The sequence below is a fragment of the Ruegeria sp. HKCCD4315 genome, assembly GCF_013112245.1.
GTDB lineage: Bacteria > Pseudomonadota > Alphaproteobacteria > Rhodobacterales > Rhodobacteraceae > Ruegeria.
The window spans coordinates 749,499-864,841 of sequence record NZ_WVRN01000002.1 but is presented as its reverse complement, the minus strand read 5'-3'; the positions used below and the strand labels follow the sequence as shown (position 1 = coordinate 864,841).

At 57.1% G+C, this 115,343-nt stretch carries 102 protein-coding genes (2 of these 102 cut by a window edge); 64 read left to right on the top strand and 38 right to left on the bottom strand.

Annotated elements, in window-relative coordinates:
* Positions 1-670, top strand: partial view of a cytochrome-c peroxidase gene (locus GS646_RS21700; protein ID WP_171187165.1) — the 3' portion only. It extends 599 nt beyond the left edge of the window; only the last 670 of its 1,269 coding nucleotides appear in the window; the start codon falls outside the window, past its left edge; it ends in the stop codon at positions 668-670.
* On the opposite strand, the gene GS646_RS21695 is transcribed toward GS646_RS21700, so the two are convergent.
* Both GS646_RS21695 and GS646_RS21690 read right to left on the bottom strand, forming a co-directional pair.
* On the bottom strand, positions 667-1,512 hold the full coding sequence (locus tag GS646_RS21695; RefSeq protein ID WP_171187163.1) for a TauD/TfdA family dioxygenase: 846 nt from the start codon (positions 1,510-1,512) through the stop codon (positions 667-669). The two genes, GS646_RS21700 and GS646_RS21695, sit on opposite strands and share 4 nt — an antisense overlap.
* A gap of 115 nt (positions 1,513-1,627) precedes the next feature.
* On the bottom strand, positions 1,628-2,257 hold the full coding sequence (locus GS646_RS21690; protein ID WP_253746657.1) for a response regulator transcription factor: 630 nt from the start codon (positions 2,255-2,257) through the stop codon (positions 1,628-1,630).
* Between the two features lie 219 nt (positions 2,258-2,476).
* Here GS646_RS21690 and GS646_RS21685 point away from each other — a divergent pair, with 219 nt between their 5' ends.
* From GS646_RS21685 to GS646_RS21660, 6 genes are all read left to right on the top strand, one after another.
* The gene (locus GS646_RS21685; protein WP_171187161.1) at positions 2,477-3,718 is read left to right on the top strand and encodes an aminotransferase class V-fold PLP-dependent enzyme; all 1,242 of its coding nucleotides are present in this window, start codon (positions 2,477-2,479) and stop codon (positions 3,716-3,718) included.
* Positions 3,719-3,746: 28 nt separating this feature from the next.
* Complete coding sequence (locus tag GS646_RS21680; RefSeq protein WP_171187159.1) at positions 3,747-4,943, top strand: malate--CoA ligase subunit beta; 1,197 nt, start codon at positions 3,747-3,749, stop codon at positions 4,941-4,943.
* Positions 4,943-5,830, top strand: a complete 888-nt coding sequence (sucD, locus tag GS646_RS21675) for a succinate--CoA ligase subunit alpha (protein ID WP_171187157.1) — start codon at positions 4,943-4,945, stop codon at positions 5,828-5,830. Before GS646_RS21680 ends, sucD begins: the two co-directional genes overlap by 1 nt.
* Entirely contained in the window at positions 5,830-6,801 is a 972-nt protein-coding gene (locus GS646_RS21670; protein ID WP_171187155.1) for a D-glycerate dehydrogenase, read from the top strand. Before sucD ends, GS646_RS21670 begins: the two co-directional genes overlap by 1 nt.
* A 78-nt stretch (positions 6,802-6,879) precedes the next feature.
* The gene (gene glyA / locus GS646_RS21665) at positions 6,880-8,175 is read left to right on the top strand and encodes a serine hydroxymethyltransferase (protein WP_171679265.1); all 1,296 of its coding nucleotides are present in this window, start codon (positions 6,880-6,882) and stop codon (positions 8,173-8,175) included.
* 17 nt (positions 8,176-8,192) lie between these two features.
* The gene (locus GS646_RS21660; protein WP_171187526.1) at positions 8,193-9,170 is read left to right on the top strand and encodes a CoA ester lyase; all 978 of its coding nucleotides are present in this window, start codon (positions 8,193-8,195) and stop codon (positions 9,168-9,170) included.
* An 86-nt stretch (positions 9,171-9,256) separates the two neighbouring features.
* Here GS646_RS21660 and GS646_RS21655 read toward each other — a convergent pair whose 3' ends face one another.
* Complete coding sequence (locus GS646_RS21655; RefSeq protein WP_371732123.1) at positions 9,257-9,733, bottom strand: Lrp/AsnC family transcriptional regulator; 477 nt, start codon at positions 9,731-9,733, stop codon at positions 9,257-9,259.
* An 86-nt stretch (positions 9,734-9,819) separates the two neighbouring features.
* Here GS646_RS21655 and GS646_RS21650 point away from each other — a divergent pair, with 86 nt between their 5' ends.
* A complete protein-coding gene (locus GS646_RS21650; protein ID WP_171648006.1) occupies positions 9,820-10,830 on the top strand; it encodes a pyridoxal-phosphate dependent enzyme in 1,011 nt (336 codons plus the stop codon).
* Positions 10,823-11,947, top strand: a complete 1,125-nt coding sequence (locus GS646_RS21645) for an amidohydrolase (protein ID WP_171648008.1) — start codon at positions 10,823-10,825, stop codon at positions 11,945-11,947. Before GS646_RS21650 ends, GS646_RS21645 begins: the two co-directional genes overlap by 8 nt.
* Positions 11,948-12,050: 103 nt before the next feature.
* On the opposite strand, the gene GS646_RS21640 is transcribed toward GS646_RS21645, so the two are convergent.
* The 5 genes from GS646_RS21640 to GS646_RS21620 all read right to left on the bottom strand — a co-directional run bounded on the left by GS646_RS21640 (position 12,051) and on the right by GS646_RS21620 (position 17,702).
* Entirely contained in the window at positions 12,051-12,434 is a 384-nt protein-coding gene (locus GS646_RS21640; RefSeq protein WP_171095340.1) for a carboxymuconolactone decarboxylase family protein, read from the bottom strand.
* A 58-nt stretch (positions 12,435-12,492) separates the two neighbouring features.
* A complete protein-coding gene (locus GS646_RS21635; RefSeq protein ID WP_171648010.1) occupies positions 12,493-14,166 on the bottom strand; it encodes a BCCT family transporter in 1,674 nt (557 codons plus the stop codon).
* A 34-nt stretch (positions 14,167-14,200) separates the two neighbouring features.
* A complete protein-coding gene (locus GS646_RS21630; protein ID WP_171648012.1) occupies positions 14,201-15,655 on the bottom strand; it encodes an aldehyde dehydrogenase family protein in 1,455 nt (484 codons plus the stop codon).
* Between the two features lie 74 nt (positions 15,656-15,729).
* Positions 15,730-16,818, bottom strand: coding sequence for an SRPBCC family protein (locus GS646_RS21625; protein WP_171095334.1), 1,089 nt, complete (start codon positions 16,816-16,818; stop codon positions 15,730-15,732).
* Entirely contained in the window at positions 16,815-17,702 is an 888-nt protein-coding gene (locus GS646_RS21620) for a MurR/RpiR family transcriptional regulator (RefSeq protein ID WP_171648014.1), read from the bottom strand. The genes GS646_RS21625 and GS646_RS21620 overlap by 4 nt, the downstream gene beginning before the upstream one ends.
* 106 nt (positions 17,703-17,808) lie before the next feature.
* Here GS646_RS21620 and GS646_RS21615 point away from each other — a divergent pair, with 106 nt between their 5' ends.
* The 6 genes from GS646_RS21615 (at position 17,809) to GS646_RS21590 (ending at position 26,306) form a co-directional block, all read left to right on the top strand.
* On the top strand, positions 17,809-20,286 hold the full coding sequence (locus GS646_RS21615; protein ID WP_171648015.1) for an FAD-dependent oxidoreductase: 2,478 nt from the start codon (positions 17,809-17,811) through the stop codon (positions 20,284-20,286).
* Positions 20,287-20,296: 10 nt separating this feature from the next.
* Positions 20,297-21,454, top strand: coding sequence for an alcohol dehydrogenase family protein (locus GS646_RS21610; RefSeq protein ID WP_371732122.1), 1,158 nt, complete (start codon positions 20,297-20,299; stop codon positions 21,452-21,454).
* Positions 21,455-21,530: 76 nt separating this feature from the next.
* Positions 21,531-22,634: an enolase C-terminal domain-like protein gene (locus tag GS646_RS21605; protein WP_171648017.1), complete on the top strand. Its 1,104-nt coding sequence runs from the start codon at positions 21,531-21,533 to the stop codon at positions 22,632-22,634.
* A 30-nt stretch (positions 22,635-22,664) separates the two neighbouring features.
* Positions 22,665-24,026 carry an aminotransferase class III-fold pyridoxal phosphate-dependent enzyme gene (locus tag GS646_RS21600; RefSeq protein WP_171648019.1) on the top strand — a complete coding sequence of 454 codons (1,362 nt, stop codon included), beginning with the start codon at positions 22,665-22,667 and terminating at the stop codon, positions 24,024-24,026.
* Between the two features lie 24 nt (positions 24,027-24,050).
* Positions 24,051-25,265: an NAD(P)/FAD-dependent oxidoreductase gene (locus tag GS646_RS21595; RefSeq protein ID WP_171187540.1), complete on the top strand. Its 1,215-nt coding sequence runs from the start codon at positions 24,051-24,053 to the stop codon at positions 25,263-25,265.
* Between the two features lie 18 nt (positions 25,266-25,283).
* A complete protein-coding gene (locus tag GS646_RS21590) occupies positions 25,284-26,306 on the top strand; it encodes a GlxA family transcriptional regulator (RefSeq protein WP_171187542.1) in 1,023 nt (340 codons plus the stop codon).
* A 47-nt stretch (positions 26,307-26,353) separates the two neighbouring features.
* Here GS646_RS21590 and GS646_RS21585 read toward each other — a convergent pair whose 3' ends face one another.
* On the bottom strand, positions 26,354-27,241 hold the full coding sequence (locus GS646_RS21585; protein WP_253746681.1) for a LysR substrate-binding domain-containing protein: 888 nt from the start codon (positions 27,239-27,241) through the stop codon (positions 26,354-26,356).
* Positions 27,242-27,342: 101 nt separating this feature from the next.
* Here GS646_RS21585 and GS646_RS21580 point away from each other — a divergent pair, with 101 nt between their 5' ends.
* From GS646_RS21580 to GS646_RS21565, 4 genes are read left to right on the top strand one after another with little or no spacing between them, the layout of a single operon-like run.
* On the top strand, positions 27,343-28,470 hold the full coding sequence (locus GS646_RS21580) for a CaiB/BaiF CoA-transferase family protein (protein ID WP_216600485.1): 1,128 nt from the start codon (positions 27,343-27,345) through the stop codon (positions 28,468-28,470).
* Between the two features lie 19 nt (positions 28,471-28,489).
* Positions 28,490-29,326: a MaoC family dehydratase N-terminal domain-containing protein gene (locus GS646_RS21575; protein ID WP_171187549.1), complete on the top strand. Its 837-nt coding sequence runs from the start codon at positions 28,490-28,492 to the stop codon at positions 29,324-29,326.
* An 11-nt stretch (positions 29,327-29,337) separates the two neighbouring features.
* Positions 29,338-30,756, top strand: a complete 1,419-nt coding sequence (locus tag GS646_RS21570; RefSeq protein ID WP_171187551.1) for an MmgE/PrpD family protein — start codon at positions 29,338-29,340, stop codon at positions 30,754-30,756.
* A complete protein-coding gene (locus GS646_RS21565; protein WP_171648021.1) occupies positions 30,753-31,616 on the top strand; it encodes a CoA ester lyase in 864 nt (287 codons plus the stop codon). The genes GS646_RS21570 and GS646_RS21565 overlap by 4 nt, the downstream gene beginning before the upstream one ends.
* Positions 31,617-31,636: 20 nt before the next feature.
* Here GS646_RS21565 and GS646_RS21560 read toward each other — a convergent pair whose 3' ends face one another.
* A complete protein-coding gene (locus GS646_RS21560; RefSeq protein ID WP_171187554.1) occupies positions 31,637-32,512 on the bottom strand; it encodes an amidohydrolase in 876 nt (291 codons plus the stop codon).
* Entirely contained in the window at positions 32,509-33,513 is a 1,005-nt protein-coding gene (locus GS646_RS21555; protein ID WP_171648023.1) for an ester cyclase, read from the bottom strand. The genes GS646_RS21560 and GS646_RS21555 overlap by 4 nt, the downstream gene beginning before the upstream one ends.
* A gap of 113 nt (positions 33,514-33,626) precedes the next feature.
* On the opposite strand from GS646_RS21555, the gene GS646_RS21550 reads away from it, so the two are divergent.
* From GS646_RS21550 to GS646_RS21485, 14 genes are all read left to right on the top strand, one after another.
* Positions 33,627-34,673 carry an ABC transporter ATP-binding protein gene (locus GS646_RS21550; RefSeq protein ID WP_171095304.1) on the top strand — a complete coding sequence of 349 codons (1,047 nt, stop codon included), beginning with the start codon at positions 33,627-33,629 and terminating at the stop codon, positions 34,671-34,673.
* Positions 34,674-34,767: 94 nt separating this feature from the next.
* Positions 34,768-36,012 (top strand): ABC transporter substrate-binding protein, encoded by a 1,245-nt coding sequence (locus tag GS646_RS21545; protein ID WP_171095302.1) that lies wholly within the window; start codon positions 34,768-34,770, stop codon positions 36,010-36,012.
* 69 nt (positions 36,013-36,081) lie between these two features.
* Positions 36,082-37,113: a carbohydrate ABC transporter permease gene (locus tag GS646_RS21540; RefSeq protein ID WP_171187558.1), complete on the top strand. Its 1,032-nt coding sequence runs from the start codon at positions 36,082-36,084 to the stop codon at positions 37,111-37,113.
* Positions 37,114-37,123: 10 nt separating this feature from the next.
* Positions 37,124-38,005, top strand: a complete 882-nt coding sequence (locus GS646_RS21535; RefSeq protein WP_171187560.1) for a carbohydrate ABC transporter permease — start codon at positions 37,124-37,126, stop codon at positions 38,003-38,005.
* Between the two features lie 137 nt (positions 38,006-38,142).
* Positions 38,143-38,673 carry an ester cyclase gene (locus GS646_RS21530; RefSeq protein ID WP_171187562.1) on the top strand — a complete coding sequence of 177 codons (531 nt, stop codon included), beginning with the start codon at positions 38,143-38,145 and terminating at the stop codon, positions 38,671-38,673.
* A gap of 11 nt (positions 38,674-38,684) precedes the next feature.
* Positions 38,685-40,016 (top strand): histidinol dehydrogenase, encoded by a 1,332-nt coding sequence (hisD, locus tag GS646_RS21525; RefSeq protein ID WP_171187564.1) that lies wholly within the window; start codon positions 38,685-38,687, stop codon positions 40,014-40,016.
* Positions 40,013-41,065 carry an ester cyclase gene (locus tag GS646_RS21520; RefSeq protein ID WP_171648025.1) on the top strand — a complete coding sequence of 351 codons (1,053 nt, stop codon included), beginning with the start codon at positions 40,013-40,015 and terminating at the stop codon, positions 41,063-41,065. The genes hisD and GS646_RS21520 overlap by 4 nt, the downstream gene beginning before the upstream one ends.
* A gap of 1 nt (position 41,066) precedes the next feature.
* The gene (locus GS646_RS21515; protein ID WP_171648027.1) at positions 41,067-41,834 is read left to right on the top strand and encodes an SDR family NAD(P)-dependent oxidoreductase; all 768 of its coding nucleotides are present in this window, start codon (positions 41,067-41,069) and stop codon (positions 41,832-41,834) included.
* Positions 41,834-42,853 carry a LacI family DNA-binding transcriptional regulator gene (locus tag GS646_RS21510; protein WP_171648029.1) on the top strand — a complete coding sequence of 340 codons (1,020 nt, stop codon included), beginning with the start codon at positions 41,834-41,836 and terminating at the stop codon, positions 42,851-42,853. Before GS646_RS21515 ends, GS646_RS21510 begins: the two co-directional genes overlap by 1 nt.
* Positions 42,850-43,839: an ester cyclase gene (locus tag GS646_RS21505; RefSeq protein ID WP_171648031.1), complete on the top strand. Its 990-nt coding sequence runs from the start codon at positions 42,850-42,852 to the stop codon at positions 43,837-43,839. Before GS646_RS21510 ends, GS646_RS21505 begins: the two co-directional genes overlap by 4 nt.
* Before the next feature lie 155 nt (positions 43,840-43,994).
* Entirely contained in the window at positions 43,995-44,957 is a 963-nt protein-coding gene (locus GS646_RS21500) for a cupin (RefSeq protein ID WP_171095283.1), read from the top strand.
* An 18-nt stretch (positions 44,958-44,975) separates the two neighbouring features.
* Positions 44,976-46,103: a cobalamin-independent methionine synthase II family protein gene (locus GS646_RS21495; RefSeq protein ID WP_171187572.1), complete on the top strand. Its 1,128-nt coding sequence runs from the start codon at positions 44,976-44,978 to the stop codon at positions 46,101-46,103.
* On the top strand, positions 46,100-46,795 hold the full coding sequence (locus tag GS646_RS21490; RefSeq protein WP_171187574.1) for an alpha/beta fold hydrolase: 696 nt from the start codon (positions 46,100-46,102) through the stop codon (positions 46,793-46,795). Before GS646_RS21495 ends, GS646_RS21490 begins: the two co-directional genes overlap by 4 nt.
* The gene (locus GS646_RS21485) at positions 46,792-47,487 is read left to right on the top strand and encodes an RraA family protein (RefSeq protein WP_171187576.1); all 696 of its coding nucleotides are present in this window, start codon (positions 46,792-46,794) and stop codon (positions 47,485-47,487) included. The genes GS646_RS21490 and GS646_RS21485 overlap by 4 nt, the downstream gene beginning before the upstream one ends.
* 194 nt (positions 47,488-47,681) lie before the next feature.
* Here the strand turns inward: GS646_RS21485 and GS646_RS21480 are convergent, their stop codons facing one another.
* The 6 genes from GS646_RS21480 to GS646_RS21455 all read right to left on the bottom strand — a co-directional run bounded on the left by GS646_RS21480 (position 47,682) and on the right by GS646_RS21455 (position 53,844).
* Positions 47,682-48,809, bottom strand: coding sequence for an aminotransferase (locus GS646_RS21480; protein WP_171187578.1), 1,128 nt, complete (start codon positions 48,807-48,809; stop codon positions 47,682-47,684).
* Positions 48,810-49,010: 201 nt separating this feature from the next.
* A complete protein-coding gene (locus GS646_RS21475) occupies positions 49,011-49,799 on the bottom strand; it encodes an inositol monophosphatase family protein (protein WP_171187580.1) in 789 nt (262 codons plus the stop codon).
* Between the two features lies 1 nt (position 49,800).
* Positions 49,801-50,604 carry an ABC transporter permease gene (locus GS646_RS21470; protein ID WP_171648033.1) on the bottom strand — a complete coding sequence of 268 codons (804 nt, stop codon included), beginning with the start codon at positions 50,602-50,604 and terminating at the stop codon, positions 49,801-49,803.
* Positions 50,601-51,437 carry an ABC transporter permease gene (locus GS646_RS21465; protein ID WP_171187583.1) on the bottom strand — a complete coding sequence of 279 codons (837 nt, stop codon included), beginning with the start codon at positions 51,435-51,437 and terminating at the stop codon, positions 50,601-50,603. Before GS646_RS21465 ends, GS646_RS21470 begins: the two co-directional genes overlap by 4 nt.
* 74 nt (positions 51,438-51,511) lie before the next feature.
* Positions 51,512-52,654: an extracellular solute-binding protein gene (locus tag GS646_RS21460; RefSeq protein WP_171095269.1), complete on the bottom strand. Its 1,143-nt coding sequence runs from the start codon at positions 52,652-52,654 to the stop codon at positions 51,512-51,514.
* A gap of 17 nt (positions 52,655-52,671) precedes the next feature.
* Complete coding sequence (locus GS646_RS21455; protein WP_171187584.1) at positions 52,672-53,844, bottom strand: ABC transporter ATP-binding protein; 1,173 nt, start codon at positions 53,842-53,844, stop codon at positions 52,672-52,674.
* 143 nt (positions 53,845-53,987) lie between these two features.
* Here GS646_RS21455 and GS646_RS21450 point away from each other — a divergent pair, with 143 nt between their 5' ends.
* The 8 genes from GS646_RS21450 (at position 53,988) to GS646_RS21415 (ending at position 62,266) form a co-directional block, all read left to right on the top strand.
* Positions 53,988-55,001, top strand: coding sequence for a LacI family DNA-binding transcriptional regulator (locus tag GS646_RS21450; protein ID WP_171187586.1), 1,014 nt, complete (start codon positions 53,988-53,990; stop codon positions 54,999-55,001).
* A 2-nt stretch (positions 55,002-55,003) separates the two neighbouring features.
* Positions 55,004-55,537 (top strand): 2'-5' RNA ligase family protein, encoded by a 534-nt coding sequence (locus tag GS646_RS21445; protein ID WP_171095263.1) that lies wholly within the window; start codon positions 55,004-55,006, stop codon positions 55,535-55,537.
* A 290-nt stretch (positions 55,538-55,827) separates the two neighbouring features.
* Entirely contained in the window at positions 55,828-56,787 is a 960-nt protein-coding gene (locus GS646_RS21440) for a dihydrodipicolinate synthase family protein (protein WP_171187588.1), read from the top strand.
* Positions 56,778-57,710: a proline racemase family protein gene (locus GS646_RS21435; RefSeq protein ID WP_171648035.1), complete on the top strand. Its 933-nt coding sequence runs from the start codon at positions 56,778-56,780 to the stop codon at positions 57,708-57,710. The genes GS646_RS21440 and GS646_RS21435 overlap by 10 nt, the downstream gene beginning before the upstream one ends.
* Before the next feature lie 65 nt (positions 57,711-57,775).
* The gene (locus GS646_RS21430; RefSeq protein ID WP_171187592.1) at positions 57,776-59,026 is read left to right on the top strand and encodes an FAD-binding oxidoreductase; all 1,251 of its coding nucleotides are present in this window, start codon (positions 57,776-57,778) and stop codon (positions 59,024-59,026) included.
* A gap of 78 nt (positions 59,027-59,104) precedes the next feature.
* Positions 59,105-60,130, top strand: a complete 1,026-nt coding sequence (locus GS646_RS21425) for a proline racemase family protein (RefSeq protein WP_171187595.1) — start codon at positions 59,105-59,107, stop codon at positions 60,128-60,130.
* Positions 60,131-60,258: 128 nt separating this feature from the next.
* Positions 60,259-60,942 (top strand): GntR family transcriptional regulator, encoded by a 684-nt coding sequence (locus tag GS646_RS21420; protein WP_171187597.1) that lies wholly within the window; start codon positions 60,259-60,261, stop codon positions 60,940-60,942.
* A gap of 211 nt (positions 60,943-61,153) precedes the next feature.
* A complete protein-coding gene (locus GS646_RS21415; protein WP_171648036.1) occupies positions 61,154-62,266 on the top strand; it encodes a mandelate racemase/muconate lactonizing enzyme family protein in 1,113 nt (370 codons plus the stop codon).
* 112 nt (positions 62,267-62,378) lie between these two features.
* Here GS646_RS21415 and bhcD read toward each other — a convergent pair whose 3' ends face one another.
* The 4 genes from bhcD to bhcA form a co-directional block, all read right to left on the bottom strand.
* Positions 62,379-63,359 carry an iminosuccinate reductase BhcD gene (gene bhcD / locus GS646_RS21410; RefSeq protein WP_216600486.1) on the bottom strand — a complete coding sequence of 327 codons (981 nt, stop codon included), beginning with the start codon at positions 63,357-63,359 and terminating at the stop codon, positions 62,379-62,381.
* A gap of 89 nt (positions 63,360-63,448) precedes the next feature.
* On the bottom strand, positions 63,449-64,612 hold the full coding sequence (gene bhcC, locus GS646_RS21405) for a 3-hydroxy-D-aspartate aldolase BhcC (RefSeq protein WP_171187603.1): 1,164 nt from the start codon (positions 64,610-64,612) through the stop codon (positions 63,449-63,451).
* A 10-nt stretch (positions 64,613-64,622) separates the two neighbouring features.
* A complete protein-coding gene (bhcB, locus tag GS646_RS21400; protein ID WP_171187605.1) occupies positions 64,623-65,597 on the bottom strand; it encodes a beta-hydroxyaspartate dehydratase BhcB in 975 nt (324 codons plus the stop codon).
* Between the two features lie 10 nt (positions 65,598-65,607).
* Positions 65,608-66,798, bottom strand: a complete 1,191-nt coding sequence (bhcA, locus tag GS646_RS21395; RefSeq protein WP_171187606.1) for an L-aspartate--glyoxylate aminotransferase BhcA — start codon at positions 66,796-66,798, stop codon at positions 65,608-65,610.
* Between the two features lie 210 nt (positions 66,799-67,008).
* Here bhcA and GS646_RS21390 point away from each other — a divergent pair, with 210 nt between their 5' ends.
* Positions 67,009-67,824 (top strand): IclR family transcriptional regulator, encoded by an 816-nt coding sequence (locus GS646_RS21390; RefSeq protein WP_171187608.1) that lies wholly within the window; start codon positions 67,009-67,011, stop codon positions 67,822-67,824.
* Positions 67,825-67,852: 28 nt separating this feature from the next.
* Here the strand turns inward: GS646_RS21390 and GS646_RS21385 are convergent, their stop codons facing one another.
* Complete coding sequence (locus GS646_RS21385) at positions 67,853-69,181, bottom strand: MATE family efflux transporter (protein ID WP_171187610.1); 1,329 nt, start codon at positions 69,179-69,181, stop codon at positions 67,853-67,855.
* A 628-nt stretch (positions 69,182-69,809) separates the two neighbouring features.
* Here GS646_RS21385 and GS646_RS21380 point away from each other — a divergent pair.
* Positions 69,810-71,051 carry a Xaa-Pro peptidase family protein gene (locus GS646_RS21380; protein WP_171648038.1) on the top strand — a complete coding sequence of 414 codons (1,242 nt, stop codon included), beginning with the start codon at positions 69,810-69,812 and terminating at the stop codon, positions 71,049-71,051.
* A 185-nt stretch (positions 71,052-71,236) separates the two neighbouring features.
* Here the strand turns inward: GS646_RS21380 and GS646_RS21375 are convergent, their stop codons facing one another.
* Together GS646_RS21375 and GS646_RS21370 are read right to left on the bottom strand one after the other, a co-directional pair.
* Positions 71,237-72,190, bottom strand: coding sequence for a hypothetical protein (locus tag GS646_RS21375; RefSeq protein WP_171648039.1), 954 nt, complete (start codon positions 72,188-72,190; stop codon positions 71,237-71,239).
* A gap of 442 nt (positions 72,191-72,632) precedes the next feature.
* Positions 72,633-73,541: a LysR family transcriptional regulator gene (locus tag GS646_RS21370; protein ID WP_171648041.1), complete on the bottom strand. Its 909-nt coding sequence runs from the start codon at positions 73,539-73,541 to the stop codon at positions 72,633-72,635.
* Between the two features lie 79 nt (positions 73,542-73,620).
* On the opposite strand from GS646_RS21370, the gene GS646_RS21365 reads away from it, so the two are divergent.
* From GS646_RS21365 to GS646_RS21350, 4 genes are all read left to right on the top strand, one after another.
* A complete protein-coding gene (locus GS646_RS21365; RefSeq protein WP_171648043.1) occupies positions 73,621-74,412 on the top strand; it encodes a 2OG-Fe(II) oxygenase in 792 nt (263 codons plus the stop codon).
* Complete coding sequence (locus GS646_RS21360; protein ID WP_171648045.1) at positions 74,409-75,668, top strand: Xaa-Pro peptidase family protein; 1,260 nt, start codon at positions 74,409-74,411, stop codon at positions 75,666-75,668. The genes GS646_RS21365 and GS646_RS21360 overlap by 4 nt, the downstream gene beginning before the upstream one ends.
* An 86-nt stretch (positions 75,669-75,754) precedes the next feature.
* The gene (locus GS646_RS21355; RefSeq protein ID WP_171187620.1) at positions 75,755-77,548 is read left to right on the top strand and encodes a cobalamin-dependent protein; all 1,794 of its coding nucleotides are present in this window, start codon (positions 75,755-75,757) and stop codon (positions 77,546-77,548) included.
* Between the two features lie 140 nt (positions 77,549-77,688).
* Entirely contained in the window at positions 77,689-78,795 is a 1,107-nt protein-coding gene (locus GS646_RS21350) for a Hint domain-containing protein (RefSeq protein ID WP_171187622.1), read from the top strand.
* 31 nt (positions 78,796-78,826) lie between these two features.
* Here GS646_RS21350 and GS646_RS21345 read toward each other — a convergent pair whose 3' ends face one another.
* On the bottom strand, positions 78,827-79,753 hold the full coding sequence (locus tag GS646_RS21345) for a LysR family transcriptional regulator (RefSeq protein WP_171187624.1): 927 nt from the start codon (positions 79,751-79,753) through the stop codon (positions 78,827-78,829).
* A gap of 106 nt (positions 79,754-79,859) precedes the next feature.
* Between GS646_RS21345 and GS646_RS21340 the strand changes: the two genes are divergently transcribed.
* The 6 genes from GS646_RS21340 (at position 79,860) to GS646_RS21315 (ending at position 87,430) form a co-directional block, all read left to right on the top strand.
* Complete coding sequence (locus GS646_RS21340; protein WP_171187626.1) at positions 79,860-81,236, top strand: aminotransferase; 1,377 nt, start codon at positions 79,860-79,862, stop codon at positions 81,234-81,236.
* Between the two features lie 114 nt (positions 81,237-81,350).
* Positions 81,351-82,835, top strand: coding sequence for an aldehyde dehydrogenase family protein (locus GS646_RS21335; RefSeq protein WP_171187628.1), 1,485 nt, complete (start codon positions 81,351-81,353; stop codon positions 82,833-82,835).
* Positions 82,832-84,094, top strand: coding sequence for a selenocysteine synthase (locus tag GS646_RS21330; protein ID WP_171187630.1), 1,263 nt, complete (start codon positions 82,832-82,834; stop codon positions 84,092-84,094). The genes GS646_RS21335 and GS646_RS21330 overlap by 4 nt, the downstream gene beginning before the upstream one ends.
* A complete protein-coding gene (locus tag GS646_RS21325) occupies positions 84,095-85,108 on the top strand; it encodes a glutamate cyclase domain-containing protein (protein WP_171187632.1) in 1,014 nt (337 codons plus the stop codon).
* Positions 85,109-85,127: 19 nt separating this feature from the next.
* On the top strand, positions 85,128-86,384 hold the full coding sequence (locus GS646_RS21320; protein ID WP_171187633.1) for an aminotransferase class V-fold PLP-dependent enzyme: 1,257 nt from the start codon (positions 85,128-85,130) through the stop codon (positions 86,382-86,384).
* A gap of 53 nt (positions 86,385-86,437) precedes the next feature.
* Complete coding sequence (locus GS646_RS21315; protein ID WP_171648047.1) at positions 86,438-87,430, top strand: GlxA family transcriptional regulator; 993 nt, start codon at positions 86,438-86,440, stop codon at positions 87,428-87,430.
* A gap of 68 nt (positions 87,431-87,498) precedes the next feature.
* Here the strand turns inward: GS646_RS21315 and GS646_RS21310 are convergent, their stop codons facing one another.
* The 8 genes from GS646_RS21310 to GS646_RS21275 all read right to left on the bottom strand — a co-directional run bounded on the left by GS646_RS21310 (position 87,499) and on the right by GS646_RS21275 (position 99,830).
* On the bottom strand, positions 87,499-89,913 hold the full coding sequence (locus GS646_RS21310; protein ID WP_171648049.1) for an FAD-dependent oxidoreductase: 2,415 nt from the start codon (positions 89,911-89,913) through the stop codon (positions 87,499-87,501).
* A 5-nt stretch (positions 89,914-89,918) separates the two neighbouring features.
* Complete coding sequence (locus tag GS646_RS21305; protein ID WP_171187641.1) at positions 89,919-92,336, bottom strand: FAD-dependent oxidoreductase; 2,418 nt, start codon at positions 92,334-92,336, stop codon at positions 89,919-89,921.
* Positions 92,337-92,340: 4 nt separating this feature from the next.
* Complete coding sequence (locus GS646_RS21300) at positions 92,341-93,837, bottom strand: trimethylamine methyltransferase family protein (protein WP_171187643.1); 1,497 nt, start codon at positions 93,835-93,837, stop codon at positions 92,341-92,343.
* Positions 93,838-94,013: 176 nt separating this feature from the next.
* On the bottom strand, positions 94,014-95,258 hold the full coding sequence (locus GS646_RS21295) for a Tm-1-like ATP-binding domain-containing protein (protein ID WP_171648051.1): 1,245 nt from the start codon (positions 95,256-95,258) through the stop codon (positions 94,014-94,016).
* A gap of 25 nt (positions 95,259-95,283) precedes the next feature.
* Positions 95,284-96,768, bottom strand: coding sequence for an aldehyde dehydrogenase family protein (locus GS646_RS21290; RefSeq protein WP_171648053.1), 1,485 nt, complete (start codon positions 96,766-96,768; stop codon positions 95,284-95,286).
* A 6-nt stretch (positions 96,769-96,774) separates the two neighbouring features.
* Positions 96,775-98,295 carry a tripartite tricarboxylate transporter permease gene (locus GS646_RS21285; protein ID WP_171648055.1) on the bottom strand — a complete coding sequence of 507 codons (1,521 nt, stop codon included), beginning with the start codon at positions 98,293-98,295 and terminating at the stop codon, positions 96,775-96,777.
* Positions 98,296-98,302: 7 nt separating this feature from the next.
* Positions 98,303-98,839 carry a tripartite tricarboxylate transporter TctB family protein gene (locus GS646_RS21280; protein WP_171648057.1) on the bottom strand — a complete coding sequence of 179 codons (537 nt, stop codon included), beginning with the start codon at positions 98,837-98,839 and terminating at the stop codon, positions 98,303-98,305.
* Between the two features lie 61 nt (positions 98,840-98,900).
* Positions 98,901-99,830 (bottom strand): tripartite tricarboxylate transporter substrate binding protein, encoded by a 930-nt coding sequence (locus GS646_RS21275; protein ID WP_171176605.1) that lies wholly within the window; start codon positions 99,828-99,830, stop codon positions 98,901-98,903.
* A gap of 108 nt (positions 99,831-99,938) precedes the next feature.
* On the opposite strand from GS646_RS21275, the gene GS646_RS21270 reads away from it, so the two are divergent.
* Positions 99,939-100,718 carry an IclR family transcriptional regulator gene (locus GS646_RS21270; protein WP_171648059.1) on the top strand — a complete coding sequence of 260 codons (780 nt, stop codon included), beginning with the start codon at positions 99,939-99,941 and terminating at the stop codon, positions 100,716-100,718.
* A 34-nt stretch (positions 100,719-100,752) separates the two neighbouring features.
* Positions 100,753-102,105, top strand: coding sequence for an aminotransferase class III-fold pyridoxal phosphate-dependent enzyme (locus GS646_RS21265; RefSeq protein WP_171187651.1), 1,353 nt, complete (start codon positions 100,753-100,755; stop codon positions 102,103-102,105).
* Positions 102,106-102,138: 33 nt separating this feature from the next.
* Here GS646_RS21265 and hpaR read toward each other — a convergent pair whose 3' ends face one another.
* Complete coding sequence (gene hpaR, locus GS646_RS21260; RefSeq protein ID WP_171187653.1) at positions 102,139-102,579, bottom strand: homoprotocatechuate degradation operon regulator HpaR; 441 nt, start codon at positions 102,577-102,579, stop codon at positions 102,139-102,141.
* 104 nt (positions 102,580-102,683) lie between these two features.
* Between hpaR and GS646_RS21255 the strand changes: the two genes are divergently transcribed.
* From GS646_RS21255 to GS646_RS21220, 8 genes are all read left to right on the top strand, one after another.
* A complete protein-coding gene (locus GS646_RS21255) occupies positions 102,684-103,082 on the top strand; it encodes a 5-carboxymethyl-2-hydroxymuconate Delta-isomerase (protein ID WP_171187655.1) in 399 nt (132 codons plus the stop codon).
* Between the two features lie 3 nt (positions 103,083-103,085).
* On the top strand, positions 103,086-104,594 hold the full coding sequence (gene hpaE, locus GS646_RS21250; protein ID WP_171187657.1) for a 5-carboxymethyl-2-hydroxymuconate semialdehyde dehydrogenase: 1,509 nt from the start codon (positions 103,086-103,088) through the stop codon (positions 104,592-104,594).
* Positions 104,595-104,648: 54 nt separating this feature from the next.
* Entirely contained in the window at positions 104,649-105,491 is an 843-nt protein-coding gene (hpaD, locus tag GS646_RS21245) for a 3,4-dihydroxyphenylacetate 2,3-dioxygenase (RefSeq protein WP_171648061.1), read from the top strand.
* Between the two features lie 111 nt (positions 105,492-105,602).
* Entirely contained in the window at positions 105,603-107,000 is a 1,398-nt protein-coding gene (locus GS646_RS21240; RefSeq protein ID WP_171648063.1) for a pyridoxal-dependent decarboxylase, read from the top strand.
* Entirely contained in the window at positions 106,997-107,851 is an 855-nt protein-coding gene (locus GS646_RS21235; RefSeq protein ID WP_171187663.1) for a fumarylacetoacetate hydrolase family protein, read from the top strand. The genes GS646_RS21240 and GS646_RS21235 overlap by 4 nt, the downstream gene beginning before the upstream one ends.
* Entirely contained in the window at positions 107,848-108,648 is an 801-nt protein-coding gene (gene hpaH / locus GS646_RS21230; protein WP_171187665.1) for a 2-oxo-hept-4-ene-1,7-dioate hydratase, read from the top strand. Before GS646_RS21235 ends, hpaH begins: the two co-directional genes overlap by 4 nt.
* A gap of 11 nt (positions 108,649-108,659) precedes the next feature.
* Positions 108,660-109,715, top strand: coding sequence for an aldolase/citrate lyase family protein (locus tag GS646_RS21225; RefSeq protein ID WP_171187667.1), 1,056 nt, complete (start codon positions 108,660-108,662; stop codon positions 109,713-109,715).
* Positions 109,716-109,895: 180 nt separating this feature from the next.
* Complete coding sequence (locus GS646_RS21220) at positions 109,896-110,558, top strand: hypothetical protein (RefSeq protein ID WP_171678532.1); 663 nt, start codon at positions 109,896-109,898, stop codon at positions 110,556-110,558.
* A 24-nt stretch (positions 110,559-110,582) separates the two neighbouring features.
* On the opposite strand, the gene GS646_RS21215 is transcribed toward GS646_RS21220, so the two are convergent.
* The 4 genes from GS646_RS21215 to paaG are packed head-to-tail and all read right to left on the bottom strand — an operon-like array spanning position 110,583 to position 113,731.
* Entirely contained in the window at positions 110,583-111,179 is a 597-nt protein-coding gene (locus GS646_RS21215) for a TetR family transcriptional regulator (RefSeq protein WP_171648067.1), read from the bottom strand.
* A 3-nt stretch (positions 111,180-111,182) separates the two neighbouring features.
* Positions 111,183-112,493, bottom strand: coding sequence for a phenylacetate--CoA ligase PaaK (paaK, locus tag GS646_RS21210; protein ID WP_171187673.1), 1,311 nt, complete (start codon positions 112,491-112,493; stop codon positions 111,183-111,185).
* A gap of 24 nt (positions 112,494-112,517) precedes the next feature.
* Positions 112,518-112,943, bottom strand: a complete 426-nt coding sequence (paaI, locus tag GS646_RS21205; protein ID WP_171187675.1) for a hydroxyphenylacetyl-CoA thioesterase PaaI — start codon at positions 112,941-112,943, stop codon at positions 112,518-112,520.
* Positions 112,944-112,945: 2 nt separating this feature from the next.
* On the bottom strand, positions 112,946-113,731 hold the full coding sequence (gene paaG / locus GS646_RS21200) for a 2-(1,2-epoxy-1,2-dihydrophenyl)acetyl-CoA isomerase PaaG (RefSeq protein ID WP_171187677.1): 786 nt from the start codon (positions 113,729-113,731) through the stop codon (positions 112,946-112,948).
* Positions 113,732-113,835: 104 nt separating this feature from the next.
* Here paaG and GS646_RS21195 point away from each other — a divergent pair, with 104 nt between their 5' ends.
* Positions 113,836-115,343: the 5' portion of an FAD-dependent oxidoreductase gene (locus GS646_RS21195; protein ID WP_171187679.1), read on the top strand. It continues 526 nt past the right edge of the window; only the first 1,508 of its 2,034 coding nucleotides appear in the window; its start codon is at positions 113,836-113,838; the stop codon falls past the right edge of the window.

The window sequence follows — 115,343 nt, the reverse complement described above, 5'->3', positions numbered from 1 at the left end:
CACGGAAGACATCACAATCACCCATATCGCCAACGCTTTGGCCGCGTTCATGGCCATCGAGTGGAGGAGCACCGACAGCCCATTTGATCGCTATCTTGCTGGGGACATGAATGCGTTATCAACCGTTCAAAAAGACGGGATGGATCTGTTCTATGGTAAGGCAAACTGTTCCGCGTGCCACGCGGGACCGTTGATGTCCGATCAGGAATTCCATGCTTTGGCCATTCCTCCTTTTGGTCCGGGTCGAACCCGTCAATGGGATCCGTATGCGCGTGACGTTGGTCGTATGGGTGAAAGCAATCGGTTGGAAGATGCCTACAGGTTTCGCACCCCCATGTTGCGCAACGTTGCTTTGACGGCCCCTTACGGTCACAACGGGGCTTTCCCTGACCTTGAAAGCGTCATCCGCCATCATCTTAACCCTCAGGCAAGTTTGGATGCCTGGACGCCCGATATGGCCGGGTTGCCCGAGGTTTCGTGGTTGCACGACGCTGACTTTCTGGTTTGGGATGATCGACTGGAAATGGAACGTCAACGCAGCAAAACTGACATTGATCCGATTGAACTCTCGGACATGGAAATCCAGAATCTGATCGCTTTTATGGACGCTTTGACAGGTTCCAGTGTGGATGCACCGATTTTTGGCGTGCCCAGTGGATTTGTTCCTTAGCTGTCCTTGTTTTCAGCAGGGTTGGACAACGCGACGCCTTCAACCGTGACCCGGTGCATCAGGCGTCGAAAACCGTGATAGTCGTTGATTGCCTTGTGCCATGTGGCTCTGTTGTCCCACATCGTTATGTCGCCCGCGCGCCAGCGCACGCGGCATTGGAACTCGGGTTGTTTGCAGTGCTCGTACAGCATCCCAAGAATTGCATCAGACTCGTCTTTGCTGAGCCCTTCGATGTGCGTTGTGAAGACAGGGTTCACAAAAAGACCACGACGCCCGCTGAGTGGATGTGTGATGACAATGGGATGGTGCGCATCTTGTGTTGCGGCGTCTGCGTTGCCTAATCGACCGCTCTTGGCGGCTTCGCTGTCTTGTATGGCGGCACCAAAGACGTGACGTGAAGAATGCACAGCAGTCAGCCCGTCTAGAAACTGACGCATTGGGGCCGAGAGTGCCTCATACGCGGCTGCCATAGACACAAACAGCGTGTCTCCTCCATAGGGCGGCATCTCAATCGCATGCAGGATTGATCCCATGGCTGGCGCTTCGTCATAGGAATGATCGGTGTGCCACCCTTCACCCACCGCTTCTTTCTGGTCTTTTTCTTTGAGTACCGTCGCAATCTCGGGATGGCCATCAACCGGTTTGAAGAAACGGTTGACGTTGATCGCGCCGAAGCTGCGAGCAAAGTTCAGATGGTCTTCAGGGGTGGCAGTTTGACCCCTTAAGACGATAACGGAATACTTGGCAAAGGCTTGGTGGATATCAGGGAATTGCCCGCTGTCTCGAATATCGGCGCCGTCGATTTCAGCGCCCAAGCCGCCGGTGAGGGGTGTGATGTCCATCGGGGTGCTCCTGCTTTTTCAAGATCAGGATAAAGGACGATTGGGCTTTGGAGAAACGGAATTAGTGAGCACTGCGCCGCTGGGCATTCTGGACAGCAGACCTCGGACCATGGTCCTAATCCAGTGCGGATCTGGACGAATAGTAAAACGCTATGGCCTGAGTTCTGTTTTTCACGGCCAGCTTGTCATAGATATTGGACAGGTGAAATTTGACCGTATTCGTCGAAATCTGAAGCTCTTTTGAAAGGTCCCGATTTGACATGCCTTGGGCCAAGGCTTCAAGAATGGTGCGTTCTTTGCGGGACAGGCTTTGGATTGGGTCCTGTTGCATTTTCCGAACGTCGATGAATGGAAAGACCATTTTGCCAGCCGCCACATCGGCGCAGGTTTCAAGCAAGCCTTCGACCTCGCCGGATCGCGCTGCGAAACCGGCAGCCCCGGCTTGCATGGCCAGCCGCGGCGTTTCGCTGGTGACATCCCCATACACCACAAACCGTGGAGCATTGGCCTGTTCTCGGAGAACCTCGATCAGCTTTGCTGCTCCGAGCACCGGGAGGTTCCAGTCGACCACCCCGACCTGAACCGGAACTCGCATGACGGTTCCCAGGAACCCTTCGGCGGTGGCTGACGTCGCCACCAACGAGAATCGCGGGTCGCGTTCAAAGATTTCAGACATGGCAGACAGAACCAGCGGATTGCCGTCTGCCAGCATGACATCAATAGGGGTACCTGGCGCGCCAATCATCTGTTTTTACCCAACTTTCGCAATTTACTACCCAAACGGGTAGGTGAAAACTCAGTATACCTTGGTATTTTTACCAATTCTGGTGGGAAATTCCCCATCCTTTTGGCCATCCTAAAGCAGTAGTAAGTTACGTTGCGTCATTGCGCAAGGCGGCGTTTTCTGTCCGGCAACGAAACATGACGGGTCCAAGAGCCCGACCAACGCCGAGGATGACAGACGATGACGTTTCAGATTTTCCCTCCTCTTGAGATCCCCGAGACTCTGGCCGCTGGCCCGGGACCGGGCAACACCGACGCCCGTGTCCTGCGCGCCTTCAGCAGCGCAGGCGTGGCGGATCACATGCAGGGTGACGTTCTGCGGGGCATGATCGAGTGCAAACACATGCTGCGAAAGATCTGGGGCACGTCCAACACCTATACTTTTGCGGTCGCAGGCACCGGTTGGAGCGCTCTGGACGCTATGTTCTCTGCCGTCATGCCTGGCGACAAGGTTGTGGCGTTTGCCAACGGGACATTCTCGGGTATCGACGCTCTGACCCTGCGGATCAAGGCAGCTACACCTCAAGAACACGCATCCAACCCGCTTGACCCGCAAGCCGCCAGTGTCACCGTGATCGAGGTTCCGCACGGTCAGCCGGTGACATGTGAACTGGTTGACGCTGCATTGTCTGAGCACCAGCCCAAATGGGCGTTCATGGCGCATTGGGAAACCGGATCCGGGCGTGTCAACGATCTGCGCGGCTTTTCGGACGCCTGTGAACGCAATGGTGTCATGGGTCTGATCGACGCGGTTTCGTCGTTGGGTGCGGATGATTTTTCAATTGACGAGTACCCCGGGATCGCCGGGTGGGCGTCTTGCCCGCAAAAAGGTCTGTGCTGTCTGCCGCTGACCTACGCGCCGGTCAGCTTTACGGATGCTTATATCGAAAGTTTGAAGGCGTCAGGTGCATACTCCTATGTTCACAATCCGATCTTTGAAGCGCGCCATTGGGGCATTGTCGATGGGCAAGACGTAGAGAAGGGAACTTATCACCGGACGCATTCGGGATACGCCGTTGCGGCGTTCCACGAAGCCCTGCGACTGACCCTGCAAGAAAGCCTGGCAAAGCGGGCCATGGCCTACCGCACTCATGAGAAGGTTCTGCGCGATGCGGTGATCGAAATGGGCTGCGAAGTGACATCGGACATGCCCAGCCTTGTTGTTCTGAACCTGCCGCCGGAACTGGCGGGGCGTGAGATGGAGCTGGTCCAGAACTGCCGCGCACGGGGATTTGGCATCTGGCCGACTCTCAGCGCTCCGGTACAGGTACGGATCGGAATCCTCAATCAGTTGAACCGCGACGCGGTCAGCCGGATCGTACGTCTGTTCGCCGAAGCCCTGCGCGAGCTTGGCGGAGAGGTTGATCGAGATGCGATCGAGGCTTTGCTTGAAAGCCGCTACGGCACTTCAATCGCTGCTTAACCACACTGCATGAACGGGAGGATTGCAGATGGATATTCATGAGTACCAAGCGAAAGAACTTCTTTCCAATTTCGGGGTGGACGTCCCTGCGGGCGCGCTTGCCTACAGCCCGGAACAGGCGGCCTATCGGGCGCGCGAGCTGGGCGGTGACAAATGGATCGTCAAAGCGCAGGTCCATGCGGGTGGGCGCGGCAAGGCCGGAGGGGTCAAGCTGTGCAACACTGAAAACGAGATTTATCAGGCCTGCGATGACCTGTTCGGTCGTAAGCTGGTCACGCATCAAACGGGGCCGGAAGGCAAAGGGATCTACCGCGTTTACGTCGAAGCCGCCGTGCCGATTGATCGCGAGATTTATCTGGGCTTTGTTCTGGACCGATCCAGCCAGCGGGTGATGATTGTTGCCTCGTCAGAGGGTGGTATGGAAATCGAGGATATCTCGGCCGACCGTCCGGACAGCATCGTGCGATCCATTGTGGAACCGGCAGTTGGGCTTCAGGAATTCCAAGCGCGTGAAATTGCGTTCAAGCTTGGTCTTGAACCCAAGCTGATCCAGCAGATGGTGCGCACACTGCAGGGTTGCTATGCCGCGTTCAGCGACTTGGATGCCACCATGGTCGAGATCAACCCGCTGGTCATCACCGGCGACGACCGCGTTCTGGCGTTGGACGCAAAGATGAGCTTTGACGACAACGCTCTGTTCCGCCACCCGCAGATCGCCGAACTGCGCGACAAAAGCCAGGAAGACCCGCGCGAAAGCCGTGCGGCGGACCGGGGGCTGTCTTACGTGGGTTTGGACGGAAACATCGGTTGCATCGTCAATGGCGCCGGTCTGGCGATGGCCACAATGGACACGATCAAGCTGGCAGGGGGTGAGCCTGCAAACTTCCTCGACATTGGGGGCGGGGCTTCGCCAGAACGGGTCGCCAAGGCGTTTCGGCTCGTTCTGTCGGACACCAATGTCCAGGCCATCCTCGTCAACATTTTCGCAGGCATCAACCGCTGCGATTGGGTGGCCGAGGGCGTCGTTCAGGCGCTGAAAGAATTGGATATCGACCTTCCGGTCGTTGTCCGGCTCGCTGGTACCAATGTCGAAGAAGGCCAGAAAATCCTTGCCAAGTCCGGCCTTCCGATCATTCGCGCCACAACACTTATGGAAGCGGCAGAACGCGCCGTGGGCGCATGGAAAAACGACCTTACCCAAGGCACCAAGATGAGGGCTGTGTAATGAGCATTCTTCTCGATCGCGACTCGCGTGTCATCGTACAGGGCATCACCGGCCGGATGGCGCGGTTTCACACCAAAGACATGCTGAAATATGGCACGAATGTCGTAGGTGGCGTCGTTCCCGGCAAGGGAGGTGAAACCGTCGAAGGCGTTCCGGTTTTTGACACCGTCAAACAAGCCGTTGAGGCGACCGGCGCAGATGCCAGCCTTGTTTTCGTTCCCCCACCTTTTGCAGCGGATTCGATCATGGAAGCAGCGGATGCCGGTATCCGGTACTGCGTTTGCATAACCGACGGTATCCCGGCGCAAGACATGATCCGGGTGAAACGTTACATGTACCGTTACCCCAAGGACAAACGTATGGTTCTGACCGGTCCGAACTGCGCGGGCACCATTTCGCCGGGCAAAGCGTTGCTGGGGATCATGCCGGGTCACATCTACCTGCCGGGGCATGTCGGGATCATCGGTCGCTCTGGCACGCTGGGCTATGAGGCCGCAGCGCAGCTGAAAGAGCGCGGGATTGGTGTTTCAACCAGCGTCGGGATCGGGGGCGACCCCATCAACGGGTCATCGTTCAAGGACATCCTTCAACGGTTCGAAGACGACGAAGACACCCATGTCATCGCCATGATTGGTGAGATTGGCGGCCCGCAGGAAGCCGAGGCGGCAGAGTATATTCGTGACCACATCACCAAACCGGTGATCGCCTATGTTGCGGGCCTGACTGCTCCGAAAGGGCGGACCATGGGCCATGCAGGTGCGATCATCTCGGCCTTTGGCGAAAGCGCCAGCGAGAAGGTCGAAATCCTGTCTGCCGCTGGAGTGACCGTGGCGGAAAACCCTGCCGTGATTGGTGAAACAATTGCGCGTGTGATGGAGGCTGCGTGATGGTCAAACCTTCGGTTCTTGTGACCCGCCGCTGGCCTGCTGCCGTCGAGGCGCAGTTGGCCGAGAACTATAACACCGTGCTGAACACCGGGGACAAACCTTTGTCCCCGTCCGAAATCCGGCAGGCGTTGAAATCCTATGACGCGGTCTTGCCTACGGTAACCGATACGCTCAGCGCCGAGGCGCTGGACGTATCTGGCGCGCAGACAAAAATCCTTGCGAATTATGGAGTGGGCTACAGCCATATCTGTGAGCCGTCTGCCCGCGAACTGGGTATGACCGTGACGAACACGCCCGATGTTCTGTCCGAGTGCACGGCGGACATTGCCATGACACTTCTGCTGATGGCGGCCCGCCGCGCCAGCGAAGGCGAACGCGAGTTGCGCGCCGGAAACTGGACCGGTTGGCGACCCACGCATCTGGTGGGGACCAAAGTCAGCGGTAAGACGCTTGGCATCATCGGCTATGGGCGCATCGGTCAGGAGATGGCCCGCCGTGCGCATCACGGCTTTGGCATGGACGTGCTGGTCTATAACCGCAGCCCGGTGGACCCGGCTGTATTGGCGCGGTGCAATGCCACTCAGGTCACGTCAATTGATGAGTTGTTGCCGCAATGCGATTTCGTCTCACTTCATTGCCCCGGTGGGGCTGCGAACCGCCACATGATCAATGCGCGCAGGTTGGACCTCATGAAACCTGACGCATTCCTGATCAACACGGCGCGTGGTGAAGTCGTCGACGAACGGGCGCTGGTCCAATCGCTTATGTTCGACATGATCGGCGGTGCAGCACTGGATGTGTTCGATGGTGAACCCCGTATCTGTGCAGATCTGCTGCAGTGCGACAACCTCGTGATGCTGCCGCATCTTGGCAGCGCCACCCGCGAGGCGCGCGAGGCAATGGGGTTCAGGGTTTTGGATAACCTGAGTGACTTCTTTGAAGGCCGAGAGCCGCGCGATCGGGTGATCTGACCCACCCAACGTACCAATCGAATTTGTCGATGCGGCCCTCAGGACCTCATCGACCCCTTTACACAGGAGATTTGACCCGTGAATGCGCCGCACCGTACAGACGGATTTTTCACCCAGTCCCTGTCGGACCGTGACCCTGAGCTTTTTGGCTCGATCACGTCCGAGCTGGGCCGTCAGCGCGACGAGATCGAGCTGATCGCGTCCGAGAACATCGTCTCTGCCGCCGTGATGGAAGCGCAGGGCTCGGTGATGACCAACAAATACGCCGAAGGTTATCCCGGTCGGCGCTACTATGGCGGTTGCCAGTTTGTCGATATTGCCGAGAACCTGGCCATCGACCGGGCCAAGGAACTGTTTGGCTGCGGCTTTGCCAACGTGCAGCCGAACTCGGGCTCTCAGGCCAACCAGGGTGTGTTCCAGGCGCTGATCCAGCCCGGTGACACCATTCTGGGCATGAGCCTGGATGCCGGTGGTCACCTGACCCACGGCGCGCGCCCGAACCAGTCGGGCAAGTGGTTCAACGCGGTGCAATACGGCGTCCGCAAAGAAGACAACATGCTGGACTATGATCAGGTCGAGGCGCTGGCGAAAGAGCACCAGCCCAAGCTGATCATCGCCGGCGGCTCGGCTATCCCGCGCCAGATCGACTTTGCCCGCATGCGCCAGATCGCCGACATGGTGGGTGCCTATCTGCACGTAGACATGGCGCATTTCGCCGGTCTGGTTGCGGCGGGTGAGCACCCCAGCCCCTTCCCGCATGCGCATGTGGCGACCACGACGACCCACAAGACCTTGCGTGGACCGCGTGGGGGTATGATCCTGACCAATGATGAAGATATCGCTAAGAAAGTGAATTCGGCGATCTTCCCCGGCATTCAGGGTGGCCCGCTGATGCATGTGATCGCCGGTAAGGCCGTGGCCTTTGGCGAAGCCCTGCGGCCCGAGTTCAAAACCTATATCCAGCAGGTCATTACCAACGCGCAAGCGCTGTCGGACCAGCTGATCAAGGGCGGTCTGGACACGGTGACCCATGGCACCGACACCCATGTGGTGCTGGTCGACCTGCGCCCTAAAGGCGTGAAGGGCAATGCGACCGAGAAGGCTCTGGGCCGGGCGCATATCACCTGCAACAAGAACGGCGTACCGTTTGACCCCGAAAAACCGACCGTTACCTCGGGCATCCGTCTGGGCTCACCCGCCGGCACCACCCGCGGCTTTGGCGAGGTCGAGTTCCGCCAGATCGCCGATTGGATCATCGAAGTGGTCGACGGCCTGGCTGCCAATGGCGAAGACGGCAACGGCGCCGTCGAAGCCAAGGTCAAAGCCGAGGTCGCAGACCTCTGCGCCCGCTTCCCAATCTATCCGAACTTGTAAGGCCAAGGACCCAACACATGAGTTTTCATTCTATTGAACAAGCCCCAGCCCGTCTGAACCGCAGCGAGCTTGCCGTTCCCGGCAGCCAGCCCGGAATGTTTGAAAAAGCGGCAAAATCGGATGTGGACGTTATCTTCCTGGATTTGGAAGATGCCGTCGCACCGGACGAAAAGGAACAGGCCCGCAAGAACATCATTCAGGCGTTGAACGACATCGACTGGGGCAACAAGACCATGTCGGTACGCATCAACGGGCTGGACACCCACTACATGTACCGCGATGTGGTGGATGTTGTTGAACAGGCTGGCGCTCGGCTGGATCTGATCATGATCCCCAAGGTTGGAACCGCTGCTGACGTCTATGCTGTTGATATGCTGGTCACGCAAATCGAGGATGCCAAGGGTTACAACAAGCGGATCGGGTTCGAACACATCATCGAAACTGCGCTGGGTATGCAAAACGTAAGCGAGATTGCTGCCGCTTCTAGGCGCAACGAAAGCCTTCATTTTGGAGTTGCCGATTATGCGGCGTCGACACGTGCACGCACGACCATTATCGGCGGTGTGAACCCCGATTATTCAGTGCTGACCGATGCGGATGCCGATGGGGGCCGCCTGACACATTGGGGCGACATGTGGCACTATGCGCTGGCGCGTATGGTGGTCGCTGCCCGCGCCAACGGCCTGCGCCCAATCGACGGGCCGTTCGGAGATTTCCAGGACCCTGACGGCTATAAAGCTGCCGCCAAACGTGCTGCTGTTTTGGGGTGCGAAGGGAAATGGGCAATTCACCCCAGCCAGATTGCCTTGGCAAACGAAGTTATGTCGCCGTCCGACGCCGAAGTGACCAAGGCTCAGCGCATTCTTGTCGCCATGGCCGAGGCCGAAGCGGATGGGAAAGGAGCCGTATCTTTGGACGGCCGGTTGATCGACTACGCCTCAATCCGCCAAGCGGAAGTGCTGGTTGAGAAAGCAAGCCAGATTGCGGCGGCGTAAATGAAGTGACAGGGCAAAGACCAAATCAAATGCGCACGCGCGATCTTGGTCTTTGCCTCCCACCGATACCGGAAACGCATTTGGCCCTAACCTGTGTCCTGATCTCTTAAAGGAATGCCCAAACCGACTTTCTTTCGCCCCATCACAACAGAGGTGCGAAACCGGCGGACGTTTGAATTGTCGAAGAACAGCTTTTTGGTAAGCTCTTCAAAATCATCCATATCACGCGCCGTACAGATCAGGCAGAAGTCCGCGTCACCTGTGATGTAATAGCACTGCTGCACCCTTGGCTCGGCCTGTGCCTGTCGCGAAAAAGCGTCGATCTGATCCTGGCGTTCGCGTTCCAACTCGACCATGACAACTAAGCTCATTGCAAAGCCCAACTTTTTCGGGTCGACGATTGCCACTTCCGAGTGAATGGCACCAGAAGCTCTGAGCGCCTTCAGGCGCCTTTGAACGGATGCGACCGATAAGCCTGTTTCGGATGCAAGCGCTTCCAGCCCCATTTTGGCATCACGTTGCATCAGGTGCAGCAGGCTGAGGTCAAATTGGTCGAGTTTCACAAAGATTTCCTTGATGTGAAAAAGTTTCCCGAAAAATCGGTAAATGTGACCATAATCGATCACAGCTTGTGCGTAAAACTCTGATCATGGAAAACAGTAACAAACTCGATGTGGCAAAGCCGCTGGCGCTGCTGGCGGAATGTCCTGCATATAAACCGAGCCCATTGGAAACCCGCAGTTTCAAGGGGCGAACGATCCTGATCAAGGATGAAACCAACAGGATGGGCCTGGGTGCGTTCAAAGCTTTGGGCGGTGTTTACGCTGTTGCCAAGCTGATCGAAGCGCGTGTTGGTCGTTCTTTGACCCCCAGCGCCTTTCTGAGCGATCCCATAAAGGACGCGGCGCGATCAATGACTTTTGTGTGCGCCAGCGCAGGAAATCACGGCATGGCCGTGGCCGCTGGGGCGCAGCTCTTTGGTGCAACGGCACGCATCCATCTTGCCGAAACAGTCCCCGAAGAGTTTGCCGTTCGTCTTCGGGCGAAAGGCGCAGATGTTGTTCGATCCGGCAGTGACTATGAAGCAAGCGTCGCCGCAGCCATCGCCGACGCCGAAGCAACCGGTGCCATTCACCTCGCCGATGGGTCGTGGCCGGGATATACCGAGCCTCCGCGATTGGTGATGGAGGGTTATACTGTCATTGCTGAAGAAATGCGCCACGATTTAGAAGTGTACGCAAATTGGCCGAGCCACGTGTACCTGCAGGCGGGTGTTGGCGGGCTGGCCGCGGGCATTGCCTATATGATCCGGTCCAACTGGCCAGTGCAACCAAAGATCATAGTTGTTGAACCAGATGCTGCACCCTGTCTGAAGGAAAGCGCCCGAGCCGGAGAAATCCTTACGGTTGAAGGGCCCGTTTCAAATATGGGGCGTTTGGATTGCAAAACGCCATCCATGCTGGCTTTGGATATCTTGAAGCGCTGTGCAGATGACTGGGTTACAATCAGTGACCAACAGGCTCAGAACGCTGTAAACAGCGCCTTGGATTTGGGTTTCTCGACAACGCCATCCGGAGCAGCCGGGCTTGCCGCCTGCCTTGAGGGCGACGATGATTTGCCATTGGTCATCTTGTCCGAAGGGGGCGTTTCTGATGCTTGATCTTGTTGCGTTTCGTCGCGATCTTCATGCCCATCCGGAAACCGGGTTCGACCTTGACCGGACCCCCGATTTGATCGCGGCCGAGTTGGACCGCGCCGGGCTCGAAGTCACCCGAGGCGTGGGTCGAACCGGAATTGTTGCCACCTTGCGCCGTGGTCCTGGTGAGACCGCAATCGGGTTTCGTGCCGACATGGACGCGCTGCCAATTCACGAAATGACCAATTTGCCCTACCGGTCGAAAACAGAGGGCAAGTTCCACGGTTGCGGTCATGACGGGCATAGCACAATGCTGCTTGGTGCTGCTTTGTCGCTTGCTGCGGACACATCGTTGGACCGGACCGTTCACTTCATTTTCCAGCCGGATGAAGAGAACGGAAATGGGGCCACCGCGATGATCGCTGACGGTTTGTTCGAACGATTCCCCATGTCTGCAATCTTTGGGCTTCACAACATGCCGGGAATGGAGCTTGGGTATTTCGCGACCCAGGCGGGGCCTTTCTGCGCATTCGAGGACAATTTTGAAATCCGCATTCAGGGGCAGGGGGGTCATGCTTCCATGCCAGAGAAGGGCGTCGATCCGATCGTGACCGGGGCGGCGATTGTCATGCAATTGCAATCTATCGTTTCGCGTTCCCTACCGCCCCGGGAACATGGCGTGGTTTCAATTACAGAATTCCTGACAGACGGTGCACGCAACATCCTGCCGAGCAATGTCACCATACGCGGGGATTGCAGGGGGTTTTCCAAAGATGTGTCGGAATGCATCGAGCGCAGAATGCGCGCCATTGTCGACGGGGTTAGTGCGGCACAGGGTGCGGTGTCAGAGGTCGATTACTCCACATCGTTTCGTCCTTTAATAAACGATGCCAGAGCCACTGATGCGATCTCGGACGCAGCTGGCAAAGTTGGGACGCTTGATGCTGAATTTGGCCGAGTTGGCTTCTCGGAGGATTTTGCCGAGTTTCTCATGCATCGCCCTGGCGCGTTTATTCTCATGGGAAACGGGTTGGAAGGGAACAATGCAATGCCGCTTCACAACCCGTCCTATGATTTCAACGATGAAGCGATCAGATACGGAATTGCGTTCTGGACCAGCCTTGCGCAGCGCGGTTTTTGAGTCTGGCGCGGTTGCCGCTCTGGTGATCCTTTTCAAAAAGGAAAAGGGTCCCGACTGTGTGCGAGGACCCCTTAACTGAAGTGAAGGAAATTGTGACGCGAGCTTAGTCCAGCAACCCGCGTTCGGTCAGCACCTTGCGAGCGACACGGAAACACTCCAGCGATTGCGGGACACCGCAATAGATGCCGATCACGTGAATGATCGAGCGGATTTCTTCTTTGGTCACGCCGTTGTTCAGAGCGCCGTTGCAGTGAATTTCCCATTCATGCATCTTGCCCAGCGCGCCGATCATGGTGAGGTTCAGCATCGACCGTGTCTTGTGGTCAATCGTGTCGTCGCCCCAGCCAAAACCCCAGCACCATGCTGTCATGGCCTCTTGGAAGGGGCGGGTGAAGTCATCCGCGGCTGCAAGGTTCTTTTCAACATATTCGGCACCCAGCGTGGATTTGCGCTGTTTCAGGCCGTGTTCGAACAAGTTGTCGTCCATTTCGTTCTCCTTTGGTGAACGGGCCGGCCTGTACTATGACCGGCCCGGATGGGTTTGATTATTCTGCCGGGGTCGCTTCGGCCTCTTCTTCGTCAAAGACCGACAGGCCCAGCTTTTCGCGCTGGCTGTCCCGCCAGATTGCTTTGAGGACCGAAATTCCCATCAGAACCATGACCACGCTGAATGGCAATGCGCCGATGATCATGGCTGTCTGGATCGCCCCGAGGCCACCAATCATCAGCAATGCGCCCACGACCAGCGCCAGGGCAGCACCCCAGAACAGAATGTGCGGCCGCGCCTTGGGGCCTTCGTCGCCAGCGGCATTGATGGTGTTGATGATCAGCACCGCCGAGTCCGCCGAGGTTACCAGGTAGGTGAGCAACAGCACGACGACCATGATCGCAAACACCCAGGCCATGGTTTCGCTCAGCATGACCGAAAGGGTCGCGAAAAGCTGATCCGAAAGCCCGGTGCCAATGATTGCATTGTCCGCGACGCCCGAAAGCTCAAGCTCGATCGCTGTACCGCCAACCAGGGCGAACCAGACAAAGCACATGACGGACGGTACGATTGCCGCGCCAAGCACATATTCGCGAATGGTTCGGCCCTTGGAAATGCGCGCCAGGAAGACGCCGACAAAGGGTGCAAATGCAATCCACCAAGCCCAATAGAACACGGTCCAGCCGCCCTGCCATCCGGCCAGTTGACTTGCGACCGATCCATCCACCCCGTCGCTGTTCCAGACGGTAAACAAGAGGGCTGGTGTTGCGATCAGGTAGTCGTAGATGCCGACAAACAGCGCCTGCAGGCCAAAAAAGGTCGAGCCGAAGAACAAGAAGAAGGCAAGCAATGCAAAGCTGAGCGCCATATTGATGTTAGAGAGCCATTTGATGCCTTTTCCTACTCCGGACAACGCCGACAGTGTGGACGCACCGACAATGATCAACAGCGCGACGGCGATCGCCACTTTGGTCGGATCACCCGCGTCGGTCAGAAGCCAGTCCCCGAAACCGATCCGATGCAGCCCCGCAATGAACTGGTTGACGCCAAAGCCAAGCGTCTGCGCAACACCCAGAACGGTGGCGACAACGGCAACTACGTCGATGACGTGACCCAACGGGCCGGACAGCGATTTTCCGAAGATCGGTGTCAGCGCCGACCGGATGGTCAGCGGCAGGCCGCGCCGGAACGAAAAATAGGCCAGCGCAAGGCCAACGATGGCATAGCTGGCCCACGCGTGCAGGCCCCAATGTGAGAACGACCATTTATAGGCCGAACGCACGGCCTCTTGCGTGGATCCTTCTGCAAGGCCTTGGATGATGTCTGGATTGGTTTGGAAGTGATAGATCGGCTCACCGGTTGCATAGGTCAGCATCCCGATACCGATGCCCGCCCCGAACATCATCGAAAACCATGAAAAGCGCGAGAATTCAGGTTGGTCTTCCGGGCGGCCAAGTTTCATGCGCCCCGACACCGGCAGGATCGCAAGAACGATGCAGGTCAGGAAGAAGAAGGCCATCACATAGACGTACCAGAAGTTGAACGACGCCAGGATCAACGAATTCAATCCGGACAGAACCGAAGCGGCATTGTCAGGAAAGGCCACGGCCCAAATGACGAGGGCACCAATCAGCAGCTTGGCAGTGATGGTCACGTCTTTTGTGAAACCACGGTAGAACCCGCTGTCGGCGGTTTTGATGGGTAGGTCGGTGACGGGTGGTTTTATTGGCATTGGGTGTCCTCCCTATTGTTCTTGAGTTGGTGGATTAGCTGCGCAGCCGAATAGCCACGTTCTTGGTCTGGACGTAATTCCACAGTGCTTCGCGCCCCTTTTCCCGCCCGTAACCGGATTTTCCATATCCACCGAATGGCGTCTCTACGCCGCCGGCGTACCATTCGTTGACAAAGACCTGACCGGCGCGGATCTGCCGGGCCGCCTGCGTGGCGCGGTCGATGTCGCGCGTGAAGACTCCGCCGACCAGCCCGTAGGGTGTTCCGTTTGCAATCTCGATTGCTTGAGCGTCGTCACGGAACTTCAGAACCGAAAGAACCGGTGCAAAAGCTTCTTCGTTCGCAATGTTCATGTCAGGAGTGACGTTGGTCAGAATGGTTGGTTCCAGAAATGCACCGGGAATGTTCATCTTACGTCCGCCGGTGGCTGCAGTCGCGCCAGCTGCGATTGCGCCAGACACCATGCCAGCCGCGCGGTCACGCTGCGCTTCACTGACCATCGGCCCCATATTCGGGCCAAACTCACCCCGTTCGATACCCGGACCGACGGACAGGTTGCTTGCTACGTTCGAGATGCGTTCGATCAGTTCGTCGTGGCGGCTTTCATGCACGATCACGCGGCTCATCGCTGAACACACCTGACCGGCGTTGAAAAAGATCCCCCAGCGTACGTCGTTTTCGAAGGCTTCCAGGTCCGCGTCATCATGCACGATGGCTGCAGATTTCCCGCCAAGCTCCAGGACGCAGGGCACAACGTTGCGTGCGGCTGCACTGGCAATTGCGATGCCGGTTGGCACCGAGCCGGTAAAGACGATCTGATTGACATGTGGATGCGCCGAAAGCGCGGCTCCTGCCTCGTGACCCAAACCGCAAAGGATGTTTACAGCGCCTTTCGGTAGGCCAACCGCCTCGGCAGCATGCGCAAACCAGGCATTGGTCAAAGGTGTCAATTCCGGGGTTTTGATGACAACAGTATTGCCTGTGGCCAAAGCCGCCGACAGCGACCGCGCGGTCATCTCGACAGGATAGTTCCATGGGATGATTTGTGCGGAAACACCAAACGGCTCGTACGTGGTGAAATCGAAGTAGCTCGCTCCTAGTGGAATGGACCGGCCTTCGACGGTTTCAGCCTGATTGCCATAGTATTCGAAATAGCGTGCCGCTCCTTCGATTTCGACGCGTGCTTCCCAAAGCGGTTTGCCCTGCTCAAGGGTCAGAACCCGAGCAATCTCGTCAGTGTTGTCCAGCAGGTAGCGGCCCATAGCCTGTACCATGCGGCCACGTTCCACAGGTCGCAGATCGCTGAGCGCACCTGAAAGATGCACGCGGCGGGCCGCCATGACCGCACGATCCACGTCACCGGCATCGGCCAGCGCCTGTTCAGTTAGTTTTCCGCCGGTTCCCGGGTTGAAAACATCGATCCGACCCGCACCACCATCGATCCAGGTGCCGTCCACATAACTCTGCCAATATGGCTTAACGTCTTGCATGTCGCGCATCTCCAAAACTTCGGAGGGCAATGAATTACCCTCCGAAGCGCAAGTTTCTTTGACTTTGTTTGGTTTTATTCCACCGCCTCACGCATCCATTGCTGGAGCTTGGCGATGGAATGTTCACTCATGACACCACAGGCGGGGTCAAGAACCAGCGGGCCGGGAACATACCCTTTGGATTTCAGCCCGCGGTGAACGGATTCAACAAGGCGGATGTCTTCTTCGACTGTGGTCTGGCGGTCTTGTACGGCAAGCCCCCGGATTACGTCGCTTTCATGACCGCCTTCGGTATACCAGCCGCGCCATACCGTACAGGTGTCCACAGTGTTGGCACGCCAGTGATAGGTGTTCAGCACGTTGCCCGGATAGCACTGGAACGAGAACATGGGCCACAGGAACCACGACTGATAGTCGCCTGCATGCGGAACTGACATATCGATTGGATAGGTCATCTTATCCAACGCCTGACATTCCGTGGTGTGACGCAACACGTAACCGCCGCCCGCATCGGGTTGAATGTCGTAAGTTTCAGGCTTTACAACACCTTCCGCAAAAGTGGGGTGGTTCGAGGGGCAGTGATAGCATTCGGAGTAGTTTTCGATAGAAACTTTCCAATTGCAGTTTTCCGGAATCTCGACCCATTCCAGCGGTGCCAGGTCGTTTATGCCAGGCACGTATTCCGCAATCTCTTCGCGCACACCCGGATACCATTCGTCCATGGGCGCGGCATCTTTGTCGAGGTTGACGAAGATAAAGCCCAGGAAGTCCTCGGTTCGAACCTCGGTCAGGCAAATCTTTTCGCGCTGGAATCCGGGAACGTTCTTGACGTTGGGCCCCGCGCGCAATCCGCCGGTCAGCTCGTAGGACCATTGGTGGTAGGGGCAAACCACAACCCGCGTGTTGCCGGTTCCAGTGACCATCTCATGCGCGCGGTGCTGGCACACGTTGTAGAAAGTGCGGATGACGTTGTCACGCCCGCGGATGGCAAACAGATTCTGACCAGCAATTTCAAACGCGAAATAGTCGCCGACATTAGGGATGTCGTTAGCGTGGCCAGCATACTGCCAGGTGCGCATCAGAAGACCATTCATCTCTTTTTCAAAGACTGCCGGGTCGGTGTAATAGCTGGCGTCCAGCGAATGGGTCAGCGGGGCATTCATGTGTGTTCCTCCTGGTAAAGGCCAAGCTGATGACGGCGTATATGAAACTTTTCGACCCGCTCGACGATCTCATCGCTGGACACTGCTATCACAAAACTGAGCAGTGTTTCTAACAGAGCAATTGTAGACACGGAGGAAGGGAAGAATTGAGGGGTATCTACTGACACAACAAAACCGTGTTCAGCAGACAAGATTACGGGGCTGGCTGGCGAGTCGGATATTCCGATTACGGTTACACCTTGCTTTCGCGCGGTCTGTACCGCCTCGACGACTTCTGTGCGATATGGGTGGCACGTGATGGCGATCAGGACATCCTGCTCGTCCGCCCATGCCAGATCATCAATCGCTGTTGATCCGGGCCGGGGGATCGCATGGAAATCTGTCATACCGGTGCGGGCGAGATACGTGAAGTTGGACGCGTTCGAATTGTTTATTCCAACGCCCAGAGTATAGATGGATCGCGCCGACCAAATCGTTTCCGCAGCAGATTGTAGCCGACTGGCATCAATGTCCGCAAAGGTCTCTTCGATGTTTCGAATGGCTGAGCCCAGCAAGTCTGCATAAAGCTCACCCAGGTCGCCAGAACGGCTGATTCCCTGCAACCAACGTGCGCGGTCGGGGAATGAGACGTCGCTTCGGCGAATCTCATCACGAAATGGTTCCCGAAAATCTCCATAGCCCTCAAAGCCGATTTGTCTGGCCATTCGCACCACGGTGTTTGGTTTGACACTGGCGGCTTCGGCAATCTCACGGACGGTGGAGACGCCAACTTCTCTGGGGTTTTCCAGAACATACCGCGCGGCTTTCTGTGCTTCGGGGGTCAAGAGCGACAATTCTTGTGACAGGCGTCCCAGAACCTCGCTTGAAACATCTGTACCATTCATTGCGTATCTCGGTATGTACATTTGTGCCGTTTTACGTTGACACTGGTACATATGTGGCAATAGGAAGTCCACAGAAATATGCGACTCTCGAACAGGAATTTTTGCGATGTCCAAAAAAGAACTGCCCGAACGCGCCAAGGTTGTCATCGTCGGTGGCGGTGTCATGGGGTGCGGCCTTGCTTACCACCTTGGCCATGAAGGCTGGGGCGAAGAAACCGTCTTGCTGGAAAAGGCCGAATTGACCAGCGGATCGACCTGGCACGCGGCGGGTCAGATCACCCATTCAACCAGCTCATACGGGTTGGGTCGCATGGTGGACTACAACATTGGCCTGTATTCGAAGACTCTGGAAGAAGAGACCGGGCAGGCCGTCACCTGGCATGGTTGTGGCTCGTTCCGTCTGGCGTATACCGAAGACGAAATGGACTGGCTGCGCCACACCCTGTCTGTGGGTCGTTCGCTGGGCTTTAATATCGAACTGGTAGGCCCTGATTTCATCGCCGAGAAGCACCCGTTCTACAATCTGGATGGCGTTCTGGGCGCGCTTTACACCCCGGATGACGGTCATGTGGATCCGTCGAACGTAACCATGGCGATGGCCACTGGTGCCCGCCAAAAAGGCGTGAAAATCTTCCGCCACTGCCGAGCCACCAACATCACGCAGAACGATGCGGGCGAATGGGTTGTCGAGACCGAAAAAGGCACGATTGTCTGCGAACACGTGGTGAACGCGGGCGGCACGTATGCCCGCCAGATGGGTGAATGGTCGGGTCTGCAATTGCCCATGACCTCGATGACGCACCACTATTTCGTCACCGAGAATGTGCCCGAGTTTCAGGATCTGGACGTTGAGCTGCCTGTGATCCGCGACGACAAACAGGTCTCGGGCTATATCCGGATGGAGCAGAAAAAGGGCCTGATCGGGATTTACGAAAAAGAAAACTCGAACTCGGTCTGGCATGACGAATGCCCATGGGAATACGAGAACTGGCTGTTCGAGGCCGATTATGACCGCGTGATGCCCTGGCTGGAAAACTCGCTAGAGCGGATGCCGATATTCGCCGAATTGGGCATCACCCGCGAAGTGCATGGCGCGATCAGCCATCCGCCGGATGGCAACCCGATGGTTGGCCCCGCTCCGGGCGTAAAGAACTACTGGTGCTGCTGCGGTACCCAGATCGGTATCGGTTGGGGCCCCGGTCTGACCCGCGAACTGGCCAAGTGGATGGTCCGCGGCGCTGCGGACATCTCGATGCGCGACTACGACCCGCGCCGCTTTGGCGCCTATGCCAAGAAAGACTGGCAGGTCATCAAAGCGCACGAAGACTACAAATTGCGCCACGAAATCCCCTTCCCGCACTTCAACCGTCTAGAAGGCCGCCCGATCAAGCCGTCGCCGCTGTATGAAATCCTCAAGGACAAGGGCGCGGTTTACGAAGAAGTCTATGGTTTTGAACGTCCCCGTTGGTTTGCAACCGAAGGTGTCGAGCAGCGCGATCACTACAGCTTCCGCCGCAACGTGGTGCATGATGTGGTCGGGGCCGAGGTCAAAGCCGTCCGCGAAAGCGTCGGCATCATGGATGTGACCGCCTTTACCAAGGTCGAAGTTTCGGGCCCGGACGCTTATGCGCTGCTGGACCGTCTGACCGCAAACAAGATGCCGCAGAAGACCGGCTCGATCACACTGACCCATATGTTGAACCGCCGCGGTCGGATCGAGTTGGAGACCACGTTGGTGCGGATGGCGGATGACCGCTTCTATCTGGTCTGCGCGGCCTTCTTCGAACAGCGGCTGCTGGACCACCTGAACCACAACCGCGCGGATGAGAACGTGACCATCACGCCTCTGTCCGCTGGCTGGTCGGCCCTGTCGCTGAACGGTCCGAAATCGCGCGAAGTTCTGGCACAGTGCACCGATGCGGACCTGTCCAATGCCGGTTTCCGCTGGCTGTCGGCGCAGGAAATCACCGTGGCCGGTCACAAGGTCTGGGCGTTCCGCATGTCCTATGCCGGTGAGCTGGGCTGGGAATTCCACATGCCGGATGAAGCCTGCGTGGATGTCTACACCGCGCTGTGGGCCGCGGGCGAGCCGCATGGCATCGTCAACTACGGTTCATTCGCCATGAACGCGATGCGGATGGAGAAAGCCTTCCCCGGTGCGGGCGAGTTGACCAATGAGGTCACGCTGCCCGAGGCCAATGTGGGTCGCTTCTTCAAGCTGGACAAAGAGTATCTGGGTGTCGAAGCCACACGCGTCAGCGCCGAGCAGGCCGAGAAAGGCGAAATGCCCTGGGTCTGCGCCTATCTGGAAATCGAGCCCGACGGGATCGAGGACGGACACGGTGGCGAGGCGATCAAGGTAAACGGCGAGATTGTTGGTGCGACAGCATCTGTTGCTTACGGCCACACGGTCGGCAAGATCTTGGCCTTTGCCTATATCAAGCCGGACGCCAACGTACCGGGTCAGGAGATCGAGGTGATCGTTGCAGGTGAGCCGCGCAAGGGCCGCATTCTGGGCGAAGCTGCTTATGATCCGCAAAGCAAGCTGCCGCGCACCGACGCGCCCGCTGCGGTTCCCGCATAAGACAAGACCGGTGGGCACCAACACAGGTGCCCGCCGCGTTAGGCCAAAGAACTTAATTCAGGACATGGACCAGATGATCCCGGAAACGATGAAAGCCGTTGTGATGAATGGTCACGGCGGATTGGACATGCTGGAATACCGCGACATGCCCACGCCGACGCCCGAAAAGGGTGAGGTGCTGATCAAGGTCGGGGCCTGTGGTCTTAACAATACTGATATCAACACGCGCACAGCCTGGTATTCCAAGAAAGTGGATGCCGTTCTGGGCAGCGGCGCGGCGGATGGTTTTGACGAAGCCAGCGGCGATGACGGCACCTGGGGCAGCGGGTCGTTGAACTTCCCCGTCATTCAGGGCGCCGACGTGGCTGGTGAAATCGTTGCCGTTGGCGAAGGCGTTGATCCCGCACGCGTCGGCGAACGAGTGATGATCGACCCCTGGTTGCTGAGCCATGGGGATTGGCTGAACCCTGAAAACTCGGGCTATTTCGGGTCCGAGGCGGATGGGGGCTATGCCGAATACACCAAGGTGCGCGCGGCCAATGCGGTGCCCGTTAACAGCAGCCTGAGCGATGCGGAACTGGCCACTTTCCCTTGCGCCTATACGACCGCGGAAAATCTGGTTCAGCGCACTGCTCCGCGTCCGGGTGAGGTCGTGGTGATCACAGGCGCGTCCGGTGGCGTGGGCTCGGCCGCTATTCAGTTATGCCGCCTACGCGGTTGCAAGGTGATCGCGATTGCCAGCCTCTCGAAGGCCGAAATGCTGCATGAACTGGGCGCAGCCCATGTCATCGACCGTAACACCGTTGATCTGGAAGCCGCTATTCGCGACGCCGCAGGCGGGCCGGTCGACATCGCGCTTGATGTGGTCGGATCACCGATGTTTATGGCGCTGATCAACGCTTTGCGTCAGGGTGGGCGTTACTCCACATCAGGGTGCATCGCTGGTCAAATGGCCGAATTCGACCTGCGTCAGCTGGTCTACAAGGACCTGCAGCTGACCGGTGCAACCATCTGCCCGGCGGGCACAATGCAGCGTGTGGTTGGCATGATCGAAACCGGCGCTTTGAAGCCTCTGTTGGCGGCGATCTATCCGCTGGAAGATCTCGCGAAGGCTCAAGAGGCGTTCGTTCAGAAAACGCATGTTGGAAATATCGTGGTGACACCCTAACGCGCGCCACGCCCCTTTTTAAGAAAAACGGCAAAACCAGTCTTTGGTTTGGCGGGCCAATCTAAGGAAAACTGACGTGAAGATCATCCGCATTGCAGCTTGGGAAGTTCCGCTGACTAGCCATGACACCTACTACATGGCAGATGGGAAAACCTGCGACACCACAACCTCGGTTGTGCTGCGTCTCGACACCGATACGGGCTTGTCTGGCTGGGGTGAGGTCTGCCCGATCCCGCATTACCTGCCTGCCTATGCCAAGGGCGTGATCCCCGCCATCACTGAGTTGGCCCCGGTTCTGATCGGCACCGACCCGGTGGGGCCGGAAACCGTAATGGAGCAGGTGAACCGGTTTCTACAGGGTCATGTATACGCGAAGTCCGCGCTGGATACTGCGCTCTGGGATCTGACAGGGCAAGCCGCGGGTCTACCTGTTCACCGCCTTCTGGGGGGTCGGCAGGTCAAGGACATGCCGCTCTATCACTCAATCACCTGCGTGGCCCCGGACGAAATGGCCCGCATGGCGCAAGATGCGTTTGACAAGGGCATGCGCCAGTTTCAGGTCAAGCTGGGGGCTGATGGCGAGTGGCAGACGGATGTTGAGCGACTGGCGAAAGTGCGCGAGACCGTTGGTCCGGGCCCATTGGTCTATGGCGACTGGAACTGTGGCAGCGATGCGCTGAACGCGATCCGTGTCGGTCGCGCCGTCGCTCATCTGGATGTCATGCTCGAGCAACCTTGCGCGACGCTCGAGGAATGCGCCCATGTGCAGCGGGTCACTGGCCTGCCGATGAAAATCGACGAAAACGCGTATGACGTCGCCTCGGTCATCGCAGCGCATCAGGCCGGTTGTATGCAGGCTGTTGCATTGAAGCTGTCCAAAATGAGTGGCTTGTCCGCCATGCGGCAAATCCGCGATGTCTGTCTGACGCTGGGTACTCAGATGTGTATCGAGGATACCTGGGGCAGCGACATCACCACCGCCGCGCTTCTGCATCTGGCCGCTTCGACCCCTGCGCGCGGAATCATGAACACCTGCGACCTGAGCCACTATGTCGGCCCACGTCTGGCCCCCGATGGTCCGGTGCGTGAAAACGGCCGCATTACCCCGCCCGAAGGGCCCGGTCTGGGCGTCACGCCCGACGCCGACGCTTTGGGCCAGCCTGTCACCATTATCGATTGATCCCAATCCCAGCCTGCCGAGAGACCTGTTATGGAAGATTTCAGCAACGCCTACCCCTCACATGATCCTGAATGGGTCAAAGACATGCACGCAGATCACTATCTGCAAAGCTGGTCGAAACAAGGCAGCCGCCCGCGCGTCATCACCGGCGCGCAGGGCAGCTGGTTCTGGGACAGCGATGGCAAGCGCTATCTCGATTTCCAAAGCCAGTTGGTGAACGCCAATATGGGCCACCAGCACCCTAAGATCGTTCAGGCGATCAAGGATCAGGCCGATAAGTTGTGCTATATCGGCCCCGCCATGGGTTCGGATGTACGTTCGGAAATGGCGGCGATCATGAATGAGATCACGCCCGCGAACATCACTTCGACCTTCTTCACAACCGGCGGCTCGGCAGCGAACGAAACCGCGATCCGTCTGGCACGGCACTATACCGGGCGCACCAAAATCATTGCGCGCTATCGCTCGTATCACGGGGCGACCGGTGGCACGCTGTCCCTGACAGGCGACCCGCGCCATCACCTGACCCGGGCCGATATGCCGGGCGTGGTGCGGATGCTGGACCCCTATGTCTATCGCCTGCCGACTGGTCACACCGACCCGGCGAAATGCCCGGTGGCGCAGGGTGGTCCGCATCTGGAAGAGATCCTGATGTACGAAAACCCCAACACGGTGGCGGCTGTCATTTTGGAGCCGATCGTGGGCACCAACGGCATCATCGTGCCCCCCGATGGCTACCTGCAATCGATCAAAGAAACCTGCGAAAAACACGGCATCCTGCTGATCGCGGATGAGGTCATGGCTGGGTTTGGTCGTACCGGTAAATGGTTCGCCGTCGATCACTGGGGCGTGCAGCCCGACATCATCACCAGCGCCAAGGGCATCAACTCGGGCTATGTGCCGCTGGGCACCATGTCGGTCTCGACCGAGCTGCACAACTGGCTGCGCGACACTCCGATGCCGGGCGGTCTGACCTATGCCGGTCACCCGCTGGCCTGTGCGTCGGGCATTGCCGCAATTCGCGCCATGCAGGACGAAGGTGCGCTGGAAAACGCCACTGCGATGGGTGAGAAGATGCGCGCCGAACTGGCCAAGATGGCCGAAAAGCATCCCAGCATCGGCGACATTCGCGGAAAGGGCATGTTCAACGGTATCGAGCTGGTCAAGAACCGCGACACGCGCGAGCCGCTGGTTCCGTTTGCCGCGAAAGGCCCGGACGCCAAACCGATGACGGACATGATGAGCTTTGCGATGAACGAGGGCCTGTACCTGTCGTTCTACTCAAACGTCGTTCGCCTAACACCGCCGCTGAACATCAGCGAAGAGGATCTGATGACCGGTCTGGAGATACTGGATCGTACCCTCGACATCGCTGACTGCGAGTGTGTTTGAGCGTGACTTTGAGAGGCCGATGAAATGACCAATTACGGTGTCATCATTGTGGGGGCGGGGCAAGCTGGTTGCTCCGCTGCCGTCAAACTGCGCAATCTTGGTTATGACAAGCCAATTGCCCTGATCGGTGAAGAGGCGCACCCGCCCTATCAGCGGCCGCCTCTTTCCAAAGCTTATCTTCTGGGCGAGCTGCCGCGTGACCGTCTTTTCCTGAGGCCCGAAAGCTTCTTTGACGAGCATCAGATCGACCTGCACCTGAACCAGCAAGTCACCGAGATATCGGCAGACAACCAGACACTTGTTTGTGGCGACCAAACGCTGGCGTTTGAGCATCTGGTCCTCGCAACCGGCTCGACCCCCAACCGCCTGCCCGAGAGCATCGGTGGTACTCTGCCCGGGACCTATACAATCCGTGGCATCGCCGACATCGATGCAATTGCGCCCGAGTTCAAGCAAGGGCGAAAGATCGTCATCATTGGCGGGGGCTATATTGGCCTGGAAGTTGCTGCCGTTGCTGCAAAGCTTGATCTTGAAGTTACACTGATCGAAGCCGCTCCGCGCATTTTGCAGCGGGTTGCTGCCCCGGAAACCGCTCAGTACTTCCGCGACCTGCACGATGCCAACAACGTACGCATTTTTGAAGATACCAAGATTGCACGCGTTACCGGAGTAGAGCGCGCAGACGGGGTGGAGCTTGCCAATGGTGAGGTGATCCCGGCCGATTTTGTTGTTTTCGGGATCGGCATCACGCCAAACACGGCCCTTGCCGAAGCCGCCGGTGTAGACGTTGAAAACGGCATCAAGACAGACACATGGGGCCGCACCTCGCATCCTTGTATCTGGGCGGCAGGAGACTGTGCGACGTTTCCGCATGGTGATGCACAGATCCGCCTGGAAAGCGTCGGCAACGCCATTGATCAGGCCGAAGCGGTTGCTGAGAACATCATGGGTGCAACCAAGCCTTATGAAGCAAAACCCTGGTTTTGGTCTGATCAGTACCATGTGAAGCTTCAGATTGCTGGTCTGAATGCCGGCTACGATCAGGTCGTTTCTCGTGAAGGCGAGGATGGGTCGACTTCAGTCTGGTACTACCGCGATGCCCAGCTTATCGCCGCGGATGCGATGAACGACCCGCGCGCCTACATGGTTGCGAAACGGCTGATCGAATCCGGAAAATCCCCGCATCCCCAGATGGTTGCGGATACAGCTACTGATCTCAAATCACTTCTTAAAGTCTGAGGAAAGGCACGACAGCGCATGTATCTTGAGTCAAAACCCATCACCCGGTGCCGGGAGGGCGAGCACCCAAGCGCTGCCGGACATTCTGCGGGCGTTGCGCAGAAGCGCCATTTTTATTTTCTGCTGCTTCCCGGTTCCAACATGCTGGATTTTGCGGCTGGGATCGAACCGCTGCGGGCCGCCAATTCCGTTACGGGGGAAACAGGTTACACCTGGTCGATTATGACCGAGACCGGCGCGCATGCAACGTGTTCGAACGGAATCGAAATCCCTGCGCAGACAGGCCTGTGTACAACGCGACATTCAGATTACGTGATTGTATGCTCGGGGAATGCCGGGTACTTGGAAGCCCGTCCCGAAACCCTGCAATGGTTGCGTAGACATGCCAGATTCGGCGGTCGGGTTGCTGCGATTGGAACCGGCGCGTTTACATTGGCGCGGGCCGGGCTGGCAAACGAAGCGCAATTGACGTTGCACTGGTCACTGGCCCCGGTCTTTGAAGAAATGTTCCCAAAATTGGACTGTTTGCCGTCGCGGGTTGTGGCTGATGACGGTGTGGCCTCAAGCGCTGGGGGCACTGCAGGCCTGGATTTGACTCTGTCCATCATCGAGTCGGATTTCGACAACGGCACCGCTCAGAAAGTGGCGGATTATTGCGTCCACGACTTCGACTGCCACAGCAACCGGTCGCAACGCCAGGCCATGTCGAAAATGGCCGGATCCCGGAACCCCGCGTTTCTGAGTATCCTCAAGAAAATGGAGGACTCGCTGCAGGACCCAATTCCGGTCGATGAACTTATCGAAGACGAAAAAATCTCAAGACGGCAGATCGAACGTTTGTTCAACAAACACCTCAAGACAAGCCCGTCCCGATATTATCGCAATTTGCGTCTTGATCGGGCGCGGGTGTTGCTGCGCGGTACTGATCTGTCCATCATTGATGTTGCCGTCGCGACAGGGTTCGCCAGTATCGTCAATTTCTCGAAAGCCTACAAAACGAGATTTGGCGAGCGTCCAACGGCAGACCGATCAGCCGCGTAAAGGCGCGGCTATCTGAAAGTGGTAGCAAGCGATCCCGAAAAGGCGAACTACATCGCGGCCTCTACGACCAGCCAGTCCCAGAAGGCGCGAACCCTTGGCTGACGTTGGCGGTGGGAAACCGCGCTCAGGAAATAGCGCGGGGCAGGGGGCACGGTTTCGGAAGGCAGTTCAAAGGGAATGCACAGTCGCCCTTCGGCCAGCATCCTCTCGGCATTGGCCCGATTGCCCAAAGCCACGCCGATCCCTCGGGCTGCTGCCTCGAATGCGTGCAATGAGTAACTGACCGAAAAGAAACGCTGACGACGCAGCCAGGATCGCCCTGCCAGCACTTTTTTCCATGACGTCAGACGCCTTTCAGTTTCTATCAGCGTCGCGCCTTTCAGGTCATCCAAAGCCCGCAATGCGTTCGCCTCAGCATAATCTGTACTGGTCAACGCAACGAGTTCGTCTGGCAAAAACTGCAGTGAAACCAAATCCGGGTCGGCCTCGAACCTATATTCAATGGCAACATCAATGCCTCGTTCTTCGGGGTTGAATGTCATCCGATCGAGAAGACGAATGTCAAAATCGGGATACAGTTCCGAGAACCCGTGCAGTTTGGGCATCAGCCACATTGCGGTCAGCGTAGGCGGGGCCGCAATTGTCAGAATTTCACGTTGAGATTGTTGGGTCGCAACCGATGTCGCACGCCCAATCGCTTCTAGGCCGGGGCGGACTTCTGTCAGATAATCATGCGCGCCTTCGGTGAGAACCAGATTGCGCCCTCGGCGAATGAACAAGGGTGCCCCAAGAAATCCTTCCAATTTGTCCAACTGATGGCTGACTGCTGGGGGGGTTACGTTCAACTCGGCTGCGGCTGCCCGGACACCGCCCAGACGGGCGACGGTTTCAAACACATGTAACGCGTGAAGGGGAGGGAGTTTGTGAGTCGTCATTTTGTTTAAAATAACTAAACAAAAAATACAAAAGCAATGAATTTTCTTTCAAGCTAGCCGCTTTTATCCTGCCTAAAATGGATCGCAGCAAGGATGCCGAAATGAAGCCGTTGAAAGACATTCTCGTGGTCTCGATCGAACAGGCACTGGCGGCACCGCTGTGCACTGCGCGACTGGCCGAAGCCGGGGCACGTGTCATCAAGATCGAACGCGCAGAAGGGGATTTTGCGCGTGGCTATGATCGTGCGGCCAAAGGCACAAGTTCGTATTTTGCCTGGACCAACCAAGGCAAGGAATCGCTGGCGCTTGACTTCCGCACTGAAGAAGACGCGACCTTGCTGCATCGGATTGTCGCTCAGGCTGATGTTTTTGTTCAAAATCTTGCTCCGGGTGCCATGGCGCGCGCCGGGTTTGGTTCGGCAGAGTTGCGCGAAATGCATCCGCATCTCATTACCGTTGACATCACCGGCTATGGAGAAAGCGACGCGGTCAAGCATCTGAAGGCCTATGACTTTCTGATTCAGGCTGAATCTGGTCTCACTGGAATCAGCGGTGGTGTTAACGAAATGGGACGCATCGGCGTATCGATTTGTGATATTGGTGCAGGCATGACCTCCCACGCGGCCGTTTTGGAAGCCCTGATGCGTCGTGAAATGACGGGCGAAGGCGCTGCTTTGGCCGTCTCGTTGTTCGACGTGGCAGCAGACTGGATGAGTGTCCCGCTGATGCACAGCGAATACGGAAAAGGTGCACCGCAACGCGTGGGTTTGCGCCATCCAAGTATGGCCCCCTATGGTGCGTTCGAAACGAGCGAAGGCGCATTAACGTTAATCGCCATTCAAAATGAACGTGAGTGGCAGCGGTTTTGCCAAGAGGTCTTGCGCTCGAACACCGCAGGCTCAGACTCCAGATTTGCGTCCAACAATGACCGGGTTGCCAATCGCGACGCGCTGGAGGACCTGATTTCCAAGGTGTCGCGAGAGCTGACCTTGCAAGAGTTCCGGGCTCGGTTGGCCGCAGCGAACATCGCGTATGGCGCAGTCAACAGTGTTGAAGCGCTGGGCAACCACCCAGCCTTGCGGCGTCGCGAAGTGACAACTGAAGGAAATGAAACGATCGCGATACCCGCAGCGCCAATTCGTTGGGTGGATGTTGAAGAGGTCAGCCCGTTGTCGTCTTCTCCTGCAATCAACCAGCATGGCCCGGCGCTGCGCGCTGAATTCGCCTGACCAAAGCAGAGAGGTCAACATGATGTTGCAAGCCGTAGACTCCTGGATCGGACGTTCGCAGACGCACGAAGACAGTTTGCGCGCCGAGCCCGCCCAGTTCATGCAGGCCACGATTGGTCGCGAACCGACGTTGGAAAACGGCGATGTTTTGCCGCCCCTGTGGCATTGGCTGTACTTTCTTGAAGCGAAACCAGCTGATGAGTTGGGCAGGGACGGCCATCCAAAAAAAGGGGGGTTTCTCCCTCCTGTCGCGCTGCCCCGTCGGATGTGGGCCGGTGGCAGGTTTGAATTTCTGGCACCCGTTCCGATTGGCGATCAGGTCAAAAAGCGGTCTACGATCAAGCATATTGCGGAAAAGAACGGGCGCAGCGGCTCATTATGTTTCGTGACCGTTCTGCATGAGGTTTTCCTGGGCGACGGTACGCTTGCTCTGACCGAAGAGCATGACATCGTGTACCGCGAAGATCCGCATCCTGACGCCCCAAAACCTATGCCAGCCCAAGCGCCTGACCAAGCTGAAGTGTCCGAGGTGATCTCGCCCACACAGGTTATGCTGTTCCGCTATTCGGCGCTGACCTTTAACGGGCACCGGGTTCACTATGACGTGGATTATGCCCGTTCGGTTGAAGGGTATGACGGTCTGGTCTTTCATGGGCCGCTCACGGCAACCTTGTTGGTCGACCTTGCCCAGCGCACCATGGGAAAAGCCCCGAAGACCTTTGAGTTTCGCGGGACTGCACCTCTGGCAGGGATGAATCCCTTCCATATCGAAGGTGTTCGCGAAAACAACACGATGCAGCTGTGGGCGCGCCGCCATGACGGGGCCAAAGCCATGCAAGCAACAGCCACTTTCTAAGGTTCAGGCCTATGCAATCGAAACTCGACGCAGAGCAAACCGTGGCAAAACCAAATGTGCTGAACTTCTCGGAGCGTCTTGCGGAATGGGCAACGCAGTCGGACCTTGGCGTTGACGCCGAAGTGAGAGAACAGGCGCGTTTCACGCTGATCGACACATTGTCCTGTATGGTTTTGGGCGCGACAGAGCGTCAGGCCACTGCGGCATCGGATGCAATGCTTTTTGGCCTGAGACAGGGGTCAGTTCCGCCGGTTGGTGGCGGTGAGATGCTGTCGATAACCGGTGCAGCGCTGGCCAATGGCGCGCGTGCAGCGGCGCTGGACTTCGACGATTACGAACTGTCCGGGTCCAGTCACGCAAGCGCGCCGGTTCTGAGTGCTTTGCTGAGCCTTGCTCACAAGGTGCCGATGACAATTGACGAAATGAATGACGCCTGGATCGTAGGGTATGAGACCATCATCTGGATGGGCAAAGCGCTGGGATACGGTCACTACGACATCGGGTGGCACTCGACATCCACATTGGGTCCGATTGGGACAGCTGCCGCAGTGTCCAAGGCACTTGGGCTGTCGGCGCGGCAAATGTCCAATGCTATGGCGCTTGCGGTGTCGTCTTCTTCCGGGTTGCTGACACAGATCGGCTATGACGCCAAAGCGCTTCATACCGGATTGGCGGCGGAAGCTGGGCTGAGGGCGGCGCTTTTGGGTCGCGCGGACGCAACTGGAAACTGTAATCTGTGGGATTCCGAGTTTGGGTTTACAAAGGTTTACGGCACACCGGAATCCATTGGTTTTCGTGAAATGATGAAGACGATGGAACTGGGCCAGGCTGTTCAACAGTACCCGGTTATCCGAAAGCTGTGGCCGAGCTGCGCCTACACACAACGCCCAATTTACGGTGCGATTGAGTTGAGCCAACAGATCAAACACCCAAGCGATATCGCTTCTGTCAAAATCCGCATGCCCGCGCCGTTCCATCGCGTTGCAGGCTTTGGTGTACCGGACAACGACGCCGAGGCCCGCTTTTCGGTGCGGTACTGTATCGCCGTTGGTTTACTGGAAGGCCGCGTCGTCCCCGGCGACTTTGAGCCAGACGGATTCAACGATCCTCAGCGTCGCGAACTGACAGCTTCGATCGAGCTGGATCTGTACGATCTGCCGAAAGGTGACACTGGTGACATCGGTCCGACAACCCCGGAAACGATCACAGTCGAACTCAAAGACGGTCAAGTGATCAGCCATGAAATGACTTTTGTTCCTGGCGGTGCGTCCATGCCCATGACCAAAGCCGACTTAATGCAAAAGGTGCGCGCCTGCGGCTGCTCGGTCGAATTGGCACAGGCATATCTGGCGGCACATGGCGATACGCCTTTGTTGGACACCGGATTGCTTGGTCAGGTGTCGCCCCCAATGATGGCGCGCGCGGGATGAAAAACAGATCTCTCAGGTCGCTTCTCTATATCCCCGGGCACGTTGAAGCCCTCGTCCCCAAAGCTGCAAGGACGGAAGCTGATGTTATAATCCTTGATCTTGAAGATGCAGTGCCGCAGTCCGAAAAGGAGAATGGGCGGCAAAGGCTTCGCGGTGCGACGACCGTATTGCGGAATAAAGGCAAATCGGTAGCGGTCAGGATAAACAACGACGACGCGCTTCTAGAGGATGACCTGTCTGCAGCGACTGCGGCAGGGATCGATTACTTGATCCTGCCAAAAGTCGAAAACCGTGAATTTATTCAGAAAGTTGCCGATTTCGTTCATGCCAAGGGATGCGATGACGTGTCCCTGATTGGTTTGATCGAAAGCCCGGTGGGGTTGCTTAATGCGCCGATGATTGCTGCAGCACAAGAGCGATTGATCGCGTTGAATCTCGGGACGGAAGACTTTTGCCTGGAGATGGGCATGGAGCCCGAATGGGGCGGTCTGCTTTATCCGAGCCAACAGATCGTGACAGCAGCACGGGCGGCCGGCAAAATCCCTTTGGGCTATGCCGGCAGCATCGCGCAGTATCACGACATTCCCGCCTTCAGCACGACAGTGGAAAGATCTGCCAAATTGGGGTTTGAGGGCGGTTTTGCAATCCACCCTTCACAAGTGTCGCCGTTGAATACTGCGTTTACCCCGTCGAAAAACGCAGTTGCTCAGGCGCAGAGGATTGTGGCTGCATACGAAAAATCCCTGGCTGAAGGTCGTGGTGCCGTTTCGCTCGACAACAAGATGATCGACTTGCCGATCGTCGAAAAAGCGCGGCGCGTCCTTGAGGCGGGATCTCGGTTTTCTGACCGTTTCGCATGAACCTACACAGTTCTTCGGCGTCAGAGCTTATAAAACCGCTTTGCTGTTTCACGAAACACTGCCGACTTGGCCTCTTCCGGGATTAATTCCGCATAGGCCCTCATGAGGGTTGCGTAGTCGCTGTACAGGCTGTCGACCGGAAAATTCGAACCATACATGGTTCGGTGCGCGCCGAATTGGTCAAGGCCTGTCTCGACAATCGGGCGGATGCTTTGGGTCGACCAGTGATGGTCAAACATGCCCAGACCCGAGAGTTTACAGGTCACGTGCGGCAAATCTGACAGCGTTCGCAGATTTTTGGCCCATTCATTCAACCCCGCAGTGCTGCGGTCATGGGGTGATCCAGCGTGGCAAAGCGCAACTTGCGTGTCTGGCGCTTTGGCCAACACACGAGCGGTTTTCTCGTAGAGTTCGGGGATCAGTTGCAAATCAAAGCTTAACCCTCGTCGCCCGGCCTCTTGCAAACCGGTCAGAAAGCGGGGGTCGTCCAACAGGGCGTTGGTGCCGGTTTGCGCATCCTCTCCGGGCGCGCGGCCAACGATCTGGCGCACGCCACGTACGGTGCTGAGGTGCTGGAACGCATCCAATTGGTCCGTCAGATCCGGTGCGGTCAGGTCGCAAAAGACCACTTGTGCCATGGGCCAGTTGGGGTTGGCGTCCGCCACCGATTGAACCCACCGGGCTTCGGCCATCCCATCTTCGGCCCCCACCTGAATATGGACCGAGGCGCGGATGCCCTGAGCTTGGGCATCTGCGTTGAATTCGCCCAAAAGGTAGTTCCGCTGAATGGTAGACGGGTCTCCAAAAAACCGCTCAACGCCTTTGGCCATCAGCCACGGGTAGTGAACGGCCTTTAGATCCCAAAGGTGATGATGCGCGTCTATCCAGCCAGTCATGTGCGCGGCACCTGTTGCATACGTCCCAGAATGTCTACGCCTTGCTGTTTCCAGAAATGCAGCAAGTCAATGAAAATCCAGTTTTCAGCCAGCTTGTCACCCGCGCGACGGTAAATGTCGATCACTCGGAATTCTCCGGCCTTGTCTGTGGCGGGCATGCCCATGAAGCCTCCGGTAGGGCGGGCGGTGAAGTTGGGCCAGCCGAAGAAGCCACCATAATGCCCCTCGGCCATGCGGCAGAGATGTTTGGTCTTTGACCGGTCGGTGAAACCTGCGCGGAACGGCCCTGCATGTTGCTTGGCGTAGCGCTCAATCGTGTAGGTCGCGCCGATCCCTGTGGGTCCCCACCACAACATGTCTTCGTGCCATGTGCGGCGCAGTTCATCCTCAAGGTTCAGCCCGCTGTTCCATTGACCCAGATCCGAGATCATCGCGTTGATCGCCGCCAGAGTCTGTTCACCTTCCTCTGGGGGTTGGGGGTCAAACATCAGCCCGTCATGGGTCATTGGTCCGGGCTGTACCAGTTGGGCAGCGGTTTGCGGCGGGAAGGGTTGCAGCCCGGCTTGCAACATTAGATGTGGAACATCGAAATACATCGCTGTTTCGGTGATCTTGCCATCTTCCACACGGTTGAATTCGCAATAGCGTAAAAAAGCCAACTTACCGGTTGGCGCGATACCCAACCAGGGCGTATCGAACAAGCCCATCAGATGTCCCATCGACACCACCCAGACAGACGAGAAATCGTCCATTTCGTTGGCGCCTGCCATGAAGACATCCTGCCGCCTTTGTAATTGCGTCAGCGATGCGCGCAGGGGCGTCCAGAAGGTATCTGCAACGGCCTGAGGTCCGCGTATCTCGTCAAACGGATGAAACCCGCGCCAGATGTGATTCGAGCTGTAGTACTCTGACAGAACCTTGTGTTCCGCTCCTGTTTCGGAGCGGTCCAGTTGCTCATAAAACTCTTTGATTACTTGCTTTTCTGCCGAGAACCCGGACATCGAGTAACGCCTTTCTGCATACGATTGCAAAAAAACCTTGCCAAAATGACGCAGTTAAGTCTACCGTATTTGCAAGCGTATGCAAAAAATTTCCAATCCAACGGGAGAAGCGGATGGCCGAGATTCAATTGCGCAATGTTGGCAAGCGATGGGGTTCGTTTGTCGGCGTCGACAATTTCGATCTGACCATAGCTGACAAGGAGTTCCTGGTTCTGCTGGGTCCCTCAGGCTGCGGCAAAACCACAACGATGCGGATGATCGCGGGCCTGGAAGATGCCAGTGAAGGCGACATCATGATCGACGGCGTGCGCGTCAACGAAATGGAGCCGAAAGACCGCGATGTGGCGATGGTGTTCCAGTCTTACGCGCTCTATCCGAACATGAACGTGTACGAGAACATCCGCTTCCCGCTACGGGTACGCGGTATCGATCCTGCAACGCATGATGATAAGGTGCGCCGTGCCTCGGCAATGGTCGAACTGGACGACTTCCTGCATCGCAAACCAGCGGAACTGTCGGGCGGGCAGCGCCAGCGCGTTGCTTTGGCGCGCGCCATTGTGCGTGAGCCGAACGTCTTTTTGATGGACGAACCACTGTCCAACCTTGACGCGAAACTGCGGGTTTCAACTCGGGCGCAGATCAAGAACCTCAGCCATGAACTGGCAGTGACAACCATCTACGTGACACACGACCAGATCGAGGCAATGACGCTGGCAGATCGCGTTGTGGTGATGAAAAGCGGTGTCGTTCAGCAGGTCGGCAGCCCGACCGAAATCTACGACACCCCGGCCAATACATTTGTGGCCAGCTTTATCGGCAACCCGGCCATGAACCTGATGGAAGGCCAAGTCCGCAACGGCACGTTTGTCGCCGACCACGTGGAGATTCCGAATATCACTGCGCCTGATGGTCCCCTGACACTTGGGTTCCGCGCTGAAGATGCGACGCTGGCGGCGGAAGGGCAGGGGCAGATCAACGCTCCGATCTACACGCAGGAACTGCTGGGCGATGCGACGATGATTTCGGTTCGTGTCGGAGGCGCATTGGTATCCGTGAAGGCAGACAAGAACTTCCGGGCAGAGATCGACGATATGGTTTCCATTTCGGTTCCCACCGAAATTTGCCACCTGTTTGATGGCACGTCTGGACAACGGATCTGAAGAAAGCCCCGCCAAACCACCGGGAGCAACCCCGGGAATCTAACCCATGCGCGTAAGGGGCGCGCATCACTTTTCAAAGAAACAGGGAGATGAGATGTTTCTGAAAAATCTAGCTACCGCAACCGCCTTTGTGGGTCTGATGGGTACGGCTGCCTATGCGGCCAACTGTGGTCCCGAAGGTCAATCCATTCGCATTCTGGCCAGTGACTTCCCGGCCATCCACGCTGTCGCAGGTACTGCTGAGAGCAACTGTGCCGCCGGTGCGTCTGAGTTTTCCACCAACCACACGACCGAAGCCCGTCAGATCATGAACGCGGCCCTGACGCCGAATCCGGCTGAGTATTCCTCGGTGATTTTGGCAAACGCGACGCTGACTCAGCTGATGAATGACGGTCTGGTCCGCCCGCTGAACGATCTGGTTGAGAAGTACGGCGAAAACATCTCGCCCAACCTGCTGATCACCATCGACGGCAACGTCATGGCCGTAGCGTTCATGGCCAACTCGCAGCACCTGTTCTCGCGCAAGGACATTCTTGAGCAGGCAGGTTTCGAAGGCATCCCTGCCACGTACGAAGAGGTTCTGGAAGCCGCAGCCATGATCCGCGAAGCGGGTATCATGGAGCACCCGATTGTGATGAACCTGCAAACCGGCTGGAACGTCGGTGAGGTGTTCAACATGATCTATCTGGGTCATGGCGGTGAGTTCTTCGAGCCCGGTTCGGCGGAACCAGCGGTCAACAACGAAAAGGGCCTTGCTGCTCTGGAAGTCATGAAATCGCTGGCCGAGTATGCCCATCCTGACCACCTGACCCACGCCTCGAACGAGACGCAGGGCCTGTGGGAATCCGGTCAGGCGGCACTGGGTGTCATGTGGGGTTCGCGCGGTTCGCCAATCCTGGACGATGAAGGTTCGACCGAAGAAGTGACATCGAACACGGTTCTGTCTGCGGCGCCGACCGTTGGTGGTGGCTCGATCCCTTCGGCCACACTGTGGTGGGATGGCATCGCGATCTCGTCCAACGTATCGGATGAAGAGGCTGAAGCCACCTTTGCGGCTCTGGTCAGTGCTCTGACACCGGACATGGTTGCAGCCAACAATGACGACGCCGTTTGGCTGCTGGACGGCTTCCAGCCCGGACCGGCTGCGGCGGGTGTAGCGCAAACCGCTCAGGGTGGTGCCAAGCCTTATCCGATGATCCCGCAGATGGGCCTGCTGCACGCAGCGCTGGGCGCGGAACTGGCGGACTTCCTGAAGGGTGACGAAAGCGCTGAACAAGCGCTGGCCGATGTCGAGGCCGCCTACAGAACATCCGCTAAAGAAGCTGGTTTCCTCCAGTAATTCTGCCGGAACCGAGGGGGCTGTTCAGGCCCCCTCACACAACTCGGACTTCAGATCGGGACGAACGCCATGAAGCACCGCACCTTTTTCTGGTTCATTCTGCCGACGCTTTCCGCGATGATTTTGTTCATCGCCCTGCCTATCGTCTCGGTCTTTATTCAGTCGCTGTTTGTTGCGCACGAACAAGTTCTGGTCGTGTCTGAAAGCTGCGGCCCGTTCGGTTGTACGCCGACAACGTCGGTAGACCTTGAAGCAACGGCCAAGCTGCAAGAGGAACGGCCGCTGGGTCAGTTCAATGGTTTAGGAACTTACACCAACCGCTCGCATCTGGCTTTTGCAGAAGTAGGCGAGGCTTGGGCAAGCTCGGCTTCGATGGGTGAGTTCTTTTCGAAGGTCTACAACCTTCCGTTCTATAGCGCGCTGACCTTTACACTGGCCTACACGGCGATCGTAACCCCACTGGTGCTAGTCCTTGGTATGGCCATCGCAGTTGGCGTGAACAACTTGCCCAATATGCTCAAGGGGTTGGCGATTTTCATCTCGCTGTTGCCCTTCCTCGTTACACCGCTTGTGGGTTCTTTGATCCTGTTCTGGATGGTCGACAGTGATGGTGTGATTGGGGCCACGATTCAAAACATCTTCAACGATCCAACTCTGAGTTTGAAAGCATCGACCGCGCTGACATGGATCATGCTGATGTTTTACGGGGTGTGGCACACCTTACCCTTCAGCTTCATCACATTCTACGCGGGTTTGCAAACGGTCCCCGAGGACACGATGGAGGCCGCACAGATCGATGGTGCCACCAAATGGCAGCGTATGATCCATGTGATCGTACCGCACCTTGCCCCGCTGGTATCCTTTGTGACGCTGATGATGATCATGGATAACTTCCGCGTCTTTGAACCGATCGTCAGCTTCAAGGCTGAAGCGCACGCTCAGTCGCTCAGCTGGATCATCTACAATGACCTGCGCGAAAGCGGCAATCCGCTTTACGGTTCGGCCGGTGCGACTTCGCTGATTACCATTATTCTGGTGGTCATCCTGATGACGCCTGTGCTGATCCGCACCTGGCGCGACTTCACCCGCAAATCTCACTAGAGGACACGACATGGCGACCAAAGCACAATCTCGCATGACCCCGCTCAAGCTGTTCTCATACGCCTTTGTGGCGGTGTGGCTGATCATTGCGGCGTTCCCGTTCTTCTGGACCTTCTGGGGCAGTTTCAAGGTGCAGGCCGACTTCTTGTCAAAGGCCGACTGGATGAACGCCCTGACAGGTACCAACACAATCGAACAGACCGGAAGCGCCTTTACCGGTGCGGGCTATTACGGCGCCTGGGTGCTCGAGGATTTCTGGTTCAATTTCAGGAACACCGGCATCGTTGTGTTCTTTACCGTGGTCATCTCGCTGACCTTCGGCACCTTGGGCGGCTATGCTCTGGCCCGGTCCGGTTTTCGCTATGCCTTCTGGATCCTGATGGCTGCGCTGGTGTTCCGTGCCATGCCGCATATCACGCTAGTCTCGGGCTATCTGTTGCCGTTTTTCGAGTGGAATGTCTGGGGTATTCTGCCCACAACGATCATCGTGCTTGTGGCGATCAACCAGCCGTTCACGCTGTGGATGCTGCATTCTTTCTTCAAGAACATCCCCAAGGACATGGACGAAAGCGCCATGGTCGATGGTTGTACGCGGTTCCAGGCCTTCTGGCATGTGATCGTACCGGTCATGTGGCCCGGCGTGATCACCACAGGTCTGTTCAGCTTCCTGCTGGCCTATAACGACTTTGCCGTCACGGCGATGCTGTTGAGTGAAGAGAATGAGACCATCATTCCTGCCATCAACAGCTTCATGGGCACCACGCAAGTTGAAGGCAAGATCATGTACGCGGTTGCTGCTGTGGTCTCGACCACTGCCCCGCTGTTCGTCCTGATCCTGTTCTTCCAGCGCCAGATTGTCAGTGGTCTGACAGCCGGTGCGGTCAAAGGCTGATGAGTGCATCTGCAAGACATAACGCGGTTGCGCGCCATCCGGCGCTCAACCGGATGCCAAGAGATTTTCTGACACGCGGCTGACGTCCCTCTGCCAAACAGATCATCTCATTTGAATACGATTAAAGGACTGAAAACATGAAGGGTTCACGCCCCGAACAAGCCGTGCTGACCAAAGACACGGATATGAGCAAAACCGAAGAAACGCGCGCCGTCATCGAAGGGATGGTTGACGGGCTGAATGACCACCGCATCGATGACATCGGTGAATTTTTCGCGCAGGGTTTCCGCTGGATGGGCAACCAGGGCTGCGGCACCAAGACCGGGTTGAATGAATTCCAGGACAATTGGCAACGCCCTTTTCAGGCGGCGTTTTCCGACAAGACCTGCATTGATGAGGCGCGCCTTTACATGGGTGAATGGGCTGCGGCCTTTGGTCGTCAAGAAGCCACCCATTCGGGCGAGTTTCTGGGCATTCCCGCCACGGGCAAGCGTGTCGAAATTCGGTACATGGATTTCTGGAAAGTGGTTGACGGCAAGATTGTCGACAACTGGGTGAATGTCGATTTTGCCCATGTGGCAGCCCAATTGGGCGTTGATCTGTTCCAGGGGAACGGATGGGAAGCATATGACCGGGGCGAGAAAACTCCGCCTCGGCCCGCAAACTGAGGATTAGGACAATGGCTATCGAATACCTGAAACGTGGCAAGCCCGAGGCTGACAGGGCCGAGGATGACGCCAAGACCCGCGCTGTCGTTGAGGCGACCTTGAAGGACATCGAAGCGCGCGGCGATGCGGCCGTGCGTGAACTTTCTGAGAAGTTCGACAATTACTCACCCGAAAGCTATCGGCTGAGCCAGCAGCAGATCGATGATCTGATTGCTTCGCTGTCGGATCGCGAGCTGGCCGATATCAAGTTCGCACAGGAACAAGTGACAAATTTCGCCCAAGCGCAACGCGACTCGATGCTGGACATCGAGGTCGAGACGATGCCTGGCGTGATCCTGGGCCACAAGAACATACCGGTTCAGTCGGTGGGTTGCTATGTGCCCGGCGGCAAGTTCCCGATGGTGGCCTCGGCGCATATGTCGGTGGCAACAGCGAAAGTGGCGGGTGTACCGCGCATCATCGCCTGCACGCCTCCGTTCAATGGCGCGCCCAACGCTGCTGTGATCGCGGCGATGCATTTGGGTGGCGCGCATGAGATTTATGTGATGGGCGGTATTCAGGCCGTGGGCGCTATGGCCATCGGCACCGAAACCATCGACCCGGTTCATATGCTGGTCGGTCCCGGCAATGCATTTGTTGCTGAAGCCAAACGCCAGTTGTTTGGCCGTGTTGGTATCGATCTGTTCGCTGGTCCGACCGAGACCATGGTCATTGCAGATGAATCCGCGGCTGACGCTGAACTGTGCGCCACCGACCTGCTGGGTCAGGCCGAGCACGGTTATAACAGCCCCTGCGTTTTGCTGACCAACTCGCGCAAACTGGCCGAGGATACCCTGGTCGAGATCGAGCGCATTTTGGGCATTCTGCCGACTTCGGGCACCGCGCGGGTCAGCTGGGATGAATACGGCGAAGTGATAGTCTGCGACACCTATGACGAGATGCTGCAGGTTGCTGACGATATCGCCTCGGAACACGTTCAGGTCATGACCGACCGAGACGACTGGTTCCTTGAAAACATGACCTGTTATGGAGCGCTGTTCCTGGGTCCGCGCACAAATGTGGCCAATGGCGACAAGGTGATCGGGACCAACCACACGTTGCCCACCAAAAAGGCCGGTCGCTATACCGGCGGTCTGTGGGTTGGCAAGTTCCTGAAAACACACAGCTATCAGAAAGTTCTGACGGATGAGGCCGCAACGATGATCGGCGAATATGGCTCGCGTCTGTGCATGCTTGAAGGCTTTGTCGGCCATGCCGAGCAATGCAATATCCGTGTGCGTCGCTATGGCGGCATCAATGTTCCTTACGGTGAGGGTGCGCCGTACCGGGAGGCCGCGGAATGAGCGACGTACATTCAGCAAACAAAGCGCTGATCGCGCCGCTTCGGGCGGCGATGTATGACTTTGAAGAAACCGGGGTACGCGCAGCGCTGGAAGCGCTGATTTCCCCGGATGCGGTGGTGCATATGTGCCACCCCTTTGGTGACCTGACTGGCCCGGTCGAGTTGTATGATCAATGCTACGCACCGCTGCTGGCCTCGATGCCGGATTTGGAGCGGCGTGACTGGATCGTCATGGGAGGGCGTACCGAGCATGGCGGTGACTGGATCGGTTGCGGCGGCCATTACTATGGCACCTTCGTCGCACCTTGGCTGGATATTCCGCCAACAGGCCATCTGACTCATATGCGGTACCACGAATTCTACCGATTTGAAGATGGCAAGGTGGTCGAGATCCAGACGATCTGGGATATTCCAGAAGTCATGATTCAGGCCAAAGCCTGGCCGATGACACCGTCGCTTGGGCTTGAATTCTGCATTCCAGGCCCTGCGACACATGACGGCCTTGTGCCGGGGCCCTGGGATGAGGCGAAGTCGCAGGCGTCCTGTGAGCACATCGTGACAATGCTGGCACATCTCAAGAAGCACCCCACTCAGGGTGGTCCGGAAGTGATGGAGATGCCAAAGTTCTGGCACGAGCGCATGAATTGGTACGGACCTGCCGCAATCGGTACGGGGCGGGGAATTTCCGGGTTCCGCAACTGGCACCAAATTCCGTTTCTGAACGGAATGCCGGATCGTGGTCAGTATCTCGACGAGATTCAGTATCACTTCTTCGGTGACGGTGAATATGCCGCTGTGACCGGTTGGCCCGATATGATCCAGACTGTGACGCATGATGGTTGGATGGGCATTGCGCCGTCAGGCCAACGGATCTCCATGCGCAGCTTGGACTTCTGGCGTCTTGAGAACGGCAAGATCCGCGAAAACTGGGTCACCGTCGATATTCTGGATGCCTACAGGCAACTGGGTGTCGACGTGTTTGCCCGTCTGCGCGAGTTCAACAAAGCGCGGGTTCCTGGGTCGATCTCGTTCCCGGTCGGGGATGTCTGATATGGCGCAACTCCCCAGTACGCCCAGCTTCAACCTCAGTGGCAAGCGCGCTTTGGTTGCGGGGGCATCCTCCGGTATCGGCATGGCCTGTGCCGTGGCGCTGGCGGAACATGGGGCTGAGGTTACTCTTGCAGCGCGTCGGACGGGCGCGCTGCAAGAGATCGCGTCCGAGATGTCTGCGCGCGGCTGGTCGGCCAAGGTGCTGGAACTGGATGTATCCGATGTTGATGCCACCGCTGCGGCCGTGGCGGAAAACGGTCCGTTCGAGATCCTTTTAAACTCGGCCGGGTTGGCCCGTCATGGCAAGGCGATTGACACGTCAGCGCCGGATTTCGATGCGGTGATGAATGTCAATGTACGCGGTGCGTATTTCCTGACTCAGGCCGTGGCAAAGGGGTTGCTCGACGCAGGGCACCCTGGCTCGTTGATCAATATCTCAAGTCAGATGGGGCATGTGGGCGGGCGCGAACGCGCTGTCTATTGTGCCTCAAAATTTGCAGTTGAAGGCTTCACCAAAGCCATGGCGCTTGAATTCGGTTCTGCAAAAATCCGGGTCAACACTATATGCCCGACATTTATTCTGACTGATCTGACACGTTCGACCTTCGACGACCCGGATAAGCGCGCTTGGATTCTGGACAAGATCAAGTTAGGCCGCCCCGGTGAGATCGAAGATATCATGGGCGCGGTGGTCTATCTGGCCTCGGATGCTTCAGCACTGGTAACAGGTACTTCGATGTTGGTGGATGGAGGCTGGACAGCGGACTGATGGGAACTCAGAAGGTCACATCATTGGACGTGGCACGGCGGGCAGGGGTAAGCCAATCCGCTGTCAGCCGTGTGTTTACGCCCGGTGCGTCGGCCTCGGAAAAGACCATCGCCAAGGTGCGCAAGGCCGCGGATGAGCTTGGGTATCGTCCGAATGTTCTGGCGCGTGCGGTGGTCTCTGGCAAAAGCCGGATCATCGGCCTTGTGGTCTCGTATCTGGACAACCAGTTTTATCCCGAAGCTTTGGAAAAGCTGACCAATCTACTGCAGGAACGTGGCTATCACGTGATGATCTTCATGGCACCGCAAGCGACAGTCAACGTCGACAAGGTGGTGTCTGAGATACTGGACTTTCAGGTTGATGGTATCATTGCGGCCTCGGTCACTCTGTCCTCTGAATTATCAGATCGGTGCCGCGCGGCGGGGGTGCCAATGGTGCTGTTCAACCGGGCGCAGGACGACCCGGCCATGTCTGCGGTCACGTCAGATAACATTGCAGGCGGGCGTAAGGTGGCCGAGTTCCTGCTGGCTGCGGGCCATAAGAAAATCGGCTACATCGCAGGTTGGGAAGGTACTTCGACCCAACGTGACCGCGAGGCAGGTTTTGTCCGGGCGTTGCGTGACGCAGGTGTCGAACTGCATGCGCGCGAGATTGGTAACTTTGTAACCGAACAGGCGCAGGAAGCGACGCGGCGCATGTTCGCCTCGGATCCGCCCGATGCGCTGTTTGTGGCCAATGATCACATGGCGATTGCGGTGATGGATACGCTGCGCTTTGAATTGGGCGTCAAGGTGCCAGACGACGTATCTGTCGTTGGATATGACGATGTCTCGGTGGCCGCTTGGCCAACTTACAACCTGACAACCGTACGCCAGCCAGCCAATCGTATGGTGAGCGAAACGGTGGAAATTCTGCTCAGCAAAATCGATGACCCGGATGTTGATCCGCGCCGGTTAGAGATTGATGGGCCTTTGATTGTTCGCGGCTCGGCCCGCATACCTGAAGGATGGAAGACATGAAGGGATTTGATCCCAAATTCAAAGATTTCCCCGACTATATCATCGGGATCACCAAGGAAATCTGGGAAGATCGCGGCATTGCAACGCTGCATCACTACTACTCGCCGGACATCGTTGTACGCTCGCCCGCTTCGGTGGTACTGGGCAATCAGAACGTCATAGGGGCAACGATGGCAACTCTGGCCGAATTCCCCGACCGGCAGTTGCTGGGCGAGGATGTGATCTGGTCCGGTACTCCGGAAGAAGGGATGCTGAGCTCGCACCGCATCATCTCGACCGCGACGCATCTGGCCGATGGTGTCTATGGCAAGGCGACAGGAAAGCAACTGCGCTATCGGATTCTGGCCGACTGCCATGCCATCGACAATCAGATCAACGATGAATGGCTGATCCGCGACCAGGGTGCCATCGTGCGCCAAATGGGCTGGGATCCCAAGGAATATGCTGCTGATCTGATCGCGCGTGAGGGCGGGCCGGAAAATTGCGTCAAACCGCTGACGCCTGCGACGGACCAGCCCGGCCCCTACAAGGGCAACGGCAACGACAATGAATGGGGTCAGCGTTATGCTGACATCCTGACCCGGATCATGAGCGCCGATATGGGCGTGATCGAGGCCGAATATGACCGCGCTGTACAAGCCGAATATGTGGGCGGCGTCACCGGCCACGGCTGGGACTCGGTGGATCGGTTCTGGATGGGCCTGCGCGCCAGCTTCCCCAATGCCGAGTTCAAGATCGAACACCAGATCGGGCGAGACGATCCCAACATGGCCCCGCGCGCGGCTGTGCGGTGGAGCCTGCATGGTAAGCATGACGGCTGGGGCGTGTTCGGCGTTCCAACCGGGGCCGAGGTGTATGTGCTGGGCATCAGCCACGGTGAGTTTGGCGAGTTGATCAGCGGCCAGCCGCAGTTGCGCCGGGAATACACCCTGTTTGATGAAACATCGGTCTGGAAACAGATCCTGTTGCAGACCGGCGGCAAGTAACATGTCCCGCCGTATCTCAAATCTGGATGCGGGGCAGGCGATGCGGCGGTACCACGCTCATCGTGCCAGCCTGCGCGCCCGGCGGCTGAATAATCGCCCGCCGGGGTTTGGGGTTTGATCCGTTCAAACCTCAAACCAAGCAAAGGAATACAGATATGAGTACCATTCAAAGCCGCATCGTCCGTTACGGAGAGCTGCAACCCTGCAAAACCGCTTTCATCGATGCCCACACACCCGGGTCGGACCAGAAAGAGAACTTTACCATCGTCGGCGGTGGCGTCTCGGAAAGCCCGGACCAGCACGTTCACATCACCGACAAGATCGGGTTCAACATCGGCGCGGCGGGGCAACCGCCGAAATGCCGCAACTCTTTGCACAGCCACACCACGGCCGAGGTGTTCTTTGTTGCCAAAGGTCGCTGGCGTTTCTTCTGGGGCCGGTATGGTACTGCTGGTGAGTTCATCGCTGAAGAGGGTGACATCTTCAACATCCCCACCGGCATCTTCCGCGGCTTCGAAAACGTTGGTCAGGACTACGGCATGATCATGTCGATCCTTGGTGGTGACGACGCGGGTGGTGGCGTGACATGGGCACCTCAGGTTATTGAAGACGCTCAAGCCCATGGCCTGATGCTGGGCAACAATGGCGTGCTTTATGACAGCAAGAAGGGTGAAGAGCTGCCGCACAATGTGCAGCCCATGCCCTTGCTGACCGAAGTGGAACTGAAAGCCTATCCCGAGGTTCCGGTTCAGGATGTGGTCGGTAAATACGTTGCCCGCTATTGGGACCTGATGGCGCTGTCGGCAAACAAGCCTGCTGTTGTGATCGGTGAAAACGGCCTGATCAAGGACAAGCCGGGCTTCGAGGTTGATTTCCTGACCCGTGGCTCAGCTGTGAACGATCGTGTCAAAGCAGAAAAACCGGTGGTTCTGATGCCCGCAAGTGGCCATTGGCGGATCGAGATCAACGATGTTGTGACCACATTGTCCAACGGCGATACCGCAGTGGTAATGCCGGGCGAAAGCTACAGCGCTCAACCCTCGATGACCGGTCAGGCCGGGCTCTACCGTATCACCGCAACCGATGATCCGGCAGGTGCAACCTGGACTGGTAACTAACACAGACGGAGACCCCGCATGACCAAAATTCTTACTTCACATGTGGGGTCTCTGCCCCGAACTCAGGACGTTGTGGACTTTATCTTCGCGCGCGAGAACAACGAGGCTTACGACGCCGCTGCTTTTGACGCTTGCATGACAGAAGCGGTTTCCGAAACCGTGCGTAAGCAGGTTGAGGCTGGCGTCGATATTGTCAGTGATGGCGAAACCTCAAAGATTTCCTATGCCACCTACGTCAAGGACCGCTACACGGGGTTTTCCGGTGACAGCCCGCGTAACGCGCCAGCTGATCTGAAAATGTTTCCCAGTTTTTTGGAACGCCTCGCTAATGACGGTGGTACGCCGCAATATGCGAGGCCCATGTGTACGGGCGAGGTCCGCTCGAAAGGTCAGGGCGAGCTTGAGAAAGATATTGCCAACCTCAAAGCTGCCATGGCTCAACATGGTGCTGAGCGCGGGTTCATGAACGCAGCCTCACCCGGTGTGATTTCCTTGTTCCTTCAAAACGACTTCTATCCCAAGCGTGAAGCTTATCTTGCGGCGCTGGCGGATGCGATGAAAGAAGAATACGAAACCATCGTGGCCTCTGGTCTGGACCTGCAATTGGACTGCCCCGATCTGGCCTTGTCGCGCCACATGCTGTTCACCGATCTGTCCGATGACGAGTTCCTCAAGATCGCCGATATGCATGTCGAGGCTCTGAACCATGCCTTGCAAAACGTACCGCAGGATCGCGTGCGCGTGCATATTTGCTGGGGCAACTACGAAGGGCCGCATTGTTGCGATATCGGAATGGACAAGGTGTTCACCACGCTGATGGCAACCAAAGCCCGCTATATATTGTTCGAGACCTCAAACCCGCGTCACGCCCACGAATGGACCGTGTTCCGCGACCGCAAGGCCGAGATCCCGGACGACAAGGTTCTGGTGCCCGGTGTCGTCGACACCACCACCAATTTCGTCGAGCATCCCGAATTGGTGGCCCAGCGAATTGAGCGTTTCAAGGACATCGTGGGGGCAGATCGTGTGATTGCCGGCAGTGACTGCGGCTTTGGCACCTTTGCCGGTTTTGGGGCCGTAGACCCTCAGATCGCCTATGCCAAACTGGCTTCGCTGTCCGAAGGGGCTAAGCTGGCTTCGGCATGACACCATTGATCCTTTTACCGGGCATGATGTGCGATGCCCGGCTCTTTGGTCCCCAGATCGAGGCGTTGTCGGGTAAGATGCCGGTCATGACCTTTCCGCTGCATCAGCATGACAGCGTCGAGGCCCTGGCTGCTGAAATTCTGGCCCACGCACCGCCCGCCTTTGCGCTTGCCGGGCTGTCGATGGGCGGGATCGTGGCGATGGAAGTGTTGCGACAAGCGCCCGCGCGCACCCAAAAGCTGGTGCTTATGGACACCAACCCCTTGGCGGAAACGTCCGAGGTCAAAGCCCGCCGTGCCCCTCAGATCGAGGCCGTAAAGAATGGTAAGCTGCGAAACGTGATGCGGGACGAGATGAAGCCGAATTATTTGGCAGATGGCCCTCATCAGGGGGCGATACTTGACCTGTGCATGGCAATGGCCACTGATCTGGGGCCCGAGGCATTTCTGCGCCAGTCCCACGCTTTGATGAACCGCCCGGACCAACGCCAGACCCTATCTGCCTATTCCGGAAAAACTCTGGTTCTCTGCGGCAGGGAAGATGGTCTTTGCCCGGTCGAGCGGCATCAGTTGATGCATGATCTGCTGCCAAACAGCGTGTTTGAGATCATCGAAGAAGCCGGGCATTTGCCCACATTGGAACAACCAAACAAAACCACGGCGGCGTTGATCCGCTGGTTGGAGGACACATGACACCGTCACTTTTGTCACTGCTCCGCAAAGTGGATACGCCCACTGTCTGCAACGCCATTGAGGTGGCGCAAGGCAAGCGCGGGTTCAACGGCTTTACCCGCGGCACCATGCTGTGCTCGGCTCCGGACGAACCAGCCATTGTCGGCTATGCCCGCACAGCCAAGATTGCAGCGGTCAATCCGCCAACCGAACCCGCCGATGTCATCAAGGCGCGCCGAATGGCCTATTACAAGTACATGGCCGAAGGGCCCGCGCCTTCGGTGGCAGTGGTTGAGGATTTGGATTTCCCCGATTGCATCGGTGCCTATTGGGGAGAGATCAACACTACGGTCCACAAGGGATTTGGCATGTCGGGGGCATTGACCAACGGCGTGATGCGGGATCTGGGGGACGTGCCCGAAGGATTCCCCGTTGTTGCTGGGTCTGTTGGCCCAAGCCACGGCTTTGTCCATGTCCGCGAGATTGACACGCCCGTCACGATTTTTAGCCTGACGGTCAATCCCGGTGACTTGATCCATGCGGATCGGCACGGTGCGTTGGCGATTCCCGAAGACGTTGTTGACCAGCTTGAGGCCGCAATCCAAAAGCTGCTGACCACGGAACGTATCGTCCTGGACGCGGCTGCGCAGCCAGGATTTGATTTTGATGCCTTCTCGGTCGCTTGGTCTGAGTTCGAGAAAGCTCGTACCTGAAGACGTGTGACTCAACTGGATCGAGCCTGCGGATTCTGGTTCCAGCATAAAATTGTGGTTGCCGGTCGATAGATTACAATCCGGCCGTCACAACTTCGTTGAACAGTCCAAAACTGCAATGCGGTTCGTCTCTTACCGCCAGAGGGACAACATGTCTGGGTGCGCTGGGTATCGAGCGATCTCTAATCCGTAATTTACGCTACACTGTGGCGCGCCAAAAAGCCCGACAGCTTTTTCAACCCGGCCTTAAGGTCCGCTGTCGGATTGGTGTAGCCAAGGCGCAGCCAGCCCTCCATGTCCATCGCGCTGCCCGGTGTCAGCATCACGCCTTCTTCTTTCAAAAGCATCACGCAAAGATCGCGTGACGACATAGGCAAATCATACTTTAGCAGCGCCGTGGTGCCTGATTTTGGCGGTACCCAGCTTAGCAGTGGTTCATTTGCCATCCAATCTTCGACGATCTTCAGGTTCTCTCGCGTGATCCGCTGTGCGCGCGCCAAAATTTTATCGCGGTTTTCAAGCGCAATGGCCGCGAGCATTTCGTCCACCTGACCGACCGAGATGGTGTTGTAGTCACGGTGGATCATCACATCATGAAGCATATCTTTGGGCCCCGCGATCCAGCCGACCCGCAACCCGGCCAATGAATACGCCTTGGACATACCTGCCGTGCTGATCCCTTTTTCGTAAAGATCGACCACGGCCGCCGTGAAGCCATCACCGGTCTGGTCGGTGCCGCGATAGACTTCATCGCACAAAAGCCATGCATCGATGCTGCGCGCGATTTCGACGATTTGTTCCAGCAAGGCACGGTCCATCAAAGCGCCGGTCGGGTTGTTCGGATTGTTGATCGCAATCAACCGCGTGTTGGGTCGAACCATCGCGCGCAACTTGTCGAGATCGGGCAGAAACGCGTTTTCTGGGGTCAGGTGCAACAGCTCTATTTCCGCTCCGATGCTTTCGGGGATCGAGTAATGCTGCTGATAGGTCGGGATCACCGAAATCACGTGATCCCCGCGCGCAACCAGCGTTTGATGCACCAAAGAGTTGGCACCGATGGTTCCATGGGTTGTCAGGATATTTTCACGAGTCTGGTTTTCGTACAGCCCACTGATGGCATCGCGCAAACGGTCCGAACCTTCGATTGCGCCATAGGTCATCTTCATGGCGGACAGATCGTTCAGAATGCTGTTGTGTTGGCCCGCCATCTCAAAGAGCTCACCCAGTGTAATAGACTCGACGCAGGTTTCAGCCAGATTGAGTTCGCACTTGGTTTCGAACTCGTTCATCCACATTTCGACACCGAAAGGCCTGATATCCATGGGTCTCTCCTATCGTCTCAGTAAAGCCGAAGCCGCGACATTGATGGCGCGTGCCACCATGGTATCTTCCAGACTCGGGTCAATGGAAAGTAGGAACACAAGATTTTTGCTCGGCTTCGTCTCTGAGACACCAAGCCGACAGAATTGACCTTTCAGATGAACAAGCCGTCGGCTCAAGAATTCAAAACAGAGCTGTCGGGATTAAGTTTGACAATGCCCGCTGACTTTTTCGCGAAACAAAAGGTGCATGCCCTTACCGCTCGCCAAAATTTGGCTGCCTTGCGTTAAAAACTCGTCCAGGGGTTCGCAGTCGATCTGCCCTCCGGCCTCCTGGATCATCGGAATGGCGGCAAAAGCATCCCAGGGGTTCAAATGGGCCTCATAGTAACCTTCAGCCTGACCGGTGGCCACGGCCAGCAAGCTGATCGCAGCAGAGCCGTTGCGGCGGTATTCTATACCTGCACCCAGCAAAGCCTCGATCAACTGAGTATGTTCTGTAAATGGTCGGCGGGTCGACCAGCCCAACATCAATTGAGAACGGGTTGGTTCAGCGCAAGTGGAAACACTCAGGCGTTTTTCGTTCAGCCACGCACCACCCCCGACAGACGCCCAGGCCAACATGTTCAGGTCTGGCGCGCAAATGACACCAAGCGGTATGTTTTGGCCGTCATAAAACGCTATGCAAACGCCCCAGTCGCGATGCCCGCGCATGAAGTTGGCGGTCCCGTCAATCGGGTCCACAACCCAAAACGCATTGCCCGACCCGGATACGCCGTCCTCTTCACCCAATATGGCGTCGTCTGGCCAGCTTTCCGCGATGCGTTGACGTATCAGGTCTTCGACCGCGCGATCCGCGAAGGTGACAAAATCCTGTGGGCCTTTCTCGGCGATGAATTCAGCACCGCGCTCGTCGCGAAGACGCACAGCCAGCGCAGCGGCGTCTTGGGCCAAAGACTTGGCGAAGGCCAGCCGGTTCTCGACATCGGTCATGTCAGCTTCCCACCTTGGCCAAAACTTCCGATTTCAGAAACCGTTCGATGAACAACATGAATCCAACCGATGGGACCAACAGAATGAGCGCAGTGATTGAGGCGATTTGATAGTTCCCCTCCATTGATGCGGTGAACAACAGCAAGGGCATCGTCGTAATGTCCGGCACGCCAACAAAGTACGTTCCGGTGAACTCGTCCAGCGAGATCAGGAATACGAAGATTGCACTGGCCATCAGTCCGGGAAGGGCAAGCGGTAAGGTGACAGTGCGGAACACCGTGAAGGGTGACGCCCCCATATTTGCGGCGGCTTCCTCAAGCTCTCGATCCACGGCGGCAAACGCGGCGGTGGCGATCCAAACTGAAAACACCAGCCCTTGGATCGTATGTACCAGAACCACGCCGACATAAGTGCCATTCAGGCCCAGCCCATAGAATATGCGCGCGATGTTCATGTGTACGGCGATGGATGGAAAGGCTTGTGGCAACAGGAACAACAGCAGGAAGAATGTCCGCCATGGCAGGCTGCCGCGCCCCAACGCCAGCCCCGCCGGGATAGCAACCACCAGAGACGCCAGCACAGTAAACAGAGCGATCAGAACCGAGCTATAGAGCGATTCCATTGCGTTGCCCTGAGGACGGAACACACGCTCCCAGAAGGAAAAGCCATAACTTTGCGGGAGTCTCGCCGGAAAATACCACGTCTCGGCGACGGACCAGATCAGCATGTTGGTGATCGGTCCAAAGATAGCAAAGGCCAGCAGGGCCAACAGCACTGCCGTGAGGGTTGTGCGAAGAATGGTCATGCGGGCTTCCCTCCTTCACGGACGCCTTGACGCAGGTAGACCCAGGCAATCACGGCCGTCATTGCATATGAAATAAAGCCCAGCGCGTTTGCCACGCCATAGTCGGAATAGGCGTTGATGCGCCATGCCATGTCCACCGTGATCATCGTGGGCGTCTGTGCGTTGATCATTAGCGGCACGGACAAAACGGACATCATCACGACGTAAGACAGGATCAGTCCAACCATGAGTGTTGTGCCCACTTGCGGCACCACAATTTCAAACAGAATTCTAAGTCGGGATGCGCCCAGATTGCGCGCGGCTTCGATCGTCGAACGATCCAAAGACGCCATCGCGCCTGCAACCAGCAAGGCCACGAAGGGTGTTTGTTTCCACACAAAAGTAATCACGATGCCGCGCCAGTCCAGATAGCTGGCGGCTTGCAAGGGTTCCATCAAACCGGTTGAGACAATGATATTATTCATCATGCCGTTCTTGGCGAGGAAGGTTCGCATCAGCTGTGCGGCAACAACAAACGGAATGAACAATGGCCAGCGATAGAGCCAGCGCAACACAGCAAGGGCCACGCGGTTTTCGCCCAAGGTCAGATAGCCACCGATGGCAACAGAAAGCAGGCCGATAATCACGGTTGAGATACTGACGATGATCAGGGTGAACAGGACATCGTTGGAATACAAGGCAAAGGCCTTTGTGAAGTTTTGCAGACCCCAACCGCCAAGCTCCTCATCCCGGAACGCCCACAACAGGGAGTAACCCAGAGGGTATAGAAACAGGCAGGCAAGCAATACGATTGCCGGAGCAATCAGGATTAATGAGGCTTTTCGGGTGATCATCGGGGGTCAGTCCAAGAATTTTGAGTGCGGGCCCCATGGGGGAAGGCCCGCACATTGGTTTCCATGAGAGGGATTTAGTTGGAAACCTTTTGCTCGTAGGCTTCGCGGATATCGTCAAAGAACGGACCCAGCGGGAAGGGTTTGCCTTTGGCAGCCAGATCTTCCGGCGTGACATCGGTGAACAGCTTGTTCCAGGTTTCCTGATCCAACGCGCTTTCGACATGCTGAGCGTCGATGCCAGGATACCAGTTGAAGCGCTTGACGATGCCTTCGGCCTGAACTTCGGGGCTGGTGGCCAGGGCGATGAACTTGCGCGCCGCTTCAGCGTTCTCTGCCTTGGCCGGGATCGCGTAGTAATAGGGCTGACCCGGCATGCCCGGCTCGGGCAGCAACAGTTTGAGGTTCGGATTCAGGCGGCCGTCGGCTTGCCATGTGTAGAACATGTCAACCCAAACCGGTCCCATCACGATCTCACCCCGGTTCATCATATCCAGAGTGCCCGCGTTGCCGGGGGTAAAGGTGACGTTTTCATTGAAAGCTTTCAGGTCGTTCAGGGCCTGGTCCCAGCTGTTTTTCAACTCCGGATCGTAGGGGCCGTTCATCAACTGATCGGTGTTGCCAGCATAAGCATACATCCACGCTGCGGTGAATGCGACGCCCGACATTCCGTTCTTGATGCCGTTATAGCCGAACGCGCCTTTGTTTTCTGCTGTCCAGGTTTTCAGTTCGTCAAAGCTTGCAGGTGGGTTTTGGACCAGATCGGGGTTGTAGGCAATCGCGGTCTGGCTGTGGAACATGGGCATGACATAGCCCTCGACATCTGTGCCCAGAGCGGTCTTGGACGTGTCGCGCGTGGCAAGCTGACCGGTATCGATGTCACCTACGTATTTCTGCAAGAGACCTTCTGTCACCATCTCACCAGATTTCAGCTGGGTCATGACAACGACATCTGTATCCCAAGCTTCGTTTCCGGCCTGTGCCTTGATTTTTTCAAGAATTGCCTGGCTGCCTGCGTTGCCTGGGCCTGTGCCGACAACGTTCACTTCCCAGCCCGGGTTCTGTTCCTCGAACAACGGGCCAAGATAATCGGTTACGTAATCAACCATGTTCTGACTGCCGCCAGAGGCCACGTTGAGCACGTTTTCGGCCTGCGCCGTGCCTGCGACAGCGACGACTATGGCCGCTGAGGCAAAAAGGTTTGCAATTTTGGAAGTCATGGTGTTTCTCCAGGGTCTCAGAGGTGTTGTGCGGCCGGGGTCGCCGCCTCATGTCCGGTCACGGCTGTCTGGGACTTTGCAGGAAACAGACTTAAGGCCGTGGCCGGTACGCTTACATCGACAACTGCGCCGATGGGCATTTTGTGGGGATTGTCCGCCATGATCCGGGCTTCGCCGACCTGGATTTCGTGGCGATAGACCGATCCCAGATAGGAATGCTGAAGGACCGTTCCGGGCAGTGACAAACAATCATCAGACGCGCCACCCAATCGGGCAGCATCGCTGTAAAACAGTATTTCCACCGGGCCGCTTTGGCTTTCGGGGAAATGGACGCCTGAACGATCCTGACCGGGCACCGGAAGGCGATGCGTTTCGCCATCCAATGTCAGATCAATTGATGAAGGGCCAATCTCGGCGACACCATGCAGTGTGTTTCCCGCACCCATGAACCGAGCGACATATGGATTGGCGGGTGTTTGAAAGACATCTTCCGGGGTGCCGACCTGCGCGATCCGACCTTGGTTCAAGATCACAACGCGGTCTGCCATCGACATGGCTTCTTCGCGGTCGTGGGTGACCAGAACTGTTGTAAGACCAAGTCGCTGTTGCAGGCTCCGGATTTCGTGCCGCATATTCGCGCGGATGCCTGCATCAAGGTTGGACAACGGTTCATCCAGCAGCAAAACCGGTGGGTCTATGGCCAAAGCACGGGCAAGCGCCACACGTTGCCGCTGACCACCCGACAACGCGCCGATCTTGCGATGGATCAGATCACCCAACCCGACAAGCGCGGCCATTTCCTGTACGCGGGATGCAACTTGAGCTTTGCTTTTCTTGCGAAGCCTCAGCCCGTATCCGATGTTTTGCGCCACATTCATGTGCGGCCACAGTGCATAAGATTGGAACATCATCGCCATGCCGCGGTTCTCGGGGGTGGTGTGGCTCATGTCCTGCCCATCGACAGAAATCGACCCGCCGCGCACTGGAACAAAACCAGCGAGGGCCCGCAGCAACGTTGTCTTGCCACAGCCCGACGCCCCGAGCAGGGCAATGAACTCACCGGCCTTAACGTCAAGGTCGATATTGGAAAGCACATCCTGCTCGGCGTATCCCACCCGAAGGTTGCGCAGCTTGATCTCGGCCCCAAGCGTGGAAGAAGAAGATTCGTAGTCGACCGGAGCAAGGTTCATTTTGCATCTTTCATAATTCTGCTACAAACGTAGTGAACACGTGTTCATGTAACGGTAAGAAATGACACCTTTATGACGCAACCCTAAATTTCAGGTATTCGGAAAAGAAGTTCCGGTCCTTCGAGATGAGCCCCGACTGACACATGAATACTGGTAAAGAAATCAAGCCTCGCCGTGTAACGGCAAAACAGGTCGCCGAGGCCGCAGGCGTTTCGCGATCAGCAGTATCCCGTGCATTCACACCGGGATCGCCTTTGGATGAGGACAAGAAGAAAAAAATTCTTCAGGTTTCTGAACAGCTTGGGTACCGACCCAATGCGCTTGCGGCGGGGTTGCAAAGCAGGGGTCGATCTAACCTTGTCGCCATTGTTACAGGTGATCTTGTCAATCACTACGACAGCGAAATTCTGGCAAAACTGATGCGGGGATTACATGCGATGGGCAAGTGGCCCGTTGTACTGGGAGGCTCTGCCGAAACATCTGAAGCCGAAGTTCTCGAAGTGCTGGCGTATCCGTTGGATGCCCTGATTCTGCGAGGGGGCAGTGTGGACGAATCAGTTGCGATCCATTGCGCCAAGTTGAACATTCCCCTGATCGTGTCTGGTCGTGTGATGGACGCCGAAGGAGTGGATTGTGTCTGTTGCGACAACGCGCGCGGGGCGGAACTGGCGGTGGCGCGGCTGATCGCCCAGGGTAAAACCCGGTTGGGCTATCTAGGCGGCTTGGCGCATTTGTCGTCCGATCAGGAACGGAAGGCAGGCTTTGAGAATGCTCTTACCAAGGCAGGTCTGAAACCAGCGGCCGTGAAACACTCTGACTTCAGTTACGAGGGCGGATACGAGTCCCTGACAGAAATTATGAGCAGTGAGGTCGAGCTGGACGGGCTGTTCTGTGCAAATGACGCTATGGCATTGGGTGCGATTGCTGCGGCCCGGCAACAGTTTGGCATGTCTATCCCTTCTGACCTGTCCGTTGTGGGATTTGATGACATCGCGATTGCCCAATGGCCCAGTTTTCAGTTGTCGACCATCAGAAACGATATGGATCAGACTGTTTCGCAGATTTTGCGACTGCTCACTGAACGCTTGGATCAACCTGAAAAGCCCAGCGAAACCATTCTCATCGAACCGGAATTTATTTCTCGAGGAACGCATTGAATATGAAGGCTAATGTTGCAAGTTTTTCAATCTGGATGCTGCCAGAAGAACCTCTGCTGACTGACTTGAGTAAAAGGATCAAGCGATTTGCTGATGCAAACGGCACGCCCTCGTTTATCCCACATGTAACTCTGGTGGGTGACATCGCGGGGGAAGAGGCAGAACTGAAGGCGACTCTGGGCAAATTCTCAGCGGGTCTTTCCAGCTGCAACCTGACCGTGACCGGGATTGGTGCTGAAAACGTGTTTTTTAAATCGCTTTATCTGGATCTTGCACCTACGGCGGATTTGGTGCGCGAGCAGGAAAAGTTGGCCAGTGCCTTGCCGGCATCCCAGCGTCCCAGGGACTTTCTGCCTCATGTAAGTGTGGCTTACGGTCCGATTGCCCCGGAAATCAAATCTGCGGAAGCCCATGTTTATGAAGACATGATTGGAACGCAGATCAGTTTCCGGCGCTTACATTTGGTAAGGTCGAGTCAGAACGTGCCTGTCGAAGACTGGAACATTCTGCAGTCTTTTGATCTTGCATCTATCTAGGGCTCTCGGATCTGGTCTCTTAGGTTACATTCGTTACCGAGAAAACACATTGCTGCGCATGGCTCACTGGTCATTGCCAACTAGGTCTATGAGGACGTATCAATCAATTATGGATTTTGGATCCAAAATCCCATATTGAGGCGATAGTAGGTGATTCACAGAGGCCAGTGTCACGTATCGCGGTTCGTTTTAGCCACTGAAACGTCCGGAGAACGACTGGGCGACTGTAAAGTTTCGGCCAACGTGCCCAAAGCACTTTGGCCGCTGACGCATTGAGGAAGGATACCTTCATGTCCAAGAATGTCTTTACCGGCATCATGCCCGCCCTAATGACCCCCTGCAAAGACGATCGGACACCCGATTTCGATGCCCTGGTCAAAAAGGGCAAGGAAATGATCGCGGCCGGTATGTCTGCCGTTGTGTATTGTGGTTCGATGGGTGACTGGCCGCTGCTGTCGGATGCCGAACGGATGGAAGGTGTCGAGCGTTTGGTTTCAGCAGGTTTGCCTGTTGTCGTCGGTACAGGTGCAATCAACTCGAAATCAGCGGTCGCGCTGGCGGCGCATGCGCAAAAGGTGGGCGCAGCAGGGCTTATGGTTATCCCGCGCGTTTTGTCTCGCGGGTCCTCGGTCGCAGCACAGCGCAACCATTTCAAAGCAATCCTGTCCGCCGCTCCTGACGTTCCGGCCATTATTTACAACAGCCCGGTCTATGGCTTTGCGACCCGGGCCGAGTTGTTCTTTGCCTTGCGGGCCGAGCACCCAAATCTGGTGGGGTTCAAGGAATTCGGCGGCAAGGACGATCTGCGCTATGCGGCAGAGCATATTACCTCACAAGACGATCAGGTTACGCTGATGGTGGGCGTAGACACCGAAGTTTATCATGGTTTTGTCAATTGCGGAGCAACTGGCGCGATCACCGGGATTGGAACGGCGCTGCCGAAAGAGGCTTTGCTGCTTGCGGCCTTGTGCCAAAAGGCGGCGACCGGTCATGCCGAAGCGCGCTTGCGCGCGCGTGAACTGGAGGAAGCCTTTGGTGTGTTGGCAAGCTTTGACGAAGGCACCGATCTGGTGCTGTATTACAAGCATCTGTTGGTTCTGAACGGTGAAACGGAATACCGACTGCATTTTGTAGAGACCGACGAATTGACGGATGCGCAACGCAAGTATTGCGAACAGCAATACACCCTGTTCTGCGCGTGGTTTGCCGACTGGTCGAAGCAGGGCGGAGTGATAGCTGAATGCATGTGATCGACAGCCATACGGGCGGGATGCCCACGCGGGTGATTCTGGATGGGGCACCCGATTTGGGATCAGGCTCATTGGCTGAAAGGGCCCGCCTTCTGGCCACAGAGCATGAGGCATTTTACAAGTCTGTTTTGCTGGAACCGCGCGGGCAGCCCGGCATGGTGGCCGCGCTTCTTGTACCGCCAGAAGACCCGAGTTGTGAAACAGGTGTGATCTATTTCGATGCCGACGCGGTTCTGGGAATGTGCGGGCATGGCACTATTGGTCTGGCGGTGACGTTGGCGCATCTGGGCCGGATCGCGCCGGGCACGCATAAGATTGAAACGCCAGCCGGTCAGATCACGGTCGATCTGCTGGACGCAAATACCGTGCGTGTCACCAATATCGAAAGCCGCCGGGTAAAGACGTCGGTTGTGATTGAGGTCGCAGGCCATGGTCAGGTGAAAGGTGACTTGGCGTATGGCGGTAACTGGTTCTTTATTGTCGACCCCAGCCCAATTGCTGTGGAACCAGTGAACATTCGCGCTTTGACTGACTTATCCATTGCCATCCGCGAAGCTTGTATCTCTCAGAAGGTATGTGGTGAAAACGGACAACCGGTCGACCATGTGATCCTGCAGGGCTCGTCGCCCACAAAGGGCATTCACAGCCGCAATTTCGTGCTGTGCCCAGATGATCAATATGACAGGTCCCCTTGCGGCACGGGCAGTTCGGCGCGACTGGCGTGTTTGGCTGCGGATGGAGTGCTGGCCCCCGGTGAAGAAATCACTCAGGAAAGTGTGATCGGCAGCTCGTATCGCCTGAGTTTTCAAGCCGGGCCGAACGGGGGCGTGATCCCAACGCTGACCGGCCGGGCGTATATCATGGGGGAAGGCAAATTGGTTTTCGCGCAAAACGACCCTTTTCGCGACGGGATCTTCCTTTGACTTAGATTTCAGGGTGCGGCGTGATCGGCCTCTGAGCTTGAACTACAGATTGAGATTTTCCAGCGATGCAGCAAAGCAACCCAACAGAAATCGTTGTGATCGGCGCTGGTGTCGTTGGTATCAGCGCGGCGTTAGAGTTGCAAAAGCGCGGCAAGCAGGTTCTGGTTCTTGACCGTGAAGGTATTGGGGCAGGGGCTTCGAAAGGCAATGCCGGTGCGTTTGCCTTTACCGACATTGTGCCGCTTGCTACGCCCGGGATCATGCGCAAAGCGCCGGGGTGGCTGCTTGATCCGTTGGGCCCGTTGTCGATTCCTCCCGCATATGCGTTGAACATTGCGCCTTGGATGCTGCGGTTCTGGCGAGCCAGTTGGCGTGATCGCTATGTGGCATCGCTGTCAGCGCAGGCCGTTTTGATGAACCACTGCCGCGCCGCGCTGGAACGTCAAATCAAAGAGGTGGATGGCGAGACGCTGATACGGCGCGAGGGCCAGTTACAGCTGTTCGAAAGCGAAGCTGAGTTTCGTGCCAGCCTGCCCACTTGGGACTTGCGCAGGGAGCATGGCATTCCATTTGATCTGTTGGATAGCCCAGAACAGATTGCCGAGGTTCAGCCCGGTTTGAACCGCCGATTTACCCATGCGGGCTTTACACCAACTTGGATGAACACGGTTGACCCGGCCCGCTGGACCAGCCATCTGGCCGCGCAATTCACCGCGCGCGGAGGTCGTGTTGAACGCGCGGGTGTTGAGGCGTTGACCCGGTCCGATGCGGGCGTGACTCTTTCAACGACAGATGGTGACGTTCCGGCCGGTCAGGTGATTGTGGCGGCCGGGGCATGGTCGCACCAATTGGCTGCAACCTTGGATGACCACATTCCGCTTGAGACCGAGCGCGGGTACAACACCACCCTGCCAGCAGGCGCTTTTGATCTGCGCACGCACCTGACCTTTGGCGGGCACGGGTTCGTGGTGACGCGGATCAACGATGGTGTCCGAGTAGGAGGCGCGGTTGAACTGGGTGGGTTGACGTTGGCCCCAAATTACAAGCGTGCCGATACGCTGTTGGCCAAGGCTGGGCGGTTCCTGCCTGCCTTGAACCTTGAAGGTGGGACGCAATGGATGGGTTTCCGCCCATCGCTGCCAGACAGCCTGCCGGTCATTGACCGCTCTGCCCGAGCGCCTCAGGTTCTATATGCCTTTGGCCACGGCCATCTGGGTCTTACCCAATCCGCAGGCACCGCTGAGCTTATTGCTGATCTGGCCACAGGCGCGAAACCCGTGCTTGACTTGACGCCTTACGCATCCACACGGTTTTGAGCCCGAGGATGCGCGATGAAAATCACTTCGGCATTCGCGGTAACCAGCGCCTTTCGCGCAACATGATTGAGGAGCCAAATGCGTAGCAGCAAGACGATACACGTGATTTCGGCGCATGCTGAAGGCGAGGTGGGCGATGTTATAGTTGGAGGTGTAGCCCCACCACCCGGCGAAACGGTTTGGGCGCAGCGTAATTTCATCGCGCAAGACCAGACCTTGCGAAACTTTGTCCTGAACGAACCCCGCGGCGGTGTGTTCCGCCATGTCAATCTGCTGGTGCCACCGAAACACCCCGAGGCCGACGCAGCCTGGATTATAATGGAGCCGGAAGACACACCACCAATGTCAGGGTCAAATTCGATCTGTGTCTCGACCGTGCTGCTGGATGGCGGGATCATTCCGATGCAGGAACCCGAAACCAATATGGTGCTAGAGGCCCCGGGCGGGCTGGTTCGGGTCAGGGCTGAGTGCAGCAATGGCAAGGCGCGGCGTATTTTTGTGCAGAACCTGCCCAGTTTCGCCGATGAGCTGTCGGTCCCTCTTGAGGTGCCGGGGTTGGGCACGATCACTGTGGATACGGCCTATGGCGGCGACAGTTTTGTGATGGTTGATGCCAAGGCGCTGGGCTTCGAAATCGCCGAACATGAAGCCCGCGACATCGCCGGTTTGGGCGTCAAGATCACGAACGCAGCCAATGAGCAGCTTGGGTTCTCGCATCCTGAAAATCCCGAATGGGATCATATCTCGTTCTGTGCCTTCTGTGGTCCGTTGACTGCGACCGAAAAAGGGCTGACCGGTAAGTCCGCTGTCGCAATCCAACCGGGTAAGGTCGACCGCTCGCCCACCGGAACAGCAGTATCCGCACGCATGGCGTTGATGATCGCAAAAGGATTGATGACGACTGGTCAGACGTTTGAAGCCACCTCAATCATCGGGTCGAGCTTTACGGGCCGGATCGTTGACGTGGCGCAGGTGGGCGGTCGCGCGGCGATCATACCCGAGATCAGTGGCCGAGGATGGATCACAGGTATTCACCAGCATATGCTTGACCCTGACGATCCTTGGCCCGGAGGCTATCGTCTGTCGGATACCTGGGGTGTTTGACCGCGTATACCCATACCCCACGCTCGGGTTGGTGGAAGCATTCTGCCGGCGCGAAATCATTGGTTCGGCATTGAGAAATTGCGAAAACTCAGTACCCCTAACTAAAATGCTGCAGGGCTAGACTTGAAATGGCAGGAAAACGAGCAATCACCAAGCAGAGCTTGCCGGAGGTCATCGCAAATGATCTGCGGGAACGTATTCTGAGCGGTGAACTGGCCGAGGGCGAAACCATTCGGCAAGAGGCTCTGGCTGAAGAATACGATGTTTCTCGAATGCCGGTCCGTGAAGCGCTCAAACGCTTGAACGCCGAGGGTCTTGTGCAATGGGCTAACAATCGAGGCGGCTCTGTCACCAAACATTCCCTCAGTGAAATTGGTGAAATTTTCGATTTGCGCATCCTGATCGAAGTGGATCTGTTTCACCACGCTATCCCAAATATGACATCCGCTGACTTTGCACGGTGCGAAGAGATTCTAACCCAGATGGAGAGATCCTATGACGAAAACGATGTGGGGAAGTGGGGCGTCCTGAACTACGAATATCATTCAGCGCTTTACGCTGCCTCGAAGCGGAAACTCACCAACGAATTGCTGGATCGCATCAGTCTGCAATCGGATCGGTATGTGCGTATGCATCTGAGTGTGATGAAGCAGCGTGAACCGGCAAAGAAAGACCATCGCGACCTGTTGCGGCTGGCGCAAGAGCGTAAAGTTGAAGAGGCTTGCAACGTCTTGGCCAACCATATCCGGCGCACCAAAGAGCAGCTTCTGGGCATGATCGCCGCGAAGCGCGACGCTGAAGGGGCGACTTGACAAATTGTCGGGTCGGGATCCTTCTTTTCGTATTTGGGCGGTGGCATATGTTCAGAACAACTTGGTTTGGCCTGATAACCGTTTGACGCGGCACATACCGTCTGAAGAATTGAAAAAGAAAGTTGAAGGTTTTGACAGAGGCAAATGAGAACGCAATGCTAAACCTGCAAGCTGTTCCGACTGACGTGCTTCGGCGGTCTAAGGCGGTCACATGATCCAACCTGCTCCCATTGTTTCGGCCCGAGCCTGGCAGCAATACCAACCCTTTGCCGCAGGAAAGTATGTGTGCCGCGGGCAGACCGAACATGGCTTTCACGCTGTGATCGTAGCGATTGAAGCGGCTGACGGCACCATCGGCTGGGGAGAGGCGGCGCCCCTTGGGGCGTTTTATGCCGAGGCTTTTCCCGAAGAGATGGCGGAAGGCACAGCGCGGTTGTTACCAGAGGTGATTGGTCGACCGTCTGACGCACCAGCTCAATTGGCCGAGGTGTTGAACGCGGCCATGCTGGGCCAGCCCGGGGTGAAATCCGCAATTGACATGGCCGCGTGGGATTTGGCGGCGCGCCGGGCAGGGGTGCCGCTTTGTTCTTTTTTGGGCGGGGGCGCCACTCGATCCGTTACGCTCTATCGCTCGATCAGTCAGGCTGCCCCCGATGAGATGGCGCAGAGCGCGCAGTCCTATCTAAAGCAAGGCTACCGGCGTCTACAGGTCAAAGTTGGACAGGACCCGTTGGAAGATATTGAACGTTTGCGCGCAGTCCGAAACGCTGTTCCTTCTGATGTTGCGCTCTATGCGGATGCCAATGGCGGATGGCTGGTCGAAGATGCGCTTCGCTTTTTGCGGGGGGTGGGCGATCTGGATTTTTGGCTTGAACAGCCTTGTATGTCGATGGCCGAAAACCGGCGTGTTGCGCAATCTTGTCCTCATCCGTTCATTTTGGATGAAAGCATTACGGGTCTCGAACCTATGCTAGTCGCTCATGCCGATGGGATGGTTTCGGGGGTAACGCTTAAAATGGCCCGGATCGGTGGGGTTGGCCCAACCCGGCTGCTCAGTGATGTGGCCGTGCAGCTGGGGTTGAAGGTGACCATTGAAGATACTGGCGGAAGCACCATCAACACGGCCGCCACAGCTCAGATGATGGCAAGACTCCCAGTGCGGCTTGCAGCTCACACGGTGGATTTCATGAATTGGGTGACGGTACAGAATGCGACCGGTATGCCGCCCTGCACTGACGGATTGCTGCACGTGCCGAAAGGAGCAGGTCTGGGGGTTGAGGTCGACCCTGACACCTTGGGCGAGCCCTTTTCTTTCAGTGCCTAACGTTGATTTGTGTGTGCGAAAGCGTCCGGGTTGGACGCTGTCGCCTTAGTCTTGGAACGGCCCGGAACGAACCGCTCTGGGTGAGCATCCGTTCACTCTTTTTCGTGGATGATCACAGTGCAACGTGTTCAGCCAGCCCTGCTTGATCTGCGAGTTTTGCGGCGACTGATGCGACGGCGAGGTCTTGTAGTCCGACGCCTGTTCCGTCGAAGAGGGTGATTTCGGTGTCGCTGGTGCGGCCCTTGTGATCGCTGTTGATGACGGCGCCGATGGGGGTGATTTGGTTCTCGGTCAGGGTGCCGCCCGCGATGGCGTGTTGGGCCTCGCCTATGGAGATGGACTGGGCGACCTCGTCGGTGAAGACAGTGGCGGCTGCGACCAGCGCGGCGTCGACCTCTTGCTTGCCTTTGGTGTCGGTGCCCATGCAGGCCAGGTGGGTGCCGGGTTTGATCCAGTCTTTCATCAACAGTGGTTCAAAGGCCGAGGTGATGGTGATGATGACATCCGCCTGTGCACCCAGATCTTCTTGGCTGACGGCCTCGAACTCCAGACCCAGCTCGGTTGCGACCGCGCCCAGGCGAGGCAGCATCTCGGGGTGCGGGTTCCAGGCGACGACTTTCTCAAAGTCGCGCTGCTCGGCAGCGGCGCGCAGCTGGAAGGCGGATTGGTGGCCTGCGCCGACCATGCCCAGCACCTTGGCATCCTTGCGGGCCAGATGTGCAATCGACACAGCCGAGGATGCCGCTGTGCGCACGGCGGTCAGGTAGTTGCCGCCGACCAGTGCCGAGAGCCGCCCGGTATCGGGGTCGAACAAAAAGACGGTGGACTGGTGATTGGTCAGGCCCTTATCGATGTTGCCAGGCCAGTAGCCGCCGGATTTCACACCCAGCACCTGACCGGCGCGGTCAAAGCCGGATTTGAAGCCATAAAGCGCATCGGCATAGCCGATGGCCTCACGAATGACCGGGAAGTTATAGGCGTCGCCACGCGCCATGGCAGCGAAGACGTCCTGAACCGCGTCGAAGGCCTCGCGGCGTCCGACCAGTTGCTGGCAGAGGTCTTCTCCAACGATCAGCAGGGGTTTGTCTGTCATATCTTTCATGACCTTTTCCTTGAGCTTTGGGGTGCAGGTCCGGGCGGCAGGGGAAGGGATAACTGCCGCCCGGGACGCATGTGCGGCGGCTAGTAAGCCTTGCCGCGCGCGGAGACCGGCCAAAGCGCTTCAACTTTGCCGTTCCGAACACCCACATACCAATCATGCACATTGGCGGTCGGGTCACAGTGACCGGGCACCAGATGCAGCTTGTCATTGACCTTGAGAACACCGTCGGGGTCGGCGACCACGCCGTGCTCGTCCGAGCATTTGACGTATTCCACATCCGTGCGCCCGAAGATCACCGGCAGGCCACTGTCCACGGATTGGGCCTTGAGGCCGGCATCCACGATGGCCTTGTCTGCCTTGGCATGGCTCATGACGCTGGTGAGGATGAAGAAGGCGTTCTCCCACTCTCCCCGGTCGATGCGGTTGCCGTTTTCATCAAGGATGCGGCCATAATCGGCGTCCATGAAGGCGTAAGAGCCGCATTGCAGTTCATTGTACACGCCCGAGGTGCTCTCGAAGTAATACGACCCGGTGCCGCCACCGCCGACGATGTCACAGTCCAGCCCTTCGGCGGCCAGCCCGTCCACGGCGTCTTTGACCTGCGCCACGGCGATGTCGATCTTGGCTTTGCGATCCTCGTAGAGATCCATGTGCTGCATCGCGCCCTGATAGGCCTGGATACCGGCAAACTTCAGCCCCGGGGCCGCGTCGATGGCCTTGGCGATGGCGATGACCTCGGGCGTGGTGGTCACGCCGCAGCGACCCGCGCCGCAGTCGATCTCGACCAGACATTCGATCTGGGTGCCGTGGCGCTCAGCCGCTTTGGACAGATCGCTGACATTGTCGATGTCATCCACACAGCAGATCGTGCGCGCACCCAGCTTGGGCATCCGCGCCAGCCGATCAATCTTGGCCGGGTCACGCACCTGGTTGGAGACCAGAACATCCTTGATACCTCCACGGGCAAACACCTCGGCCTCCGAGACCTTTTGGCAGCAGATGCCACAGGCGCCGCCCAGTTCGACCTGCAGCTGCGCCACGTCGACGGATTTGTGCATCTTGCCATGCACCCGGTGGCGCATGCCGTGGGCCTTGGCGTAATCGCCCATCTTCTGGATGTTGCGTTCCAGCGCGTCCAGATCCAGAACCAGCGCCGGGGTCTGGATCTCGGATGCGTCCATGCCGATGGCGGCGGGAATGTCGTAGCCGACTTCGAGTTGCTCGATGTTTACGGGCTTGTTCATGATGTACTCCTCAGCCCCGGGTCCAGGGCAGTTTGTCCAGATCCACATTGCCGCCGGTGATGATCACGCCGACGCGTTTGCCTTTGAAGGCTTCGGGGTGCTTCAGAATGGTGGCCAGCGGCACGGCGCAGCTGGGCTCCATCACAATGCGCAGGTATTTCCAGGTGGTCTTCATCGCGGCGATGATCTCGTCTTCGCTGGCGGTGTGAATGTCGCGCACGAAGTTCGACACAAAGTGCCAGGTGTTTTCCTTCAGCGGCACTTTCAGCCCATCGGCAATGGTGACCGGGGCGTCATCAGCGATGATGTGACCGGCCTTGAAGCTGCGATAGGCATCGTCGGCCTGTTCCGGTTCCGAGGCATAGATCTGCACCTCAGGCGCCAGGTTCGACAGGGTCAGGCAGGTGCCCGAGATCATGCCACCGCCGCCGATGGGCGCAACCACCGCGTCCAGCCCGTCGGTCTGTTCCAGCAGCTCTGCCGAACAGGTCGCCTGCCCCGCAATCACGCGCGGGTCGTTATAGGGGTGCACGAACTCACCGCCGGTGCGCGCCTGCACCTCGGCAAATACCGCCTCGCGCGAAGTGGTCGAGGGCTCGCATTCGGTGATGATCCCGCCATAGCGGCGCACCGCGTCCTTCTTGGCCTGCGGTGCCGTGTGCGGCATCACCACGTTGCAGGGAATGCCCCGGCGGCCCGCCGCATAAGACAGGCTGAGCGCATGGTTGCCGGAAGAATGCGTGCAGACGCCGCGCTCGGCGGCCTCGTCATTCAGGCCAAAGACCGCATTGCAGGCCCCGCGCACTTTGAAAGCGCCCGCCTCCTGGAAGTTCTCGCATTTGAAGAACAGCTGCGCGCCGGTCAGATCGTCCAGATACTCCGACCGCAACACGGGGGTGCGGTTGATATGGGGTTTGATCCGCTCATGCGCCTCGCGCATATCGGCGATGGTCAGGCAATCGGCTGTGGTCATTGCATCCAACATCGGAGCCTCCTTACGCTGCAGATTGCATGGGTGTGGCACGGCCCGCGCGGAAGTATTCCTGCGCTGCGGCCACACCGCTGCCCAGCTCGATCGGATAGTCCAGATCGGCCATGGCCATTTCGATCGTGGCCAGACCGGACAGCACCATCACGTCCGTCAGGCTGCCCAGATGGCCGATGCGGAAGGCCTTGCCGTTCATCTCGCCCAACCCGATGCCAAAGCTGACGCCATAGGCGTTGAAGGCGTGATCCGTCAGGGCATTGCTGTCGAAGCCGTCGGGTACATAGATCGCGCTGACGGTGTCCGAGTAGAGATCCGGCGACTGCGCCACCAGCTCCAACCCCCAGGCCGAGGTGGCCTTGCGCACGCCTTCGGCGAGACGGAAGTGGCGGGCATAGACATTGTCCAAGCCTTCCTCGAACAGCATCTTCAGGCTCTCACCCATGCCATAGATCAGCTGCAGCGGCGGGGTATAGGGAAAGCCGCCCGATGCGTTGGCGTTCATCATGTCGCGGAAGTCAAAGAAGGTGCGCGGCAGTTGTGCCGTCTCCATTGCCGCCAGCGCCTTGGGGCTGACGCACAGGATCGCCATGCCGGTCGCCAGCATGAAGCCCTTCTGCGAGCCCGAGACCGCGATATCAACGCCCCAGTCATCGAACTCGAACGGCATCGAGGCCAGCGAGCTGACGCAATCCACAAACAGCATCGCCGGGTGGGCACTGGCATCCATCGCCTTGCGCACCGCCGCAATATCCGAACGTACGCCGGTGGCCGTCTCATTATGGGTGACCAGAACCGCCTTGATCTCATGGGCCTTGTCGGCTGCCAGAGCCTCGGCAAACTTGTCTGCCGGCGCACCGCTGCCCCACGCGCATTCGATGATCCGAACATCCAGCCCGTGACGCTGACACAGGTCGGTCCAGCGATGGCTGAACATGCCATAGCGCGCCACCAGAACCGTATCACCGGGGCTGAGTGTGTTGGTGATCGACGCTTCCCATCCGCCCGTCCCGCTGGCCGGGAAGGTGATGATCTGACCCGCGCTGGAGCCAAACACCCGCTTGGTGTCTTCAAGCACGGGCGCAAATGTCTCTACAAAATCCGGCGCGCGGTGGTCCTGCGTCTGAACCTGCATCGCCAAACGCAAGCGATCCGGGATGTTGGTCGGGCCGGGAATGAAAACTGGGTTCTGTGTGGACATATGAAAATCCTCCGGTTTGGTAAAATTATCTTACCAAGACGCGCGCTTTGCAATTTTCTCGAAAAAGTTTTTCACTATACGGAAAAATACCATAACGTACTGAAAGAAATGAAAGAGACAGTTTTTCAATATTGACGAAAGCAAATGCCGATTTTGAAAAACACGCTCCGACGCCTAAAATCAAGGTCCTAACCACACAGGAAAAAACCGGTGCAGAATCACAAAAAACCGCGAGGACGGCCCAAATCAATCTTCAAGGAAAGCTCGGCCGGGACAGTGCAATCCCTCGACCGCGCGTTGGAAACACTGACAACGCTCGCAGCCCTGGAACGCTCTACGCTCAGCGACCTCAGTCGGGAAACCGGCGTTCCAACGGCGACGACCCATCGCATACTGACGACGCTGTCCAACCGTGGCTATGTCAGCTTCGACGAACAACGCCAGGAATGGATGGTCGGTATCGAGGCCTATCGAACAGGCGCCTCCTACCTCAATCGCAACAGTGTGGTTGAAATCGGCCGGCCCATCCTGCGCAGGCTCATGCGCGATACCGGTGAGACCGCGAATATGGCCATGCCTGACGGCAGCCACGTCGTATTCGTCAGTCAGGTAGAAACCGGAAATCCAATTCGCGCTTTCTTTCCTCCGGGCGCGCGGACGCCCATGTACGCGTCCGGGACCGGAAAGGCATTGCTGGCCGAAATGAGCACGAATGCGGTTCAAGCTCTGCTGTCAGATGTCGCTTACGAAGCCTTTACTGACCGCACTCATCGATCAACCATATCGTTGTTAGAGGATCTGACGCTGGTCCGGCAACGCGGCTGGTCCTTTGATGATGAAGAGCGCTATGCAGGCATGTCATGCACAGGTGCCGCTATTTTAAACCAGTTCGGCATTCCTTGTGCTGGTATTTCCGTCTCGGGCCCAACAGCAAGGATCAACAAAGCCAACGTCGCCTATTTCGGCGAAATGGTCCTGGATGCAGCACGGGAGATAACTATCGCAATCGGAGGGTCGCCGCGCTGAAGGCTTTACAAAGTTGGGTATCCGACTGTCACGCTTTGGTCAGCGACCAAAATCGAATGGGTAACGCAACCGCCGCGACGACCAAACCGATCGTATACCCTATCCAAACACCCATGGCACCATAATCAAAAACGAAGCCGAGGGCATAGCTTGCTGGCAGGGCAAGTGGCCAATACGCGGTCAGTGTGATGACAGTAGGCAAGTTCATGTCAGACATGCCCCTTAACGCACCAAGCGCAGTACCCTGAACACCATCGGCGACCTGCAATAGCGCGACGATAAAGAACAGAGTGACTGCAAGATCGACCACCGCAGGATCGTCGGACATGGATTCCGCCATCATTCGACCAGCGGTTATGAACACGATTGCTGCAATCGCCTGCCAGAGGGTCACCATGACAAACGAAGCTTTCAGGATTGGTCGCAGCCGTGAGGTATCGCAAGCCCCCACTGCAAGGCCCACGCGGATGGAGGCCGCGCCAGCCATTCCAAGCGGAATCATGTAAGCCAGTCCTGCCAGTGCGTTGACAATCTGATGTGCCGCAAGGGCTTCGGCACCAAGCCACCCCATCATCAGACCAACCACGGCGTATGCGCCGCCTTCGCCTGCATAACCAAGACAAAGCGGCAGGGCGTCTTTGGCCTGCGCCCAAGCATCGGCCCAGACAACCTGAACCCGTTGACGAAACGCAGCCAATCCCGGGGCCCGTTTAAGAACAACAAGAGCAGCAATCAGAGACACGCATTGTGAAAGAATACTGGCCAGACCTGCGCCTAGAATTCCGAGGTCCAGAATATGGATCAGGGTGTAGTTGGCCGGCACGTTGATGAGCACGCCGAGATAGGACAGGCCCACTGCCGTCCAGGGCCGTCCCACCGCATCGAAAAGTGCCTTGAGGCCAAAGAACAAGGTGAATGGGATGATCCAGACCGCCATTGACATCCAATAGGGCAAAAGGATCTCAAGAACTTCCGTTGGTTGACCCAAAAGACCTAAAAGAGGGTAAAGAGCCATCATGAGAAGGGCCGCAAGCCCACCGCCCAGCAAACAAAGCAAAAGCCCGCCACGTAATGCGAGGGCGACCTTTTTTGGGTCCTGGGCACCCTCTGCCTGACTGATCTGAACTGAAAGCGCTGTTACGACGCCCCAAAGGGCAGAGATCAGAATGATCAAAACCGCAGTGGTCACTCCAGCTGCCGCCAAAGGCACAGTTCCAAGGGGTGAGATCATCGCGGTATCGACAACACCGATCAAAAGCGCTGCGGCAAGTCCCACCATCAAAGGAACGGCTAACTTGATCAGCGGCAACAACTCAGCGCGCGTTTGCGCCTGGGACACAAGGATATGGTCTGTCATGATTCAAACACCGGATTCGGTCCGGCCTCAAAGTCGCAAGATCGAGCGTTTTTTGCTCTGGATGATTTGGGGCGTTCAGCCCAGCGACGGATGAATCATGAACTTGGTCCTTTTCTGGACGATGCGTTGCACGTGGTTCTATGGGATAAGTTGAACCGCGTCCAGAGGGTTGAAGTCTGGTATCCTAACGCGTTGACTGAATTTCCACTCGTTCACATCGGCCAAGAGCAGGGCACCCGCACAAGAGAGTTTTCCTGGGAGGAGTGGGGCAATCTTTGTTTGAGTTGTCGATATCCAACGCGTCGAGCGGACATGTCGTAGCCGAGCATGCTGCCATTGACGCGGTTTAAACCAGTGAAAGCATCGCCTTGGTCGTTCTGGTCAATGCGGAATGTCTGCTGCGCGCGGTATTTTTGAACTGCATCAACGGAACAACTGTCTTCTAGGGTTAAACGTGCCGGGTTCGGTCCTGGTCTGGAATGATCGAAAAGGACAAATCAGTTTAGAAATTCGAATGCTGGTTGAGAGTGAACGCGACAAAAACTTGGCGCAGAATTGATAGTTTTTTCGAAAAACTTTGCTCAATCCTGCCTGCGCGACGTGCTTTTTAGTGATGAGACCCTCACCAATGCAAAATACTGTGCCACAGCGCCCGGACACGATGGTTTTGGATGACAACTGGAGTGATCTACGTCAGTTCCGCGAACTGCCAGACATCGATTTGGAGCGGCTTCTTGAGTACCGAACAGGTCGGATTCGGGAACAGATGAAGCTGCAGGACGTGGCGGCGCTGGTCATCGTGAACCCGCTTAGTATGCAATACGCCGCGAATTACGATTCCTATCAGCTGTATCAGTCGCGAGTACCCACAACCTATCTTTTCATGGCGCAGGACGGACCGACCATTGTGTTCGGAGGTTATGGTAACAGTCGTCTGATAGGCCGAGAGGAACCGGCGGACTTTATCGCGTTTTTTGATGCGGGCCCCAACCTGGCGGATAATGCACGCAGGTTGGCTGATCGTCTGCACGGTTACCTCGAAGAAATCGGGTCTGACAATCGGCGCGTCGCGATTGAATATGTGAACCCGTCTGTTACTCAGGCTTGTCTGCAGCGCGGTCTTGAGGTGGTTGACGGTGTGACACTGACTGAAAGCGCCCGGTTGATAAAATCTCCTGACGAGATTGAATGTATCAAGTGGTCAGTGGCGGTGGCAGAGCTGGGAATGGCGAAGATGAAGGAGGCTTTGCGTCCTGGCGTGACCGAAACCCAGCTTTGGGGCATTTTGAATTACACAAATCTGGCAAACCAGGGCGGATGGCATGACGGGCGGATGCTGTGTTCTGGCCCGCGCACCAACCCTTGGCTGCAAGAGGCGACCCAGCGGGTGATTGAATCCGGGGATCTGGTTGGATTTGACACCGATATGGTTGGTCCGATGGGCTACTTCTGTGACGTCTCGCGCACGTTCCATTGCGGACCTGCCAAGCCCACCGCCCGGCAGAAGGAAATCTATCAGATTGCCTATGACGAGGTGCAGCACAATATGGCGCTTTTGCGTCCCGGGATAACCTTTCACGAATTGCAGAAGCAGTCGTTTGAAATCCCGGAACCCTTTCAGAAACAAGCCTATCCCTGCATCTTTCACGGGGTCGGTATGTGTGACGAATACCCGAAGATCATCCCATATCACTCGGGGCTGAACCCTTATGACGGTGAGGTCGAGGCCGGCATGGTGCTGACAGTTGAAAGCTATGTAGGCGCCGTAGGCGAGCGTGATGGGGTCAAGCTGGAAGAACAGGTACTCATAACCGACAATGGTTTTGAGCTGCTTTCCAGTTATCCTTTCGAGGAAGAGTTGCTCGATTAAACCATATCTGTATTGGTGTAGAAGGCTTCGCGAAGGGAGACGTGAGAGGCGGAAAAACGTCTTCGACCAACTGCATTGAAATTGGCGCGTAGATGTGTTGGCTTCCGGTAAAATCAAGAGGCATGCACCGCCAACACAAAACGCAGAACCGATCAGAGAACCCCCTCTGTCAGCTGTGATGAACTTCAGTCCTTTGAAGAAAGTTTGGTTTGGATGATGAATTGCGTGACCGGATCAATGTCTTCCATGTGAAGCAATTTGCCGAGCTGGGCGTCCAAGCGTGTCTCATCCCAATTGCGCATGGCAATTGCAATCTCCATGGCCGTCTGGCTGTCCTGGGCCAGTTCGCGAGAGAAGATTGGAATGATCTGATCCCTTAGGCCAGGCGACACAGTACCAGAATCTGTCAATGCGCGAATGAGGGATTCTTTGTGGTCTTGTTTGACGTTTGCGGCCTGCAAAGCCGAGCCAATGGCATCTACTGCTGTTGGCCCATCTACGGCTATGCCAGCCAGCGCCCAATCATACGCATAGCCAGAGCTTCGAAGAATAGACCCGGGGTATCGAGACCGAACAATGCGTTTGGCCTTTTCATCGTTGTGCTGCAAACCCAATAGTCGGATCGCAACCGGAACGAAGCTCAACCGACCGAGGCTGTCAAACTCACGCAACAGATTGTCTGCGGCGACCGTATTTCGCAATATCTGGATACTGCTGTACGGCACCCGGTCGATTTCTATCAGGGCGGTGTCTCTTAACACCTGATCCTTGTGTGAAAGGTATCGTGCAAAAAACGCAACGCGCGCGCCGGATGCGGACTTTCCACCCGGCCAAAGATTTTTCTCCGCCCAAAGGGCATTCAAAAATTCTTCACGCTCTGGGGTCAGATTGAAAATCCGCGTCCATTTGCGTGAAACGCCGCGCCCTGCGCCATCCTTGGTAACGGTTCCGAACGTCATCAGGACCGTCATCGAGGGATTTGCGCGGAAGGCAGCGCGTGTCCTGCTATCTACAAGGAAAGGGATGTCAGGAGTTCTTTCAAGGTCGGTCTGTGCCCCTTTTATCTGTCGCTTTGGCACGAATTTGAACGGATTACCCGGCGCAGGTGCGGCCAGAACGACGACGTCGGCGGTAATCAAATGATCCGCCAGAGAAGCCTCAGGCAAGGTGACGCAAACTTGGCAGGCCAACGCTGAACGAGACCCGAAAAAACCAAAACAAAAGAGTGAAAGAATGATGATGACCCGCAAAAAGGGCGCGGGTTTCCGTCCCAAAGTTTGACTGTGGCTATTGGGATGACCTACACGCATCAACTTACTCCTCGACCACTTTCCCCAAACCGTCCAGATAAATCAATAAAGTTCGCCTCTAATCTGAAAGTGTCAGTACTTCATTCGCCATTTCCCCAAAATAGACAGAGATCTGCGACAGGGCGATTTTGGACAGATTAGCAGGGTCCTGTTGTCTCGCATCAAAAGAAATTACGAGTACGGCACCCTGCAAAGCGTCTCGCCGTCCATCCAATCGCAAGAACGCTGCGGCGCTGTGTTTTCGGGTGTTTCGTTGCGGTCGGTTGTTCTCTCAATCCCAATCAAGTGCGAGGTGCGCACTGAATTGGCGGATGGCAGAGGTTTCGGATCGAGCATGCGGCATCACGCAAACGTAGTCCTTTTTCATTTTCAGGGCATGCCGCGAAGGCGTCACGAGCAATCCGGATGCGAGATCGGTTTTTGCCAAAACGGATGGAACCAGGGCGATGCCAGCTCCTCTTTTTGCGGCAGAGATGGCAAGCGTCAGATCGTTGATCGTTAAACCTGCATGGGAAAACTGTGTCGCATCAGATCCGGCTTGCTGTCTCCAATCCGACCAGAGTGGTTCGCTGGCATAACTGGGGCCCCATTTGTTGTGAATGAGCTTGCTGTCGGGGATATGTGACAAGGATTCATCCATGTTCGGATATGCCTCTTGGAACGAAGGGGCGCAGACCGGTATCGCAACATCCCAAAACAGGCTTGCTTCCCGGTAGCCTGGATAGAGCGTCGAGCCATAGGTCAGGCGAATGTCGATGGCTTCACGTTCAAAATCGATTGGGTCTTCCTGCACGCGGATATCCAGCGGTATTCCGGTTTCTTCGGAAAATGTGACTGCCTTGGGTAGAAACCAAAGCTCTGCCAATGCCGGTAGCACGCTGATCACTAATTGTCTGGGACGTGTCGCGTTTTGCACAATACGGGCTGCGTCAGACATTTCCTCAAAAGCGCGGGCGAGTTTGGGATACATCATTTCACCTGCATCCGTCAGTGAAATCCGATTGCCCTTTCTGACAAACAGTCTTTTGCCCAGGTGATCCTCGAGCGTTTTGATCTGCAGGCTGACGGCGGCCGAACTGACGCCCAGTTCTTTCCCGGCCAACACGAAGCTGCCGCATCGTGCGGCGGCTTCGAAGGCCCGCAATGCTGTCAGAGGCGGAAGGGAGTCACTGTAGCCCATAGTAAATCTTATGATACCCAATAATTTTTCTGGTTGTCTTTGTCATAGATTGAATTTCAATGCTGTAAAGGAGGACGCCATGAATCATCTGCTTGATCTTGAAACTTACCCGTTGGATCGGCCTGACAGTCCAGAATACGCGAAGTTGGTAGAAAAGTGCCGGGCAGATCTGGCTTCTGATGGCATGTTTAATCTGCCGGGGTTTTTCAGAGCCGGGGTTGCGCAGCAGGCGGCAGACAAGGCGAAACCCGCTATGGAAACGGCCTCATTCCGGCATGCGCGCAAACACAACGTCTACTTCAAGGACGAAATGCCCGGTATCGATGACAATCACCCCGCGATGATCAAATCGCAGACGGTCAATCACACGCTCTGCGCCGATCAGCTAGAGGGTAACCCCGTGATCGAAGTGTATGAATGGCAGCCCTTCGCGGACTTTCTGGCCGAAACTATGGGCAAGGAACGGCTTTATCAAATGGACGACCCGATGGCCCGAGTAAACGTGCAGGCGACGCGGGATGGCGAAGGGTTGAACTGGCATTTCGACCGCTCAGAATTTACCACCACGATCCTGCTGCAGGCGCCGGAGGTGGGTGGTGAGCTTGAGTATCGCAAGGATCTGCGCACACCGGATGACCAGAACTATGAAGGCGTGGCCGCTGTTCTGGCTGGCAAGGATCCGGAAATCAAACGGATCATGCCTGCGCCGGGTGCGCTGAACGTTTTTCGCGGGGTGAACACACCGCACCGCGTGGTGCCGGTAAAAGGCGACACGGAACGCGTGATCGCGATTTTTTCCTTCTACGAGACACCAGGCGTCGCTTTCTCGGCTGAGGAACAAATCGGTTTTTATGGTCGATCCGTGTCATGACGCGGGCGCGCAACGCCTTCAAAGATGACCGCAAGCTGACATATTTGAACAGCGACGGGGCGGACAAGGCGCTGATCAGCCCGGTATCACAAACCACGTTGGACAAGGCCCGCGCCTATCGGTTGACACGGTTGCGCGAACAAATGGCAGAGCATGATGTGGCAGGCTTGTTGCTTTATGACCCGATCAACATTCGGTATGCGTTCGACAGCTCGAATATGCAGGTATGGACCAGCCACAATCCGGTCCGGTATGCGATGATCCTGGCAGGTGGTCCTGCGATCCTGTGGGAGTTCAAAGGCTGCGAACATTTGAACGAAGGCCTGCCGGGAATAGACGAAATCCGAACTGCTGTGTCGTGGATGTTTATGACCAAGGGCGACAAAGCCTCCGCCGGGGTCGAAACCTGGGCCGATGAAATAGCCGATGTGCTCGGTCAGCATGGGGGTGGCAACAAGCGCTTTGCGGCAGATAAGCTGGACGGCCCGGGATTGCACGCGCTGCAGGAGCGAGGGTTAACCTATGTCGAAGGGGCCGAATTGACGGAACGCGCCCGGTCGATCAAATCCCCAGAGGAAATCGAGTTGATGCGCTGGACCATTCGGGTCTGCGAAGCCGGAATGGCGCGCATATATGATCATTCAGTGCCGGGCTTGACCGAGCGCGAGCTTTGGGGTCATCTGCATTTTGAAAACGCGCGTTCGGGCGGTGATTGGCTCGAAACCAAGCTTTTGACCTGTGGGCCGAATACCAACCCTTGGTACAAGGAGTGTTCGGATAGGGTTTGCCAACCGGGGGAAATGATCTCGTTCGATACGGATATGGTCGGTCCTTATGGCTATTGCGCGGACCTCAGCCGCAGCTGGACTTGCGGGTACACGCCCATGGCGGATACGCAGCGGCGGATCTATGCGACGGCTTTAGAGCAGATCAACCATAACCTTGACGTGCTGAAGCCGGGTGTGAGCTATGCTGAGTTTAACGAAAAAAGCTGGCGTATCCCGGATCGGCATGTCGATTATCGGTATTCGCTTGCTGTGCATGGCGTGGGCATGGCGGATGAATGGCCCGTCATCCCTTTGCACATAGATTTCGATGAGACGGCCATGTCTGGATTTATTGAACCAGGGATGGTTGTTTGTGTCGAAAGCCTTGTCGGCGAAAACGGGTCGGAAAGCGTGAAACTGGAAACGCAAGTTCTGGTGACCGAAATAGGGATTGAGCGGCTCGACAGTTTCCCTTGGGAAAGTGTCTAGGCGTGTTCCCAATCCAAACCAGGACAGGCTTGGATTACCGTTTGAAATGGCCTTGCCTGTAGCCTTGGATTGGCCATTGTGGCGAAATGAGCGAACCAAACCTGAGAATCGACAGAGCAACGCTGCTTCCAGAGCAGGGTTTGATCAGTGGTACAGATCTGTTGAACGCTGGCAAAAAAATGGTGTCGGACTGGAAAGTCGGCACAAGCGCGTTTCAGGCGTCGGCCGGCTATAGGAACGAAATTGACTATAAAAAGGCGATGATCCAATCCGGGCGGGTGATGCAGCACGCACATCTGGGGTTTCGCGATTTATCACATAGCGTCGATGCCATCCAAAGGGTTTACGACAGTTGCCTCGGACGCGGTGCGCGGGTTGATCGGTTCGGCATGTGCCTGGATTGGTCGATGGGATTTCCAAGACATCAACGAACGGAAAATACGCGCGGGACCGGGGTCATTTTGAATGACGCAGATGCCTTTGCACGTCTGACACAGGCCAGCCCAGCGGCAATGCACTTTGGTGACTTCATGCTGGGCTTTCCGGCAGCCCTTGAAAACACATGCGCCGCGCTGGCGGCCGGGGCCACGACGATCGGCAATCTGGGGCAATATTTCACGTTTCGTTTGCCGGAATACGATAATGACGTAGAGACCACACAAGCGACGGTTCAGGCGCTTGGCCTGATTGCCGCTCAGCCGGTGCCGGTATTGGTGCACTCCAATCTGGACGACGGGTATGCTGCGGTTTTCGAGGATTTAACATCGGTTCTGGGTCAGGCGCTGCTTGAAAAACACATTGTGACGGGGCTGATCGGTGCGCCTTACGCAGTGTGTTATGGCCACCATTTCACTGAACCTTTGACGCGGATGGCCTTTCAACATGCTTTGGCACAGATCAGTGATGGAGTGCCGGGATCGCAGATTTACGGTGCAACGGTGCTGTACAAGGGATCACATGCTGAAAACTATGCGGGGCTGTCCTCATATCTTTTACCCGACATTGTGGCGCAGCGGCTGCGCCCAAGCGGGCACGCTTTGAATCCGGTTCCGGTGAGTGAGAATGAACGCATCCCCGACGTGACCGAGATCTGCGATGCGCAATGTCATCTGCGCAGATTGACCGAGTTGGCAGAGGGGTATCTGCCGCTGTTTGACACGGCCGAGATTGACCGGATCAGCAACACGCTCTTGCGAGAGGGTCATCGTTTTGCAGATCGGGTTCTTGCGGGATTGTCGCAAGGTGGCATCGACACTAACGATCCGTTCCAGATGCTGTTGGCTCTGCGCCGTATCGGTGGGCGTGCCTTGGAACAGACCTTTGGCGGAGGCGCGCAAAGGCCTGATGCACCGCGGCGCAGAATTCCCATCGTAAGTGCCACAACATATCGCGAACTAGAGGAAGAAGCCGCGCGCTTTCTGGCATCTGACGCCGGTCAGGCAATGGCCCGTCTGGCTGAATCGCCTGCGCGTATTCTGACGGCTACCACCGATGTGCACGAACATGGAAAAATGCTTCTGGATCTGGTGTTCACCAAAGCAGGTTTTGATGTTGAAGATGGCGGCGTCTCCAGCGACCCGGATGATGTAGTGGCATTGGTCAGGCAAAGCTCTGTCGACGCCATCGCGCTCAGCACTTATAATGGCGTGGCGCTGCGCTATTCCAAATCCCTGCTGCACAAGCTGAAAGAAGCCGGGCTTGACGTGCCGGTTTTAATTGGTGGCCGGTTGAATGAAATACCCGACGGCAGCAATACAAGCCTGCCAGTGGATGTCTCTGACCGATTAACCAAAATCGGTGTCATAGTCTGCGCTGATCTGGAGGCCGCCGCCGAAGCGCTGCGCTCTGTGCTGGCCAGCAGCAGGTCAGATCAGGCGTAATGATCACCGCGTTCCTCTCGGCGTCAGGCGAAACAACGACCAATAGGTAACACTCGTTAAGGATCGCCCTGTGGATATGTTTGCAAGGGTCCGCATATCCATTAGCCTGTAAACGAGGGCTGAACAGGAATAGCAGGCACATGGCCGACTATATCGTACATGCATTGGGTGCCAGCCAGGTTTTGATCACCGGGGGTGAAAGCCTGAGTGGCTTCAGCCAGGGTGATGGGTCCAACCTTGTCGGCGAGTTTATTACGATCGGCACTGGCCCATTGACCGATCTGAACGTGTCAGACGGTGGTTCAGACGTCAATTTTGACGACAACGACGGGAACCAGCGTTTAAACGGCGATCAGGTATTTGATGGCACCACCTATTCCGATGGAACGCGTATTGAGGCCGAATACGTCATTACGCTGCGCGACAACAGCACCGGTCAAACCTATCAGGTACTTGGTGTCAACATTGTTAGCTCGTCTCCTTCGTTCGGAACCACCGAAGGCGTGGCTTTTGTCGGCTCTTTCCCACCGCGCGGGGTACCGCTTGAGGTTATTTCGGCAGCAGAAGGCCCGGGATCTGGGGGCCGCCCGCCGATCAACGAAAACACACTTGTGCCGTGCTTTACCCGGTCCACGTGGATCGCAACGACAACCGGACCAAAGCAAATCGAACAGATCACTTTGTCGGACCTTGTTCTAACGCGGGACCATGGCCCACAGCCGTTACGGTGGATCGGCAGGCGGCGTGTTGAAGAGGCAGAGCTTCGGACCAATTCCAAACTTTACCCGGTTCGAATTCTGGCCGGTTCGCTTGGAAATGGCTTTCCGCAGCGGGATTTGTTGGTGTCCCGGCAACACCGAATGCTGGTTTGCTCGACCATTGCCAGCCGCATGTTTGGTGTCTCAGAGGTTCTTGTTCCGGCAATCAAGTTGACAAGCCTTCCGGGGATTTACGTGGACAAGTCGGTTCGGGAGGTCGAGTATTTCCATTTACTGTTTGATCGACACGAGATTGTCTTCGCGGAAGGCACGCCGTCCGAGAGTTTGTTTACCGGACCCGAAGCGCTGAAAGCGATCAGCGACGCGGCACGGGAAGAGATCATCGCGCTTTTCCCGGAACTGACGCAGACAGACGTGTTGCCAGAGCCTGCCGGGTTCATACCTACGGGCAAGCAACAGCGGAAACTGATAGACCGCCACCTGAAAAACGAAAAACCTCTCATGTCTGCGCCTGGAACAATCCTGTAGCTGCGGTTTAGCCAGACTTTGACCTTAGGGTTCAGGTTATGTGAAACCCACAGCCCGGTAAGCCACACCATTCAGACAATAATTCTGCGATCTGATGAATCGGATCACCTTCCTCCAAATCTTCCGAGCGCAAAACGGCATGCCAGGGAACAGTGATGCCATCTTGAGTGACCTGCGCGCCAACGATGCGACCTTCTTTCAGCGCGGATTGCAGCGCCCAGTTGGACAGCACGCTTGTGCCCAGATCCGAGGCGACCAACTCGACAATTGCCTCGGGCAGTTCAACGGTTGCAGCCCATTTCGGGTAACTGTCCGTCGGGCGGAACAGCAATGCAAATTCCCGGTCGGGTTCTGGGATCTTTGTATAAGTGATAAAGGGCTCTCCTACGATATCTGAGCCTTCGACATATGCACGCTCGGCCAGTCGGTGCGACGGTGGCATGATGTAAAGCAGGGGGTCATCGAACAGTTTGATGCTGCTGAGCCCCGCTTGCGAAACCGTGCCCGAAGTAATCGCAATGTCCAGATGCCGGTTCAAAAGACCGGTCAGCGGATCGCTACGTGCGCCCGCCATGATCTGGATATCGATCCCGTCGGTGCGCGATTTCATATATTTGATGAAAGAAGGCAACCAGCGATAGTTGCTGTAAGCTTCGACCGACAGACGCACCACATGCTGGACGTTGGCGTTCATGCGCCGCACGTCTTCTTCTGCACGGCTAAGGTCGGTCAGGATGCGTTCGGCCACGATTGCCATATAGTCCGCCGCCGGTGTGCGACGCAGTTTCTTGTGCATTCGGGTGAAAAGGGGCACGTCAAGGCGGCGCTCGGCCTCGCGCAGACGGTGCGAAAGGGCCGATGGCGTCACCCCCAGTTTCTTGGCGGCATCGGTGATCCGACCCGTTTCGTTGATGGCTTGGATCAGTTGCAGGTGGCGCAGGTCAAGCAGCGGTTTCATGTGTTTCTAGCCTGAAAAAAATTCACAAAAACCAAAAAACTTCGAAATTGAAATTCAGTCAATAACAAGGTGAAGTCCCGCCAGGTTTTCTTTTGGAGCATCCCCCATGAACGTTGACGCCCGACGCGCGATCGAACAGGACAAGGCCCATCACGTCCATCCTCAGTCTAATCTGCGCCAACATGCCGAGAACGGCCCGACGATGATCACTCATGGTAAGGGGGTTTTCATCTATGACAGCGAAGGGCGCGAGATCATCGATGGTTTTTCCGGGCTGGGGTGCGTGTCGCTGGGTTACCACAACGAACGTCTGTCAAACGCGGCAAAGCGGCAAATGGATGTGCTGCCTTTTGCGCCCACATTCTACAATCGTTCACATCCACGGGTTGCGGAGTTGGGTGAGCGTCTGATTGGTATGGCTCCGGTTGATATGGACCGGGTGATGTTCCAGTGTTCGGGGTCCGAGGCGAACGACACCGCAATCAAACTGTTGTGGTACACCAACACTGCCAAAGGCGAGCCGAACCGCCGCAAGATCATTGGGCGGGTGCGGGGTTACCACGGCAACACAATCGCTACGGTTTCGCTGTCCGGTCAGCCACATATGCACGCCAAATTCGGTCTGCCGCTGCCCGAGTTCAAGCATACCGAGCTGCCGAACTATTATCGCTTCCACATAGATGGCGAGAGCGAAGAAGAGTTCTCGGCCCGGATGGCTGCAAAATTCGAAGAGCTGATTCTGGCGGAAGGTCCTGAAACTGTTGCAGCTTTCTTCGCCGAGCCCGCCATTTCCGGTGGCGGCGCGCTGATGCCGCCTGAAGGCTACTGGAAGGAAATGCAGGCGGTTCTGCGCAAGTATGACATCAAGTTTCTGGCTGACGAGGTGGTTTGCGGCTTTGGTCGAACCGGCAATATGTGGGGTTCTCAGACCTGGGGGCTGGAGCCTGACATGATCTCTTGCGCCAAGGCGCTTTCGGCCGCGTTTTTCCCAATCTCTGCCCTGATGTTCAAGGACGAGATGTATGCCGACATGATGAAAAACTCGGATGAGGTCGGTACTTTTGGTCACGGGTACACATACGCCGGTCACCCGGTTGGCGCTGCCGTTGGGCTTGAGGCTTTGGACATTTACGATGAAATGGATCTGGTGGGCCACGTCCGCAAAGTCTCGACACGGTTCCTGGAAAAATGCCACGCCATGGCAGACCATCCGCTGGTCGCCGAGGTGCGCGGTGTCGGCCTGTTCTGCGGCTTTGAGCTTATGAAAGACGCTAAAGCCCGTGAACCGTTCGATCCCTCTTGGAAAGTCGGTGAACTTGTGCAGAACTTTGCCCATGATCGGGGCCTCTATCTGCGAGCAATCGGTGATCGAATGAGCTTTATGCCGCCGCTGATTATCAACGAGGATGAGATCGATATCGCAACAGAGCGGTTCAAAGGCGCGTTGGACGATGCCTGGGCTGTGGTGCGCGCCAAAACCTGATTACGTTATTGAGGTTGGGCATTTGCTCTCGCCTGATCTCTGCGCCGCCGGCTCTCCCAACTTTCGGCGGCGCGCCTTATTTTGAATTGCCCCAGCCTGCCAAGGAGAACAGGGATGACAACACCGCTGGAACCGAAACTGCCCGATGCGGGTTTGGCTGGAAACTATATCAACGGGGCTTGGCATTGGCCTGAAGGGCGACTCGAGATCGAAAACCCCTCGCGCCGTGCGCCGATCTGCGAAGTTGGTCGCGGCACGTCAACCGAGGTCGATTTGGCTGTCGCCGCCGCCCGTGCCGCGTTGCCAGCGTGGCGCGCTTTGGCTGCGAGTGAGCGTGGAAAACTGCTCACCGAACTCGGACGTCGCCTGGAAGAAAACGCTGAAGAGGTGGCCCGTGTCTTGGCGGCAGAGTCCGGTAACGCCATCAAGACGCAATCGCGCGGCGAGGCGATGGGGGCTGCCGGTGTTCTCAAATATTACGGCGGCGTGGCGGTTGAACAAAAAGGCGAGACTCTGCCGCTTGGGCCTGGATTACTCAGTTATTCCACGCGCGAACCGCATGGGGTTGTCGGGTCGATCATCCCCTGGAACTCTCCTTTGCAGTTGGGGGCGGTGAAGATTTCGATGGCACTGGCGACCGGGAATTGTCTGGTGCTGAAACCGGCCGAAGACGCACCGCTGGCTATCCTGAAACTGGCTGAACTTGCGGATGGTCTGTTCCCGCCTGGCGTCTTCAATGTTGTGACGGGACTGGGTGAAGAAGCAGGCGCAGCACTTGCTTCGCATACGGGCATCGACAAGGTGTCCTTTACCGGCTCAAGCGAGGTTGGCAAACTGATCGGCAGGGCCACGGCTGATCGCATCGCCAAGCTGACTCTGGAACTGGGCGGTAAATCCCCCACAATCGTCTTCCCAGACGCCATTGCCGATGGTCGTCTGGACAGCACAGCGCAGCAGGTGGCGAATGCCATGCGCTTTGCCCGTCAGGGTCAAAGCTGCACCGCGGGTTCACGGCTGTTTGTGCACAAGGATATCTGGGACGAGCTGATGCCCAAGGTTGCCGAGAAATCCGCCGCACTGAATGTGGGCGACGCGCTGGATCCGGATGTAGATATGGGCGCGGTCGTGAACGCTGAACGCTATGGCGAGATCCGCGCCTATGTGGCCGAAGCCGAAGCCGAAGGGGCCACTTTCCTGATCGGGGAAACTCCGGCTGAGGATCCGGCCGGCTTCTGTCCCAACCCGACCATCATCACCGGCGTCGACAACAATTGGCGCATCGCGCGGGAAGAGGTGTTCGGCCCGGTTATGGTCGCCATCCCCTTCGAGACGGAAGAAGAAGTCATCGCCATGGCCAATGACACCCATTACGGGCTGGCCGCGTTTCTATTCACTCATGATGTCAGCCGCATCACGCGCCTGACGCGTGCCATCGATGCGGGTTGGATACAGGTCAATCAGGGCGGCGGGCAAATCCCCGGTATGTCTTATGGCGGCACCAAGCAATCGGGCATGGGCAGCGAATACTCGATCGAAGGCGCACTTGAGGCCTATACTTACCGCAAATGTGTCACCATCAATATCGAGGGTGGCGCGTGAGCACGGATCGCTTCGGCAATACCATTGATCCGGGTGTGGGATACGCCCGGGGGGCGCTGCTGCAAGGCTCGGCGGATGAGGTGCGCAGACTCGCGCAGGCCGGTCGCGTCGCCGCGGATTTCGTAGCACGCGAAGGTATCGACAAGATCGCCATCTGCACTGGAAACCTGCGCTTCTACCCAGCAACCCCGGGCGATCTGAGCCTGCTGTGCGAAGAATGGATCGGTCCCGGCCTTTTTGGCGAAGAACTGCGCCAAGCCGCAATAGCTCATATGGGTGGGCAGGGGCACGAAGCTGCAGCGGTGGTGAACCGTACAAGCGCCGGGATCGTTGCAACTGTATTGGCGCATGCCACAGGCAAGCCGGTGTTGTCATTGGTTGCAAAAGGTGACCGGAGCCATGCCTCGGTTCTGCGCGGAGCGCGGCTGGCCAATGTGCAGGTCCGTGAAGTTCACGATCTGGAGTCTGTCAAACAGGCGTTAGCCGAGGACAGCCCTGCGTTGTTTGTGATCACGCCTGTCACTTCAGAGCTGTCCATGCTGTGCGATGACCTGATCCGCGACGCGGTGGCGGCAGGCAAAAATGCGGGCTGCGTCACGTTCCTTGACGACGCTTACGGGGCGCGGTTCCGCCCTGTTCTGCATGGCGGTGGGGCGTCGCTTTCCTTTGGGGCCGATCTGGTCATCACCAATGCGGACAAGGCAGGTTTGTCCGGCCCGCGTGCCGGAGTTCTTTGTGGCGACCCGGTTGTGTTGGTCCCCGTGCAGGCCAAAGCCAGCGAATTGGGCATGGAAGCCCGCGCGCCCGTTGCTGTTGGTGCAATGCGCAGTTTACAGGGGTTCACTCCGGACCTGTTGCTGCAAGAGGCACAGGATGGGCACGACCTGGCCGATGCGTTGGAAGCCGCATTGGGGAAAGGTCAGGTAACGCGATCAGCGCTGGGCCCGAAAATTGACGAACAAGACGCGATGGAAATCGTTCTTGGCATGGCTGGATTCGAAAAGGTCAATGTCGTCCCTGCCGAAGTTACGGCCGCGATTGGTATGTTGATGTTGCGTGACAAAGGCATTGTGACGGTCAATACACATGGTCAACCCGGCGGGCGTGTTTCGATCCGGTTGAAACCAACATCTGGTGCCGTGGCCCGCGCCGGAGGCGCAGTGGCGGTGGCTGACTGTTTGATGTCGGCAATGCGCCAGACGGCGCAGAATTTGAACGACAAAACATGGTTCGCGGCAACACTGTTTGGAGACATGTGAATGGCCGATACGACTCTGATCACCCGGCTGGACACCCGGCTGGACCAGTTGGTGAATATCGACATGGGCGAGCGTGGCGTCGAGCACCTGTTCGAGGCCGCACGTGCGCTGGAAGGTCGCTCGTTGATCGGTGCGGCAGCGGAAGCACTGATGGCGGTGCCCGAGGGTGGAACGGTTGTGTTGACCACCGGTTCGGTCTCGCGCGCTTGGATCACGCCGGATTTGGGCGAAAACGATGGCCCCTCGGGTGCGGCGGCGATTGCAAGGGCTTTGGTGCTGGCGCGGAACGTGACCTGCGTGATGTTGTGCGAAGAAACTCTGCTGCCTGCAATTCGCAAAACCTGTCAGGCAGCGGGGTTGTTTCCGGTGACGCTGGAACAGGCGGCGATTGCCAAGGCTGACAAAAGCCTGGCCACGATTGTCATGTTGCCATACGCGACCGATGACGCGGGCGGGCAGGCGCAGGCAGAAATGCTGCTGTCAGACCTGAAACCCGACCTTCTGTTCTCGACAGAACGGGTTGGGCGCAATGAATTCGGTGTTTATCATTCCATGCGCGGTATCGACTATGGAATGGGTCGTGCGCGTGTTGATTTCCTGTTCGATCTGGCTTTGGAGCGCGGTATTCCTGTTGTCGCAGTCGGAGATGGCGGCAACGAGATTGGCATGGGCAAAGTCGCCGACCACGTCAAGGCACACGTACCGTACGGAGATAAATGCCAATGCGGATGCGGCGGTGGCATTGGGGCAGTGACCAGCTGTGATGTGCTGGTGACAGCCGCTTGTTCAAACTGGGGCTGCACTGCAATTGCCGCAGCAATGGCCGCTCGTGCGGGTGACGCGAAACTGCTGCACACACCAGACCGAGAGGCCCTATTGCTAGAAACGATGGTCGCCAGCGGCCTGATCAACTCAACTCACGGGATCGTCGATGACAGTGTCGACGGTTTCCCACGCCAAAGCCATATCGCGGTGGCCGAGCTTTGCCGCACGATCGTGAGCCGCGCGCTCTGAAAACTTACAGGACTGAACAATGATCCAAGACAATCCCGCCCTCATCGAAGCAATCCGTAACCGGTTCGCGCATGTCGATTCCTGCCCGTTTCAAGGTGAACGGATCTTTTTCGAGAACGCAGGTGGTGCGTTGACGCTGAAATCAGTCGCGGAAACCTCGGCCTTTTATGCAGCGATCCCGGACAATCCGGGCCGTATCAACCCAGCGGGGCAGGGCACCCAGGGCGTCATCAACAAGGCCAAGCAAGATCTGGCCGTGTTCATGAACGCCTCGTCTGGTCAGTTCTTTGCCGGGGAAAGCGGGACGGAACTGTTGTTCCGCATGATCCGCACGGCCTGCTTGGCCGCGCCAAAAGGGTCCAAGGTGATCGGGTCGTCCATCGAGCACCCCGCTACCCGCAGTGCCGCGCGACGTTGGGCTGAGATCGCAGGTCTGGACTATGTCAACGTGCCCCATGACAATGAAACAGGTCTGGTAACACCTCAGGACTATGCCGCACTTATGACTCCGGATGTGGCCGTGGCGACGATCCTGCATGCGTCACCCGTCACGGGCATGGGTATGGATGTCGCTGCAATTTCTGCGGCCATTCGGGCGGTTGCGCCGGACTGTTTGATTGTTGTTGATGGCATCCAGCACGCGGCACACGGGCAACTGGACCTGGATGCGTATAATGTCGATGGCTACGCGATCTCGCCCTACAAAGTTTTCTCGCGCCATGGCTATGGCATTGCCTGGATCTCTGACAAGCTAAGCGCGCTGCCGCATGATATGCTGATCGACGCACCCGCCACAGGGTGGGAGTTCGGTACCCGCGACACCGGGTCTTACGCGACAGTATCGGACGTGGTTTCGTATTTCGATTGGCTGGGTGGCGAAGTTTCGGATGAAACCGACCCTCGCAAGCGGATCGAGGCCGCAGGTCACGCTATTCACGCCTATGAAACGCATCTGACCAACACTGCAATAAACGGCACAGGCAACCTGCCGGGACTACGCGACATGGATCACGTGACCATTTTGGCAGGGGCAGAAAACCCGGCGCGCGAGGGGTTGGTTTCTATCGTGGTCAAAGACAAAGCCTCGGAAGACGTAGTTGAAGTACTGAACCAGCAAGGCATCCGCACCCACACCCGCAAAGCGGACCACTATTCGGGTAATGTTCTGACACCGTTGGGTCTGCCGGACTGTATCCGCATTTCGTTTTGCCACTACAACACAGAACAGGAAATCGCTCGTCTTCTCGCTGCGGTAAATGAGCTGGGTGGCGACTGACGGTCCCGCACATCAACGGAACTGAAACGTTTCCGCAAGGCAGGATGATCAGGATGGGGCACTTCGATTCAGAGTTCAAAGTAAGCCGGGGTTGCCCGGTTGAACTGAAGCGCTTCATCTTCCTTGCAATGCCGGGGTTTTCGGCACTTGATCTGGGCTCTGGCGTTGACGCATTGGCCGCCGCCAACAAAGCGGCAGAGCAAATTTTGTTCCGTTGGAAGATTGTCAGCGAAGACGGCGCCCCAGTGGTGTCATCAGCGGGTATGAACATCGCGGTTGAGGGCGCACTGCCAGCGGTCCAGAACGGCGATTGCATTGTTGTATGCGCCTCCATCGACACCCAGAAGGGACCAACATCGGAAAGGATCAATGCCTGGCTTCGAAAGGCCACACGGCAGGAGGCTCGGCTTTGTGGCTTGGGTGGGGGAGCGCTTTATCTGGCCCTCATCGGATTGGCGCAAAAAGGCAAGATCTGCGCGCATTGGCGCTTGCAGCCGGTTTTTGAGGAAACCTTCCTGAAACTGGATCCTGTCTGCACAATCTATGAAGAAGAAGCCAATTTCCTGTCCAGCGCCGGCGGGGCTGCGACGCTTGATCTGTTTCTAGCCTTAATTCGGCAAACAGCGGGTACGGCGATTTCGAACCGTGTTGCGGACGACCTGCTGTGCGCGTCGGTGCGACCGGGCGATAGCCGTCAAACTATGACTGACCGTTGCAGATTGCAGCATAGGAACGAAAAACTCTCAAGGGCGGTCGCGGTGATCCAAGACAGTCTGGAAGATCCTCTCCCTACATCCATGCTTGCACAGAAAGTCGGAATATCTACGCGCCAACTGGAGCGTCTGTTTGGGCGTTATCTGGGATGTACGCCTAAAACCTATATGACGAACCTGCGGTTGGACAGAGCACGCGTGCTGTTGCAACAGACCCATATGAGCGTGATCGACGTCGCCGTCGCATGCGGCTTTTCCTCTGCCGGTCATTTTTCAAAGCTGTATCGCAGGCAATTCGGAATCTCACCTCATATCGAGCAGAGCGCGCCTTAGGGCCAACATCTAATGGTTGGCAGAGGCTTTCGGACCAAGATTTGATCCGAACACCTCTCCCGATTTGCTTAACCGCGCATCCGGGCATTGTCCGGATCGTAAAGCGGGCGCAGGCTGGCTTGTGCCGTCACAGTCCGTCCCGCCACCTTCACCTGATAGCTGCGTGCCGCAAGAGCTTTCATCGTCATGCCTTCGGGCCGCGAAACATATCCCATGCCAATGGCCCCACCGACGCTCCAGCCATAGCTGGCCGAGGTCAAACGCCCAACGATTTCCCCATCGCACAGGATGGGTTCTTTTCCAAAGATCAGGGCGTCTGGATCGTCGAGCCGCAGTGACAGCAAACGGTTTTCGGGGCCTGCCGATTTGCGGGCAACAATGGCCTCTTTACCAGTAAAATCAGTTGTGAAGTCACATGCAAAAGTCAGGCCGCTGTCTACCGGGCTGTCATGCGGGCCGATGTCGTGGCCCCAATGGCGGAAACCTTTTTCGATCCGGCAGCTGTCTACTGACATGCCACCGCAAAGGCGCGGCGCGTCAGGGGCGGCCATGATGGTCTCGAACACTTGCTGCGCGAATTCGGCCGGGATGTGCAATTCCCACCCTAGCTCGCCCACATAGGTGATCCGCTGGGCGCGAACTGGCGCGTGACCAACATGCAGGGACTGCCACGATCCAAAGGGGAAGGCGTCATTCGACAGATCCGCGTCCGTCAGCCCGGCCAGGAAGTCCCGCGCACGCGGGCCCATCAGGGCCAGCGTCGCCTCAGATGAGGTGACGTTGACAACTGAAACCGAGGTGCCTGTCAGTTGCGTTTTCAGCCAATATTCCGTTTGCGGTTCAGCCCCGGCAGACGCCATGACCAAATAGCGGGATGTGCTAAGCCGAGCGACGGTTACATCCGCTTCGATCCCGCCTTGTGGGTTGAACATGTGGGTATAGATCAAAGCACCCGGCGCGACGGCCATATTGGCCCCGCAAAGCCGTTGCATCTGTGACTCGGCATCCTGCCCGTCGACGATGAACCGCCCAAAGGTCAGGTCGATACAGCCCAGATCGGTGCGCAGAGCCTGATGTTCTGCTTGCCAGTCGTCGAACCACGGCTCGCGTCCGAACCCATCCGTCATCTCGCGCCCATAGTAGAGCGGACGTTCCCAGCCATTGGCGCTGCCGAATTGCGCGCCCGCGTCGCGTAGATGCGTATAGTAGGGCGTCCGCCGCAAACCACGTGCCTCAGTCTTGCGAAGATAAGGCCAGTGCATAGCATAGGCATGCCCAAGAGTTTCGGCGGCCTTGGTCGCGGTGTAGCTGCGCGCGTTCAAGCCAGGCACGATGCGGCGGCTGTCCACATCGGTGAGGTCCATGGTCATGTGACCGGCCATGATCCATTCAGCCAGTGCCTTTCCCGCGCCGGGCCCGTTCTGGATGCCAGTTGAGTTGAAACCTGCGGCGACCCAATAGCCTTTCACATCCGGGACCAGCCCCAGATAGTGTTTGGCGTCCGGGGTAAAACACTCAGGCCCGTTAAAGAACTTGCGAATGCCGGATTCAGCCAGCGTGGGAACCCGCTCCATTGCCGCTTCGAGGATGGGGTAGAGGTGTTCTTCGTCGTAGGGCAGTTCGTCGAATTCGAACGTCTCGGGCAGGCCATCCTTGGGCAGCCAAGGGGTCGCGTTGGGCTCGGAACAGCCGATCAGCAGTTTGCCCGCATCCTCTTTGTAATAGGCGTATTCATCCATCACCCGCAGGACAGGCAGGTCTCCGGTCACGCCCTCAATCGGGTCGGTGACCACGTAATAGTGGTTGGTGTAATGCAGCGGGATCTGCACCCCGTGAGTCAGGCCAAACTCGCGCGCCCACATGCCGGTGGCGTTTACCACATGCTCGGCGCGGACCAGACCTTCGGCGGTTTCAACGCCGACAGCGCGCCCGCCTTCGATCACAACGCGGGTGACCTTGGTATCTTCAAAAACCTGCGCGCCGTTCATCCGCGCGCCCTTGGCCAGAGCCATCGTCGTGTCGATGGGATTGGTATAGCCGTCGCCGGGAAACCAGAACGCGCCCTTTGCACCGTCGACGGACAGCAGAGGCCAGCGATCCTGTGCCTCTCTCAGGCTGATCTCTTCTGCGCGCAACCCGCATCCATGGGCATAGTCGACCTTGCGCCGCAGCTCCTCCATGCGCGCCTCGGTCAGAGCCACAGTCATCGAGCCGTTGCGCTTGAACCCGGTATTCTGCCCTGTCTCGTCCTCGAGGCTTTCCATCAGGTCGAGGCCGTATTTCGCCAGCGCAGACATGACCGGCACACCCTGCGTTTCGCTGACCAGACCGGCGGCGTGCCATGTCGTTCCGCTGGTCAGTTTCTTGCGCTCGAACAGGGCGACCGACCAGCCTGCCTTGGCGAGGTGATAAGCGGTCGCGCAGCCGACAATGCCGCCGCCAATGATGGCGACCTGAACGTCCGTCGGAAGAGATTTCGCCATGGGTCTTATCCCCGCAACCGGTCGTTTTCAGGATCGTAGAATGGTACGGTCGCCACAGTCGCATTGACCGGAACACCTAGCACTTCGATCTGGTAAACGTCACCGGGCTTCGCGGCCTCTGTCAGATAGCCCAGAGCGATCCGCTTGCCGATGCGGAAGCCGGTGCCGCCCGAGCTGACATAGCCCACCGGCTTTCCATCCCGGCAGATGGGGTCGGAAGACAGCGCGTCGGCGCCGTGGCCGTCGAGTACGAAGGCGGTGAAGTGATAGTCTTTCGGCTGCTCAGCCTGCGCCAGAAACGCGTCGCGCCCGACAAAGCTGCTTTTCTTCTTACTGACAAAGCGATCCAGACCGGCGTCAAAGGCAGTATATTCGATGCCGAAATCAGCGCCCCAGCCGTGATAGCCTTTCTCAAGCCGCATGGCGTTCAACCCGTAAGAGCCGAACTCGACAATACCGTGAACTGCGCCTTGCTCCATGATAGTGGTGTAGACGCGGACCAGATCCGCGCTGCGCATGTGCAGTTCCCAGCCCAATTCACCGACATAAGACACCCGCAGCGCGATGACCGGTGCACCTGCAATGGTGATCTCGCGCACCGACATCCAAGGGGCGTTTTCTTTGGACAGATCATCCTCGGTCAACGGTTGCAGCACCTCGCGCGATTTTGGTCCCATGACCATCAGAGCAGCGTCAAAATCAGAGCCTCGGGTCAGGGTCACGCCCTCGTCCGGTAGGAATTTCGACATCCAGTCGTGATCGCGCTGATCGGCCAGAGTGGGGCCGCAGAGCAGGTATTTGTTCTCATCGAGCCGCGCAATCGTGGCCTCGGACCAAATCTTCCCCTTGGTGGTCAGCATATAGGACAGCTTGACCCGGCCCACGGCGGGCATTGCGCCGCAGAAGACACGATTGAGGAACTCGGTGGCCTTTGGTCCTTCAACCTCATACCGGGTGAAGCCGCCGTGATCCATAACGCCAACCCGGTCGCGTACGCCTTCGCACTCAGCTTTGACCGCATCGTGCCAGACCTCGTGATGGAAGCTCAGCTGGCTATCATCCTTGATTTGGTCCGTTTCAAACCAGAAGGCGCGTTCCCATCCTGCAACCTGCCCAAACACTGCGCCTTTGTCTTTGAGCGTCTCGTAAAGCGGCGTTGTCTGAACTGGTCGGCCCGATTTCCACAAGCGATGCGGGTAGGGGATCGCGTATTGGTGCTCATACAACTCACTTGATCGTTTGACAGTATAGTCGAACGTCGCCCACTCCTCGCCAAAGCGGCGCGGGTCCCAGAAGGACATGTCCCATTCGGTTTCGCCTTCGGTGATCCACTCGGTCAGGGTTTTCGCTGCTGCTGCTGAGTGGGTGATACCCACCGGGAAACAGCAGGCATGGTAGAAGTTCGGCAGACCAAACGCCGGACCGCAAAGCGGCGCGCCATCGGGGCTGTAGGGGATCGGACCATTCACGAAGCGGCTGACCCCGGCCTCACCCAGCAGCGGAACATGTTCCAATGCGGCTTCGAGGATTTCGGCGATGTCGTCGACGCTGTCGGGATAAAGCTGATTGGCAAAGCAATCGGGCATCCCGTCCAGCCATGCGGGCCGGCCTTCGTGACCGTATGAGCCCAGCAGCAGCCCGTTCCGCTCTCGCCGTAGGTAGTACATGATGTCTGGGTCGCGGACGAGCGGGAAGTTTTCCGGATTGGCTTCAAGTTCCGGCAGGCTTTCGGTGACCAGATACTGATGTTCCAGCGTGACAACGGGCAGTTTCTGGCCGACCATCTCACCGACCTGACGACCGTAATAGCCCCCGGCGTTGATCACGATGTCACAGACAACATTGCCCTTATCGGTCTGAACCTCCCACTCGCCGGACACGCGGCGACTAATGCCGGTGACTGTGGTGAACCGCGCGATCGCCGCGCCCTGATCCCGCGCGCCTTTGGCCAGTGCCTGAGTCAGTTGGCTTGGGTCCACGTCACCCTCATACGGGTCGAAAATCCCGCCGATGATGCTGTCACCCGAGCTGAAATAGGGATGCATGTCGTCCATTTCGGACGGGGTGAGCATCGCCATGTCATAGCCCAAGCCTTTCGAGATGCCGACAAGATGACGGAACAGGTCCATGCGTTCGGGCGTGTGGGCGGGCCAGAACGCACCGGTGTGGCGGTAGGTGATCGGATAGTCGACCTCTTCCGCCAGTTCCTTATACAGTTGCCAGGCGTAGTTGCCCGCGCGCATGCCGCCCCAGCTGTTGGCATAGGTGGGGATGTTACCTGCTGCGTGCCAGGTCGATCCGCTGGTCAATTCGTTCTTTTCGATCAGCAGTGTGTCGGTCACCCCGGCTTTGGCAAGATGATAAAGGGTCGAGACACCAACCGCGCCGCCCCCGATGATCACAACTTTGGTTTGGCTTTTCATGTGTTTAATCTTTCAGATGGATGGGCAGGCGAGCGCGCAGGGCGGCCTCGATATCGGCCGGCAGGTGGGAAGGCGCAGGCTGCGCTTCGATCTCGGCAACGCGGGCTATGGCTTTGTCCCAGACGGTTTGCGCACCGCTTTCAAGCCAGTCATTGACGCTCTGGCGATCGCCCAGAGACGGATAGACGTATTCCTTGGTCATCAGATCCAGGGTCTGAGCGGTGCCGAGGAAGTGCCCTTCGCCGGTCACGACCTGTTCGATCATGTCCAGATCAATCGAGCCTTCGAACATTTCAACGCCGCGCACTGAACGCAGGATGGCACCGCACATGTCGTTGTCGATCACCAGAGCTTCTTTGCTAGCTGCCATGATCGAGCCCAGCATACCCACGGACAAGTTTATCATGTCAGCGCCGCCCTGTGCGGCCAGCGCAATTGTATAACCCTTTTCATAGCCCGACTGCGCGTCCGCCGTCTTGGCATCGGTCATGCCCGCTGAAACGGTTGAAGGCAGGCCGAGGTTCAAAAGCAGTTGCGCAGCGGCAGCATTGGCCACAGCAGCTTCGCCAGAACCGCCGGTCATAGCGCCAGTCCGCAGGTCGGAAATGAACGGCAGGAACGCTAGAATACATGGAAAGCCAGGCTGCATCATGTTGACCAGAACCAGACCGGCCAGAGACTCGGCCAAACCCTGTGCCAATGCGCCAGCCAGCGCGGCCGGACTTGTTGCCCCCGCCTGCGCCGCTGAGCAAATCTGCAGCGGTATCCCCAATCGGACGCATTCACGCATCACCCCGCAGGCCTCTTCGGCCAGCGTCAGCGGTGGCACCACGTGACAAACGGATGCGAAACAGAAGGGCTGCGCCTTGAACGCGCCGTTGGCGCCTAAAGCCGCGTCGAACATTTCAACCACGGGGGTTACACTGGCGGGCTCGAAAAAGCTTGTGCCAATGGGTTTCGAGGTCGCCTTCATCGCGGCAAATGCCGTGTTGATATCCAGGGTCAGCGGGTCTTCCAGATCCCGGGCCACAACAGGACGCAGGGAATAGTGAATGCTGTCGCAGGCATCCACGATGCGCATCAGGCTGTACAAGTCTTGTAACGTGCTGTCGCGGAACGTATTTGTGGCGGCGTCAAGCACTTGCACCGCTGCGCCACCGGTACCGATATGGACGCGACCGCCGCCAACCTCGATCCCGCGATCCCGATTGAAACCGGGCAGTTCTACGCGTTTACACGCGCCTGCGATTATGTCCTCGACCAAGGTGCGTGAAAAGGTGATGCGGCCATCAGCCCGTTCCGTCGCCCCATTCTCTAACGCCAGTGTGCGAATGTCTTCAGGTGCGCCGGACACACCAATTTTTTCCAAAATGTCGAAGGCGGTATCGGTGATATGCACCAGTTTGCTGTTATCCAGCGGCATAAATTGACCGCCAATGGGCGGTAAAGTCATCTGTGGCGTCGCGGAACCAGAAGCCCGTCTTGATCGTGTTCGCCGCATGAGCGCGTCCTTGATGAGGTGTTTTCCCGCGCATCTTAGGAAGGGTGTAGTTTTAGCTCAATTCCATTATTAGCTGATTTTTGTGAATGCAATTCATTCAAATACACGGCGTAGCCTATAAACTTACGCACCGAAGTCTTCATGTTTCAATGAGGACGATACCGCCCCGTGAAAAGTCAACTATGTGGCGTTGACGTAACCACGCCACGTTCGACCCAATCGTCGAAAAGCGTCAGAACGGCGTCGCAGAACGCGGTATCGTTGATATGGGCGTCCAGTTCGGTCATTGGCACCTGATCAGGCATCACTCGGCGGGCTTCGTCGATCAATTCGGCTAGTGCTTGTGGGTCATACGCCTCTTCACCTTCCTTGTCCCAGGCTTCGATGCCTTGCAGTGGCAGAAAGAAATGCGTTGGTCCTTTTGCTGCACCCAATCGATTGGCGAGTTCCCGAATCCAGGCGCGCCGTTCGGCTCCGTTGAAGACCGAACTTTTGATCAGCCGGTTGTGTTCGTGGAAAGGCCGGTCGGCATAGTGTTCGGGGATGTCCTGCCATCCCGCAAAATCCAGCAAATCCAGCGCGCCGGGGGCGACCATCTGCGGGATACCCATGCGCCCGGCATTGGTAACCCGGTCCTCGCCGCTTGAAACGACAGAGCCCGCCATGAGGTTTCCGAATTCCTGCATACAGAAATCCATCACGCAGGCGAACGCGCCTTCGCTGGCCAGTTTTTCGTAGGCCATGCCACCCATCCCTGTGGAATGAAACACGGCCACTTCAAACCCGCGCTCTTCCAGTGCTGGTTTCAGGGTCTTCATGTACCGAAGGCAGGACGACCCCAGGCTGGTCATGCCAACCAGTGGCTTGCTACGGTCCGGTGCAATGGCGGCGTTTGTCGCGCCGACCACCGCCCCAGCCGCCTGACTGAGCGATGATTGGCAGATCGAATTCATGCCATAGAGCCCGCCAGCCCAAAGGATCATCTGAATATCGGGGGCCAGCCGGTGTGGCGGGATAAGCGGTGAAAAGCTGACGGTTGAGACAATGTATTTCGGCACGCCCATCGGCAGCGCCTGCGCACAATCCAGCGCAAGGTCGGTGCCCATTGTACCGCCGGTGGCCAGCATCCCGTCAAACCGTCCGTCGGCATAGGCCCGTGCAACCACTTTGGCCGCCCCGGCAGACATGATGCGGAAGGCTTTATTTTCGTCTCCTTGGGCGATGACCTCATCAATTGTCATGCCACCAGCTGCGGCCACGTCATGCTTTGAGATGTCAGTTGGTGCAGAGGGATCGCCCAAAACAGACACATCCATCGTCAATACAATGGCACCCTGCGCTTGAATTGTTTCTTCGATAAACCGCATTTCGGGTTCTTTGGTGTCGTAGGTGCCGATCAACAGGATTGTTTTTTTGGTCATTTGTGCCTCAATTGTTTTTCGGCGGTCAGAGTTTGATCCAAGCGGTTTTCAGATCGAAGTACTTTTCCATTGCATGCAGCGACTTGTCATGCCCGTTGCCCGACTGACGAACGCCACCAAGGGGAACAGTCAGGTCTGCGCCTCCATAGGTGTTCACGTGGACAACCCCGGCACGGATGCCTGCGACCATGCGATGCGCGCGGCCCAAGTTCGAGGTCCAGACCCCGCCCGCCAACCCGTAAACGGTCGCATTGGCCAAACGGATCGCGTCTTCTTCGTCCGTGAAGGGCGTGACGGCCAGAACAGGGCCAAAGACTTCGTTTTGGAACAGCGTGTCGGTCTCTTTCACCCCGGCCATGACCGTCGGGGCCATGTAATAACCACCAGTCTCGGTCAGAATACGGGCGCCACCTGTGCGGCGCTCAGCGCCTTCCGCTTCGGCTGTGCTCACGAAATCCAGATTGGCCTCCAGTTCGGACAGGCTGTGAACCGCGCCGATCTGGCTATTCAGGTCCAACGGATCGCCAACGCGAAAGGCTGAGGCGTGGCGGGTGATTTCGGAGACGAAGTCCTCGTAAATCTCCTGTTGGACCAACAAGCGCGATCCGGCGACGCAGACCTGGCCCGCATTGCGGAAAATACCAGCGGCTGAAACCTTGGCCGCCTCGGCAAGGTCCGGGGCATCGGCAAAGACGATGTTCGGCGATTTGCCGCCCAGTTCCAAATAACAACGCTTTAAGTTGGACCGCGCGGAATATTCCAAAAGCCGCCGCCCTGTCGCGCCGGACCCGGTGAAGACAAGGATGTCGACATCCATAGACAGCGCCAACGCTTCGCCGACGACTGGGCCGCGCCCCGTCACCACGTTGAACACACCGTCTGGCACCCCGGCCTCAGCTGCCAGTTCGGCGATTTTCAACAGGCTGAGCGAAGCGCTTTCTGCTGGTTTCAAGACCACGGAGTTGCCTGCCGCCAACGCCGGGGCGATTTTCCAGCTACCGATCATCAAAGGGAAGTTCCACGGCACAATCGCGCCGACTACGCCGACGGGTGCGTGATGTATCAGACCCAGAATGTCGTCACCCGTGGGGGCGATCTGGCCGTAGAGCTTGTCGATGGCCTCGGCATAGTACCGGAACGTTGCCGCAGCCGAGAGCGCCTCGGCCTTATAGGCCATATTGATCTCGGTCCCGTTGTCGCGAACGCCCAGAACAGCAATCTCCAGCGCTTGGGCTTCGATCAGGTCGGCCAGCTTCATCAACACTTTCTTACGGCCCGCGGGGGCCAGTCGTGACCAACGCCCATCTTCATACGATACCCGCGCCGCATGTACGGCGGCGTCGACATCTGCGGCACTGCCTTCGGCGATCAGCGCCAGCGGCTGACCGTTGATCGGGGAATGAACCTGATGCTGAGCACCGGTTTCACCATCCTGAAAGCGGCCGTTTATGAAATGTCCGCGCGGAGTGATTTCCTGAGTGCGCAGCGCGTCAATCGAGGACTGATCCATGAGGCTTTATCCTTGCTGAGTAGTGTCTTCGTCGAGAACCGGTTGCGGTTTGACGCGGTCCTTGTGTTCCTGGATCAGAGATCGAATGTGCAACAGGATGATCCCCAGGATCATCACAAACAGGATTGCCGCGATGGGCCGGTCGATGAAATCAAGCGGTGATTTCACACGGGCCATGGCGCTGCGTAGTTTGACCTCCATGATGCCCCCCAGAACCATACCCAAAATGATGGGCACGATCGGCAGGTTCAGGCGTTTCAGGATCAGGCCAAAAACGCCGAACCCGGCCGCAATCGCGCAATCGGTGATCGAGTTTCGCAGGCTGTACACGCCCACAAAAGAAAGGGTCAGGATCATGATGCCCAGAAAGCGGGTTGGAATCTGAATGAGTTTCAGCAGCAGATTGGTCGAAAACAGCAAAAAGATCAGAACAACCACGTTCAGAAGGATCAACGCCATATACAGAGCCATGACAAAGTCCGTCTGTTCCGCAAACAGTTGCGGGCCGGGGATCACGTTGTGGACGTAGAAAACCGACAGCATCATCGCGGTCAGAGCCTCACCCGGAATGCCCAGCGCCAAAAGCGGGATCATTGCGGCCCCCGGAACAGCGTTGTTGGCGGCCTCAGACGCCACCAGACCTTCGGGCGATCCTTTGCCAAAAGCGTCGGGATCTTTCGAGCTCTTCTGAGCGTAGGTATAAGACAGGAACTGGGAGGTGAATTCGCCGGTGCCCGGCACCATACCCATGAGAACGCCCAGTGAAGACGACACGGTGGCGATGCGCTTCAGGCCCAGAAGCTCCTTCAGGCCGGTGAAAATATTGCCGCGAACATGTGCTTCGCCAGGAGCGTGTTCCTTATCGACCAGCAAAAGCAGCGCTTGGCTGATGGCAAACAGGCCCAATACAACAACGATCAGATCGACGCCCGACGACAGCCAGGTTTGTTCAAAGGTGAAACGCCGCGTGTATTTGACAGGCTCCAGCCCCACCGTGTTCAGAAAAATCCCAAAAAACGCCAGCATGGCGGCGGAAAAAGTCTGTCCGCGATGGGCCAGGATCACGAGTAAAATACCCATGAAAGCGGCCAGAAAAATCTCGCGACTGCCGAAATGCGGGGCGACCCAGGCCAGAACGGGCGAAAGAACGATCAGACAGAGGATCGAAAAAATACCACCAAAGAACGAGGCTGAATAGGCCAGCGACAAGGCCCGATGGCCTTCTCCGCGTTTGGTCATGGGATAGCCGTCATAGGTGGTCAGGGCGTTCACGGCCGTGCCTGGGGTGTTGATCAGAATGGCCGGGATTGCGCCGCCATACATGGATGACCCGTAGATGCCCAGCAGAAGGGTCAGCCCAACGATAGGTTCGAAAGCAAATGTAGCAGGCAGCAGGATCGCGATGGCCACGGCGGCGCCCACGCCGGGCAAGGCGCCAATGATAACACCCCCGACAGAGCCGATGATCAGCGCCACCATGACTTGCCACTGGGCCAGAATTGCAAATCCGGAAATCAGATTGTCCATTGCGGCCTCATAGATAGGTCAGCGCAAAGGCGCGCAGCCCGTCGGGCAGGTATTCATAAACGCGACCAGCGGGGATGTTCACTTGCAGTAGCGCCCGAAAGACGATTGCGACTAGCGCGCCGAAGACAAGGGCGATGCAAAAGGCCCCGGGCAAGCGAAACCCCAGACGGACAGTTAAAAGGGCTGCAAACAGCATGGTCGAGGGCAAGTATCCAAGCCATGGAACGGCTGCGACGTAGATCAGGAAATAGACAACGTATTCGAGCGATTTCAGCCAAAACGTGATCTCTCGCAAACGGCCTGGAATACGTGGTGACAGGAATGAGCTCAGCAAATGCAGACCGCTGAACACAACCATGCCCCAGATCGCGATAGTTGGCCACAAAGCAGGCTGCGCAAACCACTTTGTCCGTTTGACGACCTGAGTTTCGCTTCCAAGCTGGCTGAGAAGGAACAGCGAGAACACGAAGAACATCGTGGCAAACACGATGTCACCGGGGCGTCGATAGCGCCGGAACATGTCTTGCAAGGTCTTTGCAATCATCGTGGCCTCCTGTTGGATGGAAAGAGGCCCGGCAGTGTAAAACGTTCCGGGCCCGTTCCGGTTATTCGCCCAGGATCTCTTCGATCTTGGCGAACGAGGCTTTGTCCTGCTCGATCTGAGCGTTGGAGGCATCCGGATCCTGCCAATAAATCAGAGCACCGGTTTCCTCGGCCAATTGTTTGGCCTTGTCAGAGCTAAGCGCCTTTTGAGCCGCCGCCGAAATTTTTTCGCGGGCGTCTGCTGGGGTGTCCTTGTGGACAAACAATCCGTTCCACAGGGCCAAAGGCAGATCCGGGTTTAGTTCCACGACTGTTGGTGTATCGGGCACCAGCGAAATCCGCTCGCCGCCGATGCTGGCAAGGACGTTCACCTGATCCAGACAGGGCAGGATAAGCTGAAGGGTGGTGTTGATCACGTCGACGTCGCCCGATGCCAAAGTGTTGCAGTCCAGCGCGTCAAACGCCGCTTCGCTGGCAAAGTCGAACCCGCTGCTGACGGCTGCGGCAAAGGTCACCTGGGTCGGTGGTAAAACGGAACCGAAATGGCCAAGTGCGACGTCGTTTTCCTTACCGTGTTCCGCCAGCTCTTCCCAGCTTGAGAAAGGCGCATCCTTGCTGGCTGCGATCACGAAGGGATAGGTCAGGAAGATCCCGATGGGATCAAACGGGTTGGGGTTGAGCTCGGGGATGCCGATTTCGGGACCAATGACTGGCACGCCGATGACAAAAGACCCGATGGTGTAGCCGTCCGCAGGGGCGGTTGCCACCTCGACGGCACCCGGGAACGGACCACCGCCACCGCCGGGTTTGTTTACGACAGCGGCTGGAACGCCGTACATGGCTTGAAATTCATCGGCGATCATCCGCGTCAGAACATCTTCCAGATCGCCCGGAGGCCACGGCACCACAAAGCTGACCGGCTTTTCGGGGTACTCGGCCAGTGCAGCGGTAGCTGATGCCACTAAAGCCGCAGCTGTAAGAAATTTCTTCATTGACTCCTCCCATACGTGGTTCATTATTTGATCCGCGTTAACAATAATAATGTTGCTTTGTTAAGTTAGTTCTGTCAAGTATTCCCTGAGTAAGAGGAAGTGAAACACATGGGCACAGCCCTTAACGCCTTAAAAATGCTGGATTACTTTTCAAGCGCGCGACCGGAAATCGGGCTGAGTCACTTTGCGCGACTGTCCGGATTGAACAAGGCAACCGCGCTGCGCCACCTGCGTGCGCTTGAGGAATACGGTCTGATCGAACAGAATCCTATGACCAAGTCTTATGCTATCGGACCGGCGGCCTTGCGCCTGGCAGCGCTGCGTGAAATCGCGCGGCCAGGCATCGAAAGTGCGCGCCAGAAAATGCAAATGGCGATGCAAAGCGTTGGCGAAAGCCTGCATTTGTCGCTATTGGAAAAGACTGGGCTGCAAACCGCATTGGTGGTTGAAACAACGCGGCACAGCGTGCGCGTCAGCCTTGACCCCAGTGAGATCCTGCCGATCAATGCAACGGCCTCGGGTCTTTGTATGCTCAGTTTTGGCCCACCCAGTTTGATGGAAGATTTGGATCACAAAGAGCAGGCGCGCTTCACGGACGCCACGCTCATTGATCCTGAAATCATCAAAGAACGGGTTGCGCGGATCAGCGCCTCAGGCTGGGCCAACAGCAACGGCAGCTATGAAGAGGGCGTCTTTGGGTACGCCGCGCCGATTTTTGGTATTGATCAAGTCGCTCTGGGGACCATTGCAATTGCTGTGCCAGAAGGCCGCGCCACCGACGACCGCCTGCCATCCATTCTGTCTGCATTGCACACTCTTTCGACGGACCTGACCGCCGATTTTGGCGGTCAGTTACCCGACACTTTTCCCACTGAATTCCACCCATGACCGAGGGTGAACGATACTTCCGGAGGCCCGCACCATGAAAGACTCGAACTTTCTGAAGGAAAACAACGCCCGTTATTTCTGGCACCCGATGGCGCATCCTGCCGACAGTCAAAAGAACCCGCCGACCATTTTGAATGGCGGTGAAGGTGTCAGCATTATCGATGTTGATGGTCACAAAGCGCTGGATGCCGTGGGGGGGCTGTGGAACGTCAATTTGGGCTATTCCTGCGAACCGGTGAAACAGGCCATTGCCGATCAGCTGAACGCGTTGCCCTATTACTCGACCTTTCGCGGAACCAGCAATGACAAAGCCATTGAACTGTCTTATGAGCTGGCGCAATTTTTCGCACCTGACGGTTTGACCCGCGCGTTCTTTACGTCGGGTGGATCGGACTCTGTCGAAATTGCGCTGAAGCTTGCACGGCAATACCACAAGGTCAGGGGCGATGCTGGTCGCACCAAGTTCATCAGCCTCAAGCAGGGCTATCACGGCACACATTTCGCGGCTGCATCCGTCAACGGCAATCAAAAGTTTCGCGCGGTCTATGAGCCAATGATGCCGGGTTGTTTCCACGTGCCCGCACCCTGGACCTATCGCAACCCGTTTGACGAGACGGACCCCGAGCGTCTGGCGCAACTTTGCGTCAAGGCGTTGGAAGCCGAGATTGCGTTTCAGGGGGCGAACACGGTTGCGGCGTTTATCATGGAGCCGGTTCTGGGGGCAGGGGGTGTGATCCCACCGCACAAAAGCTTCATGCCCATGGTGCGCGAGGTGTGTTCCAAACACGGTATTCTTTTGATCTCTGACGAGATCATTACCGCATTTGGCCGCACTGGCAGCGAAAGCGGCGCGCGGCATTGGGGCGTTCAGCCGGATATCATGACAACAGCAAAAGCGATCACCAACGGGTACTTTCCTTTTGGCGCGGCAATGATTTCGGGCGCTGTCGCTGAAGTCTTCGAAAAGGACACCACGGGGCTGGCATCTGTCGATCAGGGCTACACCTATTCCGGCCATCCGGTCGGGGCCGCTGCGGCGCTGGCTGCCCTGTCCGAGATCACCCGTTTGCGGGTCTGGGAAAATGCAGCGGCGCGCGGGGATGAATTGTTTGCCGGGTTGCAGAAGCTGGCCGAAAAGCACGATGCGATCGGCGACGTGCGCGGTGGCGAGGGCTTGATGTGCGCGCTCGAACTCGTTTCTGATCGGGCGACCAAAGCCCCAATTGCCAAACACCTGCCGTTGCAGGTTCAGAAAGCGGCTTACGAAGATGGCGTAATGGTGCGCGTTTCCGGCAACAACATCATTCTGTCGCCACCGCTGATTATCACGTCAGATGATGTGACTAAGATCCTGTCAGCGTTGGATACGGGTCTGTCGACTCTTTGAGCGTTCAATCGGCCTCGTCTACCAAAGGCGAGGTCAAACTTTAACTGCTTGTAGTTCTTCAAGAAGATCCAGCAATTGGTCCAGCTTTTCACGACCCATCTGAGCCTCGATATTGCTGGAGATCGCAAGTGACGTGGCCAGGTTTTTCTTAAGGATGGACCGGCCTGCATCCGTGATCGTGACCATGGTGCGGCGTTTGTCGTTACTGTCCTGGCGGCGGGTGATCTGGCCATCAGCTTCCATCGTGCGCAAGATGCGGGTCACGCTTGGAAGCAGCAGACAAGCCTCATGCGCAATGGTGCTTTGTTCCACTTCGCCCAGCTCGTCCAGCACACGCAGTATGCGCCATTTCTGCTCGGTTATCTGGATGCCTTGCAGCATGTCCCGGATCGGGGCCATGACGGTTTCACGGGCACGCAACAGCGCGATAGGAAGGGACCGGGCGGTGCTCTTGGTGTGGCTTTGAGTGGTCATGCGGCCTTCTAGAGCGGTGGTTCGGAAATTGCAAAGATTAACAAAGCAATCTCTTGACGTGGGGCGCATTAAATACTAAACATGTTAAGTAATAAGGAGGAATCATGCCGCATTTCCACGTCGAATATTCCGGAAACCTGGAAGACAAGATCGACATGGGTGGCCTGTGCGAATGCATAAGGGCAACAGCTGCCGAGATCGACACCTTTCCGATGCCGGGCATTCGCGTGCGCGCAACGCGTGTGGACCACTATGCCATTGCGGATGGAAATCCGGCGCATGGATTTGTTGATATCTCGATCCGTCTGCGTGCAGGGCGGTCGGAAGACGTCAAGCAGGACGCGACGCGGCGTGTATTTGACGCGGTCAAAGCCTATCTGGCGCCGGCTCTTTCGCAAAATTCCATCGCTCTGTCGCTTGAGATGCGCGACATCGACCCAAAGCTTTCGCCCAAGACCGGCACGATCCGCGACCATCTGGCCGCGACTACGCAGGAGACCTGAAACATGAGTGCGCTGGATACGAATATTGAAAAACTAACGGGATTCCTGGCCCGGTTCAGGGAAGCCGGTATCCGCAATCGTATCGCTGGCGAAGACCGGGACGGGTCCGAAGGAGTGTTCCAATCCACTTCGCCCGTCGACAAATCTGTGATTTGCAATGTTGCTCATGGCACCGCAGCAGACATCGACGCCGCCGCCGAGGCCGCCCATGCCGCCTTTGCTGAATGGCGCGACATGTCTGCCACCGAACGCCGCCGCATCTTGTTGCGCGTTGCTGATGCCATCGAAGCGCGGGCCGAGGAAATCGCGCTGTGTGAATGCTGGGACACGGGCCAGACGCTGCGCTTCATGTCCAAGGCTGCGTTGCGGGGTGCTGAGAACTTCAGGTATTTTGCAGATCAAGTGGTTCAGGCGCGCGACGGGCAACACTTGAAATCCCCGACGCTGATGAACGTGACCACGCGCGTTCCAATTGGACCAGTTGGGGTGATTACCCCATGGAACACACCGTTCATGCTGTCGACCTGGAAAATCGCCCCTGCATTGGCTGCGGGCTGCACGGTGGTACATAAGCCCGCAGAGGATTCTCCCCTGACGGCCCGCCTGCTGGTGGAAATCGCCGAAGAGGCCGGGTTGCCCAAAGGCGTGCTGAACACGGTCAATGGGTTTGGCCCCGATGCAGGCAAAGCCCTGTGCGAACATAAACTGATCAAGGCGATTGCTTTTGTCGGCGAAAGCCGCACTGGCAGCCTTATCGTCAAACAGGGCGCGGACACGCATAAGCGCAACCATCTGGAGCTGGGTGGAAAAAACCCTGTGATCGTTTTTGATGACGCCGATCTGGATCGTGCGCTGGATGCGGTGATTTTCATGATCTATTCGATCAACGGCGAGCGTTGCACCTCATCCTCGCGGTTACTGGTGCAAGATACGATCAAGGATGAGTTCGAGGCAAAGCTGGTCGAGCGTGTGAACAACATCAAGGTGGGCCACCCGCTGGACCCCACGACCGAGATTGGACCACTGGTGACCGAGGAGCACTACAACAAAGTCACCAGCTACTTCGACATCGCCAAAAAGGACGGTGCAACCGTCGCTGCCGGCGGGGTCAAGGTGGGCGACGAAGGCTACTTTATCCGTCCGACCTTGTTCACCGATGCCACCAACCAGATGCGCATCGCACGCGAGGAGATCTTTGGCCCTGTTCTGACCTCGATCCCCTTTGCAACCGAGGGCGAGGCGCTTCAGATTGCCAACGACACGCCCTATGGTTTGACGGGCTATGTCTGGACCAACGACCTGACCCGTGCCTTACGCTTTACAGACAAGCTGGAGGCTGGGATGATTTGGGTGAATTCAGAAAACGTGCGTCACCTGCCTACGCCCTTTGGCGGGGTCAAAGCGTCTGGAATCGGGCGAGACGGCGGGGATTGGAGCTTTGAGTTCTATATGGAACAAAAGCACATCGGTTTTGCCACCGGTCAGCACAAGATCATGCAATTGGGGAAGTAAGCCCTTCAGGTGATCCCAAAACGGGGCCACCGGCACGCATCAGGAGGAACCGTCATGGGAAAGATCGTACAGGCCGCGAAAATAACGCATGTGCCCAGCATCTGGATGTCCCACACGATGCCGAAATACAAAGGTATCCGGCAATCTGCCATTGATGGGTATGCCCGCCTGCGTCAGGACGCGATAGACCGCGAAGTCGAGACGTTCATTGTGTTCGATACCCATTGGATCACCAATCAGGGCTTTCACCTGAACACGAAAGAGCACCATAAGGGTCGATTCATCAGTCACGAACTTCCGCATATGTTAGCGGATATGGAGTTTGACTATCGCGGCGATCATGAGTTGGGGAAAACGATCCTTGATGTTCTGCGCGAGCGTGGAGAGCGCGCGCTCGGCCATTCGCACCCAGATATGGGTATGGAATACGGGACCCTGTTGCCCATGCATTTCATCAACGAAGGGGTGAATGCGCGGGTCTTGCCCGTGGCTGTTAATCAATTCTCTTCAATTGCGGAAAACCGGGTTTGGGGTGAGGCCATTGCCGAAGGCATCCGGCGTTCTGACCGCAATGTGTCTGTTCTGGCATCAGGGTCTCTCAGCCATGATTTCACCCCGAATGAACGATCGGTCGAAGGGTTGAACGCGGTGAATGGTGAGTTCAATCGCCAGATGGATATGCGGGTGTTGGAATTGTGGGAGCAGGGCCGTTTTGAAGAGTTCCTTGAAATGCTGCCCGACTATGCCAAAAAATGCACCGGAGAGTGTGCAATGAACGACACCGCCCTGCTATTCGGAGCGCTGGGCTGGGGCAGCTACAAGGGTAAGATTGACATCTATACCCCATACTTTGGCAGCTCTGGCACGGGTCAGGCAAATGTCAGCTTTTCGGTCTGACATCAGGCATCAGGGATTGCTTCATTAGATCAAAACGTATCGGTTTGTTAAGACCGCTTATCTCGCAGGGTCGCTCGGGATGAGTTTTCTGCGACAACAAAAGGCTAACGCATGGATTGGGACACGTTTTCGCATTGGGGCCAGCACATTTCAAAATGGGCGGCCGATTACCATAAGACACTTGCGGAACGCCCTGTGCGCGCGCAGACCGCACCGGGGGAAATCGCAGCCCAGCTTGTGGCAACCCCACCCGATGCGGGTGAACCGATGGATGCCATCATGGCTGATTTTGAACGGATCGTGATGCCAGGCATCACCCATTGGCAACACCCACGATTCTTTGCGTATTTTCCGGCCAATGCCGCGCCCCCGTCGATGCTGGCCGAGATGCTGGTCACGACAATCGCGGCGCAATGCATGTTGTGGCAAACCTCGCCTGCCGCGACCGAGGTCGAAGGCGTCATGGTCGACTGGTTGCGGCAGGCCCTCGGGCTGCCCGAAGGTAGGACCGGAGTTATTCAGGACAGCGCCTCATCCGCCACTTTGTCGGCGGTTCTGACGATGCGGGAACGGGCCACGGGCTTTACCAGCAACCGCGAAGGATTGAACACCAAGGGCGCGCTGCGAATTTATTGTTCCGATCAAGTGCATTCGTCCATCGACAGGGCTTGCTGGGTCGCGGGGATTGGACAGGACAATCTGGTCAAGCTGCCCACGCAGGGGACCAGCTTTTCAATTGACGCCTCCGAGCTTGAAGCTGCCATTCAACGCGATCTAGCCGCCGGTCATGTCCCTGCTGGTATCATTGCCATCACGGGCGGAACCGGTGTTGGGGCCTGTGATGACTTGGTGGCGGTTGCAGATAGCGCGCAAAAACACGACCTTTACACCCATCTCGACGCAGCCTGGGCCGGATCGGCCATGATCTGCCCTGAATTTCGCGAAGCCCTGTGGCAGGGTGCCGACCGCTATGACAGCATTGTTTTCAACCCGCATAAATGGATGGGCGCGCAATTTGATTGCGCTATCCAGTTCTTACGGGACGCCGCGCCGCAGCTCAACACGCTAAAGATCGAGCCGGAATACCTCAAGACAACCGGAGCAGAGGTGACGAATTACTCGGAGTGGACGATCCCACTGGGGCGCAGGTTCCGGGCGTTGAAGATCTGGTTTCTATTGCGCTCATACGGATTGGAAGGACTGCGCGAACGCATCCGCAATCATGTGACTTGGGCGCAGGAGCTCGCTGATCGGATCGGAGCGATGGAGGGGTTCGAGATCACGACCGGCCCGATTCTAAGCCTGTTTTCGTTCCGGTGTTCGGGAGACGATGCAATGCAGCAGCGGTTGGTCGATGCGTTGAACGATGATGGCCGGATCTATCTTACCCAAGGCATGTTCGACGGCCGCAAGATCATCCGCTTTCAGGTCGGGCAATTCGATACAACCCGAGATGACGTGCTGATTGCAGCCGACGTGATCCGGGACGTGTGGGAGACACTTGAATGAAGTTTGCAACTTTCTTAGCGGGTGAGGAACGGTTTTTCGGAGCAATCACTGACGACGGTGCGATAGCACTGAACCAAGCGTTCCCCGATCACGACAACCTTTACGAGGTGATTGCCGCGGGGGCGTTCGAGCAACTTGCAAAAGCCGCTGAGGGCAAAGCCGTCACGCATACCGACTTCACCTATGACATGGTGATGCCAGATGCGCGCCGCATCCTGTGTGTCGGCGTAAACTTCCCTGACCGGAATGCCGAATACAAAGATGGCAGCGAACAGCCGAAATACATGTCGCTGTTCCCGCGCTTTGCCAGCGGGTTCACCGGTCATGACCGCCCTCTGGTCCGCCCACCGGAAAACCACACTCTGGACTATGAAGGCGAAGTGGCCATCGTAATTGGCAAGGCTGGTCGGCGCATTTCAAAGGACGATGCATACAATCACATTGCCGCGCTGACCTTGTGCAATGAAGGCACCATTCGCGACTGGGTGCGGCACGCAAAGTTCAATGTCACGCAAGGTAAGAACTGGGACAATTCGGGGGCCATTGGTCCATGGCTGGTGCCGTTCACGGACGCGGCCCAACTGGATGATGCCCGCATCCAGACCCGCGTGAACGGTGAGCTTCGACAGGACGATACTCTGAACCGCATGATGTTCCCGATCCGGCGCGAGATTGAATACATCTCGACCTTCATGACGCTTCAGCCGGGCGACATCATTGTAACGGGTACACCAACCGGGGCAGGGGCACGGTTCGACCCGCCGAAGTACCTGGTGCCCGGAGATGTTGTCGAGGTGTCCGTCGAAGGTATCGGAATCCTGCGCAACACTGTCGAGGATGAAGAGGTATGACGCCCGAAGACCACGCCCGAGCCGCCGCCGAACTGTTGCAAGCCGAACGCAGGCGCGAACAGATCGGCCTGCTTAGCCTGCGGCACCCCGAGATGGGTATGGATGACGCTTATGAGATTCAGAACGCCATCTATCGCCAGAAACTGGCCGAAGGGCGCAAGGTGATCGGGTGGAAGATTGGGCTGACTTCGAAGGCGATGCAATATGCCTTGAACATCGACATTCCCGACAGTGGAATTTTGTTTGATGACATGGCGTTTGACAATGGCGCGACCGTTCCGGCAGGCCGTTTCATTCAGCCCCGGATTGAGGCCGAGATCGCCTTTGTTATGAAGTCCGCCGTTGGTGGCGAAAACGTATCTCGCGACGACATCATCGCTGCCACGGATTACGTCGCCCCTGCACTGGAAATTCTGGACACTCGCATACAAAGAGTGGATTCCGAGACCGGCAAGGCGCGCACTGTCTTTGACACGATCAGCGACAACGCCGCCAATGCAGGCATCGTTTTGGGTGCCGAACGCCACGCAGTTGATGCCTTTGATCTGCGTTGGGTTGGGGCGCTTACCTTCCGTAATGGTGAGATCGAAGAAACCGGTCTGGGTGCTGGTGTGTTGAATGACCCTATTGAAAGCGTGGTTTGGTTGGCGCGTCGCATGGCGCAATATGGTCAGAGCATCGAACCGGGGCAGACTATTTTGTCCGGCAGTTTCATCCGCCCCGTCGAATGCCCCTCGGGCACCAAAATTCACGCGGATTTCGGGCCGTTTGGCTCGGTCGATATCAATTTCGCCTGAAAGGAATACCAATGCCTGCGCCACAAAATGCATTCAAGGCTGCGTTAAAGGCCGGCTCTCCGCAGATCGGATGCTGGGTTGGTTTGGCCAATGCCTATGCGGTCGAGATCGCTGCCACAGCGCAGTTCGATTGGTTGCTGGTTGATGGCGAACACGCGCCTAACGATCTGCAATCGATCCTCGAACAGGTGCGCGTGATTGAGGGGTCCGGCAGTGTGCCGGTTGCACGCTTGCCGATCGGCGAAACCTGGATGATCAAGCAGTATCTGGACGCCGGTGTTCAGAATATTCTGGTGCCGATGGTCGAAAGCGGCGATCAGGCGCGCGAACTGGTGCGGGCCGTTCAGTATCCACCGCATGGTGTTCGAGGTGTTGGATCATCGTTGGCGCGGGCGTCACGCTTTGCTGCGATCCCGGACTATTTGAAAACCGCCGACGAACAGATTTGCCTGCTTGTGCAGGTCGAGAACAACAATGGCATGGACGCGCTGGATGATATTCTGGCGACTGATGTGGACGGGGTGTTCATCGGACCCGCCGACCTGGCCGCCGATATGGGTCATCTGGGGGATGCGAACCACCCTGAGGTGGTTGCAGCAGTGCTGGATGCAATCCATCGGATCGTGACGGCAGGCAAGGCCGCCGGGATTTTGACACTGGACCTGAATCTTCAACGCAAGTGCCTGGATATTGGCGCAACTTTCGTGGCCACCAGCATCGACGTGACCTTGTTTGCCAAAGCAATCCGGTCTGCCGCTGTCGCGGGTCTGAGCCTGCTGCCTGATCAGACCGCAACAGGCATTGCGCAAACGAGCGCGGCCTCAAAATACCTGCAGCAGCTCTGCAAACATTGGTCGCACAAGGCCGAGATCTCCTTCGATGGAACACAGGGCAGCGTATCTTTCCCTGATGGCGATCGGGTGACATTGAAAGCAGATGCAACCGCTTTGACGGTGACCGCCACAACCGGCCCGCGAGGCGATCTGCGTCGTTGGCAACAGGTGATCGAGACGCATTTGATCCGCTTTGCGTTTCGAGAAGACCTGAGCATCGACTGGACAGCTTGATGTTTTTGATGCGGTAACCCTAAATGCTGATGTGAGGCGTGGGTTAGATCAAAAGGGTCGATGCTGAAGGTTGTTGTCCATCAAGGGTTTCACAAAACCGGAACCAGAACCCTGCAAACGATGCTGTACAGGAACCGTTTCCGGTTAAAGAACCGAGTCATTGTTTTGGTGCCACGGAATTTGAAAGACGCTGGTGTTGCCGCGCGCCGTTTTTCAGTAGTACCGGCAGAAAGAGCGCTTGAAAAATTCCGGAAGGAATTGCGTCAGGCTCTGCCGTCGTTGGATGGCCACTCTGAATTGCCGTTGCTGATCAGCAGCGAAGAGTTTGCAGGCATGATCCCGGGGCGCAAGGGTGTGTGGTCCTATGGCCAAACGCACATCCTTGCTGAAGTTATCTGGGAGGAAATCAACAGACTCATAGACAACAAGGCGCGGATCACATTCTTTTACACGAGCAGAGATACCGCTGATTGGATCAAAAGCGTGTATTGGCAGAACATTCGCGGAAACAGAATTCAAGAAGACCTGTGCGAATACACCGAACTGCTGAACCCGGGCGCGGACCTCGATGGCGTTGTGGCTCGGGTCGCAGATCAGATGTCCTCACGCGCGGACGTTATCTCTTTGAACACCTTGGGTTTAAGCGATCGTCTGTTTCCTGTCACCAAGTTGCTTTCGATTTTGAATGTACGGTCGGACGATCTGAAGCCCGTCAACAACCTGAATGTTCAGCCAGTTGGGGCAGCAGAACACTTTCTTGATCTGAACCGATCAAACATGTCGGACGAGGATGTTGTGGTCGCAAAACAAGCCTACCTGAAGAGGTTCAAAGCTTCGACATAGCGTATTGTGGGCCGTGCCGTGCGGCTACAGCTTTTGCACGCCATGCACTGTCAGCGTGCTGACCAGATCGGCATAGTCTTCGCGGGCTTTGGGGCCCGCGCCGGTATTCCACATATAATACCAGTTCAGCATCCCGAAGACCGACATCGTGGCACCGCGCAACTTGTCTTTGGCATTGTCGAAAGCGTCGGGAGACAACTCTTTGAGGATGTCGCGTACAAAATTCACCAAATCAAGCTGATAGCCCCGCAGAAGTTTCTGCTGATCGTCCGTCAGCGCGCTCATGCCGCTGATTTGTACACGGTGTTCGTCATCCGCTCCCTGATAGGCAAACAGGATTTCGCGCACCGCCTTGCGCAGCTTCTGCTCAGGGTTCAAACCGCTCAGATCCACGTTGCAGATCCGATCCCTTAACTCGCGCAGATAGGTTTCAAGGATGTCATACAGGATGGCATCCTTGCTGTCGTAGTAGTGATAAATGTTGGCCTTCGAGATCCCGCATTCCTTGGCGAGCAAAGTCATCGACGCGCGATCAAATCCCTGATCGGCAAACACTTTGGCCGCCGTTTTCAGGATCTGTTCCCGCTTTTGGTCGTGGTCTTTGGCGATTGTTCGGGCCACGGTTTATTCCTTATCGCGATTGTCGACGACGCGCTTCGCCTTGCCCTGAGAGCGTTCGACGTCGCCGGGGTCACCTACAACAATTTCCGTTGAAACGCCAACGACGTCCTTGATCCGCTTGGTCAGCATGCGGGCCGCCGCGGTTTTGGAGAGTTCGTCGGTAGAATCGATTGAGGATTCAACAAAGACCCGCATCGCGTCCATGCGGCCCGACTTATACAATTCGATCTGATAATACGGGGCAAGACCCCCCGTCGCCATGACCTGTTCTTCGATCTGGCTGGGGAAAACGTTGACGCCGCGCAGGATCATCATGTCGTCGCTGCGACCTGTGATCTTTGCCATCCGGCGCATGGAACGTGCTGTTCCCGGCAGCAGGCACGTTAGATCGCGCGTGCGGTACCGGATCATCGGCAACCCTTCCTTTGTCAGGGTTGTGAACACCAATTCGCCGGTTTCGCCGTCGGGCAAAACCTCACCAGACACGGGGTCGATGATTTCCGGCAGGAAATGATCTTCCCAGATCACAGGACCGTCTTTGGTTTCAACGCATTCATTGGCCACCCCGGGACCCATGATCTCGGACAGGCCATAGATATCGACCGCATGCATATCAAACGCGGCTTCGACTTCGGCTCGCATGGCGTCTGTCCAGGGTTCAGCACCAAACACCCCAACCTTCAACGAGCTTTCACGGGGGTCGAGACCGGCCTTGTGGAACTGCTCAAGGATATTGAGCATATAGGACGGTGTCACCATGATCCCGTCGGGCCGGAAGTCGTTGATCAGGTTAACCTGCTTTTCGGTTTGCCCCCCGGACATGGGAACAACGGTCGCGCCAAGGCGTTCAATTCCATAATGTGCACCCAGCCCACCGGTGAACAGCCCATAACCATAAGCATTGTGGACCATGTCGCCTTTGCGTAGGCCCGAAGCGCGCAGAGAGCGCGCGCCCAAATCCGCCCAGTTGTCGATGTCATTCTTGGTGTAACCCACCACGGTCGGTTTGCCCGTCGTGCCCGAGGACGCGTGCAGACGGATGATCTCGCTGCGCGGAACTGCGAACAAACCAAACGGGTAATTGTCACGCAGATCGTTTTTGTATGTGAACGGAAACTTCGAAAGGTCGGACAGTTGCTGTAGATCGTCGGGATGCACACCGGCTTCGTCAAACCGCTGTTTGTACATCGCAACGTTTTCGTATGCGTGGCGTACGGACCACTTGAGCCGTTCAAGCTGTGTGGCGCGAATTTCGTCGATTGAGGCGATCTCGATCGGGTCCAGATCCGCTTTGTTTGGGGATAGGTCTTCCATCGCGTCACTCCTCCAGTCGCGAAGCTATTCTTGAAAATTCTGACCGCCCACCGCGCGTGACATGCCGCGAAACTCAGCGATCAGAATGTTGTCTTGGTTTGTGACGCGAACGTCATAAATACCGCTGCGTCCGGACACAGTGACCTCTTTCGCGGTGGCTGTCAGACGGTCGCCTTTGCTTCCGGGGGCGAGGAAGCTGATCATTGTGTGTTGCGCGACGGTTGCCTTGTTTCGGCTATTGCAGGCAAAGGCGAAGGCGCTGTCGGCCAGAGCGTGGGTGACGCCCCCATGGCATGTGCCATGACCATTGCAGTGATGGCTGGCGACGGTCAGTGCCAGAACTGCGTGGCCTTCGTCAATCTCAACAAGCTCCATGCCAAACCATTTGCTTGCCTCGTCATTTGCCCACATTGCAGCGGCGGATTTTTCGGCGCGTTCTTTTGGGGTCATCCTCAACGTCCCTGAAAATGCGGTGCGCGTTTTTCGAGGAAGCTGGATACGCCTTCTGAGTAGTCTGCGCTTTCCCCGCAAGTTTTCATTGCGTCAGCTTCAATTTCAAGCTGATCTGATAGGGATGTGGTGGCCGCGGCTTGAATGCATTGTTTAGTCAAGCCCAGCCCGAGCGTGGGGCCGTTGGCCAATTGCGCGGCAAGCGTGCGCGCCTCGCTCATCAGTTGATCGTCGGGCAGTGCTTTCCAGATCAGTCCCCAATCCTCTGCCTGTTTGGCTGAAAGAGGTTGAGCGGTTAGCGCCAACCCCTTAGCGCGTGCCTCACCCAACAGGCGCGGCAAGTGCCAACTGCCACCCGTATCCGGTATCAGGCCGACCTTGGAAAAGCTCTGAATGAATTTGGCATTTTCCCCGGCCAGAACCATGTCACAGGCCAACGCCAGATTCGCACCTGCACCTGCGGCGACCCCGTTTACGGCGCAGATGACCGGGAACTCCAGGGACCGGATCAACCGGACCAGAGGAGCGTAAAACGTTCGTACCGTTTTGCTCAGATCCGGAGGGCCATCCATTTTGGATGGATCGCGATCGCCCAGGTCTTGACCTGCGCAGAACCCGCGCCCGGCACCGGTCAGCAATATCGCGCGGGCCCCGTTGTCGCGCGCGGTCTTCAACGCGTCTTGCAGGGCGACGTGCATGTCTTCATTGAACGCGTTCAACTTGTCTGGGCGGTTCAGGGTAATTTCAACCCAGTTCCCGTGGTCTTGTGCAAGTATCGTATCGCTCATGACTGTCTCTTCTGGCCTCATTTCAACTTAATCATTGCATTAACCGAACGGTTGGTCAATATATAAACCAGTACCGAATCTGGGCCGATCAAAAAGGGTTGTCGATGTTGCAGTCGTCGCTGGTGAGCGTTGAATTCAAGGGTGACGTGGCTTGGGTCACGGTCAACAACCCGCCAGTGAACGCGACCTCTACCGCAGTGCGGCGGGGGCTGTCCGACGCAGTTGATGCGGTTCAAGGTGCGCGCGTGGCGGTGTTGTGTTGCGCTGGCAGGACCTTCATCGCTGGTGGTGACATGTCCGAGTTTGATGTGCCGCCGATTGAGCCGCATTTACCGGATGTTGTTCAGAAGATCGAAGACAGCAAAGTGCCGTTTGTCGCCTGTATGCACGGCAATGTGCTGGGCGGTGGGTTCGAAATTGCCATGGCCTGCGCGTGGCGGATCGCAGCACCGGACACCGGTTTTGGTTTGCCCGAGGTCAATGTGGGGTTGATCCCCGGGGCAGGGGGCACCCAACGTTTGCCGCGTCTTGTGGGGATGCAGGCAGCAATCGACATGGCGTGTTCCGGGAAGATTCAGAAAGCTGATGCATTGGCGGCACTCGGGGGCGTTGATCTGGTCGCCGACGACCTATTGGATGCAGTTTCGGAATTTGTTGCCAACTTGCCCGAACGTCCACTGCCTGTCAGTCAGCGCACTGTACCGGACTTTGCGCCCGATCTGTTTGAAACAAGCCGTCTGGCGTTGCAGAAACGCGCGAAAGGGCAACAATCTCCGCTGGAAAACCTGAGCGCTCTCGGCTGGTCCGTTGAGCCATTCGCTAAGGGGCAACCGAAAGAACGCGCCCGCCATCTGGCCCTGCGCCAAAGCGCTGAAAGCCGGGCGTTGCGCCACGCATTCTTTGCCGAACGCACCGTGTCCAGACCTGCGTTGATCAAGGGCGCTACTGCGCGCGACATCACCCGGATCGCGGTTGTGGGCGGCGGGCTGATGGGCGCAGGCATTGCTACGGCCGCCCTGAATGGTGGATTGTCGGTCACTGTGATCGAGCAAAACGCCGAGGCCGCATTGGCGGCGAAGGGGCGGGTTGAATCTCTGCTTCAAGGCGCTGTTAAACGGGGCAGGATGTCCGAGGCGCAGCTGCGAGACCACCTGTCCAAATTCAAGGCTGCCCATAGCTATGCCGCAGCTGCGGATGCCGAGTTGGCTATCGAAGCCGTGTTCGAAAGCTTGCCCGTAAAGCAGGCGGTGTTTGCGGAACTGGCTAGATACATGAACCACGATGCCATCCTGGCCACGAATACATCCTACCTGAACCCGGTGAATATTTTTGCAGGTGTTGAAAACCAAACCCGCTGCATTGGTCTGCATTTCTTCAGTCCAGCTCATGTCATGAAGTTGCTGGAAATAGTGCACATGCCGCAGACATCCCCAGACACCGTCGCCACTGGCTTTGCGTTGGGTAAGAAGCTGCGAAAAGTTTCGGTTCTGTCCGGCATTTGCGATGGCTTTATCGGCAATCGCATGTTGGCCGCCTATCGGCGACAAGCCGACTATTTGCTGGCCGATGGGGCGCTGCCCTATCAGGTGGATGCGGCGATGCGGGCGTTTGG

Excerpts from the sequence above, each read along its gene's own strand:
- sucD (WP_171187157.1), top strand. The coding sequence starts at position 4,943 with ATGAGCATTCTTCTCGATCGCGACTCGCGTGTCATCGTACAGGGCATC.
- GS646_RS21380 (WP_171648038.1), top strand. The coding sequence starts at position 69,810 with ATGCAAAATACTGTGCCACAGCGCCCGGACACGATGGTTTTGGATGAC.
- GS646_RS21695 (WP_171187163.1), bottom strand. The coding sequence starts at position 1,512 with ATGGACATCACACCCCTCACCGGCGGCTTGGGCGCTGAAATCGACGGC.
- GS646_RS21500 (WP_171095283.1), top strand. The coding sequence starts at position 43,995 with ATGAGTACCATTCAAAGCCGCATCGTCCGTTACGGAGAGCTGCAACCC.
- GS646_RS21455 (WP_171187584.1), bottom strand. The coding sequence starts at position 53,844 with ATGAACCTTGCTCCGGTCGACTACGAATCTTCTTCTTCCACGCTTGGG.
- GS646_RS21535 (WP_171187560.1), top strand. The coding sequence starts at position 37,124 with ATGGCGACCAAAGCACAATCTCGCATGACCCCGCTCAAGCTGTTCTCA.
- GS646_RS21540 (WP_171187558.1), top strand. The coding sequence starts at position 36,082 with ATGAAGCACCGCACCTTTTTCTGGTTCATTCTGCCGACGCTTTCCGCG.
- hpaE (WP_171187657.1), top strand. The coding sequence starts at position 103,086 with ATGAGTGCGCTGGATACGAATATTGAAAAACTAACGGGATTCCTGGCC.
- GS646_RS21495 (WP_171187572.1), top strand. The coding sequence starts at position 44,976 with ATGACCAAAATTCTTACTTCACATGTGGGGTCTCTGCCCCGAACTCAG.
- GS646_RS21415 (WP_171648036.1), top strand. The coding sequence starts at position 61,154 with ATGATCCAACCTGCTCCCATTGTTTCGGCCCGAGCCTGGCAGCAATAC.
- GS646_RS21270 (WP_171648059.1), top strand. The coding sequence starts at position 99,939 with ATGGGCACAGCCCTTAACGCCTTAAAAATGCTGGATTACTTTTCAAGC.
- GS646_RS21295 (WP_171648051.1), bottom strand. The coding sequence starts at position 95,258 with ATGACCAAAAAAACAATCCTGTTGATCGGCACCTACGACACCAAAGAA.
- GS646_RS21315 (WP_171648047.1), top strand. The coding sequence starts at position 86,438 with ATGGGGCACTTCGATTCAGAGTTCAAAGTAAGCCGGGGTTGCCCGGTT.
- GS646_RS21460 (WP_171095269.1), bottom strand. The coding sequence starts at position 52,654 with ATGACTTCCAAAATTGCAAACCTTTTTGCCTCAGCGGCCATAGTCGTC.
- GS646_RS21340 (WP_171187626.1), top strand. The coding sequence starts at position 79,860 with ATGAACGTTGACGCCCGACGCGCGATCGAACAGGACAAGGCCCATCAC.
- GS646_RS21490 (WP_171187574.1), top strand. The coding sequence starts at position 46,100 with ATGACACCATTGATCCTTTTACCGGGCATGATGTGCGATGCCCGGCTC.
- bhcA (WP_171187606.1), bottom strand. The coding sequence starts at position 66,798 with ATGTCCACACAGAACCCAGTTTTCATTCCCGGCCCGACCAACATCCCG.
- GS646_RS21590 (WP_171187542.1), top strand. The coding sequence starts at position 25,284 with ATGTATCTTGAGTCAAAACCCATCACCCGGTGCCGGGAGGGCGAGCAC.
- GS646_RS21435 (WP_171648035.1), top strand. The coding sequence starts at position 56,778 with ATGCATGTGATCGACAGCCATACGGGCGGGATGCCCACGCGGGTGATT.
- GS646_RS21585 (WP_253746681.1), bottom strand. The coding sequence starts at position 27,241 with ATGACGACTCACAAACTCCCTCCCCTTCACGCGTTACATGTGTTTGAA.
- GS646_RS21645 (WP_171648008.1), top strand. The coding sequence starts at position 10,823 with ATGCTTGATCTTGTTGCGTTTCGTCGCGATCTTCATGCCCATCCGGAA.
- GS646_RS21225 (WP_171187667.1), top strand. The coding sequence starts at position 108,660 with ATGCCTGCGCCACAAAATGCATTCAAGGCTGCGTTAAAGGCCGGCTCT.
- GS646_RS21440 (WP_171187588.1), top strand. The coding sequence starts at position 55,828 with ATGTCCAAGAATGTCTTTACCGGCATCATGCCCGCCCTAATGACCCCC.
- bhcB (WP_171187605.1), bottom strand. The coding sequence starts at position 65,597 with ATGTTGGATGCAATGACCACAGCCGATTGCCTGACCATCGCCGATATG.
- GS646_RS21370 (WP_171648041.1), bottom strand. The coding sequence starts at position 73,541 with ATGGGCTACAGTGACTCCCTTCCGCCTCTGACAGCATTGCGGGCCTTC.
- paaI (WP_171187675.1), bottom strand. The coding sequence starts at position 112,943 with ATGACCCCAAAAGAACGCGCCGAAAAATCCGCCGCTGCAATGTGGGCA.
- GS646_RS21475 (WP_171187580.1), bottom strand. The coding sequence starts at position 49,799 with ATGACCGATGTCGAGAACCGGCTGGCCTTCGCCAAGTCTTTGGCCCAA.
- GS646_RS21660 (WP_171187526.1), top strand. The coding sequence starts at position 8,193 with ATGAGTTTTCATTCTATTGAACAAGCCCCAGCCCGTCTGAACCGCAGC.
- GS646_RS21515 (WP_171648027.1), top strand. The coding sequence starts at position 41,067 with ATGGCGCAACTCCCCAGTACGCCCAGCTTCAACCTCAGTGGCAAGCGC.
- GS646_RS21280 (WP_171648057.1), bottom strand. The coding sequence starts at position 98,839 with ATGATTGCAAAGACCTTGCAAGACATGTTCCGGCGCTATCGACGCCCC.
- GS646_RS21560 (WP_171187554.1), bottom strand. The coding sequence starts at position 32,512 with ATGACTGGCTGGATAGACGCGCATCATCACCTTTGGGATCTAAAGGCC.
- GS646_RS21510 (WP_171648029.1), top strand. The coding sequence starts at position 41,834 with ATGGGAACTCAGAAGGTCACATCATTGGACGTGGCACGGCGGGCAGGG.
- hpaR (WP_171187653.1), bottom strand. The coding sequence starts at position 102,579 with ATGACCACTCAAAGCCACACCAAGAGCACCGCCCGGTCCCTTCCTATC.
- GS646_RS21450 (WP_171187586.1), top strand. The coding sequence starts at position 53,988 with ATGAATACTGGTAAAGAAATCAAGCCTCGCCGTGTAACGGCAAAACAG.
- GS646_RS21240 (WP_171648063.1), top strand. The coding sequence starts at position 105,603 with ATGGATTGGGACACGTTTTCGCATTGGGGCCAGCACATTTCAAAATGG.
- GS646_RS21235 (WP_171187663.1), top strand. The coding sequence starts at position 106,997 with ATGAAGTTTGCAACTTTCTTAGCGGGTGAGGAACGGTTTTTCGGAGCA.
- GS646_RS21325 (WP_171187632.1), top strand. The coding sequence starts at position 84,095 with ATGGCCGATACGACTCTGATCACCCGGCTGGACACCCGGCTGGACCAG.
- GS646_RS21615 (WP_171648015.1), top strand. The coding sequence starts at position 17,809 with ATGTCCAAAAAAGAACTGCCCGAACGCGCCAAGGTTGTCATCGTCGGT.
- GS646_RS21690 (WP_253746657.1), bottom strand. The coding sequence starts at position 2,257 with ATGATTGGCGCGCCAGGTACCCCTATTGATGTCATGCTGGCAGACGGC.
- bhcD (WP_216600486.1), bottom strand. The coding sequence starts at position 63,359 with ATGACAGACAAACCCCTGCTGATCGTTGGAGAAGACCTCTGCCAGCAA.
- GS646_RS21620 (WP_171648014.1), bottom strand. The coding sequence starts at position 17,702 with ATGAATGGTACAGATGTTTCAAGCGAGGTTCTGGGACGCCTGTCACAA.
- GS646_RS21670 (WP_171187155.1), top strand. The coding sequence starts at position 5,830 with ATGGTCAAACCTTCGGTTCTTGTGACCCGCCGCTGGCCTGCTGCCGTC.
- GS646_RS21290 (WP_171648053.1), bottom strand. The coding sequence starts at position 96,768 with ATGGATCAGTCCTCGATTGACGCGCTGCGCACTCAGGAAATCACTCCG.
- paaG (WP_171187677.1), bottom strand. The coding sequence starts at position 113,731 with ATGAGCGATACGATACTTGCACAAGACCACGGGAACTGGGTTGAAATT.
- GS646_RS21350 (WP_171187622.1), top strand. The coding sequence starts at position 77,689 with ATGGCCGACTATATCGTACATGCATTGGGTGCCAGCCAGGTTTTGATC.
- GS646_RS21680 (WP_171187159.1), top strand. The coding sequence starts at position 3,747 with ATGGATATTCATGAGTACCAAGCGAAAGAACTTCTTTCCAATTTCGGG.
- GS646_RS21600 (WP_171648019.1), top strand. The coding sequence starts at position 22,665 with ATGGAAGATTTCAGCAACGCCTACCCCTCACATGATCCTGAATGGGTC.
- GS646_RS21310 (WP_171648049.1), bottom strand. The coding sequence starts at position 89,913 with ATGGCGAAATCTCTTCCGACGGACGTTCAGGTCGCCATCATTGGCGGC.
- GS646_RS21575 (WP_171187549.1), top strand. The coding sequence starts at position 28,490 with ATGATGTTGCAAGCCGTAGACTCCTGGATCGGACGTTCGCAGACGCAC.
- GS646_RS21505 (WP_171648031.1), top strand. The coding sequence starts at position 42,850 with ATGAAGGGATTTGATCCCAAATTCAAAGATTTCCCCGACTATATCATC.
- hpaD (WP_171648061.1), top strand. The coding sequence starts at position 104,649 with ATGGGAAAGATCGTACAGGCCGCGAAAATAACGCATGTGCCCAGCATC.
- GS646_RS21305 (WP_171187641.1), bottom strand. The coding sequence starts at position 92,336 with ATGAAAAGCCAAACCAAAGTTGTGATCATCGGGGGCGGCGCGGTTGGT.
- GS646_RS21555 (WP_171648023.1), bottom strand. The coding sequence starts at position 33,513 with ATGTCCGGGTTCTCGGCAGAAAAGCAAGTAATCAAAGAGTTTTATGAG.
- GS646_RS21335 (WP_171187628.1), top strand. The coding sequence starts at position 81,351 with ATGACAACACCGCTGGAACCGAAACTGCCCGATGCGGGTTTGGCTGGA.
- GS646_RS21685 (WP_171187161.1), top strand. The coding sequence starts at position 2,477 with ATGACGTTTCAGATTTTCCCTCCTCTTGAGATCCCCGAGACTCTGGCC.
- GS646_RS21545 (WP_171095302.1), top strand. The coding sequence starts at position 34,768 with ATGTTTCTGAAAAATCTAGCTACCGCAACCGCCTTTGTGGGTCTGATG.
- GS646_RS21570 (WP_171187551.1), top strand. The coding sequence starts at position 29,338 with ATGCAATCGAAACTCGACGCAGAGCAAACCGTGGCAAAACCAAATGTG.
- GS646_RS21360 (WP_171648045.1), top strand. The coding sequence starts at position 74,409 with ATGACGCGGGCGCGCAACGCCTTCAAAGATGACCGCAAGCTGACATAT.
- GS646_RS21470 (WP_171648033.1), bottom strand. The coding sequence starts at position 50,604 with ATGACCATTCTTCGCACAACCCTCACGGCAGTGCTGTTGGCCCTGCTG.
- GS646_RS21320 (WP_171187633.1), top strand. The coding sequence starts at position 85,128 with ATGATCCAAGACAATCCCGCCCTCATCGAAGCAATCCGTAACCGGTTC.
- GS646_RS21595 (WP_171187540.1), top strand. The coding sequence starts at position 24,051 with ATGACCAATTACGGTGTCATCATTGTGGGGGCGGGGCAAGCTGGTTGC.
- GS646_RS21625 (WP_171095334.1), bottom strand. The coding sequence starts at position 16,818 with ATGAATGCCCCGCTGACCCATTCGCTGGACGCCAGCTATTACACCGAC.
- GS646_RS21445 (WP_171095263.1), top strand. The coding sequence starts at position 55,004 with ATGAAGGCTAATGTTGCAAGTTTTTCAATCTGGATGCTGCCAGAAGAA.
- GS646_RS21650 (WP_171648006.1), top strand. The coding sequence starts at position 9,820 with ATGGAAAACAGTAACAAACTCGATGTGGCAAAGCCGCTGGCGCTGCTG.
- paaK (WP_171187673.1), bottom strand. The coding sequence starts at position 112,493 with ATGGAAGACCTATCCCCAAACAAAGCGGATCTGGACCCGATCGAGATC.
- hpaH (WP_171187665.1), top strand. The coding sequence starts at position 107,848 with ATGACGCCCGAAGACCACGCCCGAGCCGCCGCCGAACTGTTGCAAGCC.
- GS646_RS21300 (WP_171187643.1), bottom strand. The coding sequence starts at position 93,837 with ATGCGGCGAACACGATCAAGACGGGCTTCTGGTTCCGCGACGCCACAG.
- GS646_RS21355 (WP_171187620.1), top strand. The coding sequence starts at position 75,755 with ATGAGCGAACCAAACCTGAGAATCGACAGAGCAACGCTGCTTCCAGAG.
- GS646_RS21640 (WP_171095340.1), bottom strand. The coding sequence starts at position 12,434 with ATGGACGACAACTTGTTCGAACACGGCCTGAAACAGCGCAAATCCACG.
- GS646_RS21635 (WP_171648010.1), bottom strand. The coding sequence starts at position 14,166 with ATGCCAATAAAACCACCCGTCACCGACCTACCCATCAAAACCGCCGAC.
- GS646_RS21425 (WP_171187595.1), top strand. The coding sequence starts at position 59,105 with ATGCGTAGCAGCAAGACGATACACGTGATTTCGGCGCATGCTGAAGGC.
- GS646_RS21565 (WP_171648021.1), top strand. The coding sequence starts at position 30,753 with ATGAAAAACAGATCTCTCAGGTCGCTTCTCTATATCCCCGGGCACGTT.
- hisD (WP_171187564.1), top strand. The coding sequence starts at position 38,685 with ATGGCTATCGAATACCTGAAACGTGGCAAGCCCGAGGCTGACAGGGCC.
- GS646_RS21345 (WP_171187624.1), bottom strand. The coding sequence starts at position 79,753 with ATGAAACCGCTGCTTGACCTGCGCCACCTGCAACTGATCCAAGCCATC.
- GS646_RS21365 (WP_171648043.1), top strand. The coding sequence starts at position 73,621 with ATGAATCATCTGCTTGATCTTGAAACTTACCCGTTGGATCGGCCTGAC.
- GS646_RS21580 (WP_216600485.1), top strand. The coding sequence starts at position 27,343 with ATGAAGCCGTTGAAAGACATTCTCGTGGTCTCGATCGAACAGGCACTG.
- bhcC (WP_171187603.1), bottom strand. The coding sequence starts at position 64,612 with ATGAACAAGCCCGTAAACATCGAGCAACTCGAAGTCGGCTACGACATT.
- GS646_RS21550 (WP_171095304.1), top strand. The coding sequence starts at position 33,627 with ATGGCCGAGATTCAATTGCGCAATGTTGGCAAGCGATGGGGTTCGTTT.
- GS646_RS21420 (WP_171187597.1), top strand. The coding sequence starts at position 60,259 with ATGGCAGGAAAACGAGCAATCACCAAGCAGAGCTTGCCGGAGGTCATC.
- GS646_RS21430 (WP_171187592.1), top strand. The coding sequence starts at position 57,776 with ATGCAGCAAAGCAACCCAACAGAAATCGTTGTGATCGGCGCTGGTGTC.
- GS646_RS21255 (WP_171187655.1), top strand. The coding sequence starts at position 102,684 with ATGCCGCATTTCCACGTCGAATATTCCGGAAACCTGGAAGACAAGATC.
- GS646_RS21630 (WP_171648012.1), bottom strand. The coding sequence starts at position 15,655 with ATGCAAGACGTTAAGCCATATTGGCAGAGTTATGTGGACGGCACCTGG.
- GS646_RS21465 (WP_171187583.1), bottom strand. The coding sequence starts at position 51,437 with ATGATCACCCGAAAAGCCTCATTAATCCTGATTGCTCCGGCAATCGTA.
- GS646_RS21520 (WP_171648025.1), top strand. The coding sequence starts at position 40,013 with ATGAGCGACGTACATTCAGCAAACAAAGCGCTGATCGCGCCGCTTCGG.
- GS646_RS21275 (WP_171176605.1), bottom strand. The coding sequence starts at position 99,830 with ATGAAGAAATTTCTTACAGCTGCGGCTTTAGTGGCATCAGCTACCGCT.
- GS646_RS21480 (WP_171187578.1), bottom strand. The coding sequence starts at position 48,809 with ATGGATATCAGGCCTTTCGGTGTCGAAATGTGGATGAACGAGTTCGAA.
- GS646_RS21485 (WP_171187576.1), top strand. The coding sequence starts at position 46,792 with ATGACACCGTCACTTTTGTCACTGCTCCGCAAAGTGGATACGCCCACT.
- GS646_RS21265 (WP_171187651.1), top strand. The coding sequence starts at position 100,753 with ATGAAAGACTCGAACTTTCTGAAGGAAAACAACGCCCGTTATTTCTGG.
- GS646_RS21530 (WP_171187562.1), top strand. The coding sequence starts at position 38,143 with ATGAAGGGTTCACGCCCCGAACAAGCCGTGCTGACCAAAGACACGGAT.
- GS646_RS21285 (WP_171648055.1), bottom strand. The coding sequence starts at position 98,295 with ATGGACAATCTGATTTCCGGATTTGCAATTCTGGCCCAGTGGCAAGTC.
- GS646_RS21385 (WP_171187610.1), bottom strand. The coding sequence starts at position 69,181 with ATGACAGACCATATCCTTGTGTCCCAGGCGCAAACGCGCGCTGAGTTG.